Annotated in this window: 108 protein-coding genes, 3 tRNA genes, 1 rRNA gene and 1 pseudogene (1 of these 113 cut by a window edge); 67 read left to right on the forward strand and 46 right to left on the reverse strand. The window is 58.8% G+C overall.

The features are described from left to right. From IEX40_RS20400 to IEX40_RS20445, 10 genes are all read right to left on the reverse strand, one after another. A 16S ribosomal RNA gene (locus IEX40_RS20400) occupies positions 1-202 on the reverse strand; the annotation flags it as partial. Positions 203-661: 459 nt separating this feature from the next. After that, positions 662-1,429, reverse strand: coding sequence for a twin-arginine translocase subunit TatC (gene tatC, locus IEX40_RS20405; protein WP_188751787.1), 768 nt, complete (start codon positions 1,427-1,429; stop codon positions 662-664). Beyond that, on the reverse strand, positions 1,422-1,781 hold the full coding sequence (gene tatB / locus IEX40_RS20410; protein ID WP_188751789.1) for a Sec-independent protein translocase protein TatB: 360 nt from the start codon (positions 1,779-1,781) through the stop codon (positions 1,422-1,424). The genes tatC and tatB overlap by 8 nt, the downstream gene beginning before the upstream one ends. A gap of 19 nt (positions 1,782-1,800) precedes the next feature. Next, positions 1,801-2,055 carry a Sec-independent protein translocase subunit TatA gene (tatA, locus tag IEX40_RS20415; RefSeq protein WP_188751791.1) on the reverse strand — a complete coding sequence of 85 codons (255 nt, stop codon included), beginning with the start codon at positions 2,053-2,055 and terminating at the stop codon, positions 1,801-1,803. 37 nt (positions 2,056-2,092) lie between these two features. Further along, positions 2,093-2,425, reverse strand: a complete 333-nt coding sequence (locus IEX40_RS20420) for a phosphoribosyl-ATP diphosphatase (RefSeq protein ID WP_188751794.1) — start codon at positions 2,423-2,425, stop codon at positions 2,093-2,095. 2 nt (positions 2,426-2,427) lie between these two features. Next, positions 2,428-2,829 carry a phosphoribosyl-AMP cyclohydrolase gene (hisI, locus tag IEX40_RS20425; RefSeq protein WP_188751796.1) on the reverse strand — a complete coding sequence of 134 codons (402 nt, stop codon included), beginning with the start codon at positions 2,827-2,829 and terminating at the stop codon, positions 2,428-2,430. 82 nt (positions 2,830-2,911) lie between these two features. After that, complete coding sequence (ubiB, locus tag IEX40_RS20430) at positions 2,912-4,543, reverse strand: ubiquinone biosynthesis regulatory protein kinase UbiB (RefSeq protein WP_188751798.1); 1,632 nt, start codon at positions 4,541-4,543, stop codon at positions 2,912-2,914. A 50-nt stretch (positions 4,544-4,593) separates the two neighbouring features. Continuing rightward, positions 4,594-6,156, reverse strand: a complete 1,563-nt coding sequence (locus IEX40_RS20435; RefSeq protein ID WP_188751804.1) for a GGDEF domain-containing protein — start codon at positions 6,154-6,156, stop codon at positions 4,594-4,596. A gap of 131 nt (positions 6,157-6,287) precedes the next feature. Further along, the gene (locus tag IEX40_RS20440; protein ID WP_188751805.1) at positions 6,288-6,920 is read right to left on the reverse strand and encodes a thiol:disulfide interchange protein DsbA/DsbL; all 633 of its coding nucleotides are present in this window, start codon (positions 6,918-6,920) and stop codon (positions 6,288-6,290) included. A 131-nt stretch (positions 6,921-7,051) separates the two neighbouring features. Beyond that, positions 7,052-7,654, reverse strand: a complete 603-nt coding sequence (locus IEX40_RS20445) for a c-type cytochrome (RefSeq protein ID WP_188751806.1) — start codon at positions 7,652-7,654, stop codon at positions 7,052-7,054. A 202-nt stretch (positions 7,655-7,856) separates the two neighbouring features. Between IEX40_RS20445 and yihA the strand changes: the two genes are divergently transcribed. Next, positions 7,857-8,507, forward strand: a complete 651-nt coding sequence (gene yihA / locus IEX40_RS20450; RefSeq protein WP_188751807.1) for a ribosome biogenesis GTP-binding protein YihA/YsxC — start codon at positions 7,857-7,859, stop codon at positions 8,505-8,507. 169 nt (positions 8,508-8,676) lie between these two features. Here the strand turns inward: yihA and polA are convergent, their stop codons facing one another. Then, positions 8,677-11,412 (reverse strand): DNA polymerase I, encoded by a 2,736-nt coding sequence (gene polA, locus IEX40_RS20455; protein WP_188751809.1) that lies wholly within the window; start codon positions 11,410-11,412, stop codon positions 8,677-8,679. Positions 11,413-11,542: 130 nt separating this feature from the next. Here polA and IEX40_RS20460 point away from each other — a divergent pair, with 130 nt between their 5' ends. The 4 genes from IEX40_RS20460 to IEX40_RS20475 all read left to right on the forward strand — a co-directional run bounded on the left by IEX40_RS20460 (position 11,543) and on the right by IEX40_RS20475 (position 16,621). Beyond that, positions 11,543-11,827 carry a DUF2782 domain-containing protein gene (locus IEX40_RS20460; protein WP_188751810.1) on the forward strand — a complete coding sequence of 95 codons (285 nt, stop codon included), beginning with the start codon at positions 11,543-11,545 and terminating at the stop codon, positions 11,825-11,827. Between the two features lie 9 nt (positions 11,828-11,836). Continuing rightward, positions 11,837-12,814, forward strand: a complete 978-nt coding sequence (locus IEX40_RS20465) for a homoserine kinase (protein WP_188751812.1) — start codon at positions 11,837-11,839, stop codon at positions 12,812-12,814. A 118-nt stretch (positions 12,815-12,932) separates the two neighbouring features. Further along, positions 12,933-15,152: a DNA helicase II gene (gene uvrD, locus IEX40_RS20470; RefSeq protein WP_188751814.1), complete on the forward strand. Its 2,220-nt coding sequence runs from the start codon at positions 12,933-12,935 to the stop codon at positions 15,150-15,152. A gap of 134 nt (positions 15,153-15,286) precedes the next feature. Continuing rightward, positions 15,287-16,621 (forward strand): SLC13 family permease, encoded by a 1,335-nt coding sequence (locus tag IEX40_RS20475; RefSeq protein WP_188751822.1) that lies wholly within the window; start codon positions 15,287-15,289, stop codon positions 16,619-16,621. Here IEX40_RS20475 and IEX40_RS20480 read toward each other — a convergent pair. After that, positions 16,618-17,028, reverse strand: a complete 411-nt coding sequence (locus IEX40_RS20480; RefSeq protein ID WP_188751824.1) for an acyl-CoA thioesterase — start codon at positions 17,026-17,028, stop codon at positions 16,618-16,620. The genes IEX40_RS20475 and IEX40_RS20480 overlap by 4 nt on opposite strands. Before the next feature lie 186 nt (positions 17,029-17,214). Here IEX40_RS20480 and IEX40_RS20485 point away from each other — a divergent pair, with 186 nt between their 5' ends. From IEX40_RS20485 to phoU, 5 genes are all read left to right on the forward strand, one after another. Further along, on the forward strand, positions 17,215-18,183 hold the full coding sequence (locus tag IEX40_RS20485; RefSeq protein ID WP_188751833.1) for a PstS family phosphate ABC transporter substrate-binding protein: 969 nt from the start codon (positions 17,215-17,217) through the stop codon (positions 18,181-18,183). Positions 18,184-18,327: 144 nt separating this feature from the next. Continuing rightward, a complete protein-coding gene (locus IEX40_RS20490) occupies positions 18,328-20,601 on the forward strand; it encodes an ABC transporter permease subunit (protein WP_188751835.1) in 2,274 nt (757 codons plus the stop codon). Between the two features lie 20 nt (positions 20,602-20,621). Beyond that, positions 20,622-22,310 (forward strand): phosphate ABC transporter permease PstA, encoded by a 1,689-nt coding sequence (gene pstA, locus IEX40_RS20495; RefSeq protein WP_188751836.1) that lies wholly within the window; start codon positions 20,622-20,624, stop codon positions 22,308-22,310. 35 nt (positions 22,311-22,345) lie between these two features. Beyond that, positions 22,346-23,179 (forward strand): phosphate ABC transporter ATP-binding protein PstB, encoded by an 834-nt coding sequence (pstB, locus tag IEX40_RS20500; protein WP_188751837.1) that lies wholly within the window; start codon positions 22,346-22,348, stop codon positions 23,177-23,179. Between the two features lie 59 nt (positions 23,180-23,238). Beyond that, positions 23,239-23,997 carry a phosphate signaling complex protein PhoU gene (gene phoU / locus IEX40_RS20505; protein ID WP_188751839.1) on the forward strand — a complete coding sequence of 253 codons (759 nt, stop codon included), beginning with the start codon at positions 23,239-23,241 and terminating at the stop codon, positions 23,995-23,997. Positions 23,998-24,008: 11 nt separating this feature from the next. Here the strand turns inward: phoU and IEX40_RS20510 are convergent, their stop codons facing one another. Next, positions 24,009-24,635 carry a DUF1415 domain-containing protein gene (locus tag IEX40_RS20510; protein ID WP_188751841.1) on the reverse strand — a complete coding sequence of 209 codons (627 nt, stop codon included), beginning with the start codon at positions 24,633-24,635 and terminating at the stop codon, positions 24,009-24,011. A gap of 120 nt (positions 24,636-24,755) precedes the next feature. Between IEX40_RS20510 and IEX40_RS20515 the strand changes: the two genes are divergently transcribed. The 4 genes from IEX40_RS20515 (at position 24,756) to phoR (ending at position 28,348) form a co-directional block, all read left to right on the forward strand. Continuing rightward, the gene (locus IEX40_RS20515; RefSeq protein WP_188751843.1) at positions 24,756-25,295 is read left to right on the forward strand and encodes a chorismate--pyruvate lyase family protein; all 540 of its coding nucleotides are present in this window, start codon (positions 24,756-24,758) and stop codon (positions 25,293-25,295) included. Positions 25,296-25,311: 16 nt separating this feature from the next. Continuing rightward, positions 25,312-26,196, forward strand: coding sequence for a 4-hydroxybenzoate octaprenyltransferase (ubiA, locus tag IEX40_RS20520; RefSeq protein ID WP_373286492.1), 885 nt, complete (start codon positions 25,312-25,314; stop codon positions 26,194-26,196). A gap of 111 nt (positions 26,197-26,307) precedes the next feature. Next, positions 26,308-27,003, forward strand: coding sequence for a phosphate regulon transcriptional regulator PhoB (gene phoB, locus IEX40_RS20525; protein WP_188751845.1), 696 nt, complete (start codon positions 26,308-26,310; stop codon positions 27,001-27,003). A 34-nt stretch (positions 27,004-27,037) separates the two neighbouring features. Next, positions 27,038-28,348: a phosphate regulon sensor histidine kinase PhoR gene (gene phoR / locus IEX40_RS20530; protein ID WP_188751847.1), complete on the forward strand. Its 1,311-nt coding sequence runs from the start codon at positions 27,038-27,040 to the stop codon at positions 28,346-28,348. 6 nt (positions 28,349-28,354) lie between these two features. On the opposite strand, the gene cysZ is transcribed toward phoR, so the two are convergent. Both cysZ and IEX40_RS20540 read right to left on the reverse strand, forming a co-directional pair. Continuing rightward, positions 28,355-29,143, reverse strand: coding sequence for a sulfate transporter CysZ (cysZ, locus tag IEX40_RS20535; protein WP_188751849.1), 789 nt, complete (start codon positions 29,141-29,143; stop codon positions 28,355-28,357). A gap of 9 nt (positions 29,144-29,152) precedes the next feature. Further along, positions 29,153-29,380 (reverse strand): hypothetical protein, encoded by a 228-nt coding sequence (locus tag IEX40_RS20540; protein WP_188751851.1) that lies wholly within the window; start codon positions 29,378-29,380, stop codon positions 29,153-29,155. Between the two features lie 80 nt (positions 29,381-29,460). Here IEX40_RS20540 and IEX40_RS20545 point away from each other — a divergent pair, with 80 nt between their 5' ends. Beyond that, positions 29,461-30,402, forward strand: a complete 942-nt coding sequence (locus IEX40_RS20545) for an NADP-dependent oxidoreductase (RefSeq protein WP_188751853.1) — start codon at positions 29,461-29,463, stop codon at positions 30,400-30,402. Between the two features lie 17 nt (positions 30,403-30,419). On the opposite strand, the gene IEX40_RS20550 is transcribed toward IEX40_RS20545, so the two are convergent. Genes IEX40_RS20550 through IEX40_RS20560 form a run of 3 tightly spaced genes read right to left on the reverse strand, consistent with a single transcriptional unit; the run spans position 30,420 to position 31,783 of the window. Continuing rightward, a complete protein-coding gene (locus IEX40_RS20550) occupies positions 30,420-30,887 on the reverse strand; it encodes a hypothetical protein (protein ID WP_188751855.1) in 468 nt (155 codons plus the stop codon). An 18-nt stretch (positions 30,888-30,905) separates the two neighbouring features. Beyond that, the gene (locus IEX40_RS20555) at positions 30,906-31,175 is read right to left on the reverse strand and encodes a hypothetical protein (protein WP_188751858.1); all 270 of its coding nucleotides are present in this window, start codon (positions 31,173-31,175) and stop codon (positions 30,906-30,908) included. Next, positions 31,175-31,783, reverse strand: coding sequence for a YjaG family protein (locus tag IEX40_RS20560; protein WP_188751859.1), 609 nt, complete (start codon positions 31,781-31,783; stop codon positions 31,175-31,177). The genes IEX40_RS20555 and IEX40_RS20560 overlap by 1 nt, the downstream gene beginning before the upstream one ends. Positions 31,784-32,048: 265 nt before the next feature. Here IEX40_RS20560 and IEX40_RS20565 point away from each other — a divergent pair, with 265 nt between their 5' ends. The 5 genes from IEX40_RS20565 to IEX40_RS20585 all read left to right on the forward strand — a co-directional run bounded on the left by IEX40_RS20565 (position 32,049) and on the right by IEX40_RS20585 (position 37,572). After that, a complete protein-coding gene (locus tag IEX40_RS20565) occupies positions 32,049-32,630 on the forward strand; it encodes an LOG family protein (protein WP_188751863.1) in 582 nt (193 codons plus the stop codon). 75 nt (positions 32,631-32,705) lie between these two features. Further along, complete coding sequence (locus IEX40_RS20570; protein ID WP_188751865.1) at positions 32,706-33,617, forward strand: phosphate/phosphite/phosphonate ABC transporter substrate-binding protein; 912 nt, start codon at positions 32,706-32,708, stop codon at positions 33,615-33,617. Then, positions 33,614-35,749, forward strand: a complete 2,136-nt coding sequence (locus tag IEX40_RS20575) for a putative bifunctional diguanylate cyclase/phosphodiesterase (RefSeq protein ID WP_188751868.1) — start codon at positions 33,614-33,616, stop codon at positions 35,747-35,749. The genes IEX40_RS20570 and IEX40_RS20575 overlap by 4 nt, the downstream gene beginning before the upstream one ends. Further along, entirely contained in the window at positions 35,746-36,657 is a 912-nt protein-coding gene (locus tag IEX40_RS20580) for a hypothetical protein (RefSeq protein WP_188751870.1), read from the forward strand. The genes IEX40_RS20575 and IEX40_RS20580 overlap by 4 nt, the downstream gene beginning before the upstream one ends. A gap of 60 nt (positions 36,658-36,717) precedes the next feature. Next, positions 36,718-37,572, forward strand: coding sequence for a DNA ligase (locus IEX40_RS20585; protein ID WP_188751872.1), 855 nt, complete (start codon positions 36,718-36,720; stop codon positions 37,570-37,572). A gap of 243 nt (positions 37,573-37,815) precedes the next feature. Here the strand turns inward: IEX40_RS20585 and hisF are convergent, their stop codons facing one another. The 5 genes from hisF to IEX40_RS20610 all read right to left on the reverse strand — a co-directional run bounded on the left by hisF (position 37,816) and on the right by IEX40_RS20610 (position 41,861). Then, positions 37,816-38,589: an imidazole glycerol phosphate synthase subunit HisF gene (hisF, locus tag IEX40_RS20590; protein ID WP_188751874.1), complete on the reverse strand. Its 774-nt coding sequence runs from the start codon at positions 38,587-38,589 to the stop codon at positions 37,816-37,818. A gap of 23 nt (positions 38,590-38,612) precedes the next feature. Continuing rightward, positions 38,613-39,350 carry a 1-(5-phosphoribosyl)-5-[(5-phosphoribosylamino)methylideneamino]imidazole-4-carboxamide isomerase gene (gene hisA, locus IEX40_RS20595; protein ID WP_188751875.1) on the reverse strand — a complete coding sequence of 246 codons (738 nt, stop codon included), beginning with the start codon at positions 39,348-39,350 and terminating at the stop codon, positions 38,613-38,615. A gap of 38 nt (positions 39,351-39,388) precedes the next feature. After that, positions 39,389-40,036, reverse strand: a complete 648-nt coding sequence (gene hisH / locus IEX40_RS20600) for an imidazole glycerol phosphate synthase subunit HisH (RefSeq protein WP_188751877.1) — start codon at positions 40,034-40,036, stop codon at positions 39,389-39,391. Positions 40,037-40,039: 3 nt separating this feature from the next. Then, a complete protein-coding gene (gene hisB, locus IEX40_RS20605; protein ID WP_188751879.1) occupies positions 40,040-40,633 on the reverse strand; it encodes an imidazoleglycerol-phosphate dehydratase HisB in 594 nt (197 codons plus the stop codon). Between the two features lie 106 nt (positions 40,634-40,739). Continuing rightward, entirely contained in the window at positions 40,740-41,861 is a 1,122-nt protein-coding gene (locus IEX40_RS20610) for a response regulator (RefSeq protein ID WP_188751881.1), read from the reverse strand. A 173-nt stretch (positions 41,862-42,034) separates the two neighbouring features. Between IEX40_RS20610 and IEX40_RS20615 the strand changes: the two genes are divergently transcribed. From IEX40_RS20615 to IEX40_RS20635, 5 genes and pseudogenes are all read left to right on the forward strand, one after another. Continuing rightward, entirely contained in the window at positions 42,035-44,176 is a 2,142-nt protein-coding gene (locus IEX40_RS20615; RefSeq protein ID WP_188751883.1) for an AsmA family protein, read from the forward strand. After that, a complete protein-coding gene (gene mutY / locus IEX40_RS20620; protein WP_229680871.1) occupies positions 44,176-45,258 on the forward strand; it encodes an A/G-specific adenine glycosylase in 1,083 nt (360 codons plus the stop codon). Before IEX40_RS20615 ends, mutY begins: the two co-directional genes overlap by 1 nt. After that, complete coding sequence (locus tag IEX40_RS20625; RefSeq protein WP_188751885.1) at positions 45,255-45,533, forward strand: oxidative damage protection protein; 279 nt, start codon at positions 45,255-45,257, stop codon at positions 45,531-45,533. Before mutY ends, IEX40_RS20625 begins: the two co-directional genes overlap by 4 nt. A 66-nt stretch (positions 45,534-45,599) precedes the next feature. Further along, a tRNA-Phe gene (locus tag IEX40_RS20630) sits at positions 45,600-45,675 on the forward strand. Between the two features lie 337 nt (positions 45,676-46,012). Beyond that, positions 46,013-46,386, forward strand: a pseudogene (locus IEX40_RS20635) (transposase); the annotation flags it as partial. Positions 46,387-47,670: 1,284 nt separating this feature from the next. Here IEX40_RS20635 and IEX40_RS20640 read toward each other — a convergent pair. Continuing rightward, positions 47,671-48,084: a hypothetical protein gene (locus IEX40_RS20640; protein WP_188751887.1), complete on the reverse strand. Its 414-nt coding sequence runs from the start codon at positions 48,082-48,084 to the stop codon at positions 47,671-47,673. 1,215 nt (positions 48,085-49,299) lie between these two features. On the opposite strand from IEX40_RS20640, the gene IEX40_RS20645 reads away from it, so the two are divergent. Together IEX40_RS20645 and IEX40_RS20650 are read left to right on the forward strand one after the other, a co-directional pair. Then, positions 49,300-50,304 (forward strand): LysR family transcriptional regulator, encoded by a 1,005-nt coding sequence (locus IEX40_RS20645; RefSeq protein WP_229680872.1) that lies wholly within the window; start codon positions 49,300-49,302, stop codon positions 50,302-50,304. A 108-nt stretch (positions 50,305-50,412) separates the two neighbouring features. After that, the gene (locus IEX40_RS20650; RefSeq protein WP_188751890.1) at positions 50,413-50,814 is read left to right on the forward strand and encodes a RidA family protein; all 402 of its coding nucleotides are present in this window, start codon (positions 50,413-50,415) and stop codon (positions 50,812-50,814) included. A gap of 115 nt (positions 50,815-50,929) precedes the next feature. Here the strand turns inward: IEX40_RS20650 and IEX40_RS20655 are convergent, their stop codons facing one another. Further along, positions 50,930-51,790: a DMT family transporter gene (locus IEX40_RS20655; RefSeq protein ID WP_188751892.1), complete on the reverse strand. Its 861-nt coding sequence runs from the start codon at positions 51,788-51,790 to the stop codon at positions 50,930-50,932. Between the two features lie 137 nt (positions 51,791-51,927). On the opposite strand from IEX40_RS20655, the gene IEX40_RS20660 reads away from it, so the two are divergent. After that, the gene (locus IEX40_RS20660; protein WP_188751894.1) at positions 51,928-53,310 is read left to right on the forward strand and encodes an aminotransferase-like domain-containing protein; all 1,383 of its coding nucleotides are present in this window, start codon (positions 51,928-51,930) and stop codon (positions 53,308-53,310) included. A 65-nt stretch (positions 53,311-53,375) separates the two neighbouring features. On the opposite strand, the gene IEX40_RS20665 is transcribed toward IEX40_RS20660, so the two are convergent. Further along, positions 53,376-55,490 carry a 3-hydroxybutyrate oligomer hydrolase family protein gene (locus tag IEX40_RS20665; RefSeq protein WP_188751896.1) on the reverse strand — a complete coding sequence of 705 codons (2,115 nt, stop codon included), beginning with the start codon at positions 55,488-55,490 and terminating at the stop codon, positions 53,376-53,378. Positions 55,491-55,929: 439 nt separating this feature from the next. On the opposite strand from IEX40_RS20665, the gene IEX40_RS20675 reads away from it, so the two are divergent. From IEX40_RS20675 to IEX40_RS20685, 3 genes are all read left to right on the forward strand, one after another. Next, positions 55,930-56,523: a carboxymuconolactone decarboxylase family protein gene (locus IEX40_RS20675; RefSeq protein ID WP_188751900.1), complete on the forward strand. Its 594-nt coding sequence runs from the start codon at positions 55,930-55,932 to the stop codon at positions 56,521-56,523. Between the two features lie 149 nt (positions 56,524-56,672). Next, on the forward strand, positions 56,673-57,035 hold the full coding sequence (locus tag IEX40_RS20680; protein WP_188751902.1) for a group I truncated hemoglobin: 363 nt from the start codon (positions 56,673-56,675) through the stop codon (positions 57,033-57,035). Between the two features lie 10 nt (positions 57,036-57,045). Further along, on the forward strand, positions 57,046-58,095 hold the full coding sequence (locus IEX40_RS20685; RefSeq protein WP_188751904.1) for an adenylate/guanylate cyclase domain-containing protein: 1,050 nt from the start codon (positions 57,046-57,048) through the stop codon (positions 58,093-58,095). Between the two features lie 16 nt (positions 58,096-58,111). Here IEX40_RS20685 and IEX40_RS20690 read toward each other — a convergent pair whose 3' ends face one another. Continuing rightward, complete coding sequence (locus tag IEX40_RS20690) at positions 58,112-58,945, reverse strand: SDR family oxidoreductase (RefSeq protein ID WP_188751905.1); 834 nt, start codon at positions 58,943-58,945, stop codon at positions 58,112-58,114. Between the two features lie 135 nt (positions 58,946-59,080). Then, entirely contained in the window at positions 59,081-59,605 is a 525-nt protein-coding gene (locus tag IEX40_RS20695) for a hypothetical protein (protein ID WP_188751907.1), read from the reverse strand. Positions 59,606-59,703: 98 nt separating this feature from the next. Between IEX40_RS20695 and IEX40_RS20700 the strand changes: the two genes are divergently transcribed. Next, positions 59,704-60,321: a Crp/Fnr family transcriptional regulator gene (locus IEX40_RS20700; protein WP_188751909.1), complete on the forward strand. Its 618-nt coding sequence runs from the start codon at positions 59,704-59,706 to the stop codon at positions 60,319-60,321. A 12-nt stretch (positions 60,322-60,333) separates the two neighbouring features. On the opposite strand, the gene IEX40_RS20705 is transcribed toward IEX40_RS20700, so the two are convergent. Next, positions 60,334-60,573 (reverse strand): hypothetical protein, encoded by a 240-nt coding sequence (locus tag IEX40_RS20705; protein ID WP_188751911.1) that lies wholly within the window; start codon positions 60,571-60,573, stop codon positions 60,334-60,336. 150 nt (positions 60,574-60,723) lie between these two features. On the opposite strand from IEX40_RS20705, the gene IEX40_RS20710 reads away from it, so the two are divergent. Beyond that, positions 60,724-61,161, forward strand: coding sequence for a DoxX family protein (locus IEX40_RS20710; RefSeq protein WP_188751913.1), 438 nt, complete (start codon positions 60,724-60,726; stop codon positions 61,159-61,161). A gap of 203 nt (positions 61,162-61,364) precedes the next feature. Next, positions 61,365-61,496 carry a hypothetical protein gene (locus IEX40_RS22195; protein ID WP_268235829.1) on the forward strand — a complete coding sequence of 44 codons (132 nt, stop codon included), beginning with the start codon at positions 61,365-61,367 and terminating at the stop codon, positions 61,494-61,496. A 214-nt stretch (positions 61,497-61,710) separates the two neighbouring features. Here the strand turns inward: IEX40_RS22195 and IEX40_RS20715 are convergent. The 3 genes from IEX40_RS20715 to znuA all read right to left on the reverse strand — a co-directional run bounded on the left by IEX40_RS20715 (position 61,711) and on the right by znuA (position 63,031). Continuing rightward, positions 61,711-61,797: transfer RNA gene (locus tag IEX40_RS20715), tRNA-Leu, on the reverse strand. 96 nt (positions 61,798-61,893) lie between these two features. Further along, positions 61,894-61,980, reverse strand: a tRNA-Leu gene (locus IEX40_RS20720). A gap of 70 nt (positions 61,981-62,050) precedes the next feature. After that, positions 62,051-63,031 (reverse strand): zinc ABC transporter substrate-binding protein ZnuA, encoded by a 981-nt coding sequence (gene znuA, locus IEX40_RS20725; protein ID WP_188751914.1) that lies wholly within the window; start codon positions 63,029-63,031, stop codon positions 62,051-62,053. Between the two features lie 110 nt (positions 63,032-63,141). On the opposite strand from znuA, the gene IEX40_RS20730 reads away from it, so the two are divergent. From IEX40_RS20730 to IEX40_RS20745, 4 genes are read left to right on the forward strand one after another with little or no spacing between them, the layout of a single operon-like run. Beyond that, positions 63,142-63,639, forward strand: coding sequence for a Fur family transcriptional regulator (locus IEX40_RS20730; RefSeq protein ID WP_188751916.1), 498 nt, complete (start codon positions 63,142-63,144; stop codon positions 63,637-63,639). After that, a complete protein-coding gene (gene znuC / locus IEX40_RS20735) occupies positions 63,632-64,405 on the forward strand; it encodes a zinc ABC transporter ATP-binding protein ZnuC (RefSeq protein ID WP_188751918.1) in 774 nt (257 codons plus the stop codon). Before IEX40_RS20730 ends, znuC begins: the two co-directional genes overlap by 8 nt. Positions 64,406-64,411: 6 nt before the next feature. Beyond that, on the forward strand, positions 64,412-65,206 hold the full coding sequence (gene znuB / locus IEX40_RS20740) for a zinc ABC transporter permease subunit ZnuB (protein ID WP_188751920.1): 795 nt from the start codon (positions 64,412-64,414) through the stop codon (positions 65,204-65,206). 10 nt (positions 65,207-65,216) lie between these two features. After that, entirely contained in the window at positions 65,217-66,566 is a 1,350-nt protein-coding gene (locus IEX40_RS20745) for an MATE family efflux transporter (RefSeq protein ID WP_188751921.1), read from the forward strand. A 105-nt stretch (positions 66,567-66,671) separates the two neighbouring features. On the opposite strand, the gene IEX40_RS20750 is transcribed toward IEX40_RS20745, so the two are convergent. Then, positions 66,672-66,956, reverse strand: a complete 285-nt coding sequence (locus IEX40_RS20750; protein WP_188751923.1) for a YheV family putative zinc ribbon protein — start codon at positions 66,954-66,956, stop codon at positions 66,672-66,674. 76 nt (positions 66,957-67,032) lie between these two features. Continuing rightward, entirely contained in the window at positions 67,033-69,066 is a 2,034-nt protein-coding gene (prlC, locus tag IEX40_RS20755; protein ID WP_188751925.1) for an oligopeptidase A, read from the reverse strand. 116 nt (positions 69,067-69,182) lie between these two features. On the opposite strand from prlC, the gene IEX40_RS20760 reads away from it, so the two are divergent. From IEX40_RS20760 to IEX40_RS20780, 5 genes are all read left to right on the forward strand, one after another. Next, positions 69,183-69,731 (forward strand): gamma carbonic anhydrase family protein, encoded by a 549-nt coding sequence (locus tag IEX40_RS20760; protein ID WP_188751927.1) that lies wholly within the window; start codon positions 69,183-69,185, stop codon positions 69,729-69,731. Between the two features lie 211 nt (positions 69,732-69,942). Continuing rightward, positions 69,943-71,241: an imelysin family protein gene (locus IEX40_RS20765; protein WP_188751928.1), complete on the forward strand. Its 1,299-nt coding sequence runs from the start codon at positions 69,943-69,945 to the stop codon at positions 71,239-71,241. A 5-nt stretch (positions 71,242-71,246) separates the two neighbouring features. After that, positions 71,247-72,695: a di-heme oxidoreductase family protein gene (locus tag IEX40_RS20770; protein ID WP_188751930.1), complete on the forward strand. Its 1,449-nt coding sequence runs from the start codon at positions 71,247-71,249 to the stop codon at positions 72,693-72,695. After that, positions 72,692-73,804 carry an imelysin family protein gene (locus IEX40_RS20775; protein ID WP_188751933.1) on the forward strand — a complete coding sequence of 371 codons (1,113 nt, stop codon included), beginning with the start codon at positions 72,692-72,694 and terminating at the stop codon, positions 73,802-73,804. The genes IEX40_RS20770 and IEX40_RS20775 overlap by 4 nt, the downstream gene beginning before the upstream one ends. Further along, positions 73,794-74,906 (forward strand): DUF1513 domain-containing protein, encoded by a 1,113-nt coding sequence (locus IEX40_RS20780; RefSeq protein ID WP_188752059.1) that lies wholly within the window; start codon positions 73,794-73,796, stop codon positions 74,904-74,906. Before IEX40_RS20775 ends, IEX40_RS20780 begins: the two co-directional genes overlap by 11 nt. A gap of 56 nt (positions 74,907-74,962) precedes the next feature. On the opposite strand, the gene IEX40_RS20785 is transcribed toward IEX40_RS20780, so the two are convergent. The 6 genes from IEX40_RS20785 to IEX40_RS20810 all read right to left on the reverse strand — a co-directional run bounded on the left by IEX40_RS20785 (position 74,963) and on the right by IEX40_RS20810 (position 82,009). Next, positions 74,963-77,332 (reverse strand): Lon protease family protein, encoded by a 2,370-nt coding sequence (locus tag IEX40_RS20785; protein ID WP_188751934.1) that lies wholly within the window; start codon positions 77,330-77,332, stop codon positions 74,963-74,965. 95 nt (positions 77,333-77,427) lie between these two features. After that, on the reverse strand, positions 77,428-78,261 hold the full coding sequence (gene aroE / locus IEX40_RS20790) for a shikimate dehydrogenase (RefSeq protein ID WP_188751936.1): 834 nt from the start codon (positions 78,259-78,261) through the stop codon (positions 77,428-77,430). A gap of 14 nt (positions 78,262-78,275) precedes the next feature. Further along, positions 78,276-79,190 carry an oxygen-dependent coproporphyrinogen oxidase gene (gene hemF / locus IEX40_RS20795; protein WP_188751938.1) on the reverse strand — a complete coding sequence of 305 codons (915 nt, stop codon included), beginning with the start codon at positions 79,188-79,190 and terminating at the stop codon, positions 78,276-78,278. A 25-nt stretch (positions 79,191-79,215) separates the two neighbouring features. Beyond that, positions 79,216-79,773: an L-threonylcarbamoyladenylate synthase type 1 TsaC gene (gene tsaC, locus IEX40_RS20800; RefSeq protein WP_229680873.1), complete on the reverse strand. Its 558-nt coding sequence runs from the start codon at positions 79,771-79,773 to the stop codon at positions 79,216-79,218. Positions 79,774-79,849: 76 nt separating this feature from the next. Beyond that, positions 79,850-80,950 (reverse strand): DNA-processing protein DprA, encoded by a 1,101-nt coding sequence (gene dprA / locus IEX40_RS20805; protein WP_188751949.1) that lies wholly within the window; start codon positions 80,948-80,950, stop codon positions 79,850-79,852. A gap of 18 nt (positions 80,951-80,968) precedes the next feature. Continuing rightward, the gene (locus IEX40_RS20810; RefSeq protein ID WP_188751951.1) at positions 80,969-82,009 is read right to left on the reverse strand and encodes a LysM peptidoglycan-binding domain-containing protein; all 1,041 of its coding nucleotides are present in this window, start codon (positions 82,007-82,009) and stop codon (positions 80,969-80,971) included. 164 nt (positions 82,010-82,173) lie between these two features. Here IEX40_RS20810 and def point away from each other — a divergent pair, with 164 nt between their 5' ends. The 5 genes from def (at position 82,174) to IEX40_RS20835 (ending at position 87,907) form a co-directional block, all read left to right on the forward strand. Then, on the forward strand, positions 82,174-82,689 hold the full coding sequence (gene def, locus IEX40_RS20815) for a peptide deformylase (protein WP_188751953.1): 516 nt from the start codon (positions 82,174-82,176) through the stop codon (positions 82,687-82,689). A gap of 72 nt (positions 82,690-82,761) precedes the next feature. Continuing rightward, the gene (gene fmt / locus IEX40_RS20820) at positions 82,762-83,709 is read left to right on the forward strand and encodes a methionyl-tRNA formyltransferase (RefSeq protein WP_188751955.1); all 948 of its coding nucleotides are present in this window, start codon (positions 82,762-82,764) and stop codon (positions 83,707-83,709) included. A gap of 4 nt (positions 83,710-83,713) precedes the next feature. Beyond that, positions 83,714-85,015, forward strand: coding sequence for a 16S rRNA (cytosine(967)-C(5))-methyltransferase RsmB (rsmB, locus tag IEX40_RS20825; RefSeq protein WP_188751957.1), 1,302 nt, complete (start codon positions 83,714-83,716; stop codon positions 85,013-85,015). Positions 85,016-85,049: 34 nt separating this feature from the next. Continuing rightward, complete coding sequence (gene trkA / locus IEX40_RS20830) at positions 85,050-86,426, forward strand: Trk system potassium transporter TrkA (protein WP_188751959.1); 1,377 nt, start codon at positions 85,050-85,052, stop codon at positions 86,424-86,426. 32 nt (positions 86,427-86,458) lie between these two features. Continuing rightward, entirely contained in the window at positions 86,459-87,907 is a 1,449-nt protein-coding gene (locus tag IEX40_RS20835) for a TrkH family potassium uptake protein (protein ID WP_188751961.1), read from the forward strand. Between the two features lie 14 nt (positions 87,908-87,921). Here the strand turns inward: IEX40_RS20835 and IEX40_RS20840 are convergent, their stop codons facing one another. Next, the gene (locus IEX40_RS20840; protein ID WP_188751963.1) at positions 87,922-88,827 is read right to left on the reverse strand and encodes a lysophospholipid acyltransferase family protein; all 906 of its coding nucleotides are present in this window, start codon (positions 88,825-88,827) and stop codon (positions 87,922-87,924) included. Positions 88,828-89,012: 185 nt separating this feature from the next. Here IEX40_RS20840 and glyQ point away from each other — a divergent pair, with 185 nt between their 5' ends. The 5 genes from glyQ (at position 89,013) to IEX40_RS20860 (ending at position 94,301) form a co-directional block, all read left to right on the forward strand. After that, positions 89,013-89,987: a glycine--tRNA ligase subunit alpha gene (glyQ, locus tag IEX40_RS20845; RefSeq protein WP_188751965.1), complete on the forward strand. Its 975-nt coding sequence runs from the start codon at positions 89,013-89,015 to the stop codon at positions 89,985-89,987. After that, the gene (gene glyS, locus IEX40_RS20850; RefSeq protein ID WP_188751967.1) at positions 89,987-92,059 is read left to right on the forward strand and encodes a glycine--tRNA ligase subunit beta; all 2,073 of its coding nucleotides are present in this window, start codon (positions 89,987-89,989) and stop codon (positions 92,057-92,059) included. Before glyQ ends, glyS begins: the two co-directional genes overlap by 1 nt. 240 nt (positions 92,060-92,299) lie before the next feature. Then, the gene (locus IEX40_RS20855) at positions 92,300-92,716 is read left to right on the forward strand and encodes a bacteriohemerythrin (protein WP_188751968.1); all 417 of its coding nucleotides are present in this window, start codon (positions 92,300-92,302) and stop codon (positions 92,714-92,716) included. 143 nt (positions 92,717-92,859) lie between these two features. Further along, positions 92,860-93,012 (forward strand): N(2)-fixation sustaining protein CowN, encoded by a 153-nt coding sequence (cowN, locus tag IEX40_RS22290; RefSeq protein WP_373286493.1) that lies wholly within the window; start codon positions 92,860-92,862, stop codon positions 93,010-93,012. Between the two features lie 356 nt (positions 93,013-93,368). Further along, entirely contained in the window at positions 93,369-94,301 is a 933-nt protein-coding gene (locus IEX40_RS20860; RefSeq protein ID WP_229680874.1) for an NAD-dependent epimerase/dehydratase family protein, read from the forward strand. A 198-nt stretch (positions 94,302-94,499) separates the two neighbouring features. On the opposite strand, the gene gyrB is transcribed toward IEX40_RS20860, so the two are convergent. From gyrB to dnaA, 4 genes are all read right to left on the reverse strand, one after another. Continuing rightward, positions 94,500-96,923, reverse strand: a complete 2,424-nt coding sequence (gene gyrB, locus IEX40_RS20865) for a DNA topoisomerase (ATP-hydrolyzing) subunit B (protein WP_188751972.1) — start codon at positions 96,921-96,923, stop codon at positions 94,500-94,502. Between the two features lies 1 nt (position 96,924). Continuing rightward, positions 96,925-98,028, reverse strand: coding sequence for a DNA replication/repair protein RecF (gene recF, locus IEX40_RS20870; RefSeq protein WP_188751974.1), 1,104 nt, complete (start codon positions 98,026-98,028; stop codon positions 96,925-96,927). 62 nt (positions 98,029-98,090) lie between these two features. Then, a complete protein-coding gene (dnaN, locus tag IEX40_RS20875) occupies positions 98,091-99,194 on the reverse strand; it encodes a DNA polymerase III subunit beta (protein ID WP_188751976.1) in 1,104 nt (367 codons plus the stop codon). A 28-nt stretch (positions 99,195-99,222) separates the two neighbouring features. Next, complete coding sequence (gene dnaA, locus IEX40_RS20880) at positions 99,223-100,782, reverse strand: chromosomal replication initiator protein DnaA (protein ID WP_188751978.1); 1,560 nt, start codon at positions 100,780-100,782, stop codon at positions 99,223-99,225. A 545-nt stretch (positions 100,783-101,327) separates the two neighbouring features. On the opposite strand from dnaA, the gene rpmH reads away from it, so the two are divergent. The 6 genes from rpmH (at position 101,328) to IEX40_RS20910 (ending at position 106,429) form a co-directional block, all read left to right on the forward strand. Continuing rightward, a complete protein-coding gene (gene rpmH / locus IEX40_RS20885; RefSeq protein WP_188751980.1) occupies positions 101,328-101,462 on the forward strand; it encodes a 50S ribosomal protein L34 in 135 nt (44 codons plus the stop codon). Between the two features lie 26 nt (positions 101,463-101,488). After that, positions 101,489-101,863 carry a ribonuclease P protein component gene (gene rnpA / locus IEX40_RS20890; protein ID WP_188751982.1) on the forward strand — a complete coding sequence of 125 codons (375 nt, stop codon included), beginning with the start codon at positions 101,489-101,491 and terminating at the stop codon, positions 101,861-101,863. A 13-nt stretch (positions 101,864-101,876) separates the two neighbouring features. Beyond that, positions 101,877-103,583: a membrane protein insertase YidC gene (yidC, locus tag IEX40_RS20895; RefSeq protein ID WP_188751984.1), complete on the forward strand. Its 1,707-nt coding sequence runs from the start codon at positions 101,877-101,879 to the stop codon at positions 103,581-103,583. Positions 103,584-103,697: 114 nt separating this feature from the next. Then, the gene (gene mnmE, locus IEX40_RS20900; protein WP_188751986.1) at positions 103,698-105,062 is read left to right on the forward strand and encodes a tRNA uridine-5-carboxymethylaminomethyl(34) synthesis GTPase MnmE; all 1,365 of its coding nucleotides are present in this window, start codon (positions 103,698-103,700) and stop codon (positions 105,060-105,062) included. 17 nt (positions 105,063-105,079) lie between these two features. Continuing rightward, positions 105,080-105,412: a DMT family transporter gene (locus tag IEX40_RS20905; protein ID WP_373286494.1), complete on the forward strand. Its 333-nt coding sequence runs from the start codon at positions 105,080-105,082 to the stop codon at positions 105,410-105,412. Positions 105,413-105,508: 96 nt separating this feature from the next. Continuing rightward, a complete protein-coding gene (locus IEX40_RS20910) occupies positions 105,509-106,429 on the forward strand; it encodes a cation diffusion facilitator family transporter (protein ID WP_188751990.1) in 921 nt (306 codons plus the stop codon). 3 nt (positions 106,430-106,432) lie between these two features. On the opposite strand, the gene alkB is transcribed toward IEX40_RS20910, so the two are convergent. Further along, on the reverse strand, positions 106,433-107,098 hold the full coding sequence (gene alkB, locus IEX40_RS20915; protein ID WP_188751991.1) for a DNA oxidative demethylase AlkB: 666 nt from the start codon (positions 107,096-107,098) through the stop codon (positions 106,433-106,435). 839 nt (positions 107,099-107,937) lie between these two features. Between alkB and mnmG the strand changes: the two genes are divergently transcribed. The 8 genes from mnmG to IEX40_RS20955 all read left to right on the forward strand — a co-directional run. After that, the gene (gene mnmG, locus IEX40_RS20920) at positions 107,938-109,824 is read left to right on the forward strand and encodes a tRNA uridine-5-carboxymethylaminomethyl(34) synthesis enzyme MnmG (RefSeq protein ID WP_188751993.1); all 1,887 of its coding nucleotides are present in this window, start codon (positions 107,938-107,940) and stop codon (positions 109,822-109,824) included. Further along, positions 109,824-110,447 (forward strand): 16S rRNA (guanine(527)-N(7))-methyltransferase RsmG, encoded by a 624-nt coding sequence (gene rsmG / locus IEX40_RS20925; RefSeq protein WP_188751996.1) that lies wholly within the window; start codon positions 109,824-109,826, stop codon positions 110,445-110,447. The genes mnmG and rsmG overlap by 1 nt, the downstream gene beginning before the upstream one ends. A 2-nt stretch (positions 110,448-110,449) precedes the next feature. Continuing rightward, the gene (locus IEX40_RS20930; protein ID WP_188751998.1) at positions 110,450-111,259 is read left to right on the forward strand and encodes a ParA family protein; all 810 of its coding nucleotides are present in this window, start codon (positions 110,450-110,452) and stop codon (positions 111,257-111,259) included. A gap of 2 nt (positions 111,260-111,261) precedes the next feature. Then, positions 111,262-112,155: a ParB/RepB/Spo0J family partition protein gene (locus IEX40_RS20935; protein ID WP_188752001.1), complete on the forward strand. Its 894-nt coding sequence runs from the start codon at positions 111,262-111,264 to the stop codon at positions 112,153-112,155. 211 nt (positions 112,156-112,366) lie between these two features. Then, on the forward strand, positions 112,367-112,768 hold the full coding sequence (locus IEX40_RS20940) for an ATP synthase subunit I (protein WP_268235832.1): 402 nt from the start codon (positions 112,367-112,369) through the stop codon (positions 112,766-112,768). A 16-nt stretch (positions 112,769-112,784) separates the two neighbouring features. After that, on the forward strand, positions 112,785-113,606 hold the full coding sequence (gene atpB / locus IEX40_RS20945; RefSeq protein ID WP_188752004.1) for a F0F1 ATP synthase subunit A: 822 nt from the start codon (positions 112,785-112,787) through the stop codon (positions 113,604-113,606). A gap of 84 nt (positions 113,607-113,690) precedes the next feature. Continuing rightward, positions 113,691-113,918, forward strand: a complete 228-nt coding sequence (atpE, locus tag IEX40_RS20950) for a F0F1 ATP synthase subunit C (protein WP_027853452.1) — start codon at positions 113,691-113,693, stop codon at positions 113,916-113,918. Positions 113,919-113,986: 68 nt separating this feature from the next. After that, positions 113,987-114,430, forward strand: the 5' portion of a protein-coding gene (locus tag IEX40_RS20955) for a F0F1 ATP synthase subunit B (RefSeq protein WP_188752006.1). The gene runs 27 nt beyond the window's last position; the window shows 444 of its 471 coding nt (coding positions 1-444); the start codon lies at positions 113,987-113,989; the stop codon falls past the right edge of the window.

The following is a 114,430-nucleotide window of genomic DNA, read 5'->3' on the forward strand; positions in this document are numbered from 1 at the left end:
GAAGAGCCCCCACTTTCCTCCGTAGAGCGTATGCGGTATTAATCAGAGTTTCCCCTGGCTATCCCCCACTAATAGGTAGATTCCTACGCGTTACTCACCCGTCCGCCGCTCTCAATCACCCGAAGGCGATCTACCGCTCGACTTGCATGTGTTAGGCCTGCCGCCAGCGTTCAATCTGAGCCATGATCAAACTCTTCAGTTTAAAATCAGTTGAACTTCAGGAAGTAAACTTCCCTTCGTTCGCTCAAGGTATAAACAACGCTAAATGAATTCACATATAGGTTGCTTGTCTTGAGATTTAAGCTTTGTGTGCTTAGATCCCGACAAGCGCCCACACGAATTACCTGATCGACTTGTTAAAGAGCGTGCTGAGCGACTTGCTTACTACCGAATCCGTCGTCTCAAGCGAGGCGCATATCTTACCGCCTCAGCGTTCGGTGTCAAGCGTTTATTTTCGCTTTTTCACCGCGACCTCTTCGCATCAAACTCAAAAAATACACAATGAATTCAACAGCTTGGAGACCGCCTCACTTGAACCCGATCAACCTCTGAAGGCGTTCAGCTCAAGCGAGGAGGCGCATTCTACAGACCTCCCCGAGGGAGTCAACAGGGCGCTGTAATATTTTTTAAATAACTATGCGATAGCCGAACAGCTACTAACTCAGTTATTCGTCTCGCCCTCTTCATCGAGCGCTTCATTACGCTCCCGATGGGTTAGGCGCGCCATGATCAAACCGAGCTCGAACAGTAACCACATAGGCACCGCAAGCAGGCTTTGGGAGATGATATCGGGCGGGGTTAACAGCATACCAACCACGAAGCATCCCACGATCACATAGGCACGTTTCGAAGCGAGCGAAGCCACATCGGTCATACCGGACCAGACTACCAGCAGCGTCGCCACCGGTATTTCGAACACAATTCCGAAGGCAAAGAACAGCTTAAGAACGAAGTTCAGATAGCTGCTGATATCGGTCATAACCGCTACATTTTCCGGTCCCACACTGGTGAAAAAGCCAAACACCAGCGGAAACACGACGAAATAGGCGAAGGCGATGCCGAGATAGAACAGCAGAATGCTGGATAGCAACAGCGGAACCGCGAGGCGCTTCTCGTGTTTATACAATCCAGGTGAGATAAACGCCCAGGCCTGGTGGAGCAGGAAAGGCATGGCGGCGAAGATCGCCGCAACCAATGTCAGCTTGAATGGTGCAAAAAATGGCGACGTCACATCGGTCGCGATCATGCTGGTACCCTCTGGCAGGAGGGCCGTCAGCGGCGCCGACAACCATTCATAGAGGTCGTTGGCAAAGTAGAATAGTGCCAGAAAAATCGCCAGGATAATCAGCACGCTATGCAGCAGGCGCTGCCGAAGCTCAACCAGATGAGAGATCAGCGGCTGTTCAGGATCTAGATGTGGTTCACTCATCTGCTGTCGGTTTCTTCAGGCTGGCCTCGTTGGCACCGGTTTCCGGCGGCGGAGCCACATTCTCGGAATCGGTATCGGAAGCTGGAGTGGCTGCGGATTTACTTGCAGTGAAGGGGGTACGCATTTCGGCAAGCTCTTCATCAAGCTTGTCCTTGTTGATCGCCGTGGTGCGGCGCAACTCTTCGACCCGCAGCTCTTCGTTTATTTCACGCTGAATATTGCCAACGGTGCGCCGCACCCGACCCAACCAGAGTCCACAGGTACGCGCTGCCATCGGCAGCTTTTCCGGGCCGAGCACAAGAAGGGCAACGACCGCCACCACCAGCAATTCGGCAAAGCCGATATCAAACATCTGTCAGTCAGCCGCGCGCTTATTTACTTTCAGTCTTCTTCTCGGCCTGCTCCGCGCTCTTGTCCGAGGCAGCGAAGTCGGCATCATCCTGGCTGATAGACTTCTGAGCAGTGTTTTCGTCTTTGCTACTGTCTTCATTCATCGCCTTTTTGAAACCCTTCACTGCACCGCCGACATCACTGCCGAGGTTGCGCAGCTTCTTGGTTCCAAACAGCAGAATAATGATGCCAAGCACGATTACCAGCTGCCAGATACTGATTCCACCAAAGCCCATATCTATTCTCCACTACCGAGGCCAACGGGCCTCGCGATCATTTACTTGTACGGGAGGCTTTCTCATCCAACCCGGACAGATCAAATCGCCTGGCAAGCTCATTCAGCACTGCTTCAGGCGACTCACCAAGATGCGACAACATAACCAGCGTGTGAAACCAGAGATCTGCGGTTTCATAGATCAGATCGGCATTCTCGCCACTCTGCTGTGCATCCTTTGCCGCCAGTATGGTTTCCGTCGCTTCCTCCCCTACTTTCTCCAGTATTTTATTCAGTCCCTTGGCATGCAAACTGGCAACGTAGGAGGTTTCAGCCGACGCGGTTTTGCGCTGCTCCAGCGCGGCACCGAGCTGCTCAAGCACACTGCTCATCTCTATTTTTCCTGGCTCGCGTAGATTTCATTCGGATCTTTCTGCACAGGATCCGTTACCTGCCACTCACCATCACTATCGAGCTTTCTGTAGAAGCAGCTCTCGCGACCGGTGTGGCAAGCGATCTCACCGACCTGCTCTACCTGTAACAGAACGACATCACCATCGCAGTCCAACCTGAGTTCATGCAGGTGTTGCACATGCCCCGACTCTTCGCCCTTGCGCCATAGCTTGCCACGAGAACGTGACCAATAGATGGCACGCTGTTCGCGTACGCTCAACTCCAGAGACTCGCGGCTCATCCAGGCTACCATCAGGATACGCCCACTGGAACGATCCTGAGCAATTGCCGGGACCAAGCCTTTGTCGTCCCATTTAATCTGTTCGAGCCAACTATTTTCCATTGATTCCGCTATCTTATTCACAACAACCGTTCGTATACGCAGGAGCGAAGAGCATAATCGATTGCCCAATGCTAGACCACAACTATACCCGCCAAAGAAGCACGACTCCGAGCGACGCACTTACCCAGCCATACCAGGGCATCTGTTCGACCAATGCCCGCCCCTCCGGCAGGGCACTCAGCGCTGCCAGCACTAACAGCAATGCGCCCAGGCTCAATGATCGCCGGCTGCCGCTCTGGCGCCGCCCTTCCGACTCGTCATACTGCTGCATCAAGCGCTGCTGACTCTCCTCCAGACGTCGCATCTGCTGCAAACCGTCATAGACCAGCTGCGGCATGTGCGGCAGCTTATCCAGCCAGTCCGGCGCCTGTTGCTTCATCTTTCGGTAGACCGCTTTTGGCCCCATCCGTTCATGCATCCAGTTTTCCAGGAACGGCTTGGCAGTTTTCCACAGATCCAGGTCGGGATAGAGCTGACGCCCCAAGCCTTCAATATTGAGCAGGGTCTTCTGCAGCAACACTAACTGAGGCTGCACCTCCATATTGAACCGGCGCGCGGTCTGAAAGAGCCCCAGCAGCACCATTCCGAACGAGATATCCTTCAGCGGCTTCTCAAATATGGGCTCACAGACACTGCGTATTGAAGTCTCAAACGCGTTTACGTTGGTATCGGCCGGAACCCATCCGGAATCTATATGCAGCTGCGCCACTTGGCGATAGTCCCGTTTGAAAAACGCCAGGATATTACGCGCCAGATAACTCTGATCCTCTTCAGACAGAGCACCAATTATGCCAAAGTCGACTGCGATGTAACGCGGATCTGCAGGCGACTGGTCGGAGACAAATATATTGCCGGGATGCATATCGGCATGAAAGAAGCTGTCGCGGAACACCTGGGTAAAGAAGATCTCGACACCGCGTTCAGCGAGGAGCTTCATGTCGGTCTCCCGGCGCTTCAACTGCTCCACATCAGCGACCGGAATGCCGTATATGCGCTCCATAACAAGTACATTCTGGCGCGTCAGATCCCAATAGATCTCCGGCACATAGAGCATGGACGAGCCTTCGAAGTTGCGCCGCAGCTGGGAGCCATTGGCGGCCTCCTTACGCAGATCCAGCTCGTCGAAGATGGTCTGCTCATACTCGGCCACCACCTCTACCGGTCTAAGGCGACGTCCTTCCGACCAAAGCTTCTGCACCAGATGCGCCAGCGTGTAGAGCAGTGCGACATCCTGTCGAATGACGCTGGCGATGCCCGGTCGTATCACCTTAACCACAACCTCTTGACCGTTATGCAACCGCGCTCCATGCACTTGCGCTACCGATGCAGACGCCATCGGCACCACACTGAATTCAGCAAACAGCTCTCCGATGGGACGCCCAAGCGAGCGCTCGATAATGCGTTGCGCCTCCTCGCCGGCAAAGGGCGGTACCCTGTCCTGCAAGCGCGCCAACTCGACTGCCAGATCTTCGGGCAGGAGATCTCGCCGGGTTGACAGCATCTGGCCAAACTTTATGAAAACTGGACCCAGTGCTTCCAATGCCAAGCGCAAACGGACACCCCGTGGTTCGCGGGCCCGTATAAACCAACGCGATGGCAAAAACAGCAGCAGAAAGCGCAGGAATCCCGGCAGGGGCGCCTCCTGGATAAAGGTATCGAGTCGGTAGAGCGCAACAACGTGCGCGATTTTGATCAGACGGAATACCGTTCGCACAAAAAAGAGCTCCGGAAGGTGGCGTTACAGTGTACAGAAGGGGTGATGCGTTAAGCGGAGACTACCTTGTTACGACCCTGCTCTTTCGCCTGATATAACGCGCTATCGGCGCGGGCAAAAACCTCATCATCCTTATCCCCGTTATTGACTTGAGCGACCCCGATCGAGGCGGTTACCGTTACCGGCTCACCACGGAAGTTGAACGGACTGCTGGCGACCGCATCACGCAGCTTCTCAGCAGCAGCCCCGGCATCAGCGTCGACGGTCGAGGGGAAAATAATGACAAACTCTTCTCCACCGTAGCGAGCGATAAAATCGCTACTGCGCAGACTCCTTTGCAGCACTCTCGCGACCAGTCTGAGTACCTTATCCCCGGCCAAATGACCATAGGCGTCGTTAATCTCCTTAAACCGGTCGAGATCCACCACGGCCACGGAAAAAGGTGTCTGGTAACGCTCCCAACGTCCCATCGCCTCCTGCAGCTGATCGTCATAGGCGACCCGGTTAGGCAAACCGGTCAGGGGATCGGTGCGCGCGCGCAGTTGCTCCTCCTCCATTCGGGAGCGGACACGACTGGTTTCCGCCTCCATCTGCTCCACTTTTTCCAGCAGCGACTCGTAGCGTACCTGCATCCGCTTTTCGCGTTCGCTTTCACGTGAGCGATAGTGATCCATGGTCTGCACGATGCTGTTCAACTGCTGCGACACAGCCAGTTTCAATGACGGCAGGTCATTGGAGGATTTTACACTTTGATGGAGTTTGCTGACGTTCTGACGCACCTCTCTATCGAGATGCTGGTGCGCCTCAAAAGCCAAGCGCTCCTCGTCCTGGCTATGTGACAGAAAGCTCTGCACATACGCCAGCTGCTCATTCAGATTTAGCAGGTAATTTTCAAACTCCTGGTGCTCAAGTCCAGCCGAGAGACGCGCCAGCTTGACCAGGTCCATCATCACTTCGCCAATCTCGGCGATCTTGAGACCCGACTCGATACGCTCGATCAGCTGTCGCGCCAGCGCGAGGCCGGGACTCTGCACATTGAGCGCCTCAATCAGCTTGAGCATCTCCTCGGCCACCTGGCTCTCGAGCAGTTCAAGATCGACGCTATCTTTCTGGTTACCGTGATTCAGCGCGAACTCTTGCTCTTCGGTAGAGCGAGGCAAGAGCCCCTTCTGCAGTTCGACCATCTCCAGCAACAGGCTGGAAAGCTTGTAAAGATGCTCTGAGGCATCGGGGACACGCCGGGCGGCGCCTTTAAGTAGGTTGGCAAAGGCTTCGCTATCGCTAAGCCCACGTAACTGGCCCAGCCAGCGCTCGAACGCATTGCGGATATCGCCTGAAACAGACAAACGCTGATCGTCGAGCAGCTTGATCTGCCGTTCCACACGACTCAACGCGTTGTCGAACTGGCTGCCGCCAGCAGATTTCTGCACTAGCTCACGCAGCTGATCCAACTCTACATCGAGGGCTGCACTTTGCCCGCGCACCCCCAAAGCGAGTTGGTTACTCAGCGTGCGATTGAGTGCTTGGGCTGCATCAACGCGCTGCTGCAGCACCTCGCACTCCTGCGCCAGTTCCTTAAATCTCTGTTTCCAGTCGTCGTGCTCTACCGCCACCGGGAAGCTCCACGCTACGCAACGCCTTGTAGCGCCCTGATTGATCGAATGCCGCAATATATCACGCTACGCGACACTTAACAGGCTGAACCCTGGAGCAAGAGCAAATTTCCTGAACTAGATCAGGTTAATCAGTTGCCCTGGCGCTCTCGCTCGATCAGGTAGTCGGCGACCTTCAGCATCTGCTCATGACCGCCGGCGCTCGACGCGGTAATGCGGTATTTGCCGTTGACGATCAGCGTTGGAACACCGGTAATCTCGTAACCCCGAGCCTTGGCGTCCCCCTGTTTCAGCTTCATGCTGACAGCAAAGGATTCGTACTGCTTACGGAAATTATCCGGCTCTACGCCGTAATCTGCATAGAAATCTGCCAGATCGTCCGCTGAGCGCATGTTGCGACGCTCCTTGTGAATCGCATCGAACATCGGCTTGTGGGTCTCCTCCACTTTGCCGAGCAGATCCGCCACGTAGAAAGCGCGTGCCAACGGCTCCCAGCTACGTCCGAATACGACCGGAATGGTGACCAGCTGCACGTCAGCCGGCTGCTTGGCCGTCCAGCTTTCCAACAGCGGCTCGAAACTGTTGCAGTGCGGACAGAGGTAGCCAAACATCTCGACCACTTCGATCTTGTCTCCTGTCGTCGTCGGCACCGGTCGGGCGATACGCTCGTATTGGACACCCTCTTCATAGCGCGGCGCTTCCTGAGCCCAGGCCGTTACCGCAAAACAGGCTGCAACGGCAGCCAGCAACCATTTTTTCATCATGTCATCTCCAGTCCGTAGGCATCAATATCGTTCAGAGACCGCGTCGGCCGGTTTTAAGTTCATTACCAGACGCAGAAACAGCAAAGGCAGCGCTAGGCTGCCTTTGTAATACTTCACCGCTGAATCAGCGATTAATGGAGGCCCTGTACGTACTGAGCCACCGCTTTGATCTCGGCGTCGTTCATCTTCACCGCGATATCGCGCATCATGCCTGCCGGATCGTTTGCACGCTCACCCGCTGCAAACTTCTTCAGAGAGCTCTCGATATACGCCGCGCTCTGTCCGCCCAGCGCTGGGAAGCTGGCAGCGTTGTTACCCTTGCCCTGCGGGCCATGGCAGGCGGTGCAAGCGGCAACGCCCTTGTCAGCAATACCGGCACGGAAGATCTGCTGGCCGGCAGCGACCTGATCTTCAGCAGCCTGGCCAAGCTGGATCTTCTGGCTGGCGAAAAACGCCGAGATATCGGCCAGATCCTCTTCACTCAGATTAGTCAGCATGCCGGTCATTTCCAGTACGGTACGATCACCCGCCTTGATATCTTTGAGCTGTTTGAGCAGGTAGCTCTCGTTCTGCCCGGCCAGTTTCGGGAAGTTGGGAGCAAGGCTGTTACCGTCGGCGCCATGACAAGCTGCGCACACGGCCACCTTCTGTTTGCCCTCTGCCGCATCGCCTGCGGCATGTGCAACACCGGTGATACCGAGAGTAACCAATAAGCTGATCAGTAGTTTGTTCATAGTGAATAACCCAGACCCTGTAAGACAAAAATATAGTATTCCCGCCGCCCAAAAAGCGGTGAAAACATTCGAAGTCGTACTATCCCTGACTGGAGCGCTAACCAGATCGCGGGTAAAATTTGGCGGCATTATAAACTAATATCCCCACAAACTGGAACGTAAATAAGCGTATCCATTAGTCGGGCGCCAGCAGCGGAATCCCATGTCCTCAAGCGAACCGGTTATCCATTACCCATCAGCCCATTTCAACACCAGCGCTTCCAAGCTGAGCCAATGCCCGCCCGATGAAGGCGCCGAGGTGGCTTTTGCCGGCCGCTCAAATGCCGGCAAATCCAGCGCAATCAATACGCTGACCCAACACACCCAGCTCGCGCGCGTATCCAAAACACCGGGGCGCACCCAGCTAATCAATTTCTTCGACCTGAATATCGAGGGCCTGCGCCTGGTCGACCTGCCGGGCTATGGCTACGCCAAGGTGCCGATCGCCTTGAAACAGCACTGGCAGAAACATCTCGATGCCTACCTGCAGCATCGCGAATGCCTGCGCGGCGTGGTTCTGGTGATGGATATCCGCCACCCGATGAAGGAGTTCGACGAGATGATGGTGCAGTGGTGCCGATCAACCGGCGTACCGCTGCATGTGCTGCTGACCAAAACCGACAAGCTCAAGCGCGGTCCGGCGCAGAGTACACTGCTGCAACTACGGAAATCGCTGAAAGCGGCATTGGGCGACCGGGTTTCGGTGCAGACCTTCTCAGCATTGAAGAAAACCGGCGTCGACGAGCTACGCGCTCGCCTCGATAGCTGGCTGCTGCCGGAACAGGCCAGCGCCGCCGAGGGCGGCGAAGCGTAGGCAATAAAAAACCCCGGGGCCGCGAAGGGGAAGGGAAACGGCAACCGGGGTCAGTGGATTTGTCATGACACGAGACCGCCTCTTCTTACATGCTGCGTCCTGAACACCAACGGTCTCTGTATCTAAGAGTAGTCAAAAATATAAAAGTTCACCGCTGTTGAAAAAAAACTCAATGCGCCTGCTCCCAGTTATCCCCAGACTGGGCTTCGACCAGTAGCGGCACATCCAGCTGTACCGTGTTTTCCATCAACGGATGCACCTGCTCGAGAAAGGTTTCCACATCCGCCTCCCGCACCTCGAACACCAGTTCGTCGTGTACCTGCATGATCATGCGGGCATCGATGCGACTTTCCCTGAGCCAGTCATCGACCCGCACCATCGCCTTCTTGATGATATCGGCCGCCGTACCCTGCATCGGCGCATTGATCGCCGTGCGCTCGGCGGCCTGGCGGCTCATCGGATTGCGTGCATTGATCTCAGGCAGGTAGAGCCGACGACCAAAGATCGTCTCGACATAGCCGTGCTCACGCGCCCGTTCGCGGGTACTGTCCATATAACGCTGCACACCCGGGTAGGTCTCGAAATAGTGATCGATATAGGTCTGCGCCTCCTTGCGACCGAGCCCCAGCTGTTTGGCCAGACCGAAAGCAGACATGCCGTAGATCAAGCCGAAGTTGATCGCCTTGGCACTGCGGCGCTGATCGGAGGACACCTGATCGCGCGACACCTTGAACACCTCGGCCGCCGTCGCCCTGTGGATATCTTCACCCTGCGCAAATGCCTCCAGCAACCCCTTGTCGCCGGATAGATGCGCCATGATACGCAGCTCAATCTGGGAGTAGTCAGCGGCGACGATCTTATACCCCTTGGGCGCGATAAACGCCTGACGGATACGCCGCCCCTCGGTGGTGCGTACCGGGATGTTCTGCAGATTGGGATCGGTGGAGGAGAGGCGCCCCGTCGCGGTCACCGCCTGATGATAGGAGGTGTGGATGCGGCCGGTGGCCTTGTTGATCATCTGCGGCAGCTTATCGGTATAGGTCGACTTGAGCTTGCTCAGACCCCGGTGTTCGATGATCACCTTGGGCAGGGGGTAATCCAGCGCCAGCTCCTGCAGCACCTCTTCCGCCGTGGACGGTGCTCCCTTGGGGGTCTTTTTCTTCACCGGCAGCCCCTGCTTGTCGAACAGGATCTCCTGCAACTGCTTGGTGGAGCTCAGATTGAACGGCCCGCCCGCCAACTCATGCGCCTCGTTCTCCAGCTCCTTGAGCCGTTGCTCGATCTCCCGGCTCTGCTGCCCCAGCAATGCGGCGTCGACCAGCGCACCATTGCGCTCGATCCGCGACAGCACCGGCACCAGCGGCAACTCGATCTCCTTCAAGACTGCTACCAGCTCACCCTCGGCCTCCAGCTTGGGCATCAGCGTTTGATGCAGGCGCAGGGTGATATCGGCATCCTCGGCCGCGTAGGGCGCAGCCTGCTCCAGGTCGATCTGGTTGAACGTAAGCTGCTTCTTGCCCTTGCCGGCGATCGCCTCGAAACTGACCGTTTCGGCGTTCAGGTAACGCTGCGCCAGGGTATCCATATCGTGCCGGCTGGCGGTGGAGTTGAGTACGTAGGACTCGAGCATGGTGTCCGAACCTATGCCCTGCAGCTCGATGCCGTAGTTCGCCAGTACGTTCATATCGTACTTGATGTGCTGGCCGATCTTTTTGTAGTCGGGGTCTTCCAGCAGCGGCTTGAGCTGCGCGAGCACCGCCTTGCGGTCAAGCTGATCCGGCGCGCCGACATAGTCGTGCGCCAGCGGCACATAGGCGGCCTTGCCAGGCTCCACAGCAAAGGAGACGCCAACCAGCTCAGCCTCCATATAGTTGAGACTGGTGGTTTCGGTATCGAAGGCGAAACTGCCCGCCGCCTTCAGCTTGTCCAGCCAACGATCCAGCTCGGCCTGCTCGAAGATCGTTTCATACTCGACCTCTACCACGGGCGCTTCGGCTTGCGCGGGCTCAGCCGTGCCATCCCCCTGCTCCAGCTCGGCAACCCAGCTCTTGAACTCGAAACGCTTGAACAGCTCAAGCAGGCTGTTGCGATCAGGATCGGTCAATTTGATATCACCAAGACCGATATGCAGCGCCACGTCAGTCTTGATCGTGGCCAGCAGGTAAGAGAGCTCCGCCATTTCGCGGTTCTCTTCCAACTTTTTCGGCATCGTCTTGGCACCGCGGAAACCGAGTTCCGGGATCCGCTCGAGATTCTGGTACAGATCCTGGATACCGCCGATTCCCTGCAACAGCGCCAGGGCGGTTTTTTCGCCGACCCCGGGTACGCCGGGGATGTTGTCGACCTTATCCCCCATCAACGCCAGGTAGTCGATGATCAGGGCCGGCTCGATACCAAACTTTTCGCGCACGCCTTCGATATCGAGCCGGGTGTCGGTCATGGTGTTGATCAACGAGACCTTGTCGTCGACCAGCTGTGCCATATCCTTGTCACCGGTGGAGATCACCACGTCGCAGCAGGCGGCCTCGGCCTGGCGCGCCAGGGTACCGATCACATCGTCCGCCTCGACCCCCTCTTCGACGAAGATCGGAATGCCCATGGCGCGAATAATGTCGTGAATAGGTTCGATCTGGTCGCGCAGATCGTCCGGCATGGGCGGGCGTTGCGCCTTATACTCTGAGTAGAGATCGTCACGAAAGGTCTTGCCCTTGGCGTCGAACACCACGGCGACCGGGCTGTCCGGGTACTGTTTCAGCAGACTGCGCAGCATCGATGTCACCACTCGCACCGCGCCAGTCGGGAAACCCTCTGCCGTGCGCAGATCCGCCTGCTGCGAGGCGAAGAAGGCTCTATATAAATAGGAGGAGCCGTCTACTAGAATAACAGGAGGTTTCTGTGCGCTCATCGGTGCTGTCCATCGACTGGTGAATTCTGATGCGGGCTTGTTCAGCCTGCCGCAAAGGCCCACAATCATAGACAAATAAGGCCGCTACGACCAATGCGTTACGGCGGTGGTTACAACAGGGAACAATGCAATGATGAAAGAGTTTCTGCTGGCGGGATTGCTGGCCTTGGCTCCGCTGGCGCAGGCTGAGGTGGTGACCGATACCGAAACCGGCGAGCCGGAGATCACCATCAGCCATGACCAGGAAGCGACCTACTACGAGTACAAGGTCAACGGCCAGCTCAAGGAGATCAAGGTCGTACCCAAGGTTGGCCCGCCCTACTACCTGGTCCCCGCCCCCGGCTCAGGCGATGAGTATATTCGCGTCGAAGAATCACAAATTCTGATCCCTAAATGGGTCATCTTCAGCTGGTAACAATCGATCGTGGCAGTCTATACATCCGTATCCCGAGCCGAGCTGGATAAGCTGCTGGCTGATTATGACCTTGGCACCTGCGTCGACCTCAAGGGGATCGACGGCGGTATCGAGAACACCAACTACTTTGTCACCCTCGAAAACGAGCAGCGGCGCAGTGAGTATGTACTGACCCTGTTTGAAGAGTTCAGCTACGACGAGATGCCGTTCTTCGTCGAGCTGGGCAAATGGCTGGCTGAGCGCGACGTCCCTGTACCCTATGCCATCGAGGACCGTAACGGTATCGGCCTGAAGCTGCTGTGTGGTCGACCGGCCTTTCTGCAACCTCGATTCAACGGCAGCCATGTTGCCCAGCAGGAGCTGACCGCCGAGCATTGCGCCAGCATTGGTCGTGCGCTGGCGCATCTGCATCTGGCCGGCCAGGACTTCTACCTGACCCGGCAGGCACACCGTGGCGTGTTCTGGTGGCGCCGCGAAAGCGAAAGCATTGCGCCACGGCTGAGCGCCGAGGATGCCGAGCTGCTGCAGCAGGAGGTCCGCCTGTTCGACGAGCTGCGTCAGAATGCCGAACAGCTACCGATGGGGATCACCCACGGCGATCTGTTCCACGACAACGCGCTGTTTGTCGGCACCGAGGTCGAGGCGATTCTGGATATCTATAACGCCGCCACTGCCTACTGGCTTTACGATCTGGCGATCGTCGCCAACGACTGGTGCGTCAACCCTGACGGCAGTATCGATACGACCCGCGAGCGCGCCCTGCTCGACGCCTACGCCAACGTCCGCCCCTTCAACGACGCCGAGCATGCAGCCTGGCCGCAACTCTGCCGCACTGCCGCCATGCGCTTCTGGCTGTCGCGCCTAATCCCCTGGCTCGGTATCAGCCAGGCCTCCCGACAGAGCGATGCGGAGATGAAGTTGAAAGACCCGGACGAGCTGAAACGCATCCTGCTGGCGCGGATCGCCCAACCGGCCAGCCTCGGCTGACTCGCCAGCTACGGCAGTCGCAGGATATTTCACCGTAGGCCCCGCAAGGGGCCTTTTCCTGTATACTTTTCCAGTATTCCAGATCGCACCTTCATCTATCTATAGCTGCAAAGATCCCATGGACGTTACCCACATCATCGACTCCCTCAACGATGCCCAGCGTCAGGCGGTTACCGCCGACGTGAAGAACCTGCTGGTACTGGCTGGCGCCGGGTCCGGCAAGACCCGGGTATTGGTACACCGCATCGCCTGGCTGATCGAAGCGGAGGGGATCTCGCCCTACTCGATCATGGCGGTGACCTTCACCAACAAGGCGGCACGGGAGATGCGCGGGCGTATCGAACACCTGCTGGGGCTGAACACCCACGGGATGTGGGTCGGCACCTTCCATGGTCTGGCGCACCGCCTGCTGCGCGCACACTGGCAGGACGCCGGACTGCGCGACAACTTCCAGATCATGGACAGTGATGACCAGCTGCGCCTGATCAAGCGGCTGTGCAAGGAGATGAACCTGGACGAGAATCGCTGGCCGCCGAAGCAGATGCAGTGGTACATCAATGCGCAGAAGGACGAGGGGCTGCGCAGCAAGCACATAGAGCGTAGCGGCGATCTGTTCCAGGACACCCTGGTGCGTGTCTATGAAGCCTACGAGGATGCATGCGAACGCGGCGGCATGATCGATTTCGGCGAGCTGCTGCTGCGCGCGCTGGAACTGCTGCGCGACCGCGCACCGGCGCTGCTCAAGCACTATCGCGAGCGCTTCCGCTACGTGCTGGTGGACGAGTTCCAGGACACCAACGCCATCCAGTACGCTTGGCTGCGTCTGCTCTGCCAGGGCGACGACAAGCTGATGGCGGTGGGCGATGACGACCAGTCGATCTACGGTTGGCGCGGTGCCCGAATCGAAAACATCCAGCACCTTCCAGAGCACTTCCCCGGCACCGAAACGATCCGCCTGGAGCAGAACTACCGCTCCACCGGCACCATCCTCGATGCCGCCAACGCGGTGATCCGCAACAACTTCGGCCGCCTCGGCAAGGAGCTGTGGACCAATCTGGGCGACGGCGAAGCGATCAGCGTCTATGCCGCGTTCAACGAACAGGACGAAGCGCGTTTTATCATCGACCAGATCAGCAAATGGATCGACGAGGGCAACCGCCGCGACGAGAGCGCGATCCTGTATCGCTCCAACGCCCAGTCGCGGGTACTGGAGGAGACACTGATCCGCGCCGGCATCCCCTACCGCATCTACGGCGGCCAGCGCTTCTACGACCGTCTTGAGATCAAGAACGCCCTCGCCTATATGCGCCTGATCGCCAACCGCGACGACGACACGGCGATGGAGCGAATTATCAACGTGCCGACCCGTGGCATTGGCACCCGCACCATCGAACTGATCCGCGAGCATGCCCGTGCCGAGGGTGTGTCCATGTGGCGCGCGGCCAACGAGATTATCGAGCTGGGTCAGCTCGCCGCCCGCGCCGGCAACGCCCTGCAGAGCTTCCTCGACCTGGTCAACAGCCTGGACAGCGCCACCCGCGAAACCGAGCTGCATGAACAGACCGAACATGTGATCCAGCACTCCGGCCTGATTCAACACCACGAGAAGGAGAAGGGTGAGAAGGCCCAGTCCCGCATCGAAAACCTGGAGGAACTGGTCACCGCCGCCCGTCAGTTCGCCGGTCAGTGGCAGGAGGATGAAGCACCGGAGGGGTTCAACTCGGTGCTGGCGGCATTCCTCGACCAGGCGGCGCTGGATGCCGGCGATGCCCAGGCGGATCTGCACACCGACAGCGTACAACTGATGACGCTGCACTCGGCCAAGGGGCTGGAGTTCCCGCTGGTGTTCCTGGCCGGCATGGAGGAGGGGCTGTTCCCGCACAGCATGTCCGCCGAGGAGCCGGGCCGGTTGGAGGAGGAGCGACGCCTCTGCTACGTTGGCATCACCCGGGCGATGCAGAAGCTCTACCTGACCTACGCCGAATCGCGTCGCCTGCACGGGCAGGAGAATTACAACCGGCCGTCACGCTTTATCCAGGAGATACCCAGCGAACTGGTCGAAGAGGTGCGACTGAACGCCACCGTGCGCCGCCCCTACGGCAGCGGCGGTTATCCACAGGAGGGCGGCTCGCTGTTCGGCGGCTCATCGAGCCTCGGTGGCAGCGATATTCCGGAGACCGGTTTCAACCTGGGCCAGCGCGTGCGTCATCCCAAGTTTGGCGATGGTTTGGTGGTCAATTTCGAGGGCAGCGGTCCGAAGGCGCGGGTGCAGGTCAATTTCGACTATGAAGGCAGCAAATGGCTGGTGGTGGGCTTCGCCCGGCTGGAAGCGATCTGACCAGCACCTGTGCATAAAGCGGCGTCCAGCACGGACGCCGTTTTTGTAAGCATCGAACAGCAGACTAAACTCTACTCAACACTGTCCTTTCCTAACCGGAAAATCAGCATAGACCGTCACAAGGAGCCTCATACGTGCCCGGTAGCAAGGTAACCTTCCCGATTGCGCTGCTCGCCGCTGCAGCGATCTACTTTCTAACGCCCTTCGACCCGGCCCTGCGCACCGGCCTGTCGGTTCTGACACTGATCGCCATTCTGTGGATGACCGAGACCTTCAATATTACCGTCACGGCATTGCTGGTCCCTGTATTGGCGGTCCTGACCGGCACCTTTTCCACGGCCGATGCGCTGAAGAACTTTGCCAATCCGATCATTTTTCTGTTCCTCGGCGGTTTTGCGTTAGCCGCGGCATTGAGCGAGCAGAAGCTCGATCGTTATATCTCCAACCATGTCCTGCGCCTGGCCGGCGGTAAACTCGCTATCGCTTCGCTGCTGCTGTTTCTGACCGCTGCCTGCCTGTCGATGTGGATCTCCAATACCGCCACCACCGCCATGATGCTGCCGCTGGTGCTGGGGCTGCTCAAGCAGCTGCCCTACGATGAGAACAAGCGCAGTTACTGGTTTATCCTGCTCGGTCTGGCTTACTCCGCCAGTATCGGCGGCATCGGCACCTTGGTCGGCAGCCCGCCCAACGCCATTGCCGCAGCGGCGGTTGGCCTCAGTTTCGTCGACTGGCTGAAGATCGGCCTGCCTCTGGTGATCGTCTCCTTCCCGCTGATGATAGCCGTGCTCTGGCTGGTGATACGCCCCAACCTGGACCACCACTTTGAACCTGAATCCTCACACCAACCGCTGAATGCCACACAGTGGGCGACGCTTGGCGTGTTCGTGCTGACCGTTTGTTTCTGGCTGTTCAGCGCGCCGCTGGCGAAAACGCTGGGCATCAAGGGCGGTATGGACTCGCTGATCGCCATTGGCGCCATCCTGATGCTCTGCATGTTGCGACTGGTGTCGTGGAAAGCGGTGGAGCGGTCTGCTGATTGGGGCGTACTGCTGCTGTTCGGCGGTGGCCTGACCCTGTCGGCGATGCTGAAAGAGACCGGCGCCAGCCTCTACCTGGCCGAGTCGATCAGCGGTCTGCTGTCCGGTGCGCCGCTCGTGCTGTTTGTGCTTGTCGTCGCCGGATTTGTGGTGATGCTGACCGAGATAGCAAGCAATACCGCCAGCAGTGCGCTGCTGGTACCTATCTTCGTGGGCATTGCCGGCGCCATGGGCATGCCGGAGGTGGTGATGGCGATGGTGATTGCCGTGGCCGCGTCTTGCGCCTTCATGCTACCGGTGGCGACGCCGCCCAATGCCATCGTGTATGGCTCAGGTGCGGTACCCCAGACACAGATGATGCGCGCCGGCATCGTGCTCAACGCGGTGATGACCTGCGTCATCACCGGTGCTGCGATGCTGATGCTTTAAATCGAGCCCGCTGCGGGCGGCAGCCGACGGATATGGCCGTCGGCATCGATCGCCACCTGCACGCACTCACAGGCGGTCACTTTACGGGGCTCGCGCCCATCCGGACACTGCCCCCAGCACTCGACGGCGATGCGCAGCGAGCTATGTCCACGCTCCAGCACCTGGGTATAAAAGCCAAGTATGGTGCCCTGCATCACAGGCGACATGAACGACATGCGACCAACGGACACGGTCGCAACCCGGCCCTTGGCCTCTTGACCGGCGCGTATTTCACAGGCCAGTACCGCCTGCGCACTCACCCAGCCACCATAGACATCGCCAAATATATTCACGGCTTCAGGCCCTGCGGGCAGTTGCAAACTCAGCTCCCCCTCAGGCTGGAGCAATTGATCGTCCTCTATTTTCATTATTTGGAACCTGCTCGTATTGATTACGGGGTGAGCGTCACACCCTATGTTGCAGTGCATTATACCTACACGGGTACAGGCCTAAACAGAAATTTGAATCGGATGAGCATCTGTAACAAAGCGGTCACAAACCACTCCTATAGTACGCACACGAATTCAAACTAATGCACCGATCAGGAGCGTATGATGAAACCGATGAACAAGCTGTTCGCAGCCGTGGCGATCTCCGCTGCCGCAGTGACTGCGAATGCCGCTGACCTGCTTGACCCGAACCTGCCGGCCTACGAAAAGGCCTCCGGCGTGTCTGGCAACCTGTCCAGCGTGGGTTCCGATACTCTGGCCAACCTGATGACGCTGTGGGCTGAAGAGTTCAAGCGCAACTACCCCAACGTCAACATCCAGATTCAGGCTGCCGGTTCCTCTACTGCTCCCCCAGCTCTGACCGAAGGCACCTCCAACCTGGGTCCGATGAGCCGCAAGATGAAGGACAAGGAGCTCGAAGCATTCGAGAAGAAGTTCGGTTACAAGCCGACCGCTATCCCTGTCGCCATCGACGCCCTGGCCGTGTTCGCACACAAGGACAACCCGATCGCCGGTCTGAGCATGGCTCAGGTTGACGCTATCTTCTCCTCTACTCACAAGTGTGGCGACGGCACCGACATCACCAAGTGGGGCGACCTGGGCCTGACCGGTTCCCTGTCTGATCAGAGCGTCCAGCTGTTCGGTCGTAACTCTGTATCCGGCACCTACGGCTACTTCAAAGAGCACGCGCTGTGTAAAGGCGACTTCAAGAACAGCGTGAACGAGCAGCCGGGTTCTGCCTCTGTGGTACAGTCTGTTTCTACCTCTATCAACGGCATCGGTTACTCCGGCATCGGTTACAAGACCGCTTCCGTACGCGCCCTGCCGCTGTCCAAGGAAGGCACCAACTTCGTTGAAGCAACTCCGGAAAACGCTGCCAACGGCTCATACCCGCTGTCCCGCTTCCTGTGGGTTTACGTGAACAAGAAGCCGGGCCAGGAGATGACCCCGCTGGATCGTGAATTCATCAAGCTGGTACTGTCCAAGGTTGGTCAGGAAGTCGTAGTCAAGGATGGCTACATCCCGCTGCCGGCAAAAGTTGTCGAGAAGCAGCTGAGCGATCTGGGTCTGTAAGCGCAGAGCAATATCTGACACGACCCTCCGGGGAGTCCACAGGACTCCCCTTTCGCGTTTGTCGGACGCTGTAACATAACCGTCATACTATTGACTTATCGTACGCTGCAAATCACGTTCAGAGCCCCCTCAGGATCCTCAACCATGAGCCTTGACCAAACCACAGCTGCGCCGGACCTCGATTTCACGACGTCGGCGTCCCGCCGCCTGCGCCAGCGGCGTATGCTGCAGGACAAACTGGCAGCCGGTGGCATCGCCGTTGGCGGCGTCAGTGTCATCATTGCTGTCGTCATGATCTTCTTCTACCTGCTGTACGAGGTAGCACCTCTGTTCAAGCCGGCTCAGGTTGAGCCCTGGCATGTAAAGGGGGCTCCCCTCGCGCCCTACACGGTACCGGGTAGTCAGTCCGACACTCTCTACCTTGCGGTGGAGGAGCAGGCCGAGATCGGTTTCCGTATCAGCGCCGATGGCGAGATGGTGTTCTTCAGGGCAGCCGGCGGAGAGCTGATCGACAGCGAGAGACTGGATCTGCCCGAGGGGGTCGAGATCAGCAGCTTCGCGGTATTGTCCGAGGCCAGTCGTATCTTCGCCTTCGGCCTGAGTAACGGCGAGATTCGCGTGCTGCGCCACAGCTACAAGGCCACCTACCCGGATGGCCAGCGGGTTCTGACACCGCATCTGGAGCATCCTCTGGGCGAAGCCGGCATTCAGGTCGCCAACGGGCCGATCGAGAAACTGGCGATCACCAACAACGGTGACCGCTGGGGCGTCGCCGCGTTGAGCGATGGCCAGATCAACTTTACCCGCCTGGCGCTGACCGAGAACCTGTTCACCGGCGAAACCAGTGTCGACCGCAGTGAGAAACAGCTGCCTTCGCTGGGGCTAAAGCCGCGTAAGCTGCTGCTGACGCCGGATCTGGCCTGGCTGATGGCCAGTGCCGCCGATGGCAAGATCGCCGTGGTCAACCTGCGCGGCGAGCCTGAGATCACCCAGCTGTTCGATGCCTCTGAAGGCCAGATCACCAGCTTCCAGCTCCTGCTGGGCGCCAACTCGCTGCTGTTGGGCGACGACAAGGGCAAGCTGTCACAGTGGTTCTTCGTCCGTAACGACCAGGGCGCGCCCGAGCTGACCCAGATTCGCGATTTCGAGCATTCGGGCGATGCCATTGTCAGTCTGACCACCGAGCAGCGACGCAAGGGGCTGGTCAGTGTCGATAACAACGGCGCTCTCGCGCTGTACAACGCCACCGCACGCCGCACCGCCTTCAACGAACCGCTGTTTGACGGACCGGTCGGCCATATCGCAATGGCACCGCGCTCCGATGCCCTGTTGGTGGAGCAGAACGGCAAACTCTCTTACTGGCATGTCGAGAACGAGCACCCGGAGGTGTCCTGGTCGGTACTCTGGGAGAAGGTGTGGTACGAAGGCTACGATGAGCCGGCGTTCATCTGGCAGTCCTCCGCCTCCAACAACGATTTCGAGCCCAAATACAGCCTGATGCCGCTGGCTTTCGGTACCCTGAAGGCGGCCTTCTACGCCATGCTGCTGGCTACCCCGCTGGCGATCTGCGGTGCGATCTACACCGCCTACTTCATGGTTCCGGGCATGCGTCGCAAGGTGAAGCCGTTCATCGAGCTGATGGAGGCGTTGCCCACGGTAATCCTCGGCTTCCTCGCCGGTCTCTGGCTGGCGCCATTCATGGAAGCCAACCTGGCCGGTATATTCGCGGCACTGGTGGTGATCCCGATTGCCGTGGTCGGCTTTGGCTTTACCTGGCAGAACATGCCCGAGCGGATCCGCTTCCTGCTGCCGGACGGCTGGGATGCAGCCCTGCTGATTCCGGTGGTGATCCTGGCCACCTGGTTTGCTCTCGGCATCGCGGTACCGCTGGAGCAGCTGCTGTTCAATGGCGACCTGCGCACCTGGCTCAGCAACGAAGCGGGCATCTCCTATGACCAGCGTAACGCGCTGGTGGTCGGTATCGCCATGGGCTTTGCGGTAATTCCGACCATCTTCTCGATTACCGAAGATGCGATCTTCGCCGTACCCAAGCACCTGAGCTACGGCTCACTGGCTCTGGGTGCTACCCAGTGGCAGACGCTGACCCGCGTGGTACTGCCCACCGCCAGCCCCGGTATTTTCTCGGCACTGATGATCGGTATGGGCCGTGCCGTGGGTGAGACGATGATCGTGCTGATGGCCACCGGTAACACCCCGATCATGGATGTGAACATCTTCGAAGGGATGCGTACCCTGGCGGCCAACATCGCCGTGGAGATGCCGGAGTCCGAAGTCGGCAGTACTCATTTCCGCATTCTGTTCCTGGCCGCGTTCGTATTGTTCCTGTTCACCTTCGTGGTGAACACCCTGGCGGAGTCGATTCGTCAGCACCTACGCAAGAAATACGGTTCACTTTAAGGCACCACTGAGGATTGACTATGCGTATCTCATTCAGCGAATGGACCAAGTCGGGCTCCCCCTGGGTCTGGCTCAACGCCGGTGCCGTGGCGATATCAATCATCATGGTGGTCGGCCTGCTGGCGCTGATCGCCGTGCGCGGCCTGGGCCACTTCTGGCCCGCCGACGTGATTCAGGCGGATTACGAAGAAAACGGCCGCCAGCGCACCATTATCGGTGAGCTGGTCGAGCGTGAGATGGTGCCGGCACCCCAGCTGCGCGGCGCGGGTATCGAGGTACCCGAAGGGGTCGAAGCGATGGCGCGCGACCTGATCAAGGTCGGAAACCGCGACTTCGGCAGCGCCGACTTCATCTGGGCAATGGACCATTTCATCACCCATACCCAGCGCCCAGCGATGTTGTTTGCCGCCGAGCGTCTGGAGTGGGGTAACTTCTACGGTTACCTGCGCGAAGTGAAGGAAGCGGGCCAGAGCGTCGGCCGTCATACCGGATATGAGAAGACTCAGGAGTACCTGACACTTTGGGCCGAGTTCCAGCAGCGCATCGATCGCGTACTGGATATCCGCGAGCAGATCCTGAGCATCGAAAAGAAAGATATCGGCAGTATCAACTACGAGATCGAGCGTCTGCGTCTGAAAGAGCGAAGTCTGGATCTGGAGCAGTCCACCGATACCGCGGCCTACGCCAAGATCGAAGCGCGTCGCAGCGAGCTGAATGCGGAGTATGAGCAGCTGCAACAGCGCCTTACCGATCTCTACCAGCAGATTAACCGCGATACCTTTGTCGCCGAGATCGCCGATGGCCGTGAAGTGGAGATTGCGGTCGCCAAGATCGTACGCGCCTTCCTGCCCAACGATATGGGCCTGGCCGCGAAGATCATCCACTATGCCGAGAAGGTGTGGGAGTTCCTCAGCGACGAGCCCCGTGAAGCCAACACTGAGGGCGGTATCTTCCCGGCGATCTTCGGTACTGTGATGATGGTGATCCTGATGTCGGTGCTGGTCACCCCGTTCGGCGTGATCGCCGCGGTCTACCTGCGCGAGTATGCCAAGCAGGGCTTCATCACCCGCCTGATCCGTATCGCGGTGAACAACCTGGCCGGCGTACCGTCGATCGTATACGGCGTATTCGGCCTCGGCTTCTTCGTCTACTTCCTCGGCGGTCACATCGACGACCTGTTCTTCCCTGAGGCCAAGCCGTCACCGACCTTCGGTACCGGCGGTCTGATGTGGGCCTCGATCACCCTGGCCCTGCTCACCGTACCGGTGGTGATCGTCGCCACCGAAGAGGGCCTGGCCCGTATCCCGCGCGCGGTGCGCGAAGGCTCCCTGGCCCTGGGCGCGACCAAGTTCGAGACCCTGTGGAAGGTGGTGCTGCCGATGGCCAGCCCGGCGATGATGACCGGTGTTATCCTCGCCATCGCCCGCGCTGCCGGTGAGGTGGCACCGCTGATGCTGGTCGGTGTGGTCAAGCTGGCGCCCAGCCTGCCGCTGGATACCAACTATCCCTATCTGCATCTGGATCAGAAGTTCATGCATCTGGGCTTCCACATCTATGATGTAGGCTTCCAGAGCCCCAACGTCGAAGCGGCCCGCCCGCTGGTCTATGCCACGGCGCTGCTGCTGGTGGTGGTGATCGCGCTGCTGAACTTCTCGGCCATTGCGATCCGCAACCACCTGCGTGAAAAGTACAAAGCGCTTGAAATGTGATGTCGGCACCGATTACTGAATAAAGGTTTATAGAGATGACTAGCGAAATCAAAACCCACGCCATCGATATCGCCTCCCTGCAGCGCGACAGCCGCACACTGCGCCTGGAAGAGGAAACCCATACCCTGCAGGTTCGCGATCTCAAGCTGTTTTACGGTCAAAAAGAGGCGCTGCACGGTATCAACATGGATATCGCCAAAAACCGTGTCACCGCGTTTATCGGCCCCTCCGGCTGCGGTAAATCGACCCTGCTGCGCTGCTTCAACCGTATGAATGACCTGGTCGACGGTTGCCGCATCGAGGGCCAGTTGCTGCTCGATGGCGAGAATATCTACGACCGCAGCGTCAACGTGGCCGACCTGCGTCGCCGCGTCGGCATGGTGTTCCAGAAGCCCAACCCCTTCCCCAAGTCGATCTACGAGAACGTGGCCTACGGTCTGCGTATCCAGGGCGTGAAGAAGAAGCGCGTAATCGACGATACCGTGGAATGGGCGCTGCGCTCGGCCGCGCTCTGGGATGAGGTCAAGGATCGCCTGCACGAGTCGGCGCTGGGCATGTCCGGCGGTCAGCAGCAGCGTCTGGTCATCGCCCGTACCGTGGCGGTCAAGCCGGAAGTATTGCTGCTCGACGAGCCGGCCTCTGCGCTCGACCCGATCTCCACGCTGAAGATCGAGGAGCTGATCCACGAGCTCAAACGGGACTTCACCATCGTCATCGTCACCCACAATATGCAGCAGGCAGCCCGTGTTTCCGATTACACTGCCTTCATGTACATGGGTGATCTGATCGAGTTCGGTGTAACCGACACCCTGTTTACCAATCCGGCCGAGAAGCAGACCGAAGACTATATTACTGGTCGTTACGGCTGATGGCGCCCCGGCGCCATCCCTGAACTGCCCAGCAACATTCCGTAACGGAGACAGAGACCGTGGAATTCGAAAAGGATAGTTACTCCACCCATATCTCCCAGCAATTCAACGAAGAGCTGGAGACCATTCGCACTCAGATGCTGACCATGGGCGGAATCGTCGAGCGTCAGGTTCACGACGCCATTGAGGCGCTGCTGACCAGCGATAACGAACTGGCCGAGCAGGCCCGTCGTATCGACAAGCAGACCAACGAAATGGAGCTGCTGATCGACGAGCAGTGCACCATGACCATCGCCCGTCGCCAGCCCGCCGCCTCGGACCTGCGCCTGATCATCTCGATCAGCCGCGCCGTGGCCGACCTGGAGCGGATCGGTGACGAGGCCAGCCGCATCGCCCAGCAGGCGATCGAGATGGCCGAGGGCACCCGCACCCAGCACGGTTTCCACGAGGTGCGCCACATCGGCAACGTGGTACGCGACATGGTCAAGGATGTGCTCACCGCCTTCGCCCGCAACGATCTGGAGATGGCCTACCGCGTGGCCAAGCAGGATCGTATCGTCGATCAGGAGTACCGCACCGCCATGCGCACCCTGGTCACCTACATGATGGAGGACGTGCGTTCGATCTCCAGCATCATGAACGTGATCTGGGTATTGCGCAGCCTGGAGCGTATCGGCGATCACGCCCGCAACCTGGCCGAGCACCTGATCTATCAGGTCAGCGGCACCGACGTGCGGCACAAGAGCCTGCAGACGATGAAGCAGGCGGTGCGCGACGAAACCGGCAGCAGCGAAGAGGACAGCGACGACGTCGAATAGCCGTCGTTCGCTTAACCTTCGTCAGGCCAGTAATCGGCCAGGGGCGGGAATTGCGCCAGCAGTCCCGCCCTGCCCATCTCCCGCAATCGCTTGATGTTACGCTCCGGTATCGATTCCGGGTCGCGGTAGCTGGCCAGCGCCCGGCTCATCTCGTCCTGGCGGATCAGATGCAGCGTGGGATAGGGGGCGCGGTTGGTCCAGTGACTGATATCGTCCGTATCAACGCCGTCGAACAGATAACCGGGATGGAAGGTGGCGATCTGGAACAGATCCTCAACTCCCGCCTGTTCGATTAGCGCCTCCGCATCGGCCACCAGATCGAGAAATTGATCAAAATCCTGCAACAGCCAGGGCGTGATCAGCAGCGTGGTGGACAGCTCGGCCTCCGGCCGCTCCACCAGATCCGCGAGTTGCTGCAGAAAATCGCGCAGGAAGCGCTCCTCATCCCGGGCATCCGATACCTGATAACGGATGCTACCAGCGCGTACCACCGGTGCGGCAAAGGGGCAGAGGTTGAGTCCCACCACCATCTGCTCGACCCACTCCTGGGTCAGCTGCTGCGCCTGCTCAAGCAGGCGCAGCTCTTCTGGCGTCGGTTCGTTTGTCTGATCGTTTGGCGTTTCGTTTGTATTGGTCATCGCGCGATCCTACCGCCACGCGGGCAAAAAGCAACCTGCCAGCCGGGGTGCGTGAATGGTAGACTATGCACCCTTCTGCCGACCCCGTCGTGCGACCTGTCCACCAATAGCGGTAACACTGTGACCATCGATACTCCGCTGCCCAGGCCTGAGCGTACCCTGCACTGGCGTACACTAGCGCACCCGATTCAGGCGCCGCGTCATCTGCGCCGCTGGCTGACCGACGAGGGCTCGCTGACCCGCTTGCTGAAACGCGCCAGCCGCGGCCGTTTCTCGGTGCAGGTGCTGCGCCAGGAGTATGGCCGGCCGGGTGCCGGCGAGACGGTGGCGCTTGGCCTGAGTGCACGCCAGTCCGTGCTGATCCGCGAGGTGCTGCTCTGCGGCGCCGGCGAGCCCTGGGTCTACGCCCGTACCGTGATCCCGGCCACCACCCTGCGCGGCCGTCACCGCACGCTGAAACTGATCGGCTCGCGCCCGCTCGGTTCTCTGCTGTTCAACGACCCGGCCATGCGCCGTGACCCGCTGCAGATCGCGCGAGTGGACAACGCCCGGGGAGAGAGCCTGTGGGCCCGCCGCTCGATCTTCCATCTTGACGATAAGCCCCTGCTGGTGTGCGAGGTTTTTCTACCCGCCCTCAAGGGCATACAATACCCAGCCTGATACTCCGGGGGATAGCATGGCAATGTCGATGACCAACAGCTCGAAAAGCGACAAGCTGAACGCGTATATCCAGCTGATGCGTGCTGATCGCCCGATCGGCACCTACCTGCTGCTCTGGCCGACGCTCTGGGCACTGTGGATCGCCGCCGAAGGGGTCCCCCCGCTGCACCTGCTGCTGATCTTTACGCTGGGCGTATTTCTGACCCGCTCCGCCGGCTGCGTGATCAACGACTACGCCGACCGCCATCTCGATGGTCATGTAAAACGGACCAAGGAGCGCCCCCTGCCCACCGGCCGGGTCACCGAGCGTGAAGCGCTGCTGTTGTTTGCCGGCTTGATGCTGCTCGCCTTCGTCCTGGTCCTGTTCACCAACGGCATGACCATCCTGATGTCGTTCGCCGGCCTGGCCCTGGCCTTCACCTACCCGTTCATGAAACGCCACACCCACCTGCCGCAGGTGGTGCTCGGCGCCGCATTCGGCTGGGCGATCCCGATGGCATTTACCGCCGTACAGGAACAACTGCCGGTGCTGGCCTGGCTGATCTTCATGGCCAAGATGTTCTGGACCGTGGCCTACGACTCCATGTATGCGATGGTTGACCGTGATGATGACCTCAAAATCGGCATCAAATCCTCGGCCGTGCTATTCGGGCACCACGACCGGCTGATCATCGGCATACTGCAGCTCTGCGCCCTGCTTCTGCTCATCGCCGTCGGCCTGCTGGCCAATCTGGGCCTCTACTTCCACCTCGGCCTGGCCGGTGCGGCGATCCTGTTTATCTATCAACAGTGGCTGATCCGTGAGCGTGAGCGGATGCCCTGCCTGCAAGCCTTCCTGAATAACCACTGGGCCGAGCTGCTGGTATTGGTTGGTATCATCGCCGACTATGCGTTGCGTTGAGGGCTAGCGCCAAGCCGTTGGTTAATCCCTATGCTATTGTCATATTTATGTAACCTAAACGTCTTGTAATAGTCGCGGTTGATAACAGCTGATAAATAGAGGCAGAGACTGATGTCTGCATCAAAACGCGTGTTGATCGTTGACGACGAAGCGCCGATCCGAGAGATGATTGCGGTCGCTCTGGAGATGGCCGGTTACGAATGCATGGAAGCGGAAAACGCCCAGGCAGCACATTCGCTGATTCTGGACCAGAAACCGGACATGGTGCTGCTGGATTGGATGATGCCCGGCACCAGCGGTATCGAGTTCGCCCGTCGCCTGCGCAAGGATGAGGTCACCGCCGATGTACCCGTGATCATGCTCACCGCCAAGGTCGACGAAGACAACAAGATCAAGGGACTGGAAGCCGGTGTCGACGACTACATCATCAAGCCCTTCTCGCCGCGCGAGCTGGTGGCACGTTTGAAAGCGGTGCTGCGCCGGGCGACCCCCAAGGGTGTCGAGGAACCGGTAACCGTCGATGGCCTGACCCTGGACCCGGTCTCCCACCGGGTGACCGCAGACGGCCGTCCGGTGGAGCTGGGGCCGACAGAATTTCGCCTGCTGCAGTTTTTCATGACCCATCAGGATAGGGCATACTCTCGCAGCCAGCTGCTCGACATGGTGTGGGGCGGCAACGTCTACGTGGAGGAGCGTACCGTCGATGTCCATATCCGTCGTCTGCGCAAAGCGCTCGGTGAACGCCACGACTACCTGGTCCAGACAGTCCGCGGCACCGGGTATCGTTTTTCCGCCCAGGTCGCCTGACCAGCGGCTAGCGGATCGAGCGTAAAGGGATAGTATGCGTCGTTCGCGCCACTCCATGACCTACGCCTTGCTTGCCTATGCCGGCGCCGGCTTCCTGTTGGGCCTGCTGTTTGCCTACCCCGGCTGGGGATTAGCGGCCGGTGTCGGTATCTGGGCCTGCCTGCAGATCAGGCAGTACAACCTGCTGATGACCTGGTTACAGCGTGAGGACCAGAGTGAACCTCCAGAGAGCCGGGGCGCCTGGGGCGAACTGCTGGATGAGCTGGCGCGTCACCAGAAACATGCACAGACACGGGAACAGCAGCTGAAATCGGTTATCGCCCGCTTTCAGCAATCCACTGCCGCGCTCGACGACGCCATCATCATCGTCGATAGCCACAACAGTCTTGAGTGGTGGAACAGTACCGCCAACACCCTGCTGGGTCTACAGCCAGGTGATCGCGGCAAGCCGCTGCTCAATCTGATACGCGACCCCCGCTTCGTGCGCTACTACCGCAAGAGCAATTATCAGGAGCCGCTGCAACTACTCTCACCGGTCAATCCCGACATCCACCTGCAGTACCAGATCAGCCGCTTCGGCGAAGGGGACAGGGTACTGGTGGCACGCGACATTACCCGCCTGGTGAAACTGGAACAGACCCGCCAGGATTTCGTCGCCAACGCCTCCCACGAACTGCGCACACCGCTGACCGTGATCCGTGGCTATCTGGAGACCTTCCTCGACCAGGAGCTACCGCGTCCACTGCAACGCGCACTGTCACAGATGCAGCAGCAGGCCAAGCGCATGGAGAGCCTGGTGGCAGACCTGTTGTTGCTGTCGCGGCTTGAATCGACCCAGCAGATCAGCGATGAGCACCCGATCCGCATTCGCTCGCTGATCGAACAGATCGCACTCGATGCCCGCGACCTGTCGGCCGAACGCGGCCACCAGTTCCACCTCGACATCGATACCGAGTATGACCTTGTAGGGCAGGAACTGGAGCTGCAGAGTGCCTTCTCCAACCTGGTATTCAACGCGGTGCGATACACGCCGGGGCCCGGCGAGATCGAGATAAGCTGGAAAGTGGATATCCGCGGAGGCCATTTCTCGGTACGGGATAACGGCATCGGCATAGATCCCGCGCACATCCCGCGCCTGACCGAACGCTTCTACCGTGTCGACGAGAGCCGCTCATCCGCCAGCGGTGGCACCGGACTGGGCCTGGCCATTGTCAAACATGTGCTGATGCGCCACGGCGCCCAGCTCACCATCGAGAGCCGCAGCGGCAAGGGCAGCACCTTCAGCTGCCACTTCCCGCCGGATATGCTGCGCCGCCTGGAACAACAGGACAGCGTTACCGCCTGAAGGTTGTTAGCGGCGCACGATCTCGCCACCGGCGTTGATCATCCGTTCGCCACCATTGTCACCGGCATACTCCTCAACCCAGTAGATCGTCGCGCCAACCACCGCCGCCGGCATGATGATCAGGTTGAGCAGCGGCACCAGCATGCCGAACTGCACCAGCGAACCAAACCCCACCGCGGTAAAGCGGTGCGACTTCAGCAGGCCTTTCATATCGGCAAAGCTGACCCTGTTGTTGTCCATCGGATAGTCACAATACTGGATCGCCATCATCCAGGCACCGAACAGGAACCAGATCACCGGCATCGCCAGATTGATCAGCGGGATAAAGCTGAGAATCAGCAGAAACAGGACACGGGGCAGATAGTAAAGCAGTTTCGCCACCTCGCGGTGTAGCGCTCGCGGTATCATCTTGACCACCTCGCCCCAGCCCTCGTTACCCAGAGGGTCGCCGCGCAGCTGCCGCTCCACCTTCTCGGCCAGGAAGCCATTGAACGGTGCGGCAATAAAGTTGGCGACGATGGAGAAGCCGTAATAGACCAGCACCAGCACCAGCAGCGCGAACAGTGGCCAGAGGATGTAGCGTAGAAAATCCAGCCACTGCCAGTCCGGCAGCCAGGCGTTCATCAGATAGTCGATCCAGCCGCCGAACTGGCTCGCCAGCAGCCAGATCGCCCCGCTGAACAGCAGGATATTGATCAGCAGCGGCACCACCACGAAACTGCGAATGCCGGGCTGCGGCAGCATCGCCAGCCCGCGCAGAAAATAGCCGGAGCCCCTGATCGGGTTACCCTTCATAGCTCCTCCCTATGCCATAAAATAGAAAGCGAAGCGGATCACCACGGCAATCAGCATCAACGTCAAGCCAATGCGGTTGATTCTGAACTCCAGCGGTGTAAAGCTGATCAGCGGCTGCCAGAACCTCAGTACCGCTTGCCAATCCTGGGTGCGTTTGACGTAGAGCCCCAGTGAGGTCAGAAATACCAGCAGCCCGCCCCAGAACAGAAACGGCTCAATAATGGCCAGATAGATCATCGGAATCCTTCTCGCGAGATAGATAGACAAGTGCCGGACGCACCAGCCGTGGCCCGGTAATTCAGTTGACGGAGAGTAACATGAAAGCGATTCGACTCCATGCCTTTGGCGGTCCGGACAACCTCAGCCTCGACGAAGTCGCCCCCCCTGTAGCCGCACGTGGCGAGGTGCTGATCCGCAACCGGGCGGCGGGTGTAAACCCGATCGACTGGAAGACCTGCTCCGGAGGCGGGGCCAGCGCATTTATTGGCGAGCTACCCTACATTCCAGGCTGGGAGTGCGCCGGCACGGTAGAAGCGGTGGGTGAGGGTGTCAGCGATTTCAGCGTCGGCGACGAGGTGTTCGGCTTCCTGCGCTTTCCCGAGGCCGCCGGCTGCTATGCCGAGTCGGTCTGCGCACCGGCCAATCAGATCGCCAAGCGGCCCGCGGCTCTCGAGGTCAACGCCGCAGCAGGGCTGGGCTTGGCCGGACTGACCGCCTGGCAGGCCCTGCATGACAAGGCTGGGGTTCAGGCCGGACAGCGGGTGCTGGTCCTGGCCGCGGCGGGCGGCGTCGGCCACCTGGCGGTACAGCTGGCCAAAGCGGCCGGGGCCTACGTGATCGGTACGGCATCTGCCGACAACCAGGCCTTTATCGCGTCGCTGGGCTGTGACGAGTGCATCGACTACACCAGCGCCAATCTGTCGGTCAGCCTGCGCGATGTGGATATCATCATCGATGGTGTGGGCGGTGCTACGGCAATCGAGGCGTTGGGCTGCCTGAAGCCCGGCGGGCTGATGGTGACCCTGCCATCGGTAACGGCAGCCGAGGTCGCGGAAGCGGGCGAGAGGGGAGGTTATCGGGTACTGGGAATCCGTGTTGAGCCCAACGGTACCGAACTTGCCGAACTCGCTGCCCTGTACTCGGCCGGCCAGCTCACCCTGAGTCTGGCGCAGACACTGCCTCTGGCCGAAGCCGGGCGGGCGCACCAGCTCAGCGCCAGTGGCCATCAACGCGGCAAACTGGTGCTGACTGTTGCTTAAGCGCTATCCCTCAAGCCCTATTGCCCGGTGGCCAGTCTACCGGGCACGGCCGCCTCGCTGGAGGAGCAGAACAGCTGCTGCTGACGCATCAGCAGGCGGCAACCCTCACCGCGAATATCCCGCCCCCAGCAGCTTTGCCGCGCCCAGTTTTTATCCTCTTCACTGAGCTCCTCATTAAACGCCGGCACACCCTGGCAAAACGCCGGATTGACGCTGGAGCTGTCCAGGCACGCCTTGAGGAACTTGCCGTAGCGCACTGTGCACTCGAAACCGGTGCACTGGGTATCGAAATCGCTCAGTGCCTTGTCCAGGCAGGCCTGCTGGTCGTGATTACGCCCAAACTCGATACCGGCGGCGTGGAAGCGCTGCGCGTCTGCAGCCCGCTGCTGGTTGAACTCAGCGACGAACCTATCCCGGTTCAGCCACAGATAACCGCCACCCACTACAGCGATCGCCAGCAGTGCCAGCATGACTTTTTTTAACATAGGGTAACTCCGAACAGTTCAGCTGCGGCCGCGGTACAACCCGACCAGGCAGAACAACAGTCCCAATACGGACAGCAGCATGCCGCCGTTGACCAGTACCGGATGGCGTTGCATGAAGGGAACGAAGGGCAGTGTGCCAGACTGGGCACTGTCGATACAGAGACGTTCGACATAGTTCCAGGCACCGCCGGCATCCAGACAGGCATCCACGTCCGCCTGCTCCATCATATATCCGGCCATCAATCCCAGCGGCGGTAAAATCAGCAGTAACAGTCCCAGCTTCAACATCAGGAGTCGTCACCGCTGATGCCGATATTGCTGACACCCTCGTTCTCCGCCAGTGTGCGCAGATCGCGGATAAACGCGGCGTCGGCTTTGCCTTGAGCCTGCAAACGCTCCAGCAACTCCTCGCGGAACGCATCCTCATCCAGCATCAGATCGTGGGTGTTGATAAAACGCACCAGCTCTTCGTCAGACATCTGGTCGTTGGCGGCGGTGACCTCGATGAAATTGGCCACGCACTCGTGCGACAGGTTGGCCACACCGGCGGCTTCGGCAGCGTCACCCTCAAGCAGGCAGGTCAGCGTCGAGTACAGGGCGACGGCGGCATCGTAGGCGGGCATCGCCCCGTACATGTCGAACTCGTCCAGATTCGGGATGTTGGCCTCGACATTATCGAGCTGCACCTCGGCGTTGATCCTGGCGCCGGTGCCGGCCAGCTGGTTCCAAACCCCATCGAGTATCCCGCGCAGTTGCTGGTGGTCGCCAAAGCCAACCAAGCGCGAGAACAACTGATAGTTGGGAAACATCCGCTCGCTCAAGGCGGCGCTGAAAGCGACCAGTTGCCAGCTTTGCAGCCCCTCAAGCTGTTTGTCCAACTGAATCAGTTCCGTCATTCGCTCTCTCCGCAGAATTCGTTACGTCTAGCCGGTTATTGTACGTCCTGATTCGCCGCAGCTGTAGGGAAATGCACCCAAGGCAGCACAATCAGATCAAAATATCGTTCATATGTGTCGGTTATCCTTACACGATGTACCTCCCGCACCCTATTGGTAAAGCAGGAGTTACAACATGTTAGTATGGTTTTAACTTGAGAAAGCCGGCTTACGCCGACGACTGTCGCCATTGGCGGCGATCCCAACCTTATCAAGCAGGTGAAAAATGGCTTCTACCCTCTGCGTATTCTGTGGCTCCAGCGACGGCACCCAACCCGCATACCGCGACCAGGCCTATGCCTTGGGCGCAGCCCTGGTCAAGCAGGGCAGTGCACTGGTTTACGGCGGTGGCTCCATCGGCTTGATGGGCGCGGTTGCCGATGGGGTCATGGACAGCGGCGGCAAGGCTACCGGCGTTATCCCCGAAAGCCTGTTCAAGGCGGAGGTCGCGCATCAGGGACTGACCTCGCTGGAGGTCGTACCCGACATGCATGCGCGCAAGGCGAGAATGGCCGAGCTAGCCGACGCCTTTGTCGCCCTGCCTGGAGGTATCGGCACTTTCGAAGAGCTGTTCGAAGTCTGGACCTGGGCCCAGCTCGGCTACCACGATAAACCGATCGGGCTACTTAACCTGGATGGCTTCTACGATCCGCTGCTGGCATTCCTCGGCCACACCGAGGAGCAGGGCTTTATCCGCTCACGCTGTCGTGAACTGCTCTGGGTCGAGCAGGATATCGCCGGCTTGCTGGCACGCATCAATCGGGGTATTGAATTGGGCTCGGTCAAGTGGGATCCGGAAAAGATCTAAGCCTTGATTTGCTGGCTGGCAATCAATGGCAGCTTCTCGTACTCTGCTAGGCTGCATAATCATATTGATCCTAAAATGTCCCGGCTGCTCACATTCTTGCTGACACAGGCTGTCCAATATCTGACGCTGGCAACCCTGCTGCTGTCGGCATCTGTTAGCGCCCAACCGCTGGTGCTTGCTCAGATCAGCGAGCGGCCAAAGAAGGATTATGCCGAGCTGCGCCCCATGGCCAGTTATATAGCCGACCAGCTGAGCGAGTTCGGCTTCGATGGCGCCGAAGTCAGGCTGTTCCGCACTGCCGACGAGTTAATAGCGGCGATACGTGCGGGAGAGGTGCACTGGGTAACAGAAACCCCCTATACCACCGCACGCCTGGTTCAGGAAACCGGTTCACGCGCCCTGGTCAAGAAGTGGAAAAATGGCCAGCGCCAATACCAGACCCTGATCTATACCCGCGAGGGATCCGGGATCAAGGAGCTGGCCGACCTGGTCAACCGGCAGATCGCCTTCGAACACCCCTATTCGTTCAGCAGTTACTACCTGCCCAAGCGTATCCTCGAACGCTCCGGATTCACTCTGAGCCCGCTGCACAAGGCGACAGAGCTTCCGCCCAGCGGCACTATCGGCTATCTGTTCAGCCGCAACGAGAAGAACAACGCCCTCTGGGTGGACAAGGCGATAGTCGCGGCAGGCGCGCTTAACGACGGCGACTGGAACAACCCCGACCGCGTGCCTCCCACTATTCGCCAACGCCTGCGGATCATATACCGCTCACCCTTTTATCCACGTGCATTCGAGACCGCCACACCGGCCCTGCCGCCGGATGCGGCCCAGCGCCTGCAGCAGTTGTTGCTAACCCTCGATCGCGCGAGCCACAGTGCACTACTGGAACGCTACGAGCACACCGAAGCCTTCGCACCGATTGAACCCACTGACCTCCAGCTGTTACATGACATGGTGGTCGATACAGGCGGTGCCAAGCGATGAAACGCAAGTTTTCGGTCATTACCCGCTTGTCGATACTGCTGACTCTGGTCTCGGCGGTGATCATGGTGACGCTGATCATGGCGGTCGATGATGCTCTCAAGGAGTATCGCCGGCAGTCGGCGCATATCGACCAGAGTTACCTGACCGATACCATGCGCGAGCAACTCGAGCGCGACGCCAGCCTGCTGATCAAGGCGCTGGGAGACAACCTCAGTGACGCCGTCTATCAGCAGGATCTGAGCAGCATCGGTAACTCGCTTGAGGATCTCCGCGGCTATCGCGAGATGGACTATATCTATGTCCATGACGCTGATGGCCGTATCATCCATGACGGCAGTCTCGCGATTAATCACTACGGCGAGGATGTCAGCAGCTACCTCCATCCAGGCTCGACCTCCGGGTTACAGCCGCAACTGCACTGGGCAGGCAGCCACCTCTATCTGAACAGCCCGATCACCGCGGGCGGCGAGCCTTTTGCAGCGATAGCGGTCGGCTTCGACTTCTCCGCCCCGCTGCAGATTGCAGTCGAACGGGCAGAGGCGCTCGAGGCCAATGAGCTGGAGATGTTTCAAGCCGTGCGCAGTGCGTTGCTACTCACCTTCATCATCCTGCTGCCGGTCTGCCTGCTCAGTGCCCGTATTCTCACCAGGCGCATGCTTACCCCGCTTACCACCCTGACCGAGCGCAGTATCCGCTACGCCGACGGTGAGCGTGACTTGAGTTTCGATCTGCAGCGCGAGGATGAACTCGGACGCCTGGGTCGAGCACTGGAGCGAATGCGGCTCGGGCTGGAGGAGAGCCACGATCAGGTGCACCAGATGGCCTACGAGGACACGGTCACCTCGCTGCCCAACCGGCGCAGCTTCCAGCACAAGCTCAATGAGATCATGCATCGCAGTGCCAGCATGGACTACCGCTTCGCAGTCCTGTTCATCGATCTGGACCACTTCAAGCAGGTTAACGACACCGCGGGTCATGCCCAGGGCGACCAGCTGCTGCGCGAAGTCGCCCGCCGGCTCGGTCAGATTCTGAAAGAGCAGCGAAGCCGGCGCCGACCGGAATCGCTATTGGCCCGCCTCGGTGGTGACGAGTTCGTTGTCCTGCTACCGGCCATCGAAACCGGCGAGGAGGCGGCCGAGATCGCCCGCGCCCTGTCTGCGGCGCTGAATACCCCGTTTCTGCTCTCCGGCCAGTATTTTTCCATCTCCTGCAGTATCGGCATTACCCTGTATCCGGATGACGGGGTCAGCAGCAGCGAGATCCTCAAGCATGCCGATATCGCCATGTATTCGGCCAAGCAGCATGGTCGCAACCAGTTCGCCTTCTTCCAGCCGCAGATGACCGAGGAGATACGCGAACGTCTGGAGATTCAGCAGGGGATACGGGAGGCGATCAAGCACGATTATCTGTTCCTGGATTACCAGCCGATCTACTGCATGCGCAGCGGTCGTATCCTGGGCGCAGAAGCCCTGCTGCGCTGGAGGCACCCACAGCACGGGCTGCTGAGCCCGGCGCGTTTTATCCCGATTATCGAGGAGTCGGATCTGATCGAAGAGGTCACCCGTTGGGTGGCGCAACGTGCGGTAACCGACCTGCAGTCCCTGCTTGAGCTCAATCCCGCGTTCAGCCTGTCGATCAATATCTCCGGCGCGGCTTTGCATCAGTCCTCGATCTGTGACTTTATCTGCGATCTCAAGCAGCAGCAGAACCTGCCGGACGACAGCCTGTGTATCGAGATCACCGAAACCAGCATGATCACCCACCTGGAGAGCAGCGAAAACGCCCTGCGACGCTGGAAATCCGCCGGCATCGAGATCTGGATCGACGACTTCGGCACCGGCTATTCATCACTAGCCTACCTGAACAGCCTGTCGATCGACGGCCTGAAGATCGACCGCTCCTTCGTACACAACCTGATCGACGGCCATTCGCGTCCGCTGATCGACGCCATGGTCGCCCTCGCCGAGTCGCTGTCGATACACACCGTCGCCGAAGGCATCGAAACGGAACAGCAACTTGCGCTGTTGCGGAAGATGGGTGTGCACCTGGCGCAGGGCTTTGGGCTGGCACGCCCGATGCCTCTGCTCGACCTGCAGCAAAAGATTCGCCTGGAGATTGAAGAAACCGCATGAACTACGTCGCGCTTACGCTGAGCCTGTTACTGCTGGCCAATTCCGCCCTGGCACTGGAGGGTGAGGTGAAGACCCGGCTTAAGTATCTGGACGGCGCCTCGCGCAGCACGATCGAGTACAACCCGGACCGCAGCTTCGATCAGCGGGAAGAGCGCCGCAAACGCCGATGGGAAAGCGACACCCTGCTCAAAATTGAGCTGACGCCGGAAGAGGAGTGGCAGTGGAGCACCAGGCTGGGCTACAACAGTCGCCGCACCGTCGATCAAAAAAGAACCTTCCGCGAAGATGGCAGCCTGAAGAAGGACAAAACCCGCACCGAATGGCGCCAATATCCCTATGTGGGCCTGGGTCTGCGCTATGACCTGGGCTCCCACCTTGGCGGGGACGCCTGGTCACTGCGCCTGTATCACGACCGCTTCCTCGACGTGGACTACCACTCCAGCGACCTTGCAGCCGACGCCAAACCGATAGCGGGGCGCGGCAGCGGGTACGAAACCGAAGTGAGTGTTCGGGCAGAGTATATGACGCCCTGGTACAGCCTGTATCTGCTGCCGAAACTGAGCCTGACCCATACCCGCTTCAGTGCCTGGACCAATACCGCACAGAATGAGGTCGAAAAGGCGGAGCAGGAGCTACAGTATGAAGCAAAACTCTGGCTCGACTGGATCACGCCGCTGGCTGGCTGGGAGCTGATCGCCGGCCCCAGCTGGCAGTTGGAGGATCAGGCCGAACGCGACCCGGGGCAGGGCTGGCAGTGGGAGGACAAGGAGCAGTGGCTGGCCACGCTGAAACTGGAATACGCCTCACCCGATCCGGGGTTCGAGATGGAGTTGCAGGCCGAACACTGGCTGAACGGCCCCGACCGCGACGATACCCGCTATAAGGTAGAACTCAGCTACGAGTTCTGAGCCAACCTCATACCTGGCGCAGGAGGTGCCAGGCAGAAACTTAAACAAGGAGAGACAAGGATGTCATCCACCACAACCCATCTAAGCGCCGCCCTGGCGCTTATGACCACCCCGGCATTCGTCATCGCCGCTCCGGTTCCGGCGCTGATGAGCGCGCAGACACTGTTACCGGATCAACAGATAGAATCCGCCGACTACCTGGTCAGCGAAAAGCTCGATGGCGTGCGTGCCCGCTGGAACGGCCAGCAACTGCAGACCCGTAGCGGCGCACCGATTTCGGCACCCGACTGGTTTATCCACGACCTGCCGCCCATCGAGCTGGATGGTGAGCTCTGGCTCGGCCGCAGCCGATTTGCCGAACTCAGCGCGCTGATCAGACGCAACGAGAGTACCGACGATCAGTGGCGGCAGGTCAGTTTCATGCTATTCGACCTACCCCTGCATCCGGGCACCTTCGTTGAGCGCCATGCGGCGCTGCTGACACTGTTTCCGGCTGTGGATAACCGCTATATCCGAGTGATCGAACAGCGTCGCGCGCCGAGCCGGGACAAGCTGGAGCAGTTGCTGGTTCAGATCCAGCGCTTAGGTGGCGAGGGGTTGATGCTGCATCACTCTGCATCGCGGTATGTCCCCAACCGCAGCGACCTGCTGTTGAAATATAAAGGCTATCAGGATGCCGAGGCACGGGTGGTCGGCTACACCGACGGCAAGGGCAAGTATACGGGTATGACCGGCGCCCTGATCGTGGAGAACGACACCGGGCTGCGCTTTCGTATCGGCTCCGGACTGAGCGATGCCGAGCGCGAAAATCCACCCGCAATCGGCTCGACCATCACCTATCGCTACAACGGCCTGACCAGTCAGGGTAAGCCTCGATTTGCGCGGTTTATGCGGGTGCGCGATCCGGAGCTATAAACATTTTAAATACAATGTAAGTGTCGATTCAGTTTCAGGTAACCACCAGCCTCTTCAGGAGGTTTGTGGGGGCTGTGTTCCTGGCCCACTGCGCCAGGGATGGCGCAGTGGAGCCCCCAAGGATGGGTTCACCGCGTGCCAGGGACGCAGCTTCCGCGGACCGCCCCCCCACCAGGGTCTGAAGCCCAAAACGCAAAGAGGCTCCTCTCGGGAGCCTCTTTCAAACCGGCTCGACTAGCAGCGTCAGAGCCGTACCTCGATGCCACGCTCACGCATATACTGCTTGGCCTGGGGGATGGAGTACTCGTTGAAGTGGAAGATCGACGCCGCCAGTACCGCATCCGCCTTGCCTTCGATACAGCCCTCGACCAGGTGGTCCAGGTTGCCGACACCGCCGGAGGCGATCACCGGCACATGCACCGCTTCCGAGATCGCGCGGGTGACGCCGAGATCGTAGCCGTTCTTGACCCCGTCCTGGTCCATCGAGGTGAGCAGAATCTCGCCGGCACCATACTCGACCATCTTCTTCGCCCACTCCACAGCGTCCAGCCCGGTGGGCTTACGGCCGCCATGGGTAAAGATCTCCCACCGGTCCGGCTCGCCCTCGGCGGACACCTTCTTGGCGTCGATGGCGACCACAATGCACTGGCTGCCGAAACGTTGCGCCGCCTCGCGCACGAACTCCGGGTTGAACACTGCCGCGGTGTTGATCGACACCTTGTCGGCACCGGCGTTGAGCATCTTGCGGATATCCTCGCAGGTGCGGATACCACCGCCGACGGTCAGCGGGATAAACACCTGAGACGCCATCCGCTCCACGGTATGCACCATGGTGTCGCGCCCTTCGTGGCTGGCGGTGATGTCGAGGAAGGTGATCTCGTCGGCACCCTGCTCGTCGTAGCGCTTGGCCACTTCCACCGGATCACCGGCATCGCGGATGTCGAGGAACTTCACGCCCTTGACCACACGGCCGTTCTCCACGTCGAGACAGGGGATGATGCGTTTTGCCAGTGCCATGGTGCTTAACCTTTCTCTATCTGTTACTTGCTCAGCTCATCACTGAGTGCCTGCGCCTCGGCCACGTCCAGCGTGCCCTCGTAGATCGCGCGGCCAGTGATGGCGCCAAGGATACCCTGATCGGCCACCGCGGCCAGTTTGCGGATATCCTCGATATCGGTGACACCACCGGAGGCGATCACCGGGATACCAGCTTCGCGCGCCAGCTCGACGGTGGCGTCCACGTTAACGCCCTGCATCATGCCGTCGCGGCTGATATCGGTATAGACAATGGCACTGACGCCATCGTTGCGAAAACGCTTGGCCAGATCCACCGCTTTGACGTCGGTGACCTCAGCCCAGCCGTCAATGGCGACATACCCATCCTGCGCATCCAGACCGACGATGATGTGACCGGGGAACTGCTTGCACATCTCGGTGACAAACTCAGGCTCCTTCACCGCCTTGGTGCCGATGATGACGTAGTCGACGCCGGCATCGAGATATGCCTGAATGGTCTCGGCGGAGCGGATACCGCCGCCGATCTGGATCGGCAGCTCCGGATAGGCCTTGGCGATGGCGTTGACGATCTCGCCGTTAACCGGGTTACCGGCAAAGGCGCCGTTCAGGTCGACCAGGTGCAGACGGCGGCAGCCGGCTTCGACCCACTTGGCGGCCATGTCGACCGGGTTATCGGAGAAGACGGTAGAATCGTCCATGCGGCCCTGGCGCAGGCGTACGCATTTTCCGTCCTTGAGATCGATCGCGGGAATAATCAGCATTGTGGATAAAACCTTGAAATTCTTGCGTGTCCGGCCGCTCAGAAGCGGCCGTCCCAGTTAAGGAAGTTCTTCAGCAGCTGCAAACCGGCGGTATGACTCTTCTCCGGGTGGAACTGCACGGCAAACACGTTGTTGTGCGCCAGCGCCACATCGAAGTCGACGCCGTAGTTGCAGGTCGCCGCCACTTGGCCTCGATTGGCCAGCTTGACGTAGTAGCTGTGGACGAAATAGAAGCGGGTTCCATTGTCGATATCGGCCCATAGCGGATGATCGAGGCTCTGCTGCACCTCGTTCCAGCCCATGTGCGGCACCTTCAGGCGCTCGCCGGCCGCATCGCGCAGATCGTCGCCGAAAAAGTTGACCCGGCCGTCGAACTCACCCAGACAGTCGACACCGGCATTCTCCTCGGAGAAATTCACCAGCGCCTGATAACCGACGCAGATGCCGAGGAAGGGTTTGCCGGAGGCGATCGCCTCGCGCACCTCTTTATCCACGCCCAGGCGACGGATCTCCGCCATACAGTCGCGGATCGCGCCGACACCGGGCAGCAGCACCCGATCCGCCGTGCGCACCTGCTCCGGATCGGCGGTCACACGCACCTCGACACCGGGCTGCACATGTTCCAGCGCCTTGGCCACGGAGTGCAGGTTGCCCATGCCATAATCGATGACTGCGATGCTGCTCATGGCTTACAGGCACCCCTTGGTCGACGGCATGATGTCGGCAGCGCGAGCGTCTACCTCCAGCGCCATGCGCAGGGCACGGCCGAACGCCTTGAAGATCGTCTCCGCCTGGTGGTGGGTGTTCTTGCCCTTCAGGTTGTCGATATGCAGCGTCACCCCGGCGTGGTTGACGAAGCCGTGGAAGAACTCGCTGAACAGGTCCACGTCGAAGCCACCGACACGACCGCGGATGAACTCCACATCCATCGCCAGTCCCGGACGGCCGGAGAAATCGATCACCACGCGCGACAGCGCTTCATCCAGCGGCACATAGGCATGGCCATAACGGCGGATACCCTTCTTGTCACCCACCGCCTGCTTGAACGCCTGGCCCAGGGTGATGCCGATATCCTCCACCGTGTGGTGATCGTCGATGTGCAGGTCGCCGATGGCGTTGATCTCCATATCGATCAGGCCATGACGGGCGATCTGATCCATCATGTGGTCAAGGAAAGGGACTCCGGTATCGGCCTCGAACTGGCCTGTGCCATCGAGGTTGATCGATACGGTGATCTGGGTTTCCAGAGTGTTGCGGGTCACTCTGGCGGTACGATCGGCCATCTCTGTCTCCGCCGTTGCGCGTGGTTTGCATTAAGAAACGCACATTATACAGACAACCGCGCCGCAACGGCAGATCATGGGGCAGGTAAAGCAGCAGCGAGGTCGCTCAGTAGTGACTCAGTTTGAACGCCATCATCTGCTCGTCGATCGGTTTCATGATCACCTCGTCAACCCCCATGCCCAGCACCAGCTCCACCTTCTCCCGATCACCGGGCTGGGCCATAACGAACAGTTTTGCACTCGACAGGGACGCGGAGCTTTTGATCTTCTTGATCAGATGGAACGCGGGCATGTCTGGCAGGGTCAGATCGAGCATGATGATATCGGCACTCAGCGCATCCGCCTCGCGCGCGAAATCGCTGCCGTAATTGAAACAGACCGTGGCGCAGTCGTTTTTCTCCAACGCCGTCGTCAACTCCTGCATCGAGGCAGCATTATCCTCGACCACGATAACCCGCTTGTGGCGTGGCGGCATACTCGGATGATCTCGCCCGATCGACACCCGCTGATCGATCGCGACTTCGGCCGCCTCGGCGGTCACCTCCTTGACCCGACGTATCGCCTCGCTGACGTTGGAATGGATCGGCCGGTGCACCAGATCTCCGGAGTGCTGCGATATCAGCTCGCTGGCGGTTCCACCCTGGCCACTGCTTATCTGGCTCTCCACCGCCTTGCCCAGCGCTTCCATTGCCAGGGTGATAGTTTCACCCAGACGTTGCAGCATCTCGGCGTTGATGCCGGAAATCCGGCTATCGGCATGGGCGATCTGCTCCAGCGAGTCGCACACGGCACTGATCGACGACGGCTTCATCACGGCCATATTACCGTCATCCTGCAACGCCTTCAGTTGCTTGAACCGCAATAACAGATGATAGGGATCGTACAGCGGGTGAGCGACGTAGTAATCACTGAACAGCCCCTTGCGACAGAGCTGAAACGCATGCTTGACCTCGTTCCGGTCACACAGCAGCAGGGTGGAACGTATATGCTGCTCGATATGCGGGTCGGTCTTGAGCAAGCGGAAATACGCCACTTCACTTTGCTCGATGCTGACGAGACCGAAAATCAGCACACTGATGGGCCGCTCGTGGGCACGCCGAAGCAGGTCGTCAACGTTGCTGATTACCTTAAAGTCGCGGCAGCTCTTGCTGAGAATCTCCACCATCTGCTCACGCTTTTGGCGGGACTCAACCAGCAGTACTACCGAAAAACCAGGTCCTAAAGGCATAGGCACTGTCCATGTTTAATAAAACGATGCGTTGACCCCTCCAAGCAGGAGCAGTTTAGCCGCATATACCGAGTTTAGCTTTTCGGTCCGTTTGATTTTGGTCAAATACGGGAGCTATTGGCTACAATGGCAGTCTATTTCAAAAAGACCGTAGCAAACAGGACCCTCGACGCATGAAACTTCTGACAAGGCTGTTAATCGGCATTCTGGTGTTTGTTCTACTGTTGATAGGCGCAGGCGGCGTCATACTCGGTTTCGTCATCGACCCGAACGATTACCGCAGCGAGATAGAACAGGCTGCGCTGGAAAGCGGTGGCGTCGAGCTCAAGATCAACGGCGAAATCGACTGGTCGGTATTCCCCTGGCTCGGCCTGGCCGTGAACGACATCGCGATCCGTTACCCCGAACAACCCCAGCTGGCGACGCTGAACCAGGCCCAGCTGTCAGTCAAGTTGATGCCCCTGTTCTCCGGTAATGTGGAGATGAGCAGCATTCTGGTGGATGGGCTGAAACTCAACCTGATCACCACCGGACGCGCCAATAACTGGACAGGCACGCAGGCCGACAAAGGTACGGCCGCCATGGGCGAGGAGCAGCAGGACAGGGGGCGCAGTGGCGGCGCTCTCAGAGGCCTGGATATCGAGTCTATCACCCTGAGTAACGCCCAGCTGCGTTATGTGGACGAAGCGGCGGGCAGCCGTATCGAGGTCAACCAGTTGAACCTGACTACCGGTCGTATCGCGCCGGAGCAGGAGATTCCGATCGAGCTGAGCGCCCAGATGAACCAGTTCCAGGGCGATACACAAACGCTCGCTATGACCACAACGCTGTCCACCAACGCACAGCTGAATCTGGAGGCGAAGCAGTACCAACTGAGCGGGCTGAATGCCGAGGTTGAAGTCAATAGCGCAGCCCTGGGCCCACAGCCACTGAAACTCGGGCTCAAGGGCCAGGTGGATGCCGATATTGCCGCACAGCGCGTCGATATCGAACTGCAGCAGCTGGCGCTGGCCAACCTGATCGCCACCGGCCAGGTCGGTATCGAAACCTTCGCTACACCGACCTTTTCCGGTGAGCTGAACCTGGCCAAGTTCGATCTCAAACAGCTGCTGACGCAGCTCGGGCAAAGCGCCCCCGAAACCAGCGATGCCAAAGCCCTGACTGCGGTCGGCCTGAACGCCAAGCTGGCCGGGCCAGCGAACACGTTGACGCTAAATCCGCTGACGCTGACACTGGACGACACCACCTTCACCGGCTCCCTGACCATCGACCTCAAGAGCCAGGCACAAACTATCGCGCTCAAGGGCGACAGTCTCAACGCCGACCGCTATCTGCCTCCGGCCAGTAACGAAAAAGCGGGGCAACAAAGCGCCAGCAATGGCCAGAGCGGCGGCGAGCGCTGGTCAAAAGAGGAGGTCATCCCGGTCGAGCCGCTCAAGGCGCTCAACCTGGACGCTAAACTGGACCTGGCGCAACTGAAGATCTCCGGCCTCGATGCCAATAACCTGGGCCTGACCGTCAGCGCCCATAACGGCCTGGTCAAGATCAGCCGCATCGACGCCGACCTCTACTCCGGCACCCTGCGTAACGCCGTTACGCTGGATGCGCGCAAATCGCCGCTGCAGATCGCTATCGACAAGAAGATCACCGGCGTACAGATCGGCGAGCTGCTCACCGCCATGAACGGCAGCGCCCCGATCACCGGTGCGGTCAGCTCCACCGCCAAGCTCAGCGCCCAGGGCCAGTCGATCTACGCCATCGTCAATTCGCTCAGCGGGAACGCCAGCGTCAACGCCGCCGACGGGGTGATCGAGGGGATCAACATGGCACAGACCATCTGCCAGGGGATCAACAATGTCGCCAGCCTCGGCATCAATACCGAGCAGGTGGACCAGTCCACACCTTTCGCCAACATGGGCGGTAACTTCAACATTTCCAACGGCGTGGTCAGCAACAAGGATCTGGCGGCAACCCTGGATGCCATGTCCCTGGCCGGGCGCGGCAGCGTCGACCTGCCCAAGGCACTGGTCGACTATCGCCTGGGCCTGACCATCAAGGAGAATCTGTTCAAGCAGACCTGCTCGGTCAACAACCGTCTCGAGGGTGTCGAGTTCCCGGTCAACTGCAAGGGTTCCTTCGATACGCCGCCGGCCAAGATGTGCAGCCCGGACGCCAGCGTCTTTGCCAACCTGCTCAAGGCCGAAGCGAAGAAGAAGGTCGAGGAGAAGGTAAGCAAGAAGATCGAAGAGAAGCTGGGTGAGAAGCTGGGCGACGAGGGCGCCAAGTCACTGCTTAAAGGTCTGTTCGGCAACTGATGGATACCTTGGTCAACAGCCTGTCACCGACGGAGTTTCACAGCGCCGTGCTGGAGTGGTTCGACCAACACGGCCGCAAGGACCTGCCCTGGCAGCGGGAAAAAACGGCCTATAACACCTGGATCTCCGAGATCATGCTGCAGCAGACCCAGGTCACCACTGTGATCCCCTACTACCAACGCTTTATCGACCGTTTTCCCGATGTGCACGACCTCGCCGATGCGGAGATCGACGAGGTGCTCCACCTCTGGACCGGGCTGGGTTACTACGCCCGCGCGCGCAACCTGCACAAGGCCGCGTACATCGTCAGTCGGGAGTTCGGGGGAGATTTCCCCGATAGCGTCGAGGGTCTGGAGGCGCTACCGGGCATAGGCCGTTCCACCGCCGGTGCCATCCTGTCGATCGCCACCGGCAAGCGCGCGGCCATACTCGACGGCAATGTGAAACGCGTTCTGGCGCGCTTCTACGCGGTCGAGGGCTGGCCCGGACAACCTTCGGTCATGAGCAGCCTCTGGACACTGGCCGAACGCAACACCCCGATCGAACGCGCCGGCGACTATACCCAGGCGATGATGGACCTGGGCGCCACCCTCTGTACCCGAGGCAAACCCAGCTGTCTGCTGTGCCCGTTGCAGCAGGAATGTAAAGCCTTCGCCCTGGGTCTGACCAGCAAGTTGCCAACCCCAAGGCCCAAGAAGACGCTCCCGGTCAAACAGACACAGATGCTGATCATTCGCGACGCTGACGAGCAGGTACTCCTGGCCCAGCGCCCTCCGAGCGGCATCTGGGGCGGTCTGTGGAGTCTGCCGGAGGTGCAGGATCTGCGCGACGCCCAAGCGGAACTCGGTTTCGAGATACTCAAAGCAACCCCGCTGGAACCGCTCAGACACACCTTCAGCCACTACCACCTGGATATCACGCCGGTGCTGGTCAGCGTGAAAGACCCTACAAACTCAGTCATGGAAGGCCCGCCGACACTCTGGTATAACACCCGCCAACCACAAAACATCGGCCTGGCCGCGCCAGTCAAGCGCCTGCTTGAAACGCTCGGCAGCGCCAGCCACAAGGGAGCAACGCGATGAGCCGTACAGTCATCTGCCGCAAATACAAACAAGAGATGGAAGGCCTCGAGCGTCCACCCTATCCAGGTGCCCTGGGTCAGGATATCTACGACAACGTATCCAAGCAGGCCTGGCAGGAGTGGACCGAGCACCAGACCATGCTGATCAACGAGAAGCACTTGAACCTGATGGATCCGCAAAGCCGTAAATACCTGCAGCAGGAGATGGAGAAGTTTCTCTCCGGCGAGGAGTACGACAAGGCCGAAGGCTACGTCCCCCCGTCCGAAAGCAAGTAACGGAAAGAAAAGTGAAAACAGGGCGTTGACACCCTAAGGCAAGTCGGGTTTAATACGCGCCTCGTTGCCCGGATAGCTCAGTCGGTAGAGCAGGGGATTGAAAATCCCCGTGTCGGTGGTTCGATTCCGCCTCCGGGCACCACTACTTAGAAGGCTTACAGTCAAATGCAGGCCTTTTTCGTTTCCGTGCTCTGGCCCATATCTGGTCGGAGCAGCATCTAGCTCCGTCTGCCCATCAGCCAAACCGGCACCACGCAGTACTCCAACACAAAGTATGCGCATGTGGACGTTCTCAATCATGCCGACCAGCTTCTGCATGTTGAAGATATAACCATCTTCGCTGATGCAGCGATACCGTGGAACTTAAAGGCGAGCTGAGCTGAAGCACATTCAGTCTGACTGCCACATTGCCGAGGGAAAGTGTGAACAAGTCCTTCTAATGAGACAATCACCCGCTCAGGCACATCGAGGATGTTTGGATGGATCAGCAGCTCACCTTCGCTGATAGCGAGTCCGACCTTAAGCGCCACCGGACCCGCAAAGAGAAATTCCTAGGACGAATGGACACGCTGATCCCCTAGTCACATCTTGAAGACGTCATTGAGCCTCACTACCCGAAGGCCGGCAATGGTTGTCGTCCTTACCGTTGTCCACCATGCTTCGGATTCACTGTAGGCAGCAGTGGTACAACCTCAGTAACCCGTCCATGGAAGATACGCTGTACGAGATCGCATCCATGAGACTTGTTGCAGGCCTGCCTCTGGACAAGGCGATACCTGATCACTCCACCATTCTGAAGTTTTGTCACCTGCTGGAACAGCACGGCTTGGCGCGTCATATATTTGAAGAGGTGTATCAGTCGGATCGATTCATGGAGCGCCGCCTGCGAAGGCAGGAGAAAAACTTAACTTACTGTCTGAGATTGGCAGATCACTACAATATTTAATAATTTTTTGAGTGTATACAAGTGTTAAAACATAAATTGAAATATTAAAAAAACAGACCTTAACTGGTCTGCACATGTCAATTTAACACAAGATTGTTTTAATTTTAATAATTTAGAAAAAAAGCGGCCAACTGGCCGCTTAAAAATCCATATGCATACAGTGTGAAGAGCAAAACACTTTGGTAACTAGATGATGAAAATTAAATTCCTTATTCATTCCATATAGAAATTATCATAATGACATGAAAAATCCATATTTGAAATTGTTATAACTGCTATATGCAAATTGAATATTTAAGGCTAGGAGTGAGGTGGAACACTCTTCAGCTACGAAATGTGTACCTTTACCATATCTATGCTTGAAAGTTTAGGATCTAATTTTTCCACTTTTTTTGAGCCAGGTTTATTATGAGACTACTGCATTAATGATTCACAGTGCAATGTTAAAATTCTGGTACTGGTACTACCCAGTAGATGTATTTGCTTGACCCGCCTCGAATTTTCAAGTGACCTGATCAATATCATCTCACTCATTCACTAACATGTTCAAGGCAGGAAACAAAAAATAAAAATATCTATACAAAAAATAGAAACATGCTCTCATAATCCGGGCAATGGTTATTTGCACGATCTAAAAATCGACAAAACCAATCCGTAGCTCTACGGAATTACTACTACCTTTTATTTTGATATCGATATACAACCGGCTAGTGACGTTAATTTATAATCGATATGGTTTTTAGAATATCATAAAAACACCTTTTCTCACTCAGAATAAAAAGATTACCAATAGTTAAACCAATATCTATAACATTACTCTTAACAGCCAGTACAAGGCCATTAATACATAATAAAAATAAGGTTTAATCAGCCTGAATTAAATATTCATTATATAAATACATCCGGATTACTAGAAATAGTTTGTTATTTTAAATAATGATATACTTATTCTCATTTATTTAATTTGCATGATGCCTGCTTCACTTATAAAATTAAAAGATTCCCACAATACAAATCCCGGGTGAACTCTTTACCTAAGTTCGACTATTATCTCAACCCCCTGCCCATGAATTATCATTATTTTCTTATAAACTAAATTTACAAATTCAAAATATTTTTTAGCCTTCTGAAGAGCTCTGAGGATAAATTCTTTCACACAACAAACCTTATTACATCTTCCTAAAACTTAAACTATGCGATAGTGTCAATTTTTGCGGGCAGGTAAGCACCATCTATACTTTTAATTTTTTCAAATAATTCCTCCAGGAAAGCTGTATTCTCACCAATACTCTTCTTAAAATCAATGCTGCTTTCGAGCTGATACAATAGGTCCAAACGATGACTTTGAATCGATTCTGGATCGAATTTATTTTGTTCGACAATGTGCGGAGGAATAAATGGAAGTACATCTAATAACTCAGTTTTACCTGATTTTATCAACGTATTTATCTCATTAATTGACACATCACGCAAATCTACTTGCTTGGAGCTTTTTATGATATTCTCTGAGATATAAGCTGAATTTACTTTTTCATCTTGCGGCAGACTATTGCCGCCATGAGCGCTTGGTATGGCAAAAACTTTCCGTATTAACGCAACATTCATCTTAACCTCCTCCCTTAATTTCTTGGAAAACTATTAGGCAGCAAACATCATGCCACCCATCGAGCTTAGAGAAATAGGATGGGCTCACTCTCCTACGTATTTTTGTGCCACATTAGTAGTTGACTCAATCAATGGTAAAGCAAAAATGAGATCAATGCCGCTGCATGACATAATGTATGTTGAACACGGTCGAAGGCTTAGAGATAGATCAGCGGTTCAGACTCACTGACAGCAAGCTCAGCAACAAGCGCCGCCAAAGAGCAAGGAAAAATCCCGAAACCAAGTGGACATTCGGATTCCATGGGCACATCTCGAAGGCGACATCTCCTCCATTATCCCCAGGCAGGTACAGGCCACTGGCTTTATTTTTCGTGCTACGGATTCACTGCATGCAGCAGTGGAGCAACGTCAGATCTGGCCATGGAATTCACTTTACGAAATTCCGTCAATGAGGATGTTTGCTGGCTAGTTGCTGAACAAAACCATGCCCCCACGTTATTCTAAGGCTCCGTCATATGATGAAGCGCCATTTTCAAGCCCACCAGATTTCTACAAAGTTTATCGGGGATTGTTTGATGCCGGATTACGAAAGAGGGTTCACTGTCTAACCATTATCGAAGCGCACAGCTTCACCAAAAATAAGACCGGTAAACTTGACCCTAATAATGCACCAGACTAAGAGGGGGCAACCAATGACACTTTGAGATAAAAGTACATATTGTTGTGGATGCCCGCACCGGTATCACGCATAGCTTCACTACAACCGATACGAATGAACACAATCCCAGTCAATCTAACCAGTTACTGACTGGTGAAGGGATACTCATAACGTCCTTAGGCTCTGGTCCCTATCTGGTCTGATGATCAAGAATGTGCATCCAATAATTTGATGTAATCTGCAAGCAAACAGCACAACAAGGCTCCTTTGCTTCAGACTTTTAGACGCTACAGGAAGCATCATCTAAAATGGGCTACCTTCCTTACAAAGGGTTGAAAATTCCCGTGTCGGTGGTTCGATTCCGCCTCCGGGCACCACCTCTTTCCAGAAGCCCTGCATGATAATGCGGGGCTTCGTCGTTTCTCCCCCCGGAACCAACCCCTGATGGCCCATCGTCAGGTCTGCTGTTCTCGGCGTTACCCAGTAGTATCGATCTGGTGTCGACTGGCCCTTGTCCACAGCTGCGCGCGACAACACCCAGTCCAACAGGGTGTTCGATGGGTAGCCCGCCCGGGTTAGAAAGCGATCGATACTGCCTTGTTTTTATTGATCAAATCACCAATGATTTAACCAAACGCTTTACGTCATGCCTAATCTATCAGAACAGCGTGGCATTTATCATGATCGAAAATTTAGAGCTGCACCATTTAAGAACCCTTAACGCACTGTTTGATACCCACAGTATTACCTCGGCCGCCGAGTCGTTAAATATCTCCCAGCAAGCGGTAAGCTTAAAACTAAATAAAATGCGGGAGATACTTGGCGATCCGCTGTTTATTCGCGAAGGGCATGGCATGGTGCCAACGACCTATGCGCTGGAGTTGCAGCCGCACATCGAAACTATATTGGTTCACCTTAGCCAGTTACCGCGACCAGGCGGTAAACCTGTCGACAATACCGAACGCACGTTAGTCATATCGGCCACGGACTATACCCAACAGATACTGCTCCAGCCGTTATTTGGGGAGCTGCGCCAGCGTTTCCCCCATGCCAAACTGATGATCACCAATATCGAGTCAAGCTCACTGACCAAGAGGATGAGTCACGGCGAGATCCAGCTCGCCTTCACCTCCGCCGGATATGTTCCTGAGGGTCTTATTTCGATACCGCTTTTCAGCGAGAGCTATCGCTGTGTCACCGGCAATGCATCGCTGGCTAGCCAAGCGCCACTCTCATTGGCTGAACTGGAAAACTACCCGTTTGTGGTCACGAATCCCGGTACGGCTATTTTGTCCGGCTCCGCCGACCACTGGTTAGCCAGACAAGGTATAACACGTCATGTTGTCGCGTCGGCGCCGTCATTTGACAGAGCGATGCAGATGATCAAATCAACGGATGTTATCGGATTTATACCCTCCCGGCTGCTTCCCTGCGAGGGGCTATACGAGATGCCGCTAAGCAAGTACCCCCCCGGCTATCAGGTGGTCGTAGCACACCATCCAAACACCCTGAATGATCCACTGGTTAACTGGGTCATCGAAGCCGTAAAACAGTTGGTTTAAACCGGTACAAGCCTACCTTGTGGCTGTTACAAGGCAAGCTGCGTTGTCGCCCCAGACCTCACCGACTATCGTGCAGCGTAAGTGAACGGCAACATACTGGAGGGCACTATGAGCATCACCAAAATCAACCCGAACTCCCTGTACGATGGCTCCGCCAACGGTTTATCTCACGCCACCGTATCCAACCAACTTGGGCTGGTGTTTGTATCCGGACAGGTAGACTGGTCTCCCGACTTTAAAGTGCAAAACAGTTCCATCGAGGGCCAGGCCCGGGCGGCAATGGAGAATTTAAAAACCGTATTGCATGCAGCCAACTCCTCGCTGAAAGACTTACTACAGGTAAGAGTCTATGTCCGTGGTGAGGTGGCTGAGCATATGGAGAAGATTGTGCCGGTTTTGCAGGACTATTTGGCCGGACCCCGTCCCGCGCTAACCGGGGTCGGAGTTAGCTCGTTGGCCAGCCCGGAGATGTTGATCGAGATTGAGGCGATCGCCCAGGTATCTCGTTAAATGTCCGACGTGCAATCCCAATAGCGTCATTTCCGAGAGGCCTTTCGCATCGGTATGCCATCGCCTCTCGCTGGCGCCCTGCTGCCTTGATGCGGGGCTTCATTACTCAGCCCGCTCAGGCAAATCGCTTCGCCCCCATCACACATGCCACCGCACCTAGCGTCGCACCCAACATGGTCCAGCTCACGGTCTCGCTAAGCAGCAGCGCTGCCAAGCCTAGACCGACGAAGGGTTGCAGCAGCTGCAGCTGACCGACGGCGGCGATACCGCCCAGCGCCAGGCCCCGATACCAGAATACGAAGCCGATCAGCATGCTGAACAGCGAGACGTAGCTGAGCCCAAGCCAAGCCGGTATCGCTACATGCTCCAGGCTGACCGGCATGGCGAACAGGGTAAGCGGTAACATGACCGGCAATGCCAGCACCAGCGCCCAGCTGATCACCTGCCAGCCACCCAGCGAACGCGCCAACCGACCACCTTCGGCATAGCCGAGACCACAGACCAGGACTGCAGCCAGCATCAGCAGATCCCCCTGCAGCGAGGCTGCGCCATCGCCCAACGCGGCGTACCCTGCCACACAAGCACCTCCCAACAGCGAGAACAGCCAGAACGCCGGCCGCGGGCGCTCCCCGGCGCGAAGCACACCGAACAGCGCCGTACACAGCGGCAACAGCCCGATGAAGACGATGGAGTGCGCGGACGAAACCTGCTGCAGCGCCAGCGCTGTCAGCAACGGAAAGCCGACCACGACACCCAGGGCCACGAGCGCCAGGGCAGGCAGCTCCGCCCTATCGGGCCGCCGCTGGCGCAGTACCAGCAGCATGATAATCCCCAGCAGGGCCGCTATGCTGGCCCGGGCACAGGTCAGAAAGGTCGGCTCGAAATCGCTCACCGCGGCCCGTGTCGCCGGTAACGAACCGGCGAATATCAGCATCCCGATAAACCCGTTAATCCACCCGTTCAGCGCCCTGTCCATCACTCTCCCCTTTAATGTTCTCGACACTTGGTTGCCTGCCAGTAGATCACCCCAGGGAACAGTCACCCAGACACAATCCAGTACAATTCAATGAAACTGTTAGGTATGCTTGGTCGACACAGTTGAAGGTATCCAGGATGAAGCGAAGCGGAACCCGGATCAGTACCGTAATGGACGAGATCCGGTCGAGAATCAGCTCCCGAACCTATCTGCCGGGGACGCGATTGCCGTCGGTACGCGCGCAGGCGAAGGCACTGCGAGTCTCGGTATCCACCGTGGTGGAAGCTTACGAACGCCTGGTGGCCGAAGGTGTCATTCACTCGCGGCCGGGGTCGGGGTTCTATGTCTCGGGGCCTGTCGCGCCGCTGGCGCTGGCGGAGATCGGCCCCAGGCTCGACCGCGCGGTCGATCCACTCTGGATATCGCGCCAATCGCTTGAGGCGGACGCCGGGGTGCTCAAGCCCGGCTGTGGCTGGCTGCCCGAGTCGTGGATGTATGAAGCCGGGATGCGGCGGGCGCTGCGTGCGGTCGCGCGGGCCGACAGTTCGGTGCTGACGGACTATGCCACGCCGCTCGGCCTGCCGGCGCTGCGCCAGGTTCTGGCCCGACGCCTGGTCGCCGCCGGCATCGACGCGCCACCGGACCAGATCGTGCTGGCCGAGTCCGGCACTCAGGCGATCGATCTGATCTGCCGCTTCCTGCTGGAGCCGGGTGACGTGGTGCTGGTCGACGACCCCTGCTACTTCAACTTCCACGCCCTGCTGAAGGCCCATCGTGCCAACATCGTCGGCGTTCCCTACACCCCCAACGGCCCGGACCTGGAGGCGTTCGCGGCGGCCCTGCGCGAGCACTCGCCGCGGCTCTATATCACCAACTCCGGCATCCACAACCCCACCGGCGCCACCCTGTCGGCGGCCACGGCACACCGCTTGTTGACCCTCGCCGAGCGCTCGGACCTGGTGATAGTCGAGGACGATATCTTCGCCGATTTCGAGACAGATCCGGCGCCGCGACTTGCCGCCTTCGACGGCCTCTCCCGGGTGATCCATATCGGCAGTTTTTCCAAGACCATCTCCGCCTCGTTGCGCTGTGGCTATATCGCCGCCCGTGCCGACTGGGTCGACGCGCTGGTCGACCTGAAGATCGCCACCAGCTTCGGCGGCGGTCAGCTCGCGGCCAGTGTGCTGCTGACGGCGCTCACCGACAGCGGCTACCGCAAGCATATGGAGGCGGTGCGACAGCGGCTGGCGCAGGCGATGGAGAGCACGGTCGACACACTGCAGGGAATGGGCATCGCGCCCTGGCTGATACCTCGGGCGGGCATGTTCGTCTGGTGCCGGTTGCCACCGGACGTGGATGCCGCCGCCACCGCCCGCACCTGTCTGCAGCAGGGCGTGGTACTGGCGCCGGGCAACGCCTTCAGCCAGTCGCAGAGCGGCAGCAACTTCCTGCGCTTCAATGTCGCCCAGTGCACCGATAGCCGGGTGTTCGAGAGTCTGGCGCAGTCACTGTCCCGGTAGGCGGGGCAAGGCCAGGGTCGGAGCGGCGCCGGGACTCGGCCGGTGCCGCCATCGCCGGACCCGCTCTAGTCCGGCACGTACACGGTGCCGTTGTCGAACGAGATGAGATCCTCCGCCGCCGGCTGCGCCGCGATCGGCGGCAGGTTGGCGCTGGTCAGCGCCGGCGCCGCGCCGGGTACGCCCCCCCTGGGCGTGGTGCGCACAACCTGTGACAGCGGCAACGGCCGGCCGGTGCTCAGGTGGTCGTAGATCCAGTCCAGCGCCTCGCCCAGATAGGGGTGCAGCGGTACGAAATGGCTGTCGTAACCCGGCAGCGCGACGTGGTCGATGAAGGCGTCGAAGTGCTGGGCGTTGGTCACCTCGATATAGCGCAGCTGGCTCTCGCCCTGTTCGACCAGCTGGTTCAGGCCGAAGTAGGGGCGCGAACTGAACCCGACCGGCACCAGCGCATCGGAGCGACCGTGCACGATGATCGCCGGCTTGCCGTGCAGGTTTGCCCGGCGCAACACCTCGTCAATGCCCTGCTGCACGCGCTGCGCCTCGGCGGAACCCGGCTGCAGCAGATCACGCAGGCACCGCGCACCGTCGACATTGAAGTCGGTCAGCCCGGTCGACGGCGAGATCGATACGGCGTCACGCCGCGGTCCGCCCACTGCAGCGTCGTTGATGATCTGCGCGCCGGCGGTTGGTGGGATGCCGTTGCCGCTACCAAAGCTCTGCTCCAGTGCCGTGCCCGCGATGGGAGCCGGGGCTCCGGCAGCATCGACGCCGGCATAGCTGAATGCACAGAGCCTCTCCTCGACGCCAAAGCGGCCATAGGCGTTGGCATAGAGCACGGCGATGGCCGGGGTGGCAAAGGCGTAGTGCGAAGCGTGCAGCAGTACCGACTCCGGTTCCCAGCCATAATCGAACAACCGATCCAGCGCCTCCTCGGCCTGATCGGCCAGAACGTCGGCGTTCAACAGGCCGTTGGCTCGCAACGCCGCACAGCGGTTGGCCGCACTGGCGGCCGGGACAAAGAGCCGGCCCGGAGCGTCTACGGCCCGGGTCGACAGTGCGGCACAGGGCTGGTAGAGGTTGGCGAAGCTGGTGTAATCGAACAGGGTCTTGCCACTGCCCGACAACAGGCGCTGGCCGCGCTCGACGCTGACCCGGTCGTCCGGCAGCAGCTGGATCTGCGGTTCGCTCACCGCGACGCCGTCGATCCAGTGGCCCTGGTCCTGCTCCGCCGCGGCCAGCGCGGCGCCGGCGCCGTTGGATGCGCTGGAGGCGATCACCAGGGTGTTGGACGGGCGCAGGACTACCTTGTGACCCTGAAGCTTGTGCTCGGGGCCAAACTGCTCATTGAGGACGTAGAACGCAAACTGCACCGCCTGCAGGGTATTCAGGCCCCAATCCGCCTCGGGATTCTGCTTGGAGTGGGCATGCTTGATGGCGACACGATAGGGCCAGGCGGTGAGAAGATCGGTGCGTGCAGCGGCATCCAGATCGGCGCTGAAGCTCGATTCATTACCGGCCAGATCCGCATCCGCACGCTGGCCGTCGATCAGGCTGACACTGTTGGTGTCCAGGTCATGCAGACCCGTACCGGTGCCCTTGTCGGCATAGGCCACCGCGCACCCCTTCTGCAGCCCCCATTCGCCGGCGGTGCCGATCGCGCCGTAGACGCCGCGCGAACCGCTCGACGTACCAGTCACTATGCAGGGGTGGTCCGGGCTGAAATGGGCCGGCACCTGCACCATCAGTGTGACATTCTGCCGGCCGCTGCCATCGTCGGCGTAGGCGAGGTACTCGGTGCCGGCGATCATGCCGCTGCCGCCGCTGTTGACGTTACCGTCGGCATCCACGCTGGTGCGGGGACCGAACAGACTGCCGAAGCCACCGTTGCTGGCCACGTCGACCAGCGCACGGTAGTTGTTATAGATCGCCAGACGGCGCAGTTCGGCGGTACTCGGCGGGCTGGAGAGCGCCGGTGCCGCCGCCTGCAGGCCGCTGAGCCCGAGCCCGGCGGTCAGCAGATCGTCGCTGACACCGTCATACTGGGTGCTCGAGACAGTGCCGATGAACGCCGGCTTTGCATTGAAGCCCTGACCCTGAGCGAGCGCAGTGGCGGGGCTAAGACCGAGGCAGACTAAGAGAAGCGGGAAATGGCGCAGGGCGCGCCGCTTAGAGCAAAGCATGAACGACTCCTTTTGTTCGGGATCTGTAAGCGGCTTTGAGCGGGCATACAACGGTAGCGTCCCTCAAAGTCGCGCCAGCGCCAGGACTTCATACTGCGGCGTGTGCCAGGAAATATAGCAGTGACTCGGCCCGGTGTAGATGAACAATATGCGTCGGGAAAATCGCGGCCGCTGCCACGCGGCTTCGGCCGGGTCCACTCAGGTGGCCGAGGGCACCACGCCGAACTGCCGCTTGTATTCGCGGCTGAACTGGTCCGGGCTGTTGTAGCCACCACTCTGACCACGGCAACCGCCATTCGATTGATCCATCCCCAATCAGCCGCAATACTTTTATAGCAAGCGAGCCGCTTGCAGAACCACTCGACTGGGCTGGATAAGCCGTATGGCAAGGCCTCTAGCGGAGTCACTCGACAACTCACTCGTCAAATTAGGTGATCGTATGAACAGCAACCGCCCGTTAGATCCCCTGCCCACCGAGCACTGGGACAGCTCGCTGATACAGGTGATCGAGGATATGAAAGGCGATCCGATCAACGTGCACAAACTGATGGCCCACAACCCGGCGCTACTCAATGCCTGGTGGGACTTTCGCAACCATTCCGTGAACGGCGGAGCGCTGGGCAAGCGGCTTGGCGAACTGGTGATCCTGCGTGTCGCCATCCATATGCGCGCCTGGTACGAATGGGGCTCGCACGTTGAGCGTGGATTGGCTTGCGGGCTGACGCTGGAGGAGATCGAACGGATCAAGGCTGAGCCTCGTCCGGAGCAGTGGAGCGACAAGGAGTACCTGCTGTTACTTGCCGTGGACGAGCTGATCACCCGCCACGGACTCTCCCCGGAACTGTTGGCAAAACTGCAAGACTGCTACTCGGATGCCGAACTGATGGATCTGATCGCGATCCACGGCATGTATGTCATCCTCGGCTGCATGATCAACACCTGGGGTCTGGAGCTGGACGAGCATGTCCGCGAAAAACTACCGCCCGGCATCACCCGTGACGGCTTCGAGTCACAGGTACCCAGCAAAGATTGATCCGGGCACCGCCTCCCGCACTGATAACATCCTCAGTAGGCCGGTTTGTGCATCCGCGGTACGGCAACTATATTGAGGTTTACTCTCACCCCGCTCTTCCTCGATGCCCTTCTGGCTAGCTGACTTACTGGGTGAAGGGAGTATAGGTAATGGAGCAAACCTTATTTGACAAGTATGGGGGCTTTGCCACGGTCAGCCGTATCGTGTCGGCCTTTTATGACGACGTCCTCGATTCACCCCGCCTAAGCCCCTATTTCGACGGCCTGGATATGCGCCGGCTGGTCGATCACCAGACCAAGTTCATCGCCTCCCTGATGGGCGGCCCCGCCAGCTTCTCCAACGAGGCACTGGTGCGCGCCCACGCCAACCTGGGTATTGATAGCGACGACTTCGACGAGGCGGTGAAGATCCTCAAATTTACGCTTGAGGATTTCGATCTGGAGGAGGGCGACATCTCCCGCATCATCGGCGAGGTGGTCAGCCGACGGCATTACATAGTCACCCAATCCTGAGGGCCGAACGATGGACGAGCAGATCGATACCCGCGCCCTGCTTCAGCAGCTCCACCTGGCCGTGGCCCTGATCGATATCGAGGCGGACACGGTTTACTTCGAGAACGCCTGCTTTTTCGATTGGTTTCCCCCACCTGCAGGTGAACAGGGTCGGCTGAGCGAGCGCGTTGCGGCTCTGGATCTGGAAAAAGCCCGCAGCAGGCTCAGCGACCGGGGGAGTTTCCGTTTTGAGCTTGAAGCCCAGATCAAGGGCCGAGCGACGCCCCTTCGGCTGGAGATGCGCAGGATCGAGCACCAGGGCAAGCCGCTGGTACTACTCGAGGGCCGCGATATTTCGAAAGAGAAGGAGAACCAGTACATGCTCGACTCCTACTCACGAATGGCCGAGCGCAATGCCAAGGCGCTGGAGAAAGAGAAGGACAGGGTGGAACGTCTGCTGCTCAACATCATGCCCAAGCAGGTCTATGAAGAGCTGAAGGACTTTGGCACCACCACGCCCCAGCACTTCGAGCATGCCGCAATCCTGATGCTCGACTTCGTGCGCTTCACCGATATGCAGATCTCCAGCGACGCCAGCGCACTGGTCTCCGAACTGAACGACATATTTTCCGCTTTCGACCGCATTGTCGAGATGTTCGGCTGTGAACGTATCCGTACCATCGGCGACTCCTATATGGCGGTCTCTGGCGTACCGGAGGAGAGCAGCGAAGATACCGCCAATATCGCCCGTGTGGCACTGCGTATGCGCCGTTATCTGGAGAAGCGCAATGCGGCCCATACCAACCAGTGGAAAGGGCGGATCGGTATCAATACCGGCCCGGTGATCGGCTCCCTGGTGGGGATACAGAAGTACGTCTACGACCTGTTTGGTCCCGGGGTCAATCTGGCTGCCAGGATGGAAAGCCTGTCTGAACCGATGCGCATCACCCTGAATGAGGCCACCTACGAGCTGATCAAAGATGAATTTATCTGCAGCGAACGCGAAGAGGTCGATGTAAAAGGCTTCGGGCCGATGACGCTCTACTTTCTCGAGGAGGAGGCGCGCCAGCACTACCGGTAGCGCGCCACGACATCCATTAGTCTGATGCTCGTACCAATATCGGATCAAACCAGCGCGTTGGCAGCAGTCGGCGCATCCAGCCCATGAAATAGGTCGGCAAGGTCACATAGTAACGGGGCCGGGGGCGACGACTTTCCAACGCGTGTCGCAGGGGCTTGAGCACCGCCTCAGGCGACAGGGTAAAGGCGGGTTCCCTGCCCGGCGTCCGGTTGCTCAGACGTTTGACCACCGCTTCATAGGTGGCTCGATGAGCACTGTTTTCAACATCGATATGGTCCTGAAACGCCTTGAACGCGTTGCTGCGGAACGCGCTTTCGATCGGACCGGGCTCTATCAGGCTGACATAGATATTGCTGCCGACCAACTCCAGCCTCAGCGTATCGGTCAGCCCCTCCAGTGCGAATTTTGAGCAGTTGTAGGCGCCGCGGTACTTCAATGCCACCAGCCCCAGCACCGATGAGTTCATGACGATACGGCCATGCCCCTGTCTACGCATCACCGGCAGCACGAGGTTGGTCAGCTCCAGCCAGCCCAGCAGGTTGGTTTCCAACTGCGCCCGCATCACGTCACGGGTCAGATCCTCCACCGCGCCAGGTTGGCCATAGGCACCGTTGTTGAACAGCGCATCCAGCGTGCCTCCGGTACGAGACAGGATCTCGGTCAGCGCATCGCGGATCGAGACGCTGTCGTCCAGATCGAGCAGAAGGCTCTCCAAGCCAAGGTCAGTAAGCGCTTGCACATCTTCAGGCTTACGGGCCGTGGCGAATACGCGATAGCCTTCGGCTTGCAAACCTAACGCACAGTGCTTGCCGATGCCGCTTGAGCAGCCGGTGATCAAGATCGTCTTCATCTATAGTCCTGCCGGTGTAGAGAGCCACTGGCAGGCCACCCTATCCCAGAATCGCGACGTCAGCAATTGTCAGGCAGGGCGGCCGTTCAGAGCGGCCGACAGCAACAATGTATCAGATGAGTGAACAGTAGGCGGTCAATGCATATGTTTCGCATCCGCACCGGTGTCATAGCCCCTTAACCGGCTGTAGTCGGCGATCTGAAGCGGCGTCAGAACCTGCTTGGTCAACAGGTGGCTGTCCAGGTGCACCTGACGCAGCTCGGCATGAGCCCGCGCACTCGTTTCGAGCAGTGCCGACAAGCTATTGGCATCGACCTGCCCGGTTCGGAACGCCTGCTCTATGGTCTGCTCGGCCTGGAGGTAGCGTTGACCGACCGCCACGGCACGAGCCTTCATGGCCGCGAACTGCTGCTCCATCGTTCTCTGCTGATCTGCGGTCAATGCCAGCTCCCCCGCCAGGTCCAGCACGTGTCGTGGGCCGGGGTATCCGTTGAGTTCAGCAGGCTTGGCCAGACTCCAACCCTTACCCAGTCGAATCGATTCGACATCCTCGACCGAAAGGCTCTTGATCTCCCGCATCTGCTGGCCCGAGTAGTCGGCCGCTGTCGCATGCACGGTGTTCAGGCCCAACAGCATCAGGCCAAGAAAAAAAAGTTTCATAACATCTCCATCAGGATAGTGGGTGGTCCCGACACCCTAGAGAATCACCTCACGACGACATATGATTCAAATCATAGATGGACAGCAGGAGAACAGCGATGCGACTTAGCTTCGCTCAGTGGATTACCAACCAGTTACAGGCGAACGAATGCAGACAGCTGGCGCGTGGAGAACACCTGTTTCGCGCCGGAGAGCCCGTGACTCGGCTTTTTCTGGTGGCTCGGGGCGAGGTGCGCCTTGCCCGTCCGCTAAGCCACGGCGAACTCCTTACCGTACATCGTGCGCGAATCGGCATGCTGGTGGCGGAGGCCTCGATCTTCGCCTCCCACTACCACTGCGACGCTATCGCCGAAGTCGATACGGAGCTGCGGATATTCAACCGGGCGCAGGTACAGGCACTACTGCGCTCCGATCCTGAATGTGCCGAACGCCTGTGTGCCTATCTGTCCGGCGAGATACTGGCATTGCGCACCCAGCTTGAGTTGTCCCATATCCAGTCGGCGGAGGAGCGTATATTGACCTGGATACAGTTGCATGCGTCCGACGGCACGCTCAGGCTCGATCGTCCACTGATAAGCGTCGCCGCGGAGCTGGGACTGGCCCACGAAACCCTGTATCGGACACTTAAGCGCCTGCAGCAGACGGGCGTTATTCAGCGCGAGCCTGGCGCTATCCGGTTGGACCGCCACGGGACGGAACCGAAGAGCACAGATTAGTCCAGATGGCGCTTAACGCGCCTCGGGTTCGGTATTAGCCCCCTGGATCTCCAGCCGCTTGTTCAAGCGCTCAAGCGCAAAGCGCATGGAGTCGAGATTCATCCGATCCTCCAACCCCTGAAGCTGAAGACGATAGTTTTCATCTGTTAACTCCTGGTACTTGCTGTACTGATAAAGATTGAGGCCAAACGCGGTCAGAAAAAGCAGAAAGATCACCACGGCGGCATCCAGATTCAAGGTGAGCTTCTTCAACGGTTGCTCCTTCGGCAAACATAGATTGAGTTATCCAGGCCCAGCGTCGTCTGTAGGCCAGCGAGACGACACCATATCACGGCAACGCACGAATCACTGCACGGACTACACTGTCCGTATCGGCAGTCACTCCGGACGGGGAGGCAATATATGAAAGCAAATCTGTGCAGAAAACTGATGGCCACACATAACGGCCTGTCACCTCTGATCCTGCGGGTACCGGTGGGTATCGTGCTGATACCCCATGGTGCCCAGAAACTGTTTGGCTGGTTTGGCGGCGGTGGCTTGCAGGGCACCGGTCGGTGGATGGCATCGATCGGTCTGGAGCCAGGCATGCTGATGGCGCTGTTGGCCGGCTCGATGGAGTTCTTCGGCGGTATTGCACTGCTGATCGGTCTTCTCACCCGCCTTGTGGGCCTTGCGCTCGCCTTTCAGATGCTGATTGCCATTCTCTTCGTGCATCTCGGCAAAGGTTTGTTTGTCAGTGAAGGAGGGTGGGAATACGCCTTGGTACTGCTCGCGGCGGGGCTCTCGCTGATGGTGTCAGGCGGCGGGCGCTTCAGCGTCGATGGCCGATGCTCCTGCTGATCCGCGTCAACTGCCCGATCTGACATGCCGGCTGCCAGCTGTCATGTCAGATCAGGCAGCGTTGCGTACAGGCCGCCTCAACTTACCGCTAATGGTTTTTAATATCAACAGGTTAGTAATAGCTATTCAAGATCAGAAACTGGCACTCATGTTGCGATACTCCGGGCAAACCGATAAATCCCAACCGCTCAAGGAGATTCAACATGGCTGCTACTCACAACGATGAACGATATGAAGAACTGGGCCTGATCCCCTCCATCGCCATGGTGCTGGTGGGCTTGGTGATCGCCATAGTCCCAGCGCTGGTCCAGCTGGGTTTGCTTTTGGGCAACTGATCTACCCAGGGCGCGATCACCGCAACGCCTCGGTTGGTACCGGGGCTTTTTCATCGCCAATAAACGCTGGATAACCCATGTCACGGGAGATGCAGGGATATTGAGGACAGTTAATCGGTGCTTGTCAGCTCAGGACTGAGTCTTTGATAACTATGTTTGAGAACTATCGGGAGAGGGGATATATCATTGCAGAGAGACCTACCGGGGTACCCGGTGGTGCAGATGGGGAGACTCGAACTCCCACGCCCGTGAAGGCACTAGCACCTGAAGCTAGCGTGTCTACCAATTCCACCACATCTGCGTCGGTTTGCGCGGATCTGCGATTCTGGATCGCGCGGTGCGCACCGCCTGTTTACACTTTCTTAGCTCTGCGCCGCCCCTGGACTCTTTCCAGGAGTGGTGCAGATGGGGAGACTCGAACTCCCACGCCCGTGAAGGCACTAGCACCTGAAGCTAGCGTGTCTACCAATTCCACCACATCTGCGTCGAAAGTGGGGCGCATTATATAGAGGAGGCTATTTGTTGTGAAGCCCCCTTATAAAAACTTTTTCCTGTTAGCTTTGAGAACCCAGGCAACGCTCAAAACGCCTGGCCAGATCCAGCATGAATTCAGTATAGGCACTGGGGGTCAGCCTCACGCCAATCGCCAGCGGATCCACCTCGCCCTTATTCAGCGCCAGCCCACTGGTGACCGACTCGACCAGCGCACCGCTGAACTGCGGTTCGCTCAATACACACACCGCCTGCTGCGACTCCAGCCGGGTACGAATCTCCGCCAGGTGGCGTGCGCCGGGTTTTTGTGAGGGCTCCAGAGTGAAGTAACCGAGTTGCTTCAGACCATAGTGCCCAACGAAACCCGTGTAGGCATCGTGAAACACATAGAATCCGCGATCGCGCAGCGGGTTCAGCATCTCACCGATCTGGCGGTCGGTTGTGGCGATCGATGCCTCGAACCGGGCCAGATTGCGATCCAGCCGCTCCGTCTGGGCCGGGTAGAGTGCGACCATTTCGCGGTGGATGGCGCGGGCCATAGCCAGCGCATTGAAGGGATCCAGCCAGGGGTGAAGATCTAGGCCGCCGTGATCATGTTCATGGCCTGACTCATCGTCATGATGATCCGTCTCGGCAACTCGGTCATGCTCATCCTCATGCGCCGCGTGTCCGTGCTCGTCATGCTCCTTTTCGTGCTCACCGGCACCCTGCGCCGCGCCTGGCATCAACGCCAGCGTGTGAGCTGAGGTACGGGCCAGCGGCTTATCAAGAAAGCGCTCCAGATCCGGCCCGATCCAGAACACCAGTTTCGCCTCCATCAAACTGCGCATGGCCGAGGGCTTGAGCGCATAGTGGTGCGGCGAGGCGCCATCCTCGATCAGCACCGCGGGCTGGGTAACGCCATCGGCAATCGCGCTGGCGATCAGCCCCAGGGGCTTGATGCTGACCATCACCTCTGCCTGCGTCACCGTCTCTTCGGCACTGACGACGAGCGGAGAGAACCCACTGCCTAACATGACCACAATGGCCGCAGCCCTCGTCACACGGCTTATCCAGCCCATTAACTCCTGTCGCATGAGAACTACGAATACCCCGCGTAATCAAATTTACATTATGTTATACTATAACAACCGTTTTCCGAGGAAGTGTCAATATGAGCCAGGATGACCCCGGATTTGAATCCGATCACGACCACCAGCACTGTATCGAGCAAGCGCTTGAGACGGCGCGGGTACTCTGTCGTGATCGCAAACAGCGGCTGACCCCGATCCGCGAACTGGTGCTCAAGCTGGTGTGGCAGAACCATCAGCCGCTCGGCGCATACGAACTGCTGCCAGCCCTGGCCAAGGCCGGCTTCAACTCGGCGCCACCGACGGTGTATCGGGCACTGGAGTTCCTGCAGGAACAGGGTTTCGTGCACCGCATCGCATCGCTCAACGCCTATGTCGGCTGTCCCCATCCGGAGCGTCCCCACCGCAGCGGTTTCCTGATCTGCCGCGGTTGCCAACGGGCGGTCGAGCTTAATGCCGGCGCGGTACACAGCGCACTCAAAACCAGCGCTGGCGAACTTGGCTTCGAGATCGAACAGGAGATGGTCGAAGTGGTCGGGCTCTGCCCCGACTGCCGCATGACAGGAGGCGCCCATGCCTAATCGCGATCTGGTTCGACTCAGTCAGATCGAGGTGCAGTTCGGTGAGGACCGGGTGCTGAACAACATCAACCTGAACCTGCATACCGACTGCATCACCACACTGATCGGCCCCAACGGCGCCGGCAAAACCACACTGGTGCGCGTGGTGCTCGGCCTGCTCAAACCGACCCGGGGCAATATCTGGCGCCAGCCGGGGCTGCGTGTTGGCTACATGCCGCAGAAACTGCACATCGACCGCACCCTGCCGTTGACGGTCGCCCGTTTTATGCAGGTACCGCATAGGACCGCGGCAATCGATGTGAACGCTGCACTGACCGCAGTAGGTGCCGACCACCTGTTGAATAAGTCGATCCATGACCTGTCCGGTGGCGAAACCCAGCGGGTGCTTCTGGCCCGCGCTCTGTTGCGCAACCCGCAGCTGCTGGTGCTCGATGAACCGGTGCAGGGGGTGGATATCAACGGTCAGATCGAGCTCTACCAGCTGATCGCGCGCATCCGCAAGGAGCGCAAGCTGGGCGTACTGATGATCTCCCACGATCTGCACCTGGTGATGGCCTCAACCGATCATGTGGTATGCCTGAACCATCATATCTGCTGTTCCGGTCATCCGGAGATGGTCAGCAACGACCCGTCGTTCCACGAGCTGTTCGGCCCGGCACAGGCCAGTGCCCTGGCGCTGTACAACCACCACCATAATCACCAGCACGATATCCACGGCGATGTGATCGCAGATCAACCCTCCACCCATTGCTGCGACGGACACTGACACACCATGGCTGAATTCTTACTACTGGCGCTGGCTGGAGGCATAGGCATCGCGGCAATAGCGGGCCCCTTGGGCGCGTTCGTCGTCTGGCGGCGGATGGCCTACTTTGGCGACACCCTGGCTCACTCCGCGCTGCTCGGCATCGCCCTGGGCTTCCTGTTCGACATCAACCTGAATCTGGCGGTCGTAGCCTGCTGCGTGCTGCTGGCGCTGCTGCTGGTCAGCCTGCAGCGCCAGCATATCGTCGCCACCGACACCCTGCTCGGCATCATGGCGCACAGCTCGCTGTCGCTGGGCCTGGTCGCCGTTGCACTGCTCGATAATGTACGTATCGACCTGATCGAATACCTGTTCGGGGATCTGCTGGCGATCGCCCCGGAGGATCTGTACTGGATCTACGGCGGCGGCGTGCTGGTGCTGTTCCTGGTATGGAAACTATGGGACCAGCTGCTGGCGATCACCATCAACGAGGAGCTGGCGAAGGTAGAGGGGGTCAACACCCTGGGCGTGCGGCTGGCGCTGATGCTGCTGATCGCCACCGTGATCGCGGTGGCGATGAAACTGGTCGGCATCCTGCTGATCACCTCGCTGCTGATCATCCCGGCCGCCGCCGCCCGCCGCCTGGCGCATACGCCTGAGCAGATGGCGATCTACGCCTCGCTGCTGGGCATGATCGCCGTGGTCGGCGGTATCACCGCCTCCTGGTTCTGGGATACCCCCGCAGGCCCCTCCGTGGTGGTTGCGGCACTGGTCGAGTTCCTGCTGCTCTATGCCGCGCCACGCGGCTTATCCAGGGCATAAGCAGCCATCCATGACCGCACTGAAACACTGGCGCTATTGGCCCGACAGGGCGCTCCATCGCAGCATCTGGTCGCTGGCCTGGCCGATGATGCTGTCCAACATTACCGTACCGCTGCTGGGGCTGGTGGATACCGCCGTGATCGGCCACCTGCCGTCGCCCCACTACCTGGGTGCAGTCGCCGTCGGCGGCATGATCTTCTCGATCCTGTACTGGGCCTTCGGCTTTCTGCGCATGGGCACCACCGGACTGGTTGCCCAGGCGTCGGGGCGGGATGACGGCACCACCATCCGTACCCTGCTGGCGCAGTCGCTGATCCTGGCCACACTGATCGGTACGGCCCTGATTCTGCTGCGTACCCCAACGCTTGAGCTGGCCCTGAGGCTGATGGATCCCGCCGCCGATGTGCTCGACGAGGCGCGCAGCTACACTACGATCCGCGTGTTCGGCGCACCGGCGGCGCTGTGCAATTACGCGCTGCTGGGCTGGTTCGTCGGCAACCAGAACACCCGTGTGCCGCTGCTGCTGCTGACCTTCGGCAATCTGCTGAATATGCTGTTGGACCTGCTGTTCGTGTATGGCTTCGGTATGCATGCCGCCGGGGTGGCGCTGGGCAGCGTCATCGCAGAATGGGCCAGCCTGGCGCTGGGGATCTGGTACTGTCGCCGCCTGCTCATCGGCATTCCCGGGCAGTGGCTGCTGGAGCCACTGAGACGGCTCAAGGCCTATGCCGCGTTGATTCACGTGAATCGCTACCTGTTCGTGCGCACGGTAACGCTGCTGCTCACCTTTGCCTTCTTTACCGCCCAAGGGGCGAAACAGGGTACCGATATCCTGTCAGCCAACGCGGTGCTGCTGAACTTCCTGATGCTGATCTCCAATGCCCTGGATGGCTTCGCCCATGCCACGGAGGCATTGACCGGACGTACCCTGGGCCAGCGCAACCTGGACAGGTTTTACCGCACCGTGGTCAGCGCCGGCATCTGGTCACTGGTCAGCGCTGCGCTCCTGACCCTGATCTTCGCTTTCGGCGGCAACCTGATCATTGCCCTGCTGACCGGTATCGAATCGATACGCGCCGAGGCGGCGCGCTACCTGCCCTGGCTGGTGGCGCTGCCGCTGATCGGAATCTGGAGTTTCTTGCTCGACGGGATATTTATCGGCACCACCCAGGTGCGGGCGATGCAGAACACCATGCTTTTGTCCGTGTTCGCCGTATTTGCACCGGTCTGGTGGCTGACACAATCGTTGGCGAACCACGGCCTGTGGATCGCCTTTGTCAGCTTCTTCGCCGCGCGTGGTATTAGCGGTGGCTATGTGTACTGGCGCCTGTGCCGAAGCGGTGCCTGGATGAGCGGATAGACGCTTGACAGATAGCGCAGCACAGACAGTATGCAAGCGTTTACACACTGCCTGAGGCCTGCCGTGTAACCGGTGTTTTCAAGCCTCACAGCTTAGCGTGGAGGGTCAGTGATCGCGCCGATTCTGCCCGGGGTTGGGGTTGAAGTTGATCACCTGTACCTGATCTCGTTCGGCGTCGCTGGCGCTCGGCGCCTTGTCAGCGCGAGGCTGATTGACCCGCGTCTCCAGCTCTTCGTGATCGGGACGGCCATCCAGGCGTAGTGAATCCTCAAAGCCACATTTGACGCACTCACGGTATTCGCGCTCGTCGTCACGGTACATGCGCACCGCGTCCATCTGCGCGCAGCGCGGGCAAACGGCACCGGCGATAAAACGTTTTACAATACTCATCTCAACACTCTCGGGCTTCAGCAGGGAGCCATAGGCCCCCTGCATCGGCGTTGGAATTTATGGCCCTATTGTACGCCTATTCGATGCCCGAGTGACGCAGCAGTGCATCGACGCTCGGTTCACGGCCTCGAAACTCGACGAACAGCTCCATCGCCTCACGCGAACCACCCTGTTCCAATATCGCCTGCCGGAAGGCCAAACCGGTTTCCGGATTGAAGATACCATCCTCTTCGAATCGGGAGAAAGCATCGGCGGAAAGCACTTCGGCCCACTTGTAGCTGTAGTATCCGGCGGCATAACCGCCGGCAAAGATATGTGTAAAACCGTTCTGGAAGCGGTTTTCCCGCGGCGGCTGGAACACCGCCACCTCGTCGCGCACGCTGTCGAGCACCGCCTGTACCTTGGTTTTGCCCGGCTCGTATTCGCCGTGCAGGCGGAAGTCGAACAGCGCGAACTCCAGCTGCCGCAGCATCATCATGCCGGCCTGGAAATGTTTCGCTGCCAGCATCTTGTCGAGCATCTCCTGCGGCAGCGGCTCACCGGTCTCATAGTGGCCCGAGATCAGCGCCAGCGCCTCCGGCTCCCAGCACCAGTTCTCCAGGAACTGGCTGGGCAGCTCCACCGCATCCCAGGCCACGCCGTTGATGCCGCTGACATCGGATACGTCGATCTGGGTCAGCATGTGGTGCAGCCCGTGGCCGAACTCGTGAAACAGGGTGGTGACCTCATCGTGAGTCAGCAGTGCCGGGTGGCCGCTGGTCGGCGGGGTGAAGTTGCATACCAGGTAGGCCACCGGCAGCTGCAGCGAGCCATCCGGCAGGCGGCGCCGCACCCGACAATCATCCATCCAGGCACCGCCGCGCTTCTTCGCGCGGGCAAAGGGATCCAGGTAACAGTAGGCGATCGCCTCACCATCGCGGCTCAAGCGATACAGCCGCGCATCCTTGTGCCAGCTGTCGAACTCCAGGATCTGCTCAAACTGCACATCGAATAGCCGCCCGACCACGGCGAACAGCCCATCGAGCACCTTCGGCAGTGGGAAGTATGGACGCAGGGCCTGCTGGGAGATATCGAAACGCGCCAGCTTGAGCTTCTCGGCGTAGAAGCTGAGGTCCCAGGCACAGAGCTCATCCAGGCCATCGGTTTCCAAGGCAAAGCCCTTCAACTCGCCCAGCTCGCGCTCGGCCAGGGTGCGACTCTTGCCGGCCAGGTCGCGAATAAAACCGATTACCTGCTCTGATGACTGCGCCATCTTGGTCGCCAACGAATAATCGGCGTAATTGTCGAAGCCGAGCAGCTTGGCCAGCTCGGTGCGCAGCTCCAATATCTCGTCCATGATCGCCGAGTTGTCCCATTGCCCCGCCGTCGGTCCCTGGTCGGAGGCGCGGGTGCTGTACGCGCGGTAGAGTTCCTCGCGCAGGCTGCGATCCTCGGCATGGGCCATCACCGCAAAGTAGGCCGGAAAATCGAGGGTGATCACCCACCCCTCCAGTTCGCGCTCCTGTGCCGCTTCCTTCGCAGCGCTGATCGCATGGGCCGGAAGCCCCGCCAGCTGGGCTTCGTCGGTTATGTGACGGTACCAGCCGTGGGTCGCATCGAGCACATTTTCGGAGAACTTGGTGGTCAATTCGGACAGCCGCTGCTGCAGCTCGGCGTAGCGTTTCTGTTCCGCCTCGGGCAGCGCGATACCGGACAGGCGGAAATCACGCAGCGAGTGCTCGACCACGGTTTTCTGTGCCTGACTCAATTCGGCGTAGCCGTCGCTCTCGGCCAGCGCCTTGAACGCCTGATACAGGGCCTGGTTCTGGCCCAGCTCAGTCCAGTACTGCGACAGCTTCGGCAAGCAACGGTTGTACGCCTCACGCAGCTCATCGGAGTTCATCACCGAGTTCAGGTGTGATACCGGCGACCAGGCCTGACTCAGTTCGTCGTTCAGCTGCTCCAGCACCTCCACCAACGATTCCCAGCTCGGCACCTCGGCATCCTGGGTCAGTTGGGCGATACGCGAACGGTTGCGGGCCAGCAGCTCATCGATGGCAGGCTCCACATGCTCTGGATGGATGCTGCTGAAAGGGGGCAGATGGTGCTGCTCAAGCAGGGGGTTGGACATGGATTGCACTCCTCGAACTCTTTTTACGCGCCGACAGGTACATCAACGACATCAATGGCGGGTTCTATTGCTATACAATGGAGCGCATTCAGGGCCTTTTCAACAGGAGCGTTAGAATGAAGATCCGCAGCTATCAGGGCATGACCCCGAAACTGGGCGAACGCGTGTTTGTCGATCCCAGCGCCGTGGTGCTGGGAGACGTGGAGATCGGCGACGATTGCTCGGTCTGGCCACTGGTGGTGATTCGCGGTGATATGCACCGCATCCGTATCGGCCACTCCACCAGCATTCAGGATGGCTCTGTGCTGCATATCACCCATGCCGGCCCCTATAACCCGGACGGTTTTCCGCTCGAGATCGGCGACCATGTGACCGTTGGCCACCAGGCGATGCTGCACGGGTGCAAGATCGGCAGCCGGGTACTGGTGGGCATGGGCGCAATGATAATGGATGGTGCCATCGTCGACGACGAGGTGATTATCGGTGCCGGATCGCTGGTACCGCCGGGCAAGCACCTGAAGAGCGGCTACCTCTATGTCGGTCGTCCGGCCAAGCCCCAGCGCGAACTGACGGATAAAGAGCGGGAGTTCTTTACCTACACCGCCAACAATTACGTCAAGCTCAAGGACAAGCATCTCGACGAGGAGTGGGCCGCTCTCGATTGACCGCCTGAACGCCGGAGCAGGTCGGCTGCTCCGGTACCCTAACGCGAAGAACCCCCGCCATACGGCTTATCCAGCCTGATCAGGCTGATCATCCCTCGATCTATCCCGCATATTTCTCGCGTCTATTGCCGTCAGGTTATTGCTATTGATAACGCTTTTCATTTAGATTAGCGTAATTCGCATATCGAGACCGGATCAAGGAGCCAATCGCATGACCTTTCGACGCGCTTTAGGAGCCAGCCTGATCGGCGCCGCACTTGTCGCCCCATTGACACTGAGCAGTGCGGTGCAGGCCGCCAACCAAGATCCCAGTGCAGACGCGGTGGTCATGCACTACGCCGATATGGCCCTGGCCGTTTATGGCGACTCACTGAGCAGTGCCAATACCCTGCACGAAGCGGTGAAGGCGCTGATCGCCAAACCGTCGAAAGAGACACTGAAGCAAGCCCGTGAAGCCTGGATCGCAGCACGCGTGCCGTACCAGCAGTCGGAGGCATTCCGCTTCGGCAACAGTGTCGTCGACGACTGGGAGGGGCGCGTCAACGCCTGGCCACTGGACGAAGGCCTGATCGACTACGTGAACACCGACAGCTACGGCATCGAGTCCTACGAAAACCCCTTCTACACTGCCAATATCATCGCCAACCCGTCGCTGACCATCAGCGGTCAAACTGTCGATGCCAGTACCATCACGCCGGAGCTGATCCAGCAGTTGCATGAGATCGACGGTATAGAAGCCAATGTCGCCAGCGGCTACCACGCGATTGAGTTTCTGCTCTGGGGCCAGGACCTTAACGGCACCGAACCCGGTGCTGGCGAGCGCCCCCATACCGATTTCGATAGCCAGAACTGCACCGGCGACAACTGTGAGCGTCGCGCCCAGTACCTGGAAAGCGCTACCCGACTGCTGATCACCGACCTTGAGGAGATGGTGGCCAACTGGCAGGCGGGCGGCGCCGCACGTGCGGAGCTGGAAGCGAAAAGCGCGGCCGAAGGGCTGGCCAGCATCACCACGGGTATGGGCAGCCTGGCCTACGGCGAGCTGGGTGGCGAGCGCACCAAGCTCGGCCTGATGCTGCATGACCCGGAGGAGGAGCATGATTGCTTCTCCGATAACACCAACTGGTCGCACTACTACGACGCCAAGGGGATCCAGAATGTCTACCTGGGCCAGTACACCCGCATCGACGGCAGCCAGATACAGGGCCCCTCTCTGTCCGACCTGGTTGCGGCAGCCGACGCTGAGCTGGACAAGAAGATGCGCGCGCAGCTGGACAACACCCAGGCTGCTGGCCAGGCGATGGTCGATTCGGCAGCTCAGGGCGCGCCGTTTGACGTGATGATCGCGCCGGGTAACAGCGAAGGGGGCCAACTGGTGCAGAACTTCGTCAACTCCCTGGTCGCCCAGACCGGTGTAACCGAGGAGGTGATCGCCAAGCTGAATCTGGGCGAAGTCGCCATCGAGGGCTCCGACAGCCTGGATAACCCGACCGCCGTTGGCGCCGAGTAAACCCGATGGCAGCAGCGCCACATTTTGTGCGCGCCCCCCTCTACGCCGGTCTGCTGGCACTGTCCCTCAGTGCCAGCCTGATTGGCGCGGAGCCCACCCGGGCTCAACAGCCCGCAGCAGGCGGCGCCACTACAGTCACCGGACCTCCGGGTCGGCACCCCTTCTCCCAGCCCGCCGCGAATCTCGACCTCGATACCCGCATGTCGTTCGTGCTCGGCGAAGCGATCTTCAACAAGATCTGGGTGCCGTCGCCCTCATCCACCACCGCCAGTGATGGCCTCGGCCCGCTGCACAACGCTCGCGCCTGCGGCCAGTGCCACGTCAACGACGGTCGCGGCAACCCGATTACCGGCGCCGGTATCAACAAACTCTCCTCACTGCTCAGGCTCAGCGTGCCGCTGGACAGCGTCGAACGCCAGGCGGCGGCCCGTACCGGCGGTCTGGCCGGTGATCCGGTTTACGGCACCCAGTTACAGCCCTTCGCCATCGCCGGTGTACCCGCCGAGGGGCGGGTTGAGATCGACTATACCACTCATCGAGTGACGCTCTCCGAAGGTGAGTCTGCCGAGCTCAGATCTCCCGTGGTACGGGTTATCCAGCCCGGTTACGGCGACTTCGATCCGGCGTTGAGAACCTCCTTTCGCATCGCGCCGCCGATGATCGGCCTGGGGCTTCTGGAGCAGATACCGGAATCGGATCTCGAGGCACTGGCCGACCCTGACGATGCTGACGGTGACGGGATCTCCGGGCGTATCAACCGGGTTTATGATCTGGAGCGCGGTACATTGCTACCGGGACGATTCGGCTGGAAGGCGGGACAGCCAACACTGGCCCAGCAAAACGCCAGCGCCCTGGCCAACGATATCGGCATCGGCAACCCGATCCACCCTGCCGCCAGCGGTAACTGCACCGAGCGCCAGCAGACCTGTCTGGCGCAGCCCAACGGCAACACAGAGCAGCAGGGCGGCTTGGAAGCGTCACCGGAGATGATGGCAGTGCTGGCCTTTTACACCGCCCACCTGGCCGTACCCGCCGCCCGCGAGCAGAGCGCGCCGGACGTCATCCGCGGCCGCCAGCTGTTTTATAACAGCGGTTGCGCCGGTTGCCATACACCAAGCCAACGTACCGGCGCCTCGCCCCAGTGGCCCGCGCTCGCGCACCAGCGGTTCCAGCCCTATACCGACCTGCTGCTGCACGATATGGGCCCGGGCTTGGCCGATCAACATACTGAGTTCGACGCCGCCGGCAACGAATGGCGCACCGCGCCGCTCTGGGGCGTGGGATTGACACAACGGGTAAGCAACAATGGCTATTTCCTCCATGACGGTCGGGCTCGCACCCTGTTGGAAGCGATCCTCTGGCACGGCGGTGAAGCCGAAACTGCACGGAGCAAGGTTATCAACATGAGTCGAAAGGATCGCAGAGCACTGATCCGGTTTCTGGAGTCACTATGAAACACAGAATCAACACCAGCCTGCTGCCCACTCTGGTCGGCGCCAGCGCCCTGTTTCTGTTGGCAGGGCTGATCCACGGCAATCGGGCTGCCGCACAGTCGGTTGACTGGCAGGCGTATAACGAAGAAACGCTGCATGCGGATATCCTGCCCGCCTATGCGCACTTCGCCTCTGAAGCACAGGGCTTGGCCGAGGCCAGCATCGCACTGTGCCAGCAGCCGGACAGCGACAGCCTGGCACATACACGGCAAGCCTACCGCGATACGTTGAACGCCTGGCAGGGCGTGTCCCACCTCCAGTTCGGCCCGGTTACCTATCTGATGCGCAACTACAGCATCCAGTTTTGGCCGGACCGCAAGAGCATCGGCCGCAAACAGCTGCAAGCAGCCTTGGCACTGCCGGCGGACTCAACCTTCGATGGGGAGTTTTTCCATCAGGCCAGCGTGTCGATCAAGGGCCTGCCGGCGCTGGAACAGCTACTGTTCAGGGCGGATGCCCTGGACCGGATACAGGGTTCCGGGGTCGACTGCCACCTGGCGCAGGCGATCGCCGGCAATCTTTCGGCCATGGCCGGCGAAATCTATCGGGACTGGCAAGCGCAGGGCAAACGTCTATTGAGCGGCAGCGGTGACGCGGCCGAAGATGAAGCCGAGTCGGGTGCCGTACCGGCTTTCAGCGTCGATCTGATGAAGTCCCTGGTGGAGCCGATCGAGTTGATTCGCGACACCAAGCTGCTGGCGGTTTTGGGCAAGGGCGCAAACAGCACCTATCCTCATCGCGCCGAGAGCTGGATGAGTGAGCAGTCACTGGCCAATATCCGCACCAACCTGCACGCGGCCCATGCGCTGTTCAAGGGCGACAGCGCCGGTCTGGAACAGCTGCTGCGCCAGCGCGGTGAAGCGGACCTGGCCAGGGCGATCGAACAGCATTTCGCGCTGCTCGATGAACAACTGCAGCCGCTGGGCGATTCCCTGGTTCAGGCGTTGGACAGCCACTACGCGGAGCTGATCGCGACCACCGAATCGCTCAAGACACTCGATCTGCTGCTTGGTAAAGCGATGAAAGCACTGGATATACAGCTGGGGTTCAATAGCCGTGATGGAGATTAATCGCCGCCGCTTGCTGCAGCTGCTGGTCGGCACACCGTTACTGTCCTCACTGCCCGTCGCGGCCCAGCAGGCGCGTATTCTGATCGCCAGTGCCGCCGATACTGCCGATGGCAGTCACTTGCTGGTGGTGATGGATGAGCTGGGCAGCAGCTTGCTTCGGCACCCACTGCCCGACCGGGCGCATCACGTGGCGGCGCATCCGTCCAAACCCTGGGTCGCGGCAGTGGCCAGGCGTCCCGGCTATTACATCGATCTGGTCGACTACACCAGCGGCCAACTGCAGCAGCGGATAGAACCGCAACCCGGCCGCCATTTTTATGGCCACGCCATTTTCACCCGCGATGGCCAAGGTCTTTGGGTCACCGAGATGGACATGGCCAGCGGCGAGGGCAGGGTAACCCTGCGCAATCTGGCCACCCCACAGCAGCCGGTGCGCGACTTCAGCAGCGGTGGCATCGGTCCTCACGAGCTGCTGCTCGCACCCGACGCCAGCACATTAGTGGTTGCTAACGGCGGAATCCTTACCGATGGACGAGACAAACTCAATATCGACAGTATGACGCCCTCTCTGGCCTATATCGACCAGGATACGGGCAGGCTCCTCGAACAGCGTTTTCTGCCGCATGAGGATCACCAGCTCAGCATCCGTCATATCGATATCAACAGCCGGGGCGAGGTGATCATCGCGCTGCAGTATCAAGGCGACATCGCCGACGATAAGCCGTTGGTCGCACTGCACCGCCGGGGCAGCGAACTGCGGTTGTTGAAAGCGCCGACGGAGATTAACCGCCAGATGGCACAGTATTGCGGCAGCGCCCGCTTCGACAGCAGCGGCCGCATTGCGGCGGTCAGCGCGCCCCGGGGCAACCTGATCACCTTCTGGGACGTGGATAACAGCCGCTACCTGACCAGCCTGAAAGCGGCGGATGGTTGCGGCCTGGCCGCCACCGAGGAGCCGGAGGTATTCATCGCCAGCAGCGGCCGCGGTCACTGCTATACCCTCTACCCACGCGAGGAGTACCGCGAGCCCTTACGGCTGCCGCCACAGCTGAGCAGTCTCGCCTGGGACAACCACATGATGCTGTTCCAGGCCAAGGCTTGATCAGCTGCTACTGAAAAGGGGCCAAAAGGCCCCTTTTCTTCTTACGACGGCCGCACTCAGGCCTTGGCTTTGGCGATCTCCCGCAGCCGTTTTACGATCTGCGCGCCGACACTGCGCTGGGTGAACTGGCCATCCTCCTTGAGCCGTCCGGCGGGCTTGCCGGTCAGGATCTCCAGGCACTGGTCCACAGTCGAGACGGCGTAGACGTGGAACATGCCGTCGCTGACCGCATCGACCACCTCGCGCTTGAGCATCAAGTTGCGCACATTGGCCTGCGGGATGATCACACCCTGGCTACCGGTCAATCCGCGGGTGTTGCACAGACGGAAGAAACCTTCGATCTTCTCGTTCACTCCACCGATCGCCTGCACCTCGCCATACTGGTTGATCGACCCGGTCAGTGCATACTGCTGGTGGATCGGAATGTGGGTCAGGGCCGAGATCAGCGTACAGATCTCCGCCAGCGAGGCGCTATCGCCATCCACGTAGCCGTATGACTGCTCCAGGGCGATGCTGGCCGACAGGGCCAGTGGGAAGTCGCGGGCATACTTATGACCGAGATAACCGGACAGTATCAGCACTCCCTTGGAGTGGATCGGCTGCCCCAGCGTCACCTCGCGCTCGATATCGACAATACCGCGGCTGCCGGGGTGAACGGTCGCGGTGATGCGGGCCGGTGTACCAAAGGAGACATCGCCGACCTGCAATACCGTCAGACCATTGGACTTGCCGATCGCCTCACCCTCGGTATCAATCAATACCGTTGCGTTGAGGATGCCATCGAGAATTTTTTGCGCCAGTCTTCCGGTGCGCCGCTCCTTGGCCGATAGCGCCTGCTCCACGTGGATGGCGTTAATCAGGTCATCGCCGCTCTCCTTGCGACGGTAGTCCGCTTCGCAGAGCAGGTCGACCAGTTCGCCGATATGGGCTGACAGCAGCTCCTGATCCTCCGCCAGGCGGGAGCTGTGCTCAACCAGCCGTGCTACGCCTTCGCGGGTCAACGCCGCCAGGTGCTCTTCACTGGAGAGCGTCTTCATCAGCCGCGCATACTGGCGGATCGAGTGCGGTGTGCGGCTGACATCCTCATCGAAGTCGACCACAACGCGGAACATCTTCTCGAAATCGTGATCCAGCTCCTGCAACAGGTAGTAGGTGTCACGGCCACCGATCAGCACAATTTTAACGGTCAGCGGCACCGGCTCCGGATTCAGGGTAATGGTGGTGACACCGGTATACTCGTTGACCGGGTTTTCGATGCGGATCTCCTCGGCCTTCAGTGCCCGTTTCAATGCGCCATAAACGAAGGGCTGGTCCAGCAGCTTCTCCGCTTCCAACACCAGATAGCCACCGTTGGCACGGTGCAGGGCACCGGGGCGAATCAGCTGATAGTTGGTGACCATGGCCCCCATCTCGCTGGTGTACTCGATGCGGCCGAACAGGTTGTCATAGCTCGGGTGGGCTTCGAATATTACCGGAGCACCCTTGGTCTTCTCGTTATCGACCAACAGGTTGATGCCGTAGTTATCCTCCAGCCAGCTGCGCCGGCCGGCATCCGTTTTGACCTCGATGGTGCCGTCGCCGACCAGCTCGGCGCCGTGCTTGATCAGGTCGCGCTCCACATGATCCAGATGGGCCGGCACGCCGGGTAGATTGGTATAGCTGTCCTTCAGCGCCTGTATCGGTGCCGAGACCGCCTGCCGCGCCGTGTCCCGTTCCAGCTCGCGCATCTGTTCCGCGGCCTCCCGGCGCCACTTCGGCAGCTCGGTCAGACTGTCATTGAGCAGATCCTCCAGCTCGGCGATGTTGCGCTGAAACGCTTCGCGATCCTCCTCGGGCAGGGCGGAAAACTGGGCCTCATCCATCGCCTGGCCATTGGCCACCGGGGTAAAGCCGATCTGGCCCGCTTCACGGTACACCGCGATGCTGCACTCACGGCCGCGCTTCTCGATCTCTTCGACGGCACTGTCATAGCGGCGGTTGAAATCGCGCTCGATACGCCCCTTCAGACGCTGGTATCCCGGGCTTTCGAACGCAGCCGGGAGTTCGCTGAGAATGGTGTCAAACAGCCTGCCCAGATCGCGGCGGAAACGTACGGCCTTACCGGCGGGCAGTTTCAGCGACACCGGGTAACGGTTGTCCTTGAGGTTATTCAGGTAGCACCAGTCATGGGGCTTGTGCTGTTTCTTGGCAACGCTTTTCAGATTGACCGTGGCGAAGGAGAAGCGCCCGGTATGCGGGTTTCCCATGACGAACAGGTTATAGCCCGGACGCGGCATGCCGATACCGAACTCCATCGCCTCGAGCGCGCGCTCCTGACCGAAGAAGCCGGTGAAGTTCTCCAGGGTTTCAGTGGTACGAAAGGGCAGCAGATCGGTATCGCAGGTGCGATAGAGAGCCTCGGGCGGTAAAGGAGCGTGCTTTTCCATAGGACGACCCTAAAGCAGAATGTTCACCCCGTTATACCGCCCAACGCTTTGATTATGCAAGGGAAGGTTGAAGCGACTGAGGCTTGTACCGGCGCTTAACCGCTCAGTTCCGCCCGTATCTGGGCGATCAGCTCGGGAGTTTGGGGTTTGACGCCACGCCAGATACGGAACGATTCCGCCGCCTGTTCAATCAGCATACCCAAGCCATCGATCACCTTCGCCGCACCGCGCTGGGATGCCCAATTACAGAACGGGGTCGGCTGTGCGCCGTACATCATGTCGTAGCAGGCCGAATCGGCACCGACTATCGCATCGGGCAGAGGCGGCAACTCGCCCTGAAGGCTGGCGGAGGTACCGTTGACGATGACATCGAAGGCTCGCGCTTCGATATCCTCGAAGCCGCAGGCGGACAGCTGCCCCAGATCACTGAACAGTTCGACCAACTCCTGCGCCTTTGCCACCGTTCGGTTGGCAATGACGATCTCCACAGCCCCTGCCTTCAGAAACGGTTCGAGCACACCCCGAACGGCCCCTCCGGCGCCAAGCATCAAGACTCTGGCCCCTTTCAGGCTAATGCCGTTATTGTTCTGCAGATCGCAGACCAGGCCTACACCATCGGTGTTATCGCCACACAGGGTACCCAACTCATTGCGGTACAGGGTATTGACGGCACCGGCTCGCTCCGCCGCCGCTGAGCGCCAGCTCGCCATACGCCAGGCGTTCTGCTTGAACGGCACGGTGATATTCAGTCCCTTTCCGCCTTCGGCAAAGAACTGCTCAACCTGCTGCTCGAACACGCCTGTGCCAAGCTCGACAAGTTGCGCACGGTAGTCCACCGCCTCCCCGGTCTGCTCTGCAAAGGCAGCATGAATACGCGGCGATTTGCTGTGTTTGATCGGGTTGCCGAATACGGCGTAACGATCAGCCATTTTTCCCCCTATAATCACTCTTGAGCCCATTCGCGCGGCTTTAGATAACGCTCGTAGAGCAGGGCCTCTTCACTGCCTGGCGCGGGTGCCCAGTTATAATCCCAGCGCACCTCCGGCGGCAGTGACATCAGGATCGACTCCGTGCGCCCTCCCGACTGCAGGCCGAACAGCGTGCCCCGGTCGTAGACCAGGTTGAACTCCACGTAACGACCGCGGCGGTGCAGCTGGAAGTCACGCTGACGCTCACCATAGGCGGTAGCGCGACGCCGTTCCACGATCGGCAGATAGGCCGGAATGTAGGCATCCCCAATCGCGCGCATCAATGCGAAGCTGCGGTCGAAACCCGGTTCGTTCAGGTCGTCGAAAAACAGACCTCCGATACCCCGAGGTTCATCGCGATGACGGAGATAGAAATAGTCGTCGCACCAGCGCTTGAAGCGGGGGTAGATATCCTCACCGAACGGCTCACAGGCGGCTTGGGCGGTTCGGTGCCAGTGCACACAATCCTCATCATTGCCGTAGTAGGGGGTCAGATCGAAACCTCCGCCGAACCACCAGACCGGCGCCTCGCCATCCTTCTCCGCGATGAAAAAACGTACGTTGGCGTGGGAGGTCGGCACGTACGGGTTGTGCGGGTGGATAACCAGCGACACCCCCATCGCCTCGAAGCGACGCCCGGCCAGCTCCGGGCGGTGTGCGGTGGCGGACCCCGGCAGGCCATCACCGTAAACATGGGAGAAGTTGACGCCGCCCTTTTCTATCAGGCCGCCGCCCTTGATTACGCGGCTACGACCACCACCGCCTTGCTCTCTCTGCCAGCTATCCTCGACAAAGCTCTCCCGCCCATCTGCCTGCTCCAGCGCAGCGCAGATCCGGTCTTGCAGATCAATGAGATAGGCCTTAACCGCGGCCTTGTCCGGTGCTGACATGGCAACCTCCGAAGTATGTGTTTACTTACGACCTAACTACCGTATTATCTGACAGGCTTCTTATTGTGGTGGGTTTATCCAGCCCGCCCAAGGCGCCATCCACGATGAAATCTATTTCGCAGCCGAAGTAAGCCCTTACTTTAGTTTTGCTTTTCGCCGGAGGCGCACTGCTGACATTGGCCGAGGTGGAGACCAAGGGGGCACCAAATGCATCACACAGGGCCTGCACCACCGGGTGAGCGCTGACCCTTAACGCAACGGCCGAGTGCTGGCCCTTGATCCAGCGCGGTATTAGCTGTGCCGCATCGGGCACCAGCCAGGTATTGGGTCCCGGCCAGGTCTCGCTCAGCTGGTCGCGCTGCGCTGCCGACAGAGGGCTGAGCAGCGCTTCGATCTGCTGTTCGCTCGCCGCCGCCAGAATCAGTCCCTTATGCTCGGGTCGCCGTTTGATCTCCAGTAATCGACGTACTGCCTCGGGATTAAACGGATCACACCCCAACCCCCATACCGCCTCGGTGGGGTAGGCGATGATGCCCCCATTGCGCAGCACCCGGATAGCTTGACGCAGATGCCAGTCATTCACGTTTTCTTGCCCCATCGCAATCGAAAAAGGGCAAACTAACGGCTCGCCGTACGCTTTGCAACTGCGGAGTGGTCTTTTACCTCAGCCTAAGTATATACGCGCCTCTGAGCTCTATGCGCCCCTCCAGCTCCAACCGCATCAGCTCCTGCTGCAGCGCGGCCGGCGGCAGCGCCAGGCGATCGACCAGCTGATCAAACCCTATCGGATCGAAGGGTATCTGCGTCAGCAATGGCTCCTCATGCTGGCCCTCCTCGGCATCAGCTTCAGCAACCGCCGGCGCGATAAAGGTGCCGAGCAACGGGGCCAATTCAGCCAGGATATCCTGGCTGGTTTCGACCAGCTTGGCGCCCTCTCTGATCAGGCTATGGCAGCCCTTGCTCAGCGGATTATGGATAGAGCCGGGCAGTGCAAACACCTCCCGTCCCTGCTCCAGCGCTTGCCTTGCCGTGATCAGCGATCCACTGCGCGGCGCGGCTTCGACCACCAGAGTGCCCACACTCATACCACTGATAATGCGATTGCGACGCGGAAAGTTTTGCGGCAATGGCGCGGTACCGGGCGGGTATTCGGATACCAGGAGCCCTCCGCTAGCAATTATGCTCTCGGCGAGGCGTCTATTGGCTGCCGGGTAGCAACGATCCAGGCCGGTACCCAATACGGCGATTGTCGGCCGTTGCAGATCAACGGCGGCCTGATGGGCGGCGGCGTCAATGCCCCTGGCAAGGCCACTGGTCACGACGAAGCCGCCAGCGGTCAGCTCAGCCGAAAAGCTGTAGGCGTGGTCCACGCCGCCGCGGCTGGCGTGACGACTGCCCACAATCGCCAGTTGTGGCAGCGAGAGCAGGCCGGCATCGCCGTGCAGCCACAGCAGAATCGGCGGATCCGGTATCTGTTTCAGCAGGTCGGGGAAAGTGGGGGAGTCGATCGCCAGCAGCTGCCAGCCATGCTGGATAGCCTGAGCCTGAAGCTCACTGGCGCGGCGGAAAAGTGCGCCACCGGCCCGATACTCGTGGATGCCGGCCAGGGTTTCGGGCCGCAGTTTCAGAGGGCTGGCTGGTGAGGGGGTGGTGCTGAAAAGATCTGGTGCTGCAATCCCGGCTGTACGCAACCGGCCCAGCGTCGCTGGACCTATCCCTGGCAGCAGGGTTGCAGCGATCCATTCCCTTGGATCGCGCATGCATTAACTCCCGGTCGTTCAGGGACTCTTCAGGCTATCGCCCACCGAGATCACATTGCTGGCGCGCATGACAAGTCCATAACTGACCTTGTCGAACACCTTGAACACCATCAGCGTGCCGGCTTTTTCCGACGGCAGGGTGATCATCTCTTCGGTCACCGGATCCTTCACCGTCTCGCCCTTGTTGAAGATCGCCAGCACGTTGCCAACTTCCACCCCTTCACGGGCGCCGACGTTCAGCGTAACGGCATCGAACTGACCGATCTTGGCCACGCCACCCAGCACATCCATAATTACCGCGTTAGCAAGCTGAGGACCGGCTGAGGGGTAGAAAACCGACTGAATACGGCTCTCGTCGTTCGGTACCACGCGGTCGCGGACACGCACCTCTTCGTTAGTTTCCAGCAGGTCCATGGTCAACACTTGCGAATCACTGTCTCGCGCCATGATGCGACCATCGGCAACGCGGTACAGCTCGTAGCCGAGCAGCTCGTTGGTAAAGGGATCGTTGTAGGCCTTGGCCGGACGGTAGATCCCCTGCAAGGAGACGTTTTCCACCGGTTCACCACGGGCGTATACACGGTCGCCACTACCGGCGATGATCCGCTCATTCTTGCCGCCGATAACGTAGGGCGCGCGCTCGAGCAGATCCTGGTCCAGGACGATGTTATCGTTCAGGAAGCTGGCAATATCCTTCAGCGAGATCGCTGGAATCGCCTGATCCAAGGGTGTTACCCGTGCCTGCGGACTCAGCTTGCGTATGCCGCGCTTGAGACTCAGCCGGGGCTGGCCATCCACCCAGGTCAGGTAGATGATATCCCCGGGATAGATCAGATGGGGGTTATCGATCTGCGGGTTGACGTACCACACGTCTGGCCAAAGCCAGGGGGATTTCAGGAAACGGCCGGAGATATCCCAAAGCGTGTCGCCTCTAACAACGACATACTCCGTAGGATGTCCCTCCGCCAATTCGATCCGGTCCTTGCGGACCTCAGCCTGAGCCGGGCTGCCCAGCAGCAGAACTGCCGCGGTCAGCGTTGCGCAAAGCAATCGGTTCATTTTCAGTTCCCTTGTAACGCAAACAACCTCCGCATCCCAGCCCGGTCGGCAGGTTCAAAGGCGTCTGAGCATGCATTAGACAACATTATCAGTATAATAGGACGCATCTTATCTTACTTTACTCCATCCGACGCCTCCGTCGAACATCCGTTTAAGCAGATACTATGTCCAAGCTCAAGATTCTTGAATTCCCAGATCCTCGACTGCGCACTATCGCCGAACCGGTGGATGTAGTCGATGAGGAGATTAAACAACTCATCGATGACATGTTCGAGACGATGTACGACGCGCCTGGCATAGGCCTGGCAGCCACTCAGGTTAACGTCCACAAAAGGGTCGTTACCATCGACCTGTCGGAGGATAAATCGGAACCCCTGGCCCTGATCAATCCCGAATATACGGTACTGGACGACACACTTGAAGAGATGCAGGAGGGTTGTCTGTCGGTTCCGGGCTTTTTTGACAACGTCAATCGCCCACAAAAGATCCAGGTCAGCTCGCTGAACCGTAACGGCGAAGAGCAGAACTTCGTTGCCGACGGCCTGCTCGCGGTCTGTATCCAGCACGAGCTTGACCACCTGAACGGCAAGCTGTTCGTCGACTATCTCTCCGCCCTGAAGCGCAACCGAATCCGCGGCAAGCTGGAAAAGAAGCACCGGCAGGAAGCCATCAGCGGCTGAGTCGCACCCGAGATAAAAACAGGTTTGCCCAGGCAAACCTGTTTTTGTATGCCTACTGGATAAAGATGCCCCATGACCAAGCGCCTGAAAATCATCTTCGCCGGAACCCCTGAATTCGCCGCCGCCAGCCTCAATGCCGTATTGAGCACGGAGCATGAGGTTGTCGCCGTCTATACCCAGCCCGACCGGCCGGCCGGAAGAGGGCGCAAACTGACGCCCAGCCCGGTCAAACAGCTGGCACTGGAACATCAGATCGAGGTCTGCCAGCCCACGTCGCTGCGTGACCCCGACGCACAGCAGCAGCTTGCCGCGTTCGACGCCGACCTGATGATCGTCGTCGCCTACGGTCTGATCCTGCCTCAGGTGGTACTGGATACACCCCGTCTCGGCTGTATCAACGTGCATGCGTCCCTGCTGCCGCGCTGGCGCGGCGCAGCGCCCATCCATCGCGCCCTGCTGGCCGGCGACACAGAAACCGGCATCACCATCATGCAGATGGACGCCGGCCTCGACACCGGCGCCATGCTCAGCATCGCCCGCTGCCCGATACTGGCCGACGACACCAGCGGCCTGCTGCATGACCGCCTGGCAGCGCTGGGCGCGCAAACCCTGGTTCAGGCGCTGGAGCCACTATCCGAGGGCACATTGGACGGGACCCCGCAGGATGACAGCCTGGCCTGCTACGCCGCCAAGCTGGAGAAGCAGGAGGGCAAACTGGACTGGCGTCAGCCCGCCGAGTCTCTGGAGAGGCAGGTGCGAGGTTTGAATCCCTGGCCGGTCGCCTACACTGAGGTTAATGGACAGACACTTCGGGTTTGGGGTGCGCGTACCAAAGCGGGCGCTGACGACCAGCCACCCGGCACTGTCGTTGCGCACGACGCTGACGGCGTTGTCGTCGCGACCGGCCGGGACCGCCTGGTGCTGACCCTGCTGCAGTTGCCCGGAGGTAAACCCACTCCGGTATCGGCGCTGTTGAACGCACATCGGGAGCGCTTCGCCATCGGCACACAACTGGGTTAATGCGATGAATATCAGGGTAATAGCGGCACGCGTGCTGGAACCACTGCTGAGCCACCATGGCTCGCTCAAGTCGACGCTGCCGGACGCGATGGCCCAGTGTCCGACGCAGGACAGAGCACTGCTTCGGCAGCTGTGCTACGGCACCCTGCGCGACCTGTATCGACTGAATGCTATCGCCGGCGCGCTGCTCAAACGACCGCTGCAGGCGCACGACCAGGATCTGCAGGCACTGCTGCTGGTTGGTTTGTACCAGCTGCGCAGCATGAGAGTGCCGGCCCACGCGGCCGTCAGCGAAACCGTCGAAGGCACCCGTGAACTGAATAAGGCCTGGGCCGGCAAGTTGTTCAATGCCGTGCTTCGCCGTTTTCAACGGGAGCAGTCAGAGATTGAAGCAGCGCTGGAGCAGGATGAGCAGTTTCAATATAACCACCCACTTTGGATGATCGATAAACTCCGTCACAACTGGCCCGATCACTGGCAGACGATACTGCAGCAGAACGATACTCAGGGCCCTATGACACTGCGAGTAAATGAGCGCTTACTAACCAGGGCGGAAGCTTTAGAAAGCCTCAAGCAAAACCAGATCGCCGCAGAACCTGGACAGCTCTCGCCGCAGGCGCTCACGCTGGCGGAGCCGGTGGATGTAGCCAAGCTACCGGGTTTTAGTCAGGGACATTTAAGTGTACAGGATGAGGCGGCCCAACTCGCTTGCATCCTGCTCGATGCCCAGCCCGGTCAGCGCGTACTTGATGCCTGTGCCGCACCGGGGGGCAAGCTGTGCCACCTGCTGGAAACTCAGCCCTCGCTCGCCGAAGCGATCGCGGTGGAGATGGAACCCTCAAGGCTGGAGAAAGTGCGAGACAATCTGGAGCGGCTCAAGCTGTCGCATGAGTGTGTGCTCCATCTGGGCGACGCCAGTGCCCGCGACTGGTGGAACGGCACTCCGTTCGACCGGATTCTGATCGATGCCCCCTGCAGTGGTACAGGGGTTATCCGCCGAAATCCCGACATAAAACTGCTCCGCCGCAACGAAGACATTCTGGGTCTGGCCAACCTGCAGTTGAGCATACTCGACAACCTGTGGGAGATGCTCGCCGCCGGTGGTCGATTGGTCTACGCCACTTGCTCGATATTCCCGCAAGAGAATGAGCGAATCGTGGAGCGCTTTGTTAAACTCCACGCCGACGCCAAATCACTGCCCGTGCCCCTGACCTGCGGCATCGAAAGGCCTTACGGGCGCCAGCTTTTCCCGGTAGCGGGGGAGCACGACGGTTTTTATTACGCCATTCTGACAAAGGACGCCTAGCGACTGCGAAGGCAAGTAACGACAGAGGCTTTGAATGAAGATCATTATACTGGGTGCTGGCCAGGTTGGCGGCTCTCTGGCCGATCACCTGGCCAACGAAGCCAACGACATCACCGTCGTCGATACTGATACCAGCCGACTGCGCGAGCTTCAGGATAGACTCGACATCCGCACGGTAGAGGGCAAAGCCTCCTATCCCAGCGTACTGGATCAGGCCGGCGCCCAGGATGCCGATATGTTGATCGCTGTTACCAACAGTGACGAGGTCAATATGATCGCCTGCCAGGTCGCGCATACAGTGTTCAACGTGCCCACCAAAATCGCCCGCGTCCGCGAACATGACTATCTGCAGAAAGATAAGGCGATTTTCGACGTCAAAGCGATACCGGTCGATGTCCTGATCAGTCCGGAAGAGCTGGTGACCATGCATATCAAGCGCATGATCCAGCACCCGGGGGCGCTGCAGGTACTCGATTTCGCCGGCGGCAAGGCACAGCTGGTTGCCGTGCGCGCCTACTATGGTGGCCCTCTGGTGGGTCGGGAGATCGCTTACCTGCGTTCGCACATGCCCAAGGTCGACACCCGTGTGGCGGCCATTTTTCGCCAGGATCGGCCGATCATCCCGAAGGGGGATACCGTGATCGAAGCGGACGACGAGGTGTTTTTCATCGCCGCTCAACGCGATATCCGCGCTGTGATGAGCGAACTGCGCAGGCTGGATACACCGTATAAACGGATCATCATCGCCGGGGGCGGTAACATCGGCGCCCGCCTGGCCAGCACCATTGAAAACCAGTTCCAGGTCAAGATCATCGAGCGCAACATCAATCGCTGCAACCAGCTGGCCCGTCATCTGAACAACACCATCGTCCTGCATGGCAGCGCTTCCGACCGCGAGCTGCTGCTGGAGGAGAACATCGAAGATACCGATGTTTTCTGCGCCCTGACCAATGACGACGAGGCCAATATCATGGCCTCGATGCTGGCCAAACGACTTGGTGCCCGCACCGTAATGACGCTGATTAACAACCCCGCTTACGTGGACCTGGTGCAGGGCGGCGTCATCGATATCGCTATTTCCCCGCAGCAGACCACGATCGGCGCGCTGCTGACCCATGTCCGGCGCGGCGATGTGGCCGCGGTGCACTCACTGCGCCGCGGTGCCGCAGAGGCGCTGGAGGCCGTTGCCCACGGCGACCCTCGCAGTTCCAAGGTGGTGGGGCGCACCATCGAAGAGATCGCATTGCCGCCGGGCACCACCATCGGCGCCATCGTGCGCAAGGATGAGGTGCTGATCGCGCACGACGATGTTGTGGTGGAAAACGGCGACCACGTCATTCTGTTCCTGGTCGACAACCGCCGCATTAACGATGTAGAGAGACTGTTCCAGGTTGGCTTGACCTTCTTCTAACCGATTATCTGCCTTAGCAACGGATCTACGCCATGCATTTTAAAGTGATACTGCGCATTCTTGGGATTCTGCTGATGATCTTCAGCATCACCCAGATTCCGCCGATGCTGGTATCGCTGTATTACAACGACGGCGCGGTACACGCATTTGCGATCGCCTTTGCCATCACGCTGCTGATCGGCTTTATCATCTGGTTACCGGTGTTCAACGTACGCCAGGATCTGCGCACACGGGACGGCTTCCTGATCACCGTGCTGTTCTGGAGCGTACTGGCAGCAGCGGGTTCGTTGCCGCTTCAGCTTTCTCAATCCCCGCACCTGAGCTTCACCGATGCCATCTTTGAGTCACTGTCCGGACTCACCACGACCGGAGCCACGGTGATGACCGGTCTCGATACACTGCCGAAATCGCTGCTGTACTACCGTCAGCAGCTGCAGTGGTTTGGCGGTATGGGCATTATCGTATTGGCCGTTGCCATTCTGCCGATGCTCGGCATCGGCGGTATGCAGCTCTATCGCGCCGAGACCCCGGGCCCCGTCAAAGACTCCAAGCTGACCCCGCGCATCACCGAAACCGCCAAGGCACTCTGGTATATCTATCTGTCGCTGACCGTCGCTTGCGCACTTGGCTATTGGGCCGCGGGCATGTCGATGTTCGACGCCATCGGCCACAGCTTCTCCACCGTAGCCATAGGCGGGTTCTCCACTCATGACGAGAGCATGGCGTACTTCGACAGCCCGTTGATCGAAGCGATCTGCGTGTTTTTCATGGTGGTATCAGGGGTTAACTTCGGCCTTCACTTCTTCGCTTGGCGCCAACGCACACTGCTGCACTACCTGAAGGATCCAGAGTTCAAGTTCTACCTGATGTTACTGGTCAGCATTACCGCCTTCGCCTTCGTCTCGCTGGTGGCTACGGCCACATTTGATCCGCTGGAGAGTCTGCGCAAGGCCAGTTTCATGGTCGTGTCGATCGCGACCACGACCGGCTTTACCACCTCGGACTTCTCCCACTGGCCCTCCATGCTGCCATTCTTGCTCTTCGTCGCCGCCTTCGCGGGCGGCTGTGCCGGTTCCACCGGCGGCGGCATGAAGGTGATCCGTATACTGCTGATCCTTAAACAAGGACACCGCGAAATTCTGCGCCTGATCCACCCCAATGCCATTATCCCGGTCAAGCTTGGGAAACGCCCGATAGGGGATAACGTGCTGGAGGCGGTTTGGGGTTTTTTCTCGGTTTACCTAATCGTTTTCGTGATCATGTTGATCGGCCTGCTGGCAACCGGCCTGGATCAGGTGACCGCGTGGTCGGCGGTGGGCGCCACACTAAACAACCTGGGCCCCGGCCTGGGAGGGGTTGCGCTGCACTACGGCGATCTGAACGCCACAGCCAAATGGATTCTGTGTCTGGCGATGCTGCTGGGTCGTCTCGAGGTATTCACGCTACTGGTGCTGCTCTCGCCGGCTTTCTGGCGCCGTTAAGCGTTCAGCTGGGTTTATCGCTTACGCGCGTAGGGCCCTCGTGAGCTATCCTCACGGGTGTTGAAGCGCTTATATTCCCACTGGTATTGCGCCGGGCACTCATCAACACAGCGCTCGATGCTCATATTCATTGCCGTGGCCGCTGAGACCAGGTCCTTGCTACCGATATCGGGATCGGCCGGCGAGAAACGCAGCTCAAACCCTTCGCCGTTATCCAGACGTTTTCCGTAGCCGCAGAACACCCGAACACCGGTCTGCGCCGCCAACTGGGGCAGCAGCTTCATGGTCAGTGCTGGCTCGCCGTAGAACGGCGCATAGACGCCACCCGAACGATCCGGTTCCTGATCAGGCAGTATGCCCACGATGCCACCCTTACGCAGCGCCTTGATCACCATACGCACCCCTTTAGCATCAGCTGGGGCCATTTGAGAGCCCAGGCGGGCGCGGCGCTTCAGAATCAGGTTATCCAGCAACTTCTGCTTGGGCGGCTTATACATCGCCGTAACGGGATAGTGCTGTGAAAGATAAAGGTTCATCACCTCCCAGTTACCCAGGTGCGGCGCAATCAACAGGATACCTCGGCCCTCGCGCAACTCGTCCGCGATAAGCTCCTCACCCTGTACGCTGCGCACTTTTTTCAACACCCGCTTTGGTGACCAGAACCAGGACAGGCCCATCTCGGCGAGCGAACAGCCTGTCTGCTCCAGACTCTCGCGAATCAGTGTTTCACGTGAAACATCGTCAAGCGTAGGAAAACAGATACCGATATTGGCGCGCGTGACATTATGAAGTTGGTTACGTTCGCCCTTGGCGTAAATCCTGCGCCCCAGTGTACGCCCCAGTGCCTGGGCCCAACTCAGCGGCAACAGGGATACAGCGGCCATCGCCACAATGGCGGACAGAACCTTAAACTCTTTCAAGACGACACCAATGCGTTAATGAGGTTTCGCGGCATTATAAACCGCCAGCCAAACCTGCCAAGCTCAGCACCAACAACGCCGGTACCGGGACCCCACAGATTTCAGTCCCGGGAGGAGCGCGATAGAACCACTAAGCACAACCAATCATGTATAATTCGGGCCTTATTTTGTCCACTTCGAACTCAATGGTGATTTCCGTGACTGACAAGGTTAATCCAGACGTTAGCACTTTCCAGGGACTGATCCTCGCTCTGCAGCAGTTTTGGGCCGAGCAGGGCTGCGTCATTGTGCAGCCGCTGGATCTTGAAGTCGGTGCCGGCACTTTCCATCCGGCCACATTCCTGAGGTCCATCGGACCTGAGCGCTGGCGTTCTGCTTATGTCCAGCCGAGCCGTCGCCCAACCGACGGCCGCTACGGTGAAAACCCCAACCGCCTGCAGCATTACTATCAGTTCCAGGTAGTACTCAAACCCAATCCGGATAATTTCCAGGAGCTATACCTCGGCTCACTGGCGCGCATCGGCATTGACCCCCTGGTACACGATATCCGTTTCGTCGAGGACAACTGGGAATCACCGACGCTTGGCGCCTGGGGCTTGGGCTGGGAGATCTGGCTCAATGGCATGGAGGTAACCCAGTTCACCTACTTCCAGCAGGCGGGCGGCCTGGAGTGCTACCCGGTCACCGGCGAGATCACCTACGGTCTGGAACGTATCGCCATGTACCTGCAGAAAGTCGACAGCGTGTACGACCTGGTGTGGTCACGCAGTCCGGACGGCACTATTGTCACCTACGGCGATGTTTACCATCAGAACGAAGTGGAGCAGTCCACCTACAACTTTGAGCACGCGGACGTTGACACCCTGTTCGGAAATTTCGATTATCACGAGCGGGAGTGCAACAAGCTATTGGCACTCGAAACGCCTCTGCCGCTGCCCGCCTATGAGCAGGTGCTGAAAGCATCGCACACCTTTAACCTGCTCGACGCACGCCATGCCATCTCTGTCACCGAGCGCCAGCGCTACATACTGCGTGTACGCACGCTGGCCCGCGACGTGGCTCATGCCTATTTCAACGCCCGCAAGAAGCTGGGCTTTCCGCTCGCAGACCCAGAGCTGCGTGATGAGGTGATTGCCGCCAGCCAGGAGGAGAAGCACTGATGTCAGCCAAGGATTTTCTGTTTGAGCTCGGCACCGAAGAGCTCCCGCCTAAAGCGCTCAAGACACTGTCGGAAGCATTGGAGAACGAGGTCCGCAAAGGGCTCACGGCACTGCTTGGCGAAACGGCTATCGGCAGCCTCAACTTCACATCCTATGCCGCGCCCCGTCGCCTGGCACTGCTGATCATTGAGCTGCCCACCGAGGTCGCCGAAAGTCGCACCCTGGTACAAGGGCCGCCAGCGAGCATCGCTTACGATAAAGAGGGCAACCCCAGTAAGGCACTGGAAGGTTTCGCGCGTAAGTGCGGCACCAGCATCGATCAGCTTACCGAGGTTGATGGCAAAATCAGCTTCGAGCAGATCAACCCAGCCCAACCTGTCGCGCCGCTGCTACCTGAGATCGTTGGCAACGCGCTGGACAACCTGCCGATACCCAAGCGTATGCGCTGGGGTTCATCACGGGCCGAATTCGTGCGCCCGGTGAAATGGGTCGTCATGCTGCTGGGAGACGAAGTAGTTCCTTGCAAACTGCTTGGTCACCAAGCCGGCCGTCATACCCGGGGCCACCGTTTCCACTATAACGAACCGATCGAGCTGTTCGCCGGCCGCGAGTATGCCAACGTGCTGAAGGAGAAGGGCAAGGTTCTCGCCGATTTCGACAGCCGTCGCGAGCTGATCCGTAACCAACTGCTCGCCCAAGCGGCGCGCGTAGGCGGGCAGGTCGAGATCGACCCTGGTCTGCTGGACGAGGTGACGGCCTTGAACGAGTGGCCGGTCGCACTGACCGGGCGATTTGAAGAGCGCTTCCTGGATGTCCCGGCCCAGGCGCTGATCTCCACCATGGCGGACAACCAGAAGTACTTCCACCTTCTGGATGCCGACGGCAAATTAATGCCTTACTTCATCACCGTAGCCAACATCGAATCCAAAGATCCACAGCAGGTGATAGAGGGCAACGAGAAGGTGATCCGTCCGCGTTTGTCGGATGCAGCGTTCTTCTTCGAGACCGATAAAAAGCACAGCCTCGAATCACGCGTCGACGCTCTGAAGAAGATCGTTTTCCAGAAAGAGCTTGGTACCGTTTACGACAAGAGCGTTCGCATCTCCAAACTCGCACACCTGGTGGCCGAGCAGATCGGTGGCGACGCCGTGCAAGCGGAGCGAGCAGGGATACTCTGCAAGACCGACCTGGTATCGGACATGGTTCTCGAGTTCCCTGAACTTCAGGGCCTCATGGGCTTCCACTACGCGCAGAATGACGGCGAACCGGAAGAGGTGGCACTGGCTCAGAACGAACACTACATGCCACGCTTCCACGGTGATGAACTACCCCAGACCCGTACCGGTATCGCGGTTGCCATCGCGGACCGTCTCGACACACTCGTTGGACTGTTCGGCATCAACCAGCCACCTACTGGATCGAAAGATCCCTTTGCGCTGCGCCGCGCTACGCTTGGTGTTCTGCGCATCATCGTCGAGCGCGAGCTTGAGCTGGACCTGAAATCCCTACTCGCAGCGGCCACCGAGCTCCACGGCGAACTGCCGGCAAAAGCAACTGCGACAGAACAGGTGCTGGAGTTCATGCTTGAGCGGTTCCGCGCCTGGTACGAAGAGCGAGGCATCAGCGTCGACAATTACCTGGCCGTGCATACCCTGCGCCCGAGCCGGCCGCTGGATTTCGACCGCCGAGTTCGTGCTGTGGCACACTTCCGCACGCTGAATGAGGCGGCGTCGCTGGCAGCAGCCAACAAGCGTGTCAGCAACATCCTAAGCAAACAGGAGGGTGCGATCAGCACCGAGGTTAACCCTGCGCTGCTATCGGATGATGCCGAAAAGGCACTGGCCACCCAGGTCGACAAGTTGGAAGCGGAGATCCAACCGCTATTCGCGGAAGGCGCCTATGAACAAGCGCTTGAGTCTCTCGCTCAACTCCAGGGCCCGGTCGACCGCTTCTTTGAAGATGTCATGGTAATGGCCGATGACGAGGCGGTACGCAACAACCGCTTAGCGCTGCTGCAGCGGCTCAGGAATCTATTCCTCGGTGTAGCCGACATCTCGCTCATAGCTGGCTGATCTACCTGCCTGAAACACAGAGGCCCCTGATACAGGGGCCTTTTTTTGTCTCCGCACACTTTGCCCTCAACGCAAACGAACACTCAACCCTTGTTTCACGTGAAACATCGAATACCCTAGCATCGGCTTACCGCCCAAGCGTCGCACACTACCGCGCGACCCGGGTTCAGCCCCACTGGCACACAGGTTGCAGTAGCTTATTTAAAGACGCCCATCAACAATCAGGAGCCTGTAGAGAAGATGCCGAAGATCGATGAGATGCTCTGTGAGTTTAATACCTACTACCGCCTTGGCGACGGCAATATGGACCAAACCCATATTGAATTTTTACAGCTCTGCCAGGAGGCTACCGGTGAGAGCGGTGACCAGTTTGCTGCCTCACTAAACAAACTGTTCGAACACACACAGCAGCATTTCAGTGTCGAGGAACAGCGCATGATAGAGACGGCCTTTCCCTCCTATGCCGAGCATCGTGCAGATCATCAACGCACACTCGGTGAACTGGAGCGGTTCGCCCGGCGCGCAACCGCGGGGAAGACAGCGATGGCGCGTATCTGGCTGAATGAAGGACTGCCAGGATGGTTCGACCTCCACGCCAAGACCATGGACAGCGCGCTGGCCGCGCACCTCAAAGGCACCGAAGTAGGACAGCGCTGAGGCTAGCCGTAAAGGGAGCCGCAGCTGGATCAACCAGTTAACGGGCGTGGGCCCCATCCCTACAGAACAGACGAATTCATCTCTCACCCGGCTACAAGTAGCGTATTTATCGTCACCGAAGGCCGGGGGATTAAACCATGTCCATGATTACCGCTACCAACCGTTATATCAGCTTTTGTGGAATCGAATGCGACACACAAGCCAATAGCCTCATGAAGGCGCTAATCGCTAATCTAGACAGCACAAATGGCAATCCCAACATGGCATCTATACTTCACCTCAAGCTTGAAGAGTAGCGCCGTATGAAGCATGACGACAGGTTTTTCATCGGCGCCCAGATCAACACGCTATATGAATACCTGCACTCCTGTGGCGACCAACCCCGCGTGATATGCTGTGAAAATCGAACAGGAGTGCTGCTGCAAAGACATGCAGTAGCGGGTGATACCACGACAGGTTCATCCTCGTTCTCGGTGTGCATGCCCGCGATGACTCTTCAGGTTCCACGTGAAACCAGCCTCGGCTCTCATATACGGCGCCTATTCAGGGAGGGAATTGCAGTTTTGTTCGCAAAACGATAATCGAAGTGCGTTACCCTAAGCGATGTCGCCACATGAAGTGGCATTTAATACTCGTTAGGGAGATTATGGAAATGCACACGATACTCGGTGCTAATGGAGTAGTAGGACAAGAGCTGTCTCGTGCACTAGCTGGAAACCATACCGCTATTCGGCAGGTAAGCCGGAATCCACAGAAGGTCAATCCGACGGACGACACCTTCACTGCCGATCTGTTGGATGCTGAGGCGACAGCCAACGCCGTCGCGGGTAGCGAAGTCGTCTACTTACTCGCCGGTCTGAAATACGACGTATCCGTATGGCAGGCGCAATGGCCACGCGTGATGCGCAATGTTATCGACGCCTGCACCCGTCACGGCGCCCGCCTCGTGTTCCTGGACAATGTGTATGCCTATGGACAGGTCGAAGGCGCAATGACAGAGGAAACGCCTTTCAATCCAATCAGCAAGAAAGGTGAAGTGAGAGCAAAGATCGCCAGCATGCTGCTGGATGAAATAAGCAGTGGCAATCTGCAGGCGATGATTGCACGCTCAGCCGACTTCTATGGTCCCAAGGTCACAAACAGCTTCCCCCACGCGACTGTATTTTCCCGACTTGCGGCAGGCAAAGCCCCCCAGTGGATAGGTGATCCGGATAAGGTGCATACGTTTACCTACGTACCGGATATCGGTTCGGCAATAGCGTTGCTGGGACGAACCCCACAGGCATATGGCCAGACCTGGCACCTGCCAACCAGCAAGGAGCGGCTTTCAGGTGCCGACTTTGTCCGTCTGGCCTGCGAGTTGTCAGGGCAAGCCTGCAAGCTGCAGGTGGCGCCTCGCTGGCTGTTAGGCCTCATGGCTCTGTTCGTGCCGGTGCTGCGCGAAAACCGGGAGATGATGTACCAGTTTGACAATGACTACTGCTTTGACAGCAGCAAGATCGAGTCCGCCTATGGCTTGCAAGCGACTGATTACCGCAAAGGGATCAGTGATGCGCTTCAGGCAATGATGCAGAAAGCTGTGTAGCCTTTTCCAGGCAATTGCCGGCCCACTGTTGCGGGTCCGAATACCTAGGCGATCACAGCGCTTGAAAGACAGGATAGACACCCAACAAAAAAGCAGCCAATCGGCTGCTTTTTTCATCCCCATTTCATCCTAAATGAGACGCCATTTCACATTAATGAGACGGCGTTTCACGCTAAATGAGATCTGACATGACAAGTATCACACGTCGAGGTTGGCCACATTCAGCGCGTTGGCTTCGATGAAGTTACGACGCGGTTCAACCTCATCCCCCATCAGCGTTGTGAACAGCTGATCGGCCGCGATGGCATCGTCAATGGAGACCTGAAGCATACGACGAGCATTCGGGTCCATGGTAGTTTCCCAGAGCTGATCCGGGTTCATCTCACCCAGACCCTTGTAGCGCTGGATGGTGTTGCCACGGCGCGAGAGATCCATCAACCAGCGTATACCGGCGCCCAGATCGCTCAGGCTGAAGCGGCGCTCACCCCGCTGCAGGAAGGCACCATCTTCGAGCAGTGACTGCAGCTCGTTGCCCAACTGCACAATCGACTGGAAATCACGCGACCGGAACAGATCCAGGTCCAGTTGATAATCGGTTTCCACACTGTGGTGAATATGCCGAATACGCGGAAGGTACAGGCTGTGCTCGCGGTCCAGCTCGACCCGGCACTCGTAGCTTTCGGCGCTGCTGGTGGCATGTGCGATCAGTGCCTCATTGAGACTTGCGACCCAGCCCTCAACAGTCTCTTTCGACGCCAACTCCTCGACAGTTATCGTCGGCAGATAGAGCAGTTGATTCAATACCGCTTTCGGATAGAGTTTGCCCAAGCGCTCGATGGTGCGCTCAACCTTACGGTAACGGCTGACCAGATCCTCCAACGCCTCACCGGAAACCGGCGGCGCCTCCTCGCTGATATAGAGCGCAGCGCCGTCCAGAGCCCCCTGCAGCAGGTAGTTCTCCATCGCGTCATCGTCCTTGAGGTACTGCTCCTGCTTACCCCTCTTGACCTTGTATAGCGGCGGCTGGGCGATATAGATATAGCCGCGCTCGATCAGTTCCGGCAGCTGACGGAAGAAGAAGGTCAACAGCAGGGTACGGATGTGCGAACCATCCACGTCCGCATCGGTCATGATGATGATGCGATGGTAGCGCAGCTTCTCGATGTTGTACTCATCGCGACCAATACCACAACCCAGCGCGGTGATCAGCGTGCCTACCTCGGCCGAGGTCAGCATCTTGTCAAAGCGGGCCTTCTCCACGTTGAGGATCTTACCCTTGAGCGGCAGGATCGCCTGGGTGCGACGATCGCGCCCCTGCTTGGCCGAGCCGCCTGCGGAGTCACCCTCCACCAGGTAGAGTTCTGAGAGCGCTGGATCCTTCTCCTGGCAATCCGCCAGCTTGCCGGGCAGACCGGCGATATCCAGCGCACCCTTGCGACGGGTCATCTCACGCGCCTTACGCGCCGCCTCACGGGCACGGGCAGCATCGATCATCTTCTGCACCACCGCCTTGGCGTCCTGCGGGTTCTCCAACAGGTAATCGTTGAGGAACTGCGCCATCATCTGCTCAACAGCGGTTTTCACCTCCGAGGACACCAGTTTGTCCTTGGTCTGCGAGGAGAATTTGGGGTCCGGTACCTTGACCGAAATGATCGCGGTCAGGCCCTCACGGCTGTCGTCACCACTGGTGCTGACCTTGCCGTTCTTGTTCAGTTGCTCGGACTCGATATAACCGTTCAACGAGCGTGTCAGCGCGGCGCGGAAACCGGACAGGTGGGTACCGCCATCACGCTGAGGAATGTTGTTGGCAAAGCAGTGCAGGCTCTCCTGGAAGCTGTCGTTCCACTGCATCGCAACTTCGACACCAACGCCGTTCTCATGCATGGCGTTGAAGTGGAAAATCTTGTTGATCGGCGACTTGTTCTGGTTCAGGAACTCGACGAATGCCGCCAGACCGCCCTCATATTCGAATACCTCCTCGCGACCGCTACGCTCATCCTTGAGTCGGATGCGCACGCCGGAGTTCAGGAACGACAGCTCGCGCAGGCGCTTGGCCAGGATATCGTACTGGAAGTTGATGTTGCTGAAGGTCGCTTCCGAGGGCTTGAACCGGACGATGGTGCCGGTACCTTCGGTTTCGCCGATGACCGCCAGCGGCGCCTGGGGAACACCGTGGTGGTAGACCTGTTCGTGAACCTGGCCGGCGCGGCGGATGGTCAGGCGCAGCTCGCTGGACAGGGCGTTTACCACCGATACACCCACACCGTGCAGACCGCCGGATACCTTGTAGGTGTTGTCGTCGAACTTGCCGCCGGCATGCAGCACGGTCATGATCACCTCGGCGGCGGAGACCCCCTCCTCCTTGTGGATATCGGTGGGGATACCACGGCCGTTATCCGATACGGTCACGCTCTCATCCTGATGGATAATCACGCCGATCTCGGAACAGTGACCGGCGAGCGCCTCGTCGATACCGTTGTCGACCAGCTCGAACACCATATGATGCAAACCACTGCCATCGTCCGTGTCCCCGATATACATGCCGGGGCGCTTACGTACAGCATCCAGCCCTTTCAGTACTTTGATACTGGACGAATCATAGCTCTGGTTTTCACCACTCATCTCATTCTCCTGGTGCAGCAGACTGCGATATTGTTCCCTGATCGACCCTGAACAGTGCCAACGCCGTATCCTCTTTCCAGACACGGCTCAGCAAACCGGGGTCAACACAGGTGATGAAGCACTGGTTGGCGCTCTTTTCCAAAAAACGGCAGAACTGGCGGCAGTGTCGCTCATCCAGCTCCGACGGTAGATCGTCGATCAGGTAGACGCAGGCACGCTGACTCTGACGATGAAACAGCGCACCCTGGGCCAGTTTCAACGCACTCACGACGAGCTTTTTCTGCCCCCGCGACAGCCGTTCGGCCGCGTCCTGCCCCTCTACCCTGAAGCGCAGATCGGCACGCTGGGGTCCACTGCTACTGAACCCCTGGCGCAGATCACGCTCAAAGTTCTCCTCCAACACCTGGGCCAATGAACGCTTGGCATCCCAGCCGGCAGAGAAGCGCAGTTGGACCTGCACACCGGACAACAGTTCGGACAGAATCTCCTCGAACACCGGAATCAACGCTTCGACATAGGCGCTACGCAGCGCGGTCAAAGGCTCGGCAAAGGCGACCAGCTCCGTGTCCCAGAGCGCCCTGACGCGACTGTCGATTTTACCACATTTCAGCAGTGAATTTCGCTGTTTCAGTACACGATGAAATCCACGCCAAAGCCGGATAAAACCGGGATCCGAGTGGAATCCGCCCCAGTCGATAAACTGGCGCCGAACAGAGGGGGATCCCTCCAGCAGAGCAAAGGTGTCGGAGTTGATCACCAGCAGCGGCATCAGGCTGGCAAGTTCGGCGGAGCCGATACTTTCACCGGCGTAACGAACGCGAAGCTCACCCTCGCGCGCCCGGCTCACACCCAGGGGACGAGACTCTCCCCTATTGAACGGATCGATCTGTGAAAACACCAGCAGCTCATCTCGCTCGCTCTGGATCAGCTGACGATATTGCTGGGTGCGGAAGGAGCGACCGAGGCCGAGCAGATGGATAGCCTCAAGCAGACTGGTTTTACCACTGCCGTTCTCTCCATAAAGGAGATTGATACGTGAGGCGGGCTGCAACTCCACGGCGCTCAGATTGCGCACGTTCCGGACCTGCAGTTGAGAGATCAACATAGCGAAATCGATGATGGAAGTAAGTACACACCAACCTTGTTAGTGTGTACTTACATCGTCTATTACATGCGCATTGGCATGACAACGTAGGTTGAATCCGGCTCTTCGAAACCTTCGATCAATGCGCTGGAGTTGGAGTCGAACAGGGTAAAGCGCACCACGTCAGAGTTCAGGATGGAGAGCACATCGAGCAGATAGTTGACGTTAAAACCGATCTCGAGCGTGCCGCCCTCATAATCGACCGCCACCGTCTCTTCCGCTTCCTCCTGCTCTGGGTTGTTCGCCATCACCTGTAGCATACCGTCCGAGAGCGACAGGCGCACACCGCGGTACTTCTCGTTGGAGAGGATGGCGATACGACTGAATACCTGACGCAGCTCGAGACGATCACCCAGCATCGTCTTGTCACCGTTACGCGGGATTACACGCTGATAATCGGGGAACTTGCCGTCGACCAGCTTGGAGGTGAAGGTAAAGTCACCGACGTTGGCGCGGATATGGTTGGCACCGATCACCAGGCTAACCGGATTGTCGCCGCCCTGAAGCAGGCGTGCCAGCTCGAGAATACCCTTGCGCGGCACGATGATCTGGTGCTGGATACCGTCCTCCACTTCGACATCGCTGATCGCGGTGGCCAGACGGTGGCCGTCGGTGGAGACCGCGCGCAGCGTGCCATCGCGCACCTCGAGCAGCATACCGTTCAGGTAGTAGCGCACATCCTGCTGCGCCATGGAGAAGCCGGTCTGCTCGATCAGGTGGCGCAGCGCCGCCTGCGGCAGGGTCAGCTGCATCGCCTGCGGACTGTCCTCCACATTGGGGAACTCACTGGCCGGCAGCGTCGACAGCGAGAAGCGGCTGCGACCGGACTTGATCACCATCTTCTGACCGGAGAGTTCAAGCTCGATCCTGGCGTCGTCGGACAGCGACTTACAAATATCCATCAGTTTGCGCGCCGGGACGGTCACTGATCCGGCTTCAGCTGGCTCATCCAACTCAACCCGTCCGATCAGCTCAACCTCCAGATCCGTACCGGTCAATGAAAGTTGATTACCCTCGGCGACGAGCAGGATGTTGGAGAGCACGGGCAGCGTCTGACGACGTTCCACTACACCGGCTACCAGCTGTAACGGCTTGATCAGGGCTTCACGGGAAATTACGAATCTCATGGCTGTCTACCTTGTCAGGATCCGATCACTACGCCGTCAGATGACGCAGCAGGTTTTTGTAATCTTCGGCGATGTCCGTATCACTCTCTCGCAACTCTTTGATCTTGCGACAGGCATGGAGCACCGTGGTGTGATCTCGGCCACCAAACGCATTGCCGATCTCCGGCAGGCTGTGGTTGGTCAGCTCCTTGGCCAGACTCATCGCCACCTGGCGTGGTCTGGCCACCGAGCGGCTGCGTCGTTTCGACAACAGATCGGCGACCTTGATCTTGTAATAATCCGCAACAACGCGCTGGATGTTGTCAATACTAACCTGTTTATCCTGCAATGCCAGCAGGTCCTTAAGTGACTCTTTTATAAACGGTGTATTGATCGCGTTGCCGGTAAAGTGGGCGTTGGCGATAACCCGCTTCAACGCACCTTCGAGTTCGCGCACGTTGGAGCGAATCTTCTGCGCCAGGAAGAACGCGGAATCGTCCGGCAGGTTCACCTTGGCCTCCTGCGCCTTCTTCATCAGGATCGCCACCCGCGTCTCCAGCTCAGGAGGCTCGATCGCCACCGTCAGTCCCCAACCGAAGCGGGACTTGAGACGCTCCTCGACGCCACTGATCTCCTTCGGGTAGCGGTCCGAGGTCAGAATCATCTGCTGACCGCCCTCAAGCAGCGCGTTGAAGGTGTGGAAAAACTCCTCCTGGGAACGCTCCTTGCCGGCAAAGAACTGGATATCGTCGATCAGCAGCGCATCCACCGAACGGTAGTAGCGCTTGAAGTCGTTGATCGCATTAAGCTGCAGCGCCTTGACCATATCGGCGACGAAGCGCTCAGAGTGCAGGTAGACGATACGTGCGTTGGGGTTGCGTTTGAGCATCTCGGTACCCACCGCATGCATCAAGTGGGTCTTACCGAGGCCGACGCCACCGTAGATGAACAGCGGGTTATACGCACCGCCCGGGTTGTCAGCCACCTGCTGGGCCGCCGCCAGCGCAAGTTGGTTGGACTTACCCTGAACGAACGACTGGAAGGTGAACGAGGGGTTCAGATTGGACTGATGACGAACACTGCCCTCGACCTCGACCCGACGCTCCTGACGTGGACGCATCACCTCGTCACTGGGCAGCATATCGAGCTCGAGCTGCGGCTCGGGGTGGAAGCTGTTGCCCTCGACCGGAGCGGGCGCAAGACCGGCGGATTGGTCCATGTCCTCGGGCTCAGGCTCGGGAACGGGCGAGAACCTTGCCCGCGGCGCCATCTCCGGCACCGTACTGGCCACAACACGCTTGCGAATCGGCGCGGTACGTCGACGAGCGCTGGAGGTTACCTCAGCGGCTCCCATGCCGGCAGCAGCACGACCAGCGATATCCAGGCGAACTTCGGTACTGATATCACCACTGACATCCGCGACCACCTGGCGGATACGGGAGAGGAACTTGTCCGCCACCCAATCACGCACGAAACGATTGGGCGCCAGCAGCACCAGTGCGTTATCAGAGCCATCCGCCCGCAGCGGACGTATCCAGGTATTGAACTGCTGGGCAGGAAACTCCTGCTGCAGGCTCTTCAGGCACTGCTCCCAAAGTTCGACCGACATCCCTTTAACCCCTGATAAAGCACTTTGACTTTGATAATTATCGCGACTGCGCTGGTCATCACCGACCGGACAGCCGTCTTAGTTTGAACTGCCCGCTATTCTACCCATTCAAAGAGCAGTTATACACAGCTGTGGGCAAACTTTTTCAGATTCGATGATTTCAGGCTCTTCGCCTGTACGCCAAGCGCACCAGCCCGGCCTTATCCACCAAAAATCCAACAAACACAAGTTGAAAACAAGCTTTCAATAGCCTTATGAACAGTTTATATATATGTTTTTATTATTCTATTTAAAGTTACAAACAGAATTTAGCAATGCTGCGGCTTCGACTCCTGCACGCCGCGTCCGAGCTACCAGAATCCCATGCTTCAGCCAGGGGACAGACTGCCTCATTTCTTCTATATGCCCCCAAACTCCCTTCCCGTCGCGAAAAGCTGGATAAAAAGTTTGCATCTGGCATAGCGATTAACTAGAATCTCGCGTCTTGATTTTTACCTATACGTGGATCAGCACCTCACGTACAGAACGTTAGTAGGACTGAGGCAATGAAAAGAACATTCCAACCGAGCGTACTTAAGCGCAATCGCACCCACGGTTTCCGTGCTCGCATGGCAACCAAGAATGGCCGTCAGGTTCTGAACCGTCGTCGCGCCAAAGGCCGTAAAAGCCTTACCGTTTAATTCTGCCAGCAGGATTAAACGTCTGCATGGCTGAATTCGAATATCCCCGCCAGTTACGCTTATTAACTGGCGGGGATTTCAAGCGCGTGTTCGATAAGGCCGCGTTCAAGGTATCCGAGCAACCACTGCTCATACTCTCCTCCCCCAATAACCTTGAACATCCCCGCATCGGCTTTGTTATTTCCAAAAAAAACATCCGTCGGGCTGTCAAACGCAACCGCGTTCGGCGTATCATTCGCGAGTCTTTTCGCCTGCATCAGCATCAGCTCCCCAATGTGGATATCGTCGTTCTGGCCCGACGTGGTCTGGATGAGCTCGAAAACCCCGAGCTGCACAAGATGATTGAGCGCTGCTGGTCCAGATTGATCAAAAAAGCCCAAAAAGCTCACAGAAATAGTTGATGGTCCCTTCGCCATGGATGTACAGCGAGTCATACTGATTGCCGCCTTGGCACTCATCTCCTACATGCTGGTACTGCAGTGGAACGAGGACTACGGTCCCGCCCAACAGCAGGCTACAGCCCAGCAACAGGCCCCCAGCGTGTCCGCCTACAGCAATAGCGCCAACGGCGAACTGCCGGCGGCCGGTGTCGCATCGGATGCCGCTGCCGGGGTGCCCACTGCCGATATTCCGCAGGTATCCAACCCGGCCGATCAGGCCCAGGGCGCTGCAGCAGGTAATGCCAACCAGCTGATCAGCGTCAGCACCGATGTACTGCAGGTGCTGATCGATCCGCACGGCGGGGATATCATTCAGGTCGCACTGCCCAAGCAGGAATCGGCGCTCAACTCAGGCGAGCCGTTCGTGCTGCTGGAACAGAATGCCAACCGCACCTATGTCGCCCAGAGTGGTCTGGTTGGACGCGATGGTCCCGATGGCAAGAAAAGCGGCCGCCCGGTGTATCAGGTCAGCGCTACCGATTTCCAGCTCGGCGAGCAGGACAGCCTCAATGTGGATCTGACCCTGGTCCAGACCGATGGCGTCAAGTTGACCAAGCGTTTCACCTTCACTCGCGGTCAGTATCGTATCGGCCTCGACTACATCGTTGACAACCAGAGCCAGGAACCCTGGCAGGGTGTGCTGTTCGGCCAGATCAAGCGCGACAGTAGCGCTGATCCCTCGCAGCAGACCTCAATGGGCATGCAGTCCTACCTGGGCGCGGTGTTCTCCACTGGCGAGAACAACTACCAGAAGGTCAACTTCGACGATATGGATGAGGAGCGCTTCAGCGCCAGCAGCCAGGACGGTTGGGTCGCGATGGTCCAGCACTATTTCGTCAGCGCCTGGATTCCGGCACCCGGTGCCGAGTACAGCTACCAGTCACGCAAGCTGAACGGCAACTACATTGTCGGCTTCCTGTCGCCCTCGTTCGAGGTGGCGCCGGGACAGAACCAGAGTGTCAGCGCCACCTTCTACGCCGGTCCGAAAGACCAGGAGCAGATGGAGGCGACTGCACCCAACCTGAAGCTGACCGTCGACTACGGCATCCTGTGGTGGATCGCCTCACCACTGTACATGTTGCTGAAGTGGATCCACTCGCTGGTCGGCAACTGGGGCCTGGCCATCATCGGCATCACCCTGCTGGTTAAGATTGCGCTGTTCCAGCTCAACGCCAAGGCGTTCAAGTCGATGGCGAAGATGCGCAAGTTTGGGCCCGAGATGCAGCGCCTGAAGGAGCAGTTTGGCGACGACCGCCAGAAGATGTCCCAGGAGATGATGAAGCTGTACCAGAAGGAGAAGATCAATCCGCTGGGCGGCTGTCTGCCGATTTTGGTGCAGATGCCGGTGTTCATCGCCCTGTACTGGGTATTGATGGAGTCGGTCGAACTGCGCCACGCGCCCTTCTTCGGCTACATCCAGGACCTGTCGCAGATGGATCCCTACTTCATCCTGCCGATCCTGATGGGTGTCACCATGTTCATTCAGCAGATGCTGAACCCGACGCCGCCCGATCCGATGCAGGCGAAGATCATGAAGCTGCTGCCGATCATCTTCACCTTCTTCTTCCTCTGGTTCCCGGCAGGTCTGGTACTGTACTGGCTGGTCAACAACGTCCTGTCGATCGCCCAACAGTGGATCATCAACCGCCAGATCGAGGCGGGCGATACCAAGACGGCCTAACGGCCAGATTGATAAAAAGGGCTCCTGCGGGAGCCTTTTTATGTTTAGGATCTATGCGTTCCCGCAAACGCAGGTGTACGCGGCAGAAGACGAGTAAACTCCAGGACCCAGGCTATGCAGATCAATCAAGACACCATTGTTGCGCAAGCAACCCCACCGGGCCGTGGGGGCGTCGGGATTATCCGTGTCTCCGGTCCCCAGGCACTGGCGCTGGCCGAGCGCCTGCTCGGTTTCACTCCCCAGCCCCGACACGCGCATTTCGCCGCATTTCTGAACCAGCAGCGCGAGGAGTTGGACCAGGGGATCGCGATCTACTTCCCCGGCCCCAACTCCTTCACCGGAGAAGATGTGGTGGAGTTCCAGGGTCACGGCGGCCCGATCATCCTGGATCTGCTGCTGCAGGAGCTGATCGCACTGGGCGCACGCCCGGCCCGGCCCGGCGAGTTTTCCGAGCGCGCCTTCCTCAACGATAAACTGGATCTGGCCCAGGCCGAAGCGATCGCGGACCTGATCGACAGCTCATCGGAACAGGCCGCACGTTGCGCCCTGCGTTCACTGCAGGGGGTTTTCTCGCGACGGGTACATGAACTGGTGGAGGCGTTGATCCAGCTGCGCATCTACGTCGAGGCGGCGATCGACTTTCCCGAGGAGGAGATCGATTTCCTCGCCGACGGCAAGGTACAGAGCGATCTCGAGACCATACTCCAGCGCCTGGCCCAGGTCCGCCAGGAGGCGCGCCAGGGCAGTCTGCTGCGCGAGGGGATGAGTGTGGTGATCGCCGGTCGCCCCAACGCCGGCAAGTCGAGCCTGCTCAACGCACTGGCCGGACGCGAAACCGCCATCGTTACCGATATCGAGGGCACCACCCGCGACGTGCTGCGCGAACATATCCATATCGACGGCATGCCGCTGCATATTATCGATACCGCCGGACTGCGCGATGCCCCGGACGAAGTGGAGCGCATCGGCATCGACCGCGCCTGGGCCGAGATCCGTAACGCCGATCGTATTCTGATGATGGTCGACAGCACCCGCTCTGAGACCACCGACCCGCTGAGCCTGTGGCCGGAACTGGGCGAGCATCTCGATGATCTCAGCCACCTGACGCTGATCCGCAACAAGGCGGATCTGAGCGGAGAATCCCCCCGCATCGAACAGGTTGGTGAGCACACACTTATCGCGCTATCGGCCAAGAAAGGCGGCGGTGTCGAGTTGTTACGCGATCACCTGAAGGCGGTAATGGGATTTACCAGTACCACGGAGGGAGGCTTCATGGCACGCCGCCGCCATATCGATGCCCTGGAACGTGCCCGTGAGCTGCTCGAAACCGGTCTGGCGCAGTTGAAATCCGATGGCGCCGGCGAGTTGCTGGCAGAGGATCTGCGTCTGGCGCAGCAGGTGCTGGGCGAGATTACCGGTGAATTTACACCGGACGACCTTCTCGGCAGAATCTTCAGCTCGTTCTGTATCGGAAAGTAGAGACGATGACGCCACTCATCTCCACCTATGCCATTCTCGCGCTGGCAATCCTGCTCGAAGTCGTGGGTACCACCTATCTGCAGAAATCGGAGCAGTTCACCCAGCTGGTACCGACACTGATCATGGCCGGCTGCTACATCGGCGCCTTCTATTTCCTGTCGCTGGTACTGAAACAGATTCCCCTGGGTCTGGCTTATGCGATCTGGAGTGGGCTTGGCATCGTGCTGATCGCCGCCGCGGGCTACGTTCTGTTCCGCCAGACGCTCGACCTGGCCGCCATGATCGGCATCGGATTTATCATCGTCGGGGTGATGATCGTCAATCTGTTTTCCACCTCGATCACCCATTAACCGATAAAACCACCAGGCTCTGTCCCCCTTTTCTTCGCTGTTCAGAGATGACAGGCTTAGGGTATCCGAGAGTAAACCGGGACAGGGATCTTTGACATGGCGCATCAGCACCGCGCGGGTCACCAGCACCATCATCACACCCCCGCCAACACTCAGGGCCGTGCCTTCATCATCGCGATCGCGTTGAACAGTGCCTTCGTGATCACCGAATTTCTGTTCGGTTTTATCGCTAACTCCACCGCACTGATGGCCGATGCCGGTCACAATCTGTCCGATGTGCTTGGTCTGATCCTGGCCTGGAGCGCCCTGTTGCTATCCCGCCGCGCCCCAAGCCAACGCTTTACCTTCGGCCTGCGCAGCAGTTCGATCCTGGCCGCCCTGGGTAATGCCATGCTGCTACTGCTGGCCTGTGGCGCCATCGGCTGGGAAGCGATCGAGCGCTTCTTCGACAGCCCCGCTGTCTCCGGCCTCACCGTGACCCTGGTCGCCGGCATCGGCATCCTGATCAATGGCTACTCCGCCCTGCTGTTCATGCGTGGTCAGAAACAGGACATCAATATCCGCGGTGCCTGGCTGCATATGGCGGCCGATACCGCCGTATCACTGGGCGTGGTTATCAGTGGCATCCTGATTATGTTCACCGGTTGGTACTGGGTGGATCCGCTGATCAGTCTGGTGATCGTACTGGTGATCCTGCTCGGTACGGTGGGGCTGTTGCGCGAGGCGGTACAACTGGCGTTGAATGCCGTGCCGACGCATATCGATCCGCAGGCGGTGATGGATTTCCTGCAGCAGCAACCGGGCGTGCATGAAGTGCGCGATCTGCATATCTGGGGTATGAGTACGACGGAAAGCGCATTGACCGCACACCTGGTGATGCCGGAGGGCTATCCCGGTGACGCGGCAATGGCCGAGATGCGCAGCGGACTGGAGAGAGGCTTTGGGATCGCGCACTCTACGCTGCAGATCGAGCAGGGCAACCAGCACCGCTGCACCCTGCAACCGGATGAGCAGTAAGCGTCACCCGGCACGACGGAAAGTCAGATTGACCCGCCAGGCCCCCAACATGGGATGCTCTCCCGCCTGCAACGGTGCCACACCGTGATAGACCATACGTGACGGCCCCCCCCACACCAGCATATCGCCATGCAACAGCGGAAAGCGCTTTACCGAACCCCGTCGCGTCAGCCCGCCGAACATGAAGGTCGCCGGCAGACCGAACGAGAGCGAAACAATCGGTGCATCGAGGTCCTTCTCGTCCCGATCCTGATGCAGCCCCATCTTTGCCCCGGGCTGGTAGCAGTTGATCAGGCAGGCATCGGGCTCGAAAGCCGCGAAACCGGCGCGAGCAGCACCGGAGACTGCCAGTTCAAGTAAAAGCGGGGGTATGGCCGGCCAGGCCCGGCCAGTCAATGGATCTTCACAGGCGTAACGGTAACCCCGGCTATCGCTGACCCAGCCTTTGTCACCGCAACTGCTGGTTCGAACCGACATCCAGTGCCCGCCCGGTACCTGCATCTGACGCAACGGAGCCTGACGCAACACCGACCGGACCGCCTCGACAATCTCGGATGCCTGCGCCCTGGCGTAGCCCCGAAACAGCCAGGCGGAATCCGCGATGGCGATCCGCTCTTGATCGTCAAACAGCGCTTCAGTCAGATTCAGATCGCCAGTTTTTCCCGCCATCTCGCCAAATACCGTCTACTGATGCCTAACCAACAGCTAATGTGGATAACTTTATTAGAATTTTACTCACATTTTCACTGTGATTTTGCAGATTTTTCATCCACACACCGCCAGACTCAAGGGGTGTGAATAAGTTTAATGGGCAGAACGCCGCAATAACATCCCAGTTACCTACATGTTAACCACAGACAGTCCACGCAAGAATACAATGTAATGCGTTGTTTTTATTACACATATACTGGATTCCACTGAATCCATTAATTTTTACCCACATATGTACAGAATTATGCGCCGACAATCTGGACTATAACTTACCCACATTTCATACAACTTTTGTACAGCCGCGGATTCAAGTTACTTCGGAATATCCACCTGTTGTTCAGCCATTACGCAACCTATCGCTCACAACCGCGGACTCAGCCCAGTTATCAACGAAAACCTGTGGGAAAAATGTATAACTAGGATAGCTGAAGCTGGGGATTGCATGTGACTGAAATTCGCCTGTGGGTAACCAGCACTTTTATCAACAAAGCATCCATAGGCTGTAATCAGCCGATACGCACAGCACGAACAGCAATAGCATTCTCTTAAAGTACTGTTTTACAGAGGGAAATTGCGGTTTTCCAAGGAACGGGAGGGGACTAAAAGCAATAGACATAACAATCTCTCTTCATATAAGAGAACTCTCTAAACCTATTTAAAGAAGAGAGAAGTTAGTCAAAAAGACGTTGTTCACTTTTTAACCATTTCTTCCGTACGCCGGTGAGGCTATAATCATGCCCCTTTTCCTGCAGTCTCCATCCGTACGACTGTGTCATCCCCAATCTGAGAGGTGTTGAGTGGACTATCCTGACCACTTTGATGTGATCGTCATCGGTGGCGGTCATGCCGGTACTGAAGCAGCATTGGCATCAGCCCGCATGGGTGCCCATACGCTGCTGCTGACGCATAACATCGAAACCCTGGGCCAGATGTCCTGCAATCCAGCTATCGGCGGTATCGGTAAAAGCCATCTGGTTAAGGAGATCGACGCACTGGACGGTGCCATGGCCAGAGCCACCGATCGCGGCGGGATCCAGTTCCGTACCCTGAATGCCCGTAAGGGACCGGCGGTCAGGGCGACCCGTGCCCAAGCCGACCGTGTTCTGTATAAAGCGGCGATCCGCCAGATCCTGGAAAACCAACCCAACCTGCAGCTGTTTCAGCAAGCAGCCGACGATCTGATCATCGACGGTGACCGGGTCACCGGTGTGGTTAGCCAGAGCGGTATCCGTTTTCGCGCCAAGAGTGTAATCCTGACCACCGGTACCTTCCTTGGCGGCGTGATTCATATCGGCCTCGAGCATTACTCGGGTGGACGTGCCGGCGATCCCCCCTCTGTCCGTTTAGCCCAGCGATTACGCGAGCTGCCGTTGCAGGTCGATCGGCTGAAGACCGGCACTCCACCGCGTATCGACGCACGCAGTGTCGATTTCTCGGTGATGCAGGAACAGCCTGGCGATACCCCGACACCGGTGATGTCGTTCATCGGCAGCCGCGACGAGCATCCGCAGCAGATCAACTGCTATATCACGCACACCAACGAACGCACCCACGACATTATCCGCTCGGGACTGGATCGTTCACCCATGTATACCGGCGTCATCGGGGGTGTGGGTCCGCGCTATTGCCCATCGATCGAGGACAAGATCCACCGTTTTGCCGACAAGGATCAGCACCAGGTATTCGTTGAGCCGGAAGGATTGACCACGCACGAGCTCTACCCCAACGGCATCTCCACCAGCCTGCCGTTCGATGTACAGCTGGAACTGGTGCGCTCCATGCGCGGTTTTGAGCGGGCCCATATCACCCGGCCGGGCTACGCCATCGAATATGACTACTTCAACCCTCAGGGCCTGCGTCATACGCTGGAAACCAAGGCGATCAATGGCTTGTTCTTTGCCGGTCAGATCAATGGCACCACCGGCTACGAGGAGGCGGGCGCGCAGGGCCTGCTGGCTGGCATCAACGCCTCCGCCCAGGCGCTGGACCGGGATAGCTGGTACCCACGCCGTGACGAAGCCTATATCGGGGTCATGGTCGACGACCTGATCACCCTCGGTACCTCCGAGCCCTACCGCATGTTTACCAGCCGCGCGGAATACCGGCTGATCCTGCGGGAGGACAATGCTGACCTGCGGCTGACCGAGCAGGGGCGCAAGCTGGGTATCGTCGGTGACGAGCGCTGGAGCCGTTTCTGTGCCAAGCGGGAAGCGATCGAGCAAGAGACCCAAAGGTTGCGCGATACCTGGATTCAGCCACGCAGCGCCGAGTCCGCGCAGATCGAAGACAAGCTGACCTCGCCGATGACACGGGAGTACAGCCTGGCCGATCTGGTCAAGCGTCCCGAACTGACCTACTCCGACATCGCCGGGCTCAAGGGCGAGTCGGTTGCCGATCCGCAGGTTGCGGAACAGGTCGAGATCCAGCTGAAGTATTCAGGCTACATCGACCGGCAGAAGGATGAGATCGCGCAGATGCAGCGCCAGGAGAACACCCCGTTGCCGGCCGACTTCGACTACGACGGGGTTGGCGGTCTGTCCAATGAACTGAAGGCGAAGCTGAAGCAGCACCGTCCGGAAACCCTGGCCCAGGCGTCACGTATTCAGGGCATGACACCGGCGGCAATTTCGCTGCTACTGGTGTATCTGAAAAAACGTCAGTTACAGCAGAAGGCCGCCGGTTGATGCAGGCATACAAAACGCAACTCGAACGCCAACTGGCGGCGCTCGAACTGGATCTCGACGCCGGTAAGATTGAGCGGCTGCTCGCCTATCTGGCGCTGCTGGTGAAGTGGAACAAGGCCTATAACCTGACCGCGGTGCGCGATCCCGCCGAGATGGTCACCCGCCACCTGGTGGACAGCCTCAGCATCCTGCCCTGGATCGGCGAGGGGCGACTGATCGATGTTGGCAGCGGCCCGGGGTTGCCGGGCATTCCGTTGGCGATTGCGCGACCGCAGCTCGACGTCACCACGCTGGACAGTAACGGCAAGAAGACCCGGTTCCAGAATCAGGTCAAGCTGGAACTGGGGCTGGACAACCTCAGCGTGATCCACGGCCGTGTCGAGCAGTGCGACCAGGGGCCCTATGAGCAGATCGTGTCCCGCGCCTTTGCCTCCCTGGCCGATATGCTGAGCTGGACCGGGCACCTGTGTTCCGAACGGGGTGTTTTTCTTGCCATGAAAGGGCTGTATCCTGAGGCGGAACTCAACCAGCTGCCGCCAGGGTATGCACTGAAAGCCAGTCACCGGCTTAATCTGCCGGATACGGATGGTGAGCGGCACCTGCTGATCCTAGGGAGAGCCTGAGCGTGGCGAAGATCCTCACGATCACCAATCAGAAGGGCGGCGTCGGCAAGACCACGACCGCCGTGAATCTGGCTGCCTCCTTGGCGGCGACGAAAAAACGCGTGCTGATGATCGACCTCGATCCCCAGGGCAATGCGACCATGGGCAGCGGTGCCGACAAGCATCAGCTGGAGCACTCGGTCTATGAGGTACTGACCGACCAGTCCAGTGCAGAAGAGGCTCTGGTGACCGGTTTGCCCAGCGGCTACGATCTGATCGGCGCCAATGGTGACCTGACCGCCGCCGAGGTGGAGCTGCTGCAGATGCCCAGGCGAGAGTTTCGCCTCAAGATGGCGCTGATCCCGCTGCTGGAGCGATACGATTTCATCCTCATCGATAACCCGCCGTCGTTGAACCTGCTCACCGTCAACGCGCTGTCGGCATCCGACGGCGTGATCATCCCGATGCAGTGCGAATACTACGCCCTGGAGGGGATCAGCTCCCTGGTCGGCACCATCGACAAGATCAACAAGCGCCTGAATCCCAAGCTTAAGATCGAGGGAATTCTGCGCACCATGTTCGATCCGCGCATGAGTCTGACCAAGGATGTCTCCGACCACCTGGTGGAGTATTTCGGTGCCCGCGTCTATCGCACCGTGATCCCGCGTAACGTGCGTCTGGCGGAAGCGCCGAGCCACGGCATGCCGGCTCTGCAATATGACAAGAACTCCCGCGGTGCGCTGGCCTACCTGTCGCTAGCCGGTGAGTTGATTCGGCGTACCGAGCGGGAGTGCTCCGGTGAGACTGTGGCTACTGAACAGGAAGAGATTTAGAGATGGCAGTCAAAAAGCGTGGACTCGGACGTGGTCTGGATGCGTTGCTCTCGAGCGTAAGTGTTGCCGGTGACGAGCCGGACGCGTTGCGGGACCCGGCTGCTGAAGCCGCTGCCGTTAGCGGCAAGCTGCAGGAGATGCCGGTGGGACTGATCCAGCGTGGCCGTTATCAGCCCCGACGCGACCTGGAACCCCAGGCGCTGGAGGAGCTGGCCGCATCGATCAAACTGCAGGGCGTGATGCAGCCGATCGTGATCCGTCCGATCGACAGCGAGATGTACGAGATCATCGCCGGTGAGCGCCGGTGGCGCGCGGCACAGATGGCGGGTCTCACCACCATCCCGGTGGTGATCCGGGATGTGCCTGACGAAGCGGCGATCGCCATGGCGCTGATCGAGAATATCCAGCGTGAAAACCTCAATCCGATGGAGGAGGCGATCGCCCTGCACCGGCTGCAGACCGAATTCGAGCTGACCCAGCAACAGGTGGCCGACGCGGTTGGCAAATCGCGCTCAACCATAACCAACCTGCTGCGGCTGATGAACCTGACCGAAGAGGTCAAGCGGATGCTCGAGTATGGCGACCTGGAGATGGGCCATGCCCGTGCCCTGCTGCCGCTGACGGAGGAGCAGCAGATCGAGGCGGGAAAAGAGGTCGTGGCCAAGGGCTTTTCCGTCCGTCAGACCGAAGCCTTGGTGCGTAAAATCGTCGAAGGGCGGCATCTGCCCAAGCCGAAACCGGAGCCGAGTGAACGCCACAAAACCGTTGCCACTCAACTGACGCAGCGATTCTCGGTACCGGTTGAGGTCAGTGCCAATGCCAACGGCAAGGGCAAGATCAGCCTAAGTTTCAAGTCCGAAGAGGAGCTTGAGGCGATACTCGAGCGCCTCGGCTAGTACAGCGGGGACTTACCGGTCCCCAGCGCCATTATGGCTGCTACCTTCGCCTACTTTGTTAAGACATTAGTGCAAAAGCCTCAACGTTTTGTTGAGTAGAGGGCCCTTACACCCTATAATCTTGCCGCTATTTGAAGGGGACATTGCGTCCGAAATAGGGTGGCTTTTGCGTAAATCAGTGCCTGGAGAGCAACCAGAAGTCCAGCCGACAGTGATCAGCGGACGGTTGCAGAAACGCGGAAGGCGGGCGTTTCTAAAGGTATATCTGATTCAGAGCGGTCTGTTGCTGGCGATTGCCGCCGGGCTGTTGCTCAAAAGTCCAGTCGAGTCCTACTCGGCGCTCATCGGCGGCCTGTTGTATCTGCTGCCCAATCTCTATTTCACCTGGCGTGTTCTCTACAGCAAGCGCCCTGCCGAGACGGCTCAGCAGGTCGTGATCAGTCTCTATGCAAGTGAAATAGGGAAAATGGTTTTGGCGGCCGGGTTGTTCAGTGCAACCTTCCTACTGGTCGATCCGCTAAGTCCATTTTCCCTATTTCTCACCTTCATACTGCTGCAACTGTCCGGGTGGATGCTGCAGTGGAGGCTGAATAACCGTTTCCTGAAACTTTGAAAATGAGAGACTGAGAATGGCGAGTGGAACAGTTACATCCTCAGAATACATATCGCATCACTTGACCAACCTGACTTTCGGTAACCATCCGGAGCACGGTTGGGGCTTCGCGCACAGCGCGGCCGAAGCGGCGGAGATGGGATTCTGGGCGATCAACGTCGATACCATGTTCTGGTCAGTAGGTTTGGGTCTGCTGTTTGTCTGGTTCTTCAGCAAGGTGGCCAAGGCCGTTACCTCCGGTGTACCGGGTGGAGCACAGAACTTTGTCGAAACCGTCATCGAGTTTGTCGATGATAACGTGAAGAGTATCTTCACCCACAAGAGCACGGTGATTGCGCCACTGGCGCTGACCATCTTCGTCTGGATCTTCCTGATGAACTTGATGGACCTGGTGCCGATCGACTGGATTCCGTTCGTCGCCGGTGAGATGGGTATCCACTTCATGAAGGTGGTACCGACCACCGACGTCAACGCGACTGGCGGTATGGCAATCAGCGTTTTTGCCCTGATCGTCTACTACAGCATTAAAATGAAGGGCGTGAGTGGTTTTATCGGTGAGCTGGCGTTCCAGCCGCTGCCGAAGATCTTCGCACCGTTCAACCTGTTCCTTGAGATCGTCGGTCTGCTGGCCAAGCCTGTATCCCTGGCGCTGCGACTGTTCGGCAACATGTATGCCGGTGAGATGATCTTTATCCTGATCGCTTTGCTGCCGTTCTGGGCGCAGTGGGTTCTGTCCGTGCCCTGGGCGATCTTCCATATCCTGATTATTACGCTGCAGGCGTTCATCTTCATGGTACTGACAATCGTGTACCTGGCGATGGCCCACGATCACCACTAAGCGTAGTGCCAGGTACAGGTAGTAGAAAACCGAGTTTGTTTCAAACCTTTAAACTTTAACCTTGAAAATTGCTGGAGAAAAAAAATGGCTGAACTGCTGTATATCGCTGCTGCTCTGATGATGGGTCTGGCTGCAATCGGTGCCGCTATTGGTATCGGTATCCTGGGTGGTAAGTTCCTGGAAGGTGCTGCTCGTCAGCCGGAACTGGTACCCCTGCTGCGCACCCAGTTCTTCATCGTAATGGGTCTGGTCGACGCGATCCCGATGATCGGCGTGGGTCTGGGTCTGTACGTCCTGTTCGCTGTTGCTTAATAAGTAGAAATGGCGTTTTACCCTATGTCGGGTAACTACTACTTACACAACAACCGCGAGGTAATGGCGTGAATATCAATCTCACCATCATTGGTCAGGCCATTGCATTCTTCCTCTTCGTCGTATTCTGCATGAAGTACGTATGGCCGCCGATCACCGGCGCCCTGGCAGAGCGCAAGAAGAAGATTGCCGAAGGTCTTGATGCGGCCGACCGTGCTGAACGTGACCTGCGACTGGCTCAGGAAAAAGCCGCCGCAGATATGCGTAAAAGCAAGGAAGAGGCAGCCGCCATCATTGAACAGGCCAACAAGCGGGCTAACCAGATCGTCGAAGAAGCCAAAGAGCAGGCGCGTGTCGAAGCTGACCGCGTGAAAGCATCTGCTCAGGCTGAAATCGAACAGGAAGTTAACCGGGCGAAGGAAACTCTCCGCGCTCAGGTGGCTACGCTGGCAATTGCCGGTGCTGAAAAGATCCTGGAAGCCTCTGTTGACGAGAAAGCACACGCACAGCTG

This window comes from Marinobacterium zhoushanense, from assembly GCF_014641945.1.
GTDB classification, from domain to species: domain Bacteria; phylum Pseudomonadota; class Gammaproteobacteria; order Pseudomonadales; family Balneatricaceae; genus Marinobacterium_D; species Marinobacterium_D zhoushanense.

Bases quoted from the DNA above. Each gene is read 5' to 3' on its own strand.
- tatC (WP_188751787.1), bottom strand. From the start codon at position 1,429: ATGAGTGAACCACATCTAGATCCTGAACAGCCGCTGATCTCTCATCTG.
- tatB (WP_188751789.1), bottom strand. From the start codon at position 1,781: ATGTTTGATATCGGCTTTGCCGAATTGCTGGTGGTGGCGGTCGTTGCC.
- tatA (WP_188751791.1), bottom strand. From the start codon at position 2,055: ATGGGCTTTGGTGGAATCAGTATCTGGCAGCTGGTAATCGTGCTTGGC.
- IEX40_RS20420 (WP_188751794.1), bottom strand. From the start codon at position 2,425: ATGAGCAGTGTGCTTGAGCAGCTCGGTGCCGCGCTGGAGCAGCGCAAA.
- hisI (WP_188751796.1), bottom strand. From the start codon at position 2,829: ATGGAAAATAGTTGGCTCGAACAGATTAAATGGGACGACAAAGGCTTG.
- IEX40_RS20440 (WP_188751805.1), bottom strand. From the start codon at position 6,920: ATGATGAAAAAATGGTTGCTGGCTGCCGTTGCAGCCTGTTTTGCGGTA.
- IEX40_RS20445 (WP_188751806.1), bottom strand. From the start codon at position 7,654: ATGAACAAACTACTGATCAGCTTATTGGTTACTCTCGGTATCACCGGT.
- yihA (WP_188751807.1), top strand. From the start codon at position 7,857: ATGTCCTCAAGCGAACCGGTTATCCATTACCCATCAGCCCATTTCAAC.
- polA (WP_188751809.1), bottom strand. From the start codon at position 11,412: ATGAGCGCACAGAAACCTCCTGTTATTCTAGTAGACGGCTCCTCCTAT.
- IEX40_RS20460 (WP_188751810.1), top strand. From the start codon at position 11,543: ATGATGAAAGAGTTTCTGCTGGCGGGATTGCTGGCCTTGGCTCCGCTG.
- uvrD (WP_188751814.1), top strand. From the start codon at position 12,933: ATGGACGTTACCCACATCATCGACTCCCTCAACGATGCCCAGCGTCAG.
- IEX40_RS20480 (WP_188751824.1), bottom strand. From the start codon at position 17,028: ATGAAAATAGAGGACGATCAATTGCTCCAGCCTGAGGGGGAGCTGAGT.
- IEX40_RS20485 (WP_188751833.1), top strand. From the start codon at position 17,215: ATGAAACCGATGAACAAGCTGTTCGCAGCCGTGGCGATCTCCGCTGCC.
- IEX40_RS20490 (WP_188751835.1), top strand. From the start codon at position 18,328: ATGAGCCTTGACCAAACCACAGCTGCGCCGGACCTCGATTTCACGACG.
- pstA (WP_188751836.1), top strand. From the start codon at position 20,622: ATGCGTATCTCATTCAGCGAATGGACCAAGTCGGGCTCCCCCTGGGTC.
- pstB (WP_188751837.1), top strand. From the start codon at position 22,346: ATGACTAGCGAAATCAAAACCCACGCCATCGATATCGCCTCCCTGCAG.
- IEX40_RS20510 (WP_188751841.1), bottom strand. From the start codon at position 24,635: ATGACCAATACAAACGAAACGCCAAACGATCAGACAAACGAACCGACG.
- ubiA (WP_373286492.1), top strand. From the start codon at position 25,312: ATGGCAATGTCGATGACCAACAGCTCGAAAAGCGACAAGCTGAACGCG.
- phoB (WP_188751845.1), top strand. From the start codon at position 26,308: ATGTCTGCATCAAAACGCGTGTTGATCGTTGACGACGAAGCGCCGATC.
- phoR (WP_188751847.1), top strand. From the start codon at position 27,038: ATGCGTCGTTCGCGCCACTCCATGACCTACGCCTTGCTTGCCTATGCC.
- cysZ (WP_188751849.1), bottom strand. From the start codon at position 29,143: ATGAAGGGTAACCCGATCAGGGGCTCCGGCTATTTTCTGCGCGGGCTG.
- IEX40_RS20540 (WP_188751851.1), bottom strand. From the start codon at position 29,380: ATGATCTATCTGGCCATTATTGAGCCGTTTCTGTTCTGGGGCGGGCTG.
- IEX40_RS20545 (WP_188751853.1), top strand. From the start codon at position 29,461: ATGAAAGCGATTCGACTCCATGCCTTTGGCGGTCCGGACAACCTCAGC.
- IEX40_RS20550 (WP_188751855.1), bottom strand. From the start codon at position 30,887: ATGTTAAAAAAAGTCATGCTGGCACTGCTGGCGATCGCTGTAGTGGGT.
- IEX40_RS20555 (WP_188751858.1), bottom strand. From the start codon at position 31,175: ATGTTGAAGCTGGGACTGTTACTGCTGATTTTACCGCCGCTGGGATTG.
- IEX40_RS20560 (WP_188751859.1), bottom strand. From the start codon at position 31,783: ATGACGGAACTGATTCAGTTGGACAAACAGCTTGAGGGGCTGCAAAGC.
- IEX40_RS20565 (WP_188751863.1), top strand. From the start codon at position 32,049: ATGGCTTCTACCCTCTGCGTATTCTGTGGCTCCAGCGACGGCACCCAA.
- IEX40_RS20570 (WP_188751865.1), top strand. From the start codon at position 32,706: ATGTCCCGGCTGCTCACATTCTTGCTGACACAGGCTGTCCAATATCTG.
- IEX40_RS20575 (WP_188751868.1), top strand. From the start codon at position 33,614: ATGAAACGCAAGTTTTCGGTCATTACCCGCTTGTCGATACTGCTGACT.
- IEX40_RS20580 (WP_188751870.1), top strand. From the start codon at position 35,746: ATGAACTACGTCGCGCTTACGCTGAGCCTGTTACTGCTGGCCAATTCC.
- IEX40_RS20585 (WP_188751872.1), top strand. From the start codon at position 36,718: ATGTCATCCACCACAACCCATCTAAGCGCCGCCCTGGCGCTTATGACC.
- hisF (WP_188751874.1), bottom strand. From the start codon at position 38,589: ATGGCACTGGCAAAACGCATCATCCCCTGTCTCGACGTGGAGAACGGC.
- hisA (WP_188751875.1), bottom strand. From the start codon at position 39,350: ATGCTGATTATTCCCGCGATCGATCTCAAGGACGGAAAATGCGTACGC.
- hisH (WP_188751877.1), bottom strand. From the start codon at position 40,036: ATGAGCAGCATCGCAGTCATCGATTATGGCATGGGCAACCTGCACTCC.
- hisB (WP_188751879.1), bottom strand. From the start codon at position 40,633: ATGGCCGATCGTACCGCCAGAGTGACCCGCAACACTCTGGAAACCCAG.
- IEX40_RS20610 (WP_188751881.1), bottom strand. From the start codon at position 41,861: ATGCCTTTAGGACCTGGTTTTTCGGTAGTACTGCTGGTTGAGTCCCGC.
- IEX40_RS20615 (WP_188751883.1), top strand. From the start codon at position 42,035: ATGAAACTTCTGACAAGGCTGTTAATCGGCATTCTGGTGTTTGTTCTA.
- mutY (WP_229680871.1), top strand. From the start codon at position 44,176: ATGGATACCTTGGTCAACAGCCTGTCACCGACGGAGTTTCACAGCGCC.
- IEX40_RS20625 (WP_188751885.1), top strand. From the start codon at position 45,255: ATGAGCCGTACAGTCATCTGCCGCAAATACAAACAAGAGATGGAAGGC.
- IEX40_RS20640 (WP_188751887.1), bottom strand. From the start codon at position 48,084: ATGAATGTTGCGTTAATACGGAAAGTTTTTGCCATACCAAGCGCTCAT.
- IEX40_RS20645 (WP_229680872.1), top strand. From the start codon at position 49,300: ATGGGTAGCCCGCCCGGGTTAGAAAGCGATCGATACTGCCTTGTTTTT.
- IEX40_RS20650 (WP_188751890.1), top strand. From the start codon at position 50,413: ATGAGCATCACCAAAATCAACCCGAACTCCCTGTACGATGGCTCCGCC.
- IEX40_RS20655 (WP_188751892.1), bottom strand. From the start codon at position 51,790: ATGGACAGGGCGCTGAACGGGTGGATTAACGGGTTTATCGGGATGCTG.
- IEX40_RS20660 (WP_188751894.1), top strand. From the start codon at position 51,928: ATGAAGCGAAGCGGAACCCGGATCAGTACCGTAATGGACGAGATCCGG.
- IEX40_RS20665 (WP_188751896.1), bottom strand. From the start codon at position 55,490: ATGCTTTGCTCTAAGCGGCGCGCCCTGCGCCATTTCCCGCTTCTCTTA.
- IEX40_RS20675 (WP_188751900.1), top strand. From the start codon at position 55,930: ATGAACAGCAACCGCCCGTTAGATCCCCTGCCCACCGAGCACTGGGAC.
- IEX40_RS20680 (WP_188751902.1), top strand. From the start codon at position 56,673: ATGGAGCAAACCTTATTTGACAAGTATGGGGGCTTTGCCACGGTCAGC.
- IEX40_RS20685 (WP_188751904.1), top strand. From the start codon at position 57,046: ATGGACGAGCAGATCGATACCCGCGCCCTGCTTCAGCAGCTCCACCTG.
- IEX40_RS20690 (WP_188751905.1), bottom strand. From the start codon at position 58,945: ATGAAGACGATCTTGATCACCGGCTGCTCAAGCGGCATCGGCAAGCAC.
- IEX40_RS20695 (WP_188751907.1), bottom strand. From the start codon at position 59,605: ATGAAACTTTTTTTTCTTGGCCTGATGCTGTTGGGCCTGAACACCGTG.
- IEX40_RS20700 (WP_188751909.1), top strand. From the start codon at position 59,704: ATGCGACTTAGCTTCGCTCAGTGGATTACCAACCAGTTACAGGCGAAC.
- IEX40_RS20710 (WP_188751913.1), top strand. From the start codon at position 60,724: ATGAAAGCAAATCTGTGCAGAAAACTGATGGCCACACATAACGGCCTG.
- IEX40_RS22195 (WP_268235829.1), top strand. From the start codon at position 61,365: ATGGCTGCTACTCACAACGATGAACGATATGAAGAACTGGGCCTGATC.
- IEX40_RS20730 (WP_188751916.1), top strand. From the start codon at position 63,142: ATGAGCCAGGATGACCCCGGATTTGAATCCGATCACGACCACCAGCAC.
- znuC (WP_188751918.1), top strand. From the start codon at position 63,632: ATGCCTAATCGCGATCTGGTTCGACTCAGTCAGATCGAGGTGCAGTTC.
- znuB (WP_188751920.1), top strand. From the start codon at position 64,412: ATGGCTGAATTCTTACTACTGGCGCTGGCTGGAGGCATAGGCATCGCG.
- IEX40_RS20745 (WP_188751921.1), top strand. From the start codon at position 65,217: ATGACCGCACTGAAACACTGGCGCTATTGGCCCGACAGGGCGCTCCAT.
- IEX40_RS20750 (WP_188751923.1), bottom strand. From the start codon at position 66,956: ATGAGTATTGTAAAACGTTTTATCGCCGGTGCCGTTTGCCCGCGCTGC.
- prlC (WP_188751925.1), bottom strand. From the start codon at position 69,066: ATGTCCAACCCCCTGCTTGAGCAGCACCATCTGCCCCCTTTCAGCAGC.
- IEX40_RS20760 (WP_188751927.1), top strand. From the start codon at position 69,183: ATGAAGATCCGCAGCTATCAGGGCATGACCCCGAAACTGGGCGAACGC.
- IEX40_RS20765 (WP_188751928.1), top strand. From the start codon at position 69,943: ATGACCTTTCGACGCGCTTTAGGAGCCAGCCTGATCGGCGCCGCACTT.
- IEX40_RS20770 (WP_188751930.1), top strand. From the start codon at position 71,247: ATGGCAGCAGCGCCACATTTTGTGCGCGCCCCCCTCTACGCCGGTCTG.
- IEX40_RS20775 (WP_188751933.1), top strand. From the start codon at position 72,692: ATGAAACACAGAATCAACACCAGCCTGCTGCCCACTCTGGTCGGCGCC.
- IEX40_RS20780 (WP_188752059.1), top strand. From the start codon at position 73,794: ATGGAGATTAATCGCCGCCGCTTGCTGCAGCTGCTGGTCGGCACACCG.
- IEX40_RS20785 (WP_188751934.1), bottom strand. From the start codon at position 77,332: ATGGAAAAGCACGCTCCTTTACCGCCCGAGGCTCTCTATCGCACCTGC.
- aroE (WP_188751936.1), bottom strand. From the start codon at position 78,261: ATGGCTGATCGTTACGCCGTATTCGGCAACCCGATCAAACACAGCAAA.
- hemF (WP_188751938.1), bottom strand. From the start codon at position 79,190: ATGTCAGCACCGGACAAGGCCGCGGTTAAGGCCTATCTCATTGATCTG.
- dprA (WP_188751949.1), bottom strand. From the start codon at position 80,950: ATGCGCGATCCAAGGGAATGGATCGCTGCAACCCTGCTGCCAGGGATA.
- IEX40_RS20810 (WP_188751951.1), bottom strand. From the start codon at position 82,009: ATGAACCGATTGCTTTGCGCAACGCTGACCGCGGCAGTTCTGCTGCTG.
- def (WP_188751953.1), top strand. From the start codon at position 82,174: ATGTCCAAGCTCAAGATTCTTGAATTCCCAGATCCTCGACTGCGCACT.
- fmt (WP_188751955.1), top strand. From the start codon at position 82,762: ATGACCAAGCGCCTGAAAATCATCTTCGCCGGAACCCCTGAATTCGCC.
- rsmB (WP_188751957.1), top strand. From the start codon at position 83,714: ATGAATATCAGGGTAATAGCGGCACGCGTGCTGGAACCACTGCTGAGC.
- trkA (WP_188751959.1), top strand. From the start codon at position 85,050: ATGAAGATCATTATACTGGGTGCTGGCCAGGTTGGCGGCTCTCTGGCC.
- IEX40_RS20835 (WP_188751961.1), top strand. From the start codon at position 86,459: ATGCATTTTAAAGTGATACTGCGCATTCTTGGGATTCTGCTGATGATC.
- glyQ (WP_188751965.1), top strand. From the start codon at position 89,013: ATGGTGATTTCCGTGACTGACAAGGTTAATCCAGACGTTAGCACTTTC.
- glyS (WP_188751967.1), top strand. From the start codon at position 89,987: ATGTCAGCCAAGGATTTTCTGTTTGAGCTCGGCACCGAAGAGCTCCCG.
- IEX40_RS20855 (WP_188751968.1), top strand. From the start codon at position 92,300: ATGCCGAAGATCGATGAGATGCTCTGTGAGTTTAATACCTACTACCGC.
- cowN (WP_373286493.1), top strand. From the start codon at position 92,860: ATGATTACCGCTACCAACCGTTATATCAGCTTTTGTGGAATCGAATGC.
- IEX40_RS20860 (WP_229680874.1), top strand. From the start codon at position 93,369: ATGCACACGATACTCGGTGCTAATGGAGTAGTAGGACAAGAGCTGTCT.
- gyrB (WP_188751972.1), bottom strand. From the start codon at position 96,923: ATGAGTGGTGAAAACCAGAGCTATGATTCGTCCAGTATCAAAGTACTG.
- recF (WP_188751974.1), bottom strand. From the start codon at position 98,028: ATGTTGATCTCTCAACTGCAGGTCCGGAACGTGCGCAATCTGAGCGCC.
- dnaN (WP_188751976.1), bottom strand. From the start codon at position 99,194: ATGAGATTCGTAATTTCCCGTGAAGCCCTGATCAAGCCGTTACAGCTG.
- dnaA (WP_188751978.1), bottom strand. From the start codon at position 100,782: ATGTCGGTCGAACTTTGGGAGCAGTGCCTGAAGAGCCTGCAGCAGGAG.
- rpmH (WP_188751980.1), top strand. From the start codon at position 101,328: ATGAAAAGAACATTCCAACCGAGCGTACTTAAGCGCAATCGCACCCAC.
- rnpA (WP_188751982.1), top strand. From the start codon at position 101,489: ATGGCTGAATTCGAATATCCCCGCCAGTTACGCTTATTAACTGGCGGG.
- yidC (WP_188751984.1), top strand. From the start codon at position 101,877: ATGGATGTACAGCGAGTCATACTGATTGCCGCCTTGGCACTCATCTCC.
- mnmE (WP_188751986.1), top strand. From the start codon at position 103,698: ATGCAGATCAATCAAGACACCATTGTTGCGCAAGCAACCCCACCGGGC.
- IEX40_RS20910 (WP_188751990.1), top strand. From the start codon at position 105,509: ATGGCGCATCAGCACCGCGCGGGTCACCAGCACCATCATCACACCCCC.
- alkB (WP_188751991.1), bottom strand. From the start codon at position 107,098: ATGGCGGGAAAAACTGGCGATCTGAATCTGACTGAAGCGCTGTTTGAC.
- rsmG (WP_188751996.1), top strand. From the start codon at position 109,824: ATGCAGGCATACAAAACGCAACTCGAACGCCAACTGGCGGCGCTCGAA.
- IEX40_RS20935 (WP_188752001.1), top strand. From the start codon at position 111,262: ATGGCAGTCAAAAAGCGTGGACTCGGACGTGGTCTGGATGCGTTGCTC.
- atpB (WP_188752004.1), top strand. From the start codon at position 112,785: ATGGCGAGTGGAACAGTTACATCCTCAGAATACATATCGCATCACTTG.
- atpE (WP_027853452.1), top strand. From the start codon at position 113,691: ATGGCTGAACTGCTGTATATCGCTGCTGCTCTGATGATGGGTCTGGCT.